The organism is Agarivorans sp. OAG1 (assembly GCF_037076485.1).
Classification (GTDB): Bacteria; Pseudomonadota; Gammaproteobacteria; order Enterobacterales; family Celerinatantimonadaceae; genus Agarivorans; species Agarivorans albus.
The window spans coordinates 3,595,346-3,710,688 of sequence record NZ_AP028990.1 but is presented as its reverse complement, the minus strand read 5'-3'; the positions used below and the strand labels follow the sequence as shown (position 1 = coordinate 3,710,688).

At 44.5% G+C, this 115,343-nt stretch carries 103 protein-coding genes and 1 riboswitch (2 of these 104 running past the window's edge); of the genes, 65 read left to right on the top strand and 38 right to left on the bottom strand.

Annotated elements, in window-relative coordinates:
- The 3 genes from OAG1_RS16890 to OAG1_RS16880 form a co-directional block, all read right to left on the bottom strand.
- Positions 1-1,535, bottom strand: the 5' portion of a protein-coding gene (locus tag OAG1_RS16890; RefSeq protein ID WP_338622105.1) for a M12 family metallo-peptidase. It extends 1,213 nt beyond the left edge of the window; only the first 1,535 of its 2,748 coding nucleotides appear in the window; the start codon lies at positions 1,533-1,535; its stop codon lies off the left edge, out of view.
- Between the two features lie 33 nt (positions 1,536-1,568).
- Entirely contained in the window at positions 1,569-2,315 is a 747-nt protein-coding gene (locus OAG1_RS16885) for a hypothetical protein (protein WP_338622104.1), read from the bottom strand.
- An 80-nt stretch (positions 2,316-2,395) separates the two neighbouring features.
- Positions 2,396-4,834: a carbohydrate binding domain-containing protein gene (locus OAG1_RS16880; protein WP_338622103.1), complete on the bottom strand. Its 2,439-nt coding sequence runs from the start codon at positions 4,832-4,834 to the stop codon at positions 2,396-2,398.
- 661 nt (positions 4,835-5,495) lie between these two features.
- Between OAG1_RS16880 and OAG1_RS16875 the strand changes: the two genes are divergently transcribed.
- The gene (locus tag OAG1_RS16875) at positions 5,496-6,005 is read left to right on the top strand and encodes an adenylate kinase (protein ID WP_338622102.1); all 510 of its coding nucleotides are present in this window, start codon (positions 5,496-5,498) and stop codon (positions 6,003-6,005) included.
- 10 nt (positions 6,006-6,015) lie between these two features.
- Here the strand turns inward: OAG1_RS16875 and icd are convergent, their stop codons facing one another.
- Together icd and OAG1_RS16865 are read right to left on the bottom strand one after the other, a co-directional pair.
- Positions 6,016-7,275: an NADP-dependent isocitrate dehydrogenase gene (gene icd, locus OAG1_RS16870; protein ID WP_338622101.1), complete on the bottom strand. Its 1,260-nt coding sequence runs from the start codon at positions 7,273-7,275 to the stop codon at positions 6,016-6,018.
- Between the two features lie 145 nt (positions 7,276-7,420).
- On the bottom strand, positions 7,421-8,545 hold the full coding sequence (locus tag OAG1_RS16865) for an endo-1,4-beta-xylanase (RefSeq protein WP_338622100.1): 1,125 nt from the start codon (positions 8,543-8,545) through the stop codon (positions 7,421-7,423).
- 554 nt (positions 8,546-9,099) lie between these two features.
- Here OAG1_RS16865 and OAG1_RS16860 point away from each other — a divergent pair.
- Together OAG1_RS16860 and OAG1_RS16855 are read left to right on the top strand one after the other, a co-directional pair.
- Complete coding sequence (locus tag OAG1_RS16860; RefSeq protein ID WP_338622099.1) at positions 9,100-10,389, top strand: carbohydrate porin; 1,290 nt, start codon at positions 9,100-9,102, stop codon at positions 10,387-10,389.
- A gap of 495 nt (positions 10,390-10,884) precedes the next feature.
- Positions 10,885-12,090, top strand: a complete 1,206-nt coding sequence (locus OAG1_RS16855) for a carbohydrate porin (RefSeq protein WP_338622098.1) — start codon at positions 10,885-10,887, stop codon at positions 12,088-12,090.
- Positions 12,091-12,167: 77 nt separating this feature from the next.
- Here OAG1_RS16855 and OAG1_RS16850 read toward each other — a convergent pair whose 3' ends face one another.
- A complete protein-coding gene (locus OAG1_RS16850) occupies positions 12,168-13,829 on the bottom strand; it encodes a long-chain-fatty-acid--CoA ligase (protein ID WP_016400406.1) in 1,662 nt (553 codons plus the stop codon).
- A 376-nt stretch (positions 13,830-14,205) separates the two neighbouring features.
- Between OAG1_RS16850 and OAG1_RS16845 the strand changes: the two genes are divergently transcribed.
- Positions 14,206-14,919 carry a transporter substrate-binding domain-containing protein gene (locus OAG1_RS16845; RefSeq protein WP_338622097.1) on the top strand — a complete coding sequence of 238 codons (714 nt, stop codon included), beginning with the start codon at positions 14,206-14,208 and terminating at the stop codon, positions 14,917-14,919.
- A 66-nt stretch (positions 14,920-14,985) separates the two neighbouring features.
- On the opposite strand, the gene OAG1_RS16840 is transcribed toward OAG1_RS16845, so the two are convergent.
- Positions 14,986-18,138 carry a multidrug efflux RND transporter permease subunit gene (locus tag OAG1_RS16840; protein ID WP_338622096.1) on the bottom strand — a complete coding sequence of 1,051 codons (3,153 nt, stop codon included), beginning with the start codon at positions 18,136-18,138 and terminating at the stop codon, positions 14,986-14,988.
- Positions 18,139-18,152: 14 nt separating this feature from the next.
- Complete coding sequence (locus OAG1_RS16835) at positions 18,153-19,280, bottom strand: efflux RND transporter periplasmic adaptor subunit (protein ID WP_338622095.1); 1,128 nt, start codon at positions 19,278-19,280, stop codon at positions 18,153-18,155.
- Positions 19,281-19,672: 392 nt separating this feature from the next.
- Here OAG1_RS16835 and OAG1_RS16830 point away from each other — a divergent pair, with 392 nt between their 5' ends.
- The 4 genes from OAG1_RS16830 (at position 19,673) to OAG1_RS16815 (ending at position 22,394) form a co-directional block, all read left to right on the top strand.
- Positions 19,673-19,930, top strand: coding sequence for a DUF2960 domain-containing protein (locus tag OAG1_RS16830; protein WP_338626435.1), 258 nt, complete (start codon positions 19,673-19,675; stop codon positions 19,928-19,930).
- Positions 19,931-20,026: 96 nt separating this feature from the next.
- On the top strand, positions 20,027-20,851 hold the full coding sequence (locus tag OAG1_RS16825) for a DUF4037 domain-containing protein (protein ID WP_338622094.1): 825 nt from the start codon (positions 20,027-20,029) through the stop codon (positions 20,849-20,851).
- A 99-nt stretch (positions 20,852-20,950) separates the two neighbouring features.
- Positions 20,951-21,916 carry a serine protease gene (locus OAG1_RS16820; protein WP_338622093.1) on the top strand — a complete coding sequence of 322 codons (966 nt, stop codon included), beginning with the start codon at positions 20,951-20,953 and terminating at the stop codon, positions 21,914-21,916.
- 214 nt (positions 21,917-22,130) lie between these two features.
- Positions 22,131-22,394: a hypothetical protein gene (locus OAG1_RS16815; protein WP_016400397.1), complete on the top strand. Its 264-nt coding sequence runs from the start codon at positions 22,131-22,133 to the stop codon at positions 22,392-22,394.
- A gap of 129 nt (positions 22,395-22,523) precedes the next feature.
- Here OAG1_RS16815 and OAG1_RS16810 read toward each other — a convergent pair whose 3' ends face one another.
- Positions 22,524-23,339 carry a class I SAM-dependent methyltransferase gene (locus OAG1_RS16810; protein WP_338622092.1) on the bottom strand — a complete coding sequence of 272 codons (816 nt, stop codon included), beginning with the start codon at positions 23,337-23,339 and terminating at the stop codon, positions 22,524-22,526.
- Positions 23,340-23,615: 276 nt separating this feature from the next.
- Between OAG1_RS16810 and OAG1_RS16805 the strand changes: the two genes are divergently transcribed.
- From OAG1_RS16805 to OAG1_RS16780, 6 genes are all read left to right on the top strand, one after another.
- The gene (locus OAG1_RS16805; RefSeq protein ID WP_016400395.1) at positions 23,616-24,527 is read left to right on the top strand and encodes a MoxR family ATPase; all 912 of its coding nucleotides are present in this window, start codon (positions 23,616-23,618) and stop codon (positions 24,525-24,527) included.
- A gap of 2 nt (positions 24,528-24,529) precedes the next feature.
- Positions 24,530-25,507, top strand: coding sequence for a DUF58 domain-containing protein (locus OAG1_RS16800; protein WP_338622091.1), 978 nt, complete (start codon positions 24,530-24,532; stop codon positions 25,505-25,507).
- Positions 25,500-27,389: a DUF3488 and transglutaminase-like domain-containing protein gene (locus OAG1_RS16795; protein WP_338626434.1), complete on the top strand. Its 1,890-nt coding sequence runs from the start codon at positions 25,500-25,502 to the stop codon at positions 27,387-27,389. Before OAG1_RS16800 ends, OAG1_RS16795 begins: the two co-directional genes overlap by 8 nt.
- A gap of 225 nt (positions 27,390-27,614) precedes the next feature.
- Positions 27,615-28,232 (top strand): hypothetical protein, encoded by a 618-nt coding sequence (locus OAG1_RS16790; RefSeq protein ID WP_338622090.1) that lies wholly within the window; start codon positions 27,615-27,617, stop codon positions 28,230-28,232.
- A gap of 347 nt (positions 28,233-28,579) precedes the next feature.
- Positions 28,580-29,143 carry a DUF4136 domain-containing protein gene (locus OAG1_RS16785; RefSeq protein WP_338622089.1) on the top strand — a complete coding sequence of 188 codons (564 nt, stop codon included), beginning with the start codon at positions 28,580-28,582 and terminating at the stop codon, positions 29,141-29,143.
- Between the two features lie 49 nt (positions 29,144-29,192).
- The gene (locus tag OAG1_RS16780; RefSeq protein ID WP_221076216.1) at positions 29,193-29,594 is read left to right on the top strand and encodes a MerR family transcriptional regulator; all 402 of its coding nucleotides are present in this window, start codon (positions 29,193-29,195) and stop codon (positions 29,592-29,594) included.
- On the opposite strand, the gene OAG1_RS16775 is transcribed toward OAG1_RS16780, so the two are convergent.
- Positions 29,591-30,529, bottom strand: a complete 939-nt coding sequence (locus tag OAG1_RS16775; protein WP_338622088.1) for an aldo/keto reductase — start codon at positions 30,527-30,529, stop codon at positions 29,591-29,593. The two genes, OAG1_RS16780 and OAG1_RS16775, sit on opposite strands and share 4 nt — an antisense overlap.
- Before the next feature lie 273 nt (positions 30,530-30,802).
- Here OAG1_RS16775 and add point away from each other — a divergent pair, with 273 nt between their 5' ends.
- Complete coding sequence (gene add / locus OAG1_RS16770) at positions 30,803-31,801, top strand: adenosine deaminase (RefSeq protein ID WP_338622087.1); 999 nt, start codon at positions 30,803-30,805, stop codon at positions 31,799-31,801.
- 39 nt (positions 31,802-31,840) lie between these two features.
- Here the strand turns inward: add and OAG1_RS16765 are convergent, their stop codons facing one another.
- Entirely contained in the window at positions 31,841-33,808 is a 1,968-nt protein-coding gene (locus tag OAG1_RS16765) for a M48 family metallopeptidase (RefSeq protein ID WP_338622086.1), read from the bottom strand.
- A 15-nt stretch (positions 33,809-33,823) separates the two neighbouring features.
- Positions 33,824-34,417: a LemA family protein gene (locus tag OAG1_RS16760; RefSeq protein WP_152780112.1), complete on the bottom strand. Its 594-nt coding sequence runs from the start codon at positions 34,415-34,417 to the stop codon at positions 33,824-33,826.
- Positions 34,418-34,749: 332 nt separating this feature from the next.
- Between OAG1_RS16760 and OAG1_RS16755 the strand changes: the two genes are divergently transcribed.
- The gene (locus tag OAG1_RS16755; protein ID WP_338622085.1) at positions 34,750-35,385 is read left to right on the top strand and encodes a MarC family protein; all 636 of its coding nucleotides are present in this window, start codon (positions 34,750-34,752) and stop codon (positions 35,383-35,385) included.
- 60 nt (positions 35,386-35,445) lie between these two features.
- On the opposite strand, the gene OAG1_RS16750 is transcribed toward OAG1_RS16755, so the two are convergent.
- Complete coding sequence (locus OAG1_RS16750; RefSeq protein ID WP_016400383.1) at positions 35,446-35,700, bottom strand: TIGR02647 family protein; 255 nt, start codon at positions 35,698-35,700, stop codon at positions 35,446-35,448.
- A 209-nt stretch (positions 35,701-35,909) separates the two neighbouring features.
- Between OAG1_RS16750 and OAG1_RS16745 the strand changes: the two genes are divergently transcribed.
- Together OAG1_RS16745 and OAG1_RS16740 are read left to right on the top strand one after the other, a co-directional pair.
- Positions 35,910-36,503, top strand: coding sequence for a LysE family translocator (locus OAG1_RS16745; RefSeq protein ID WP_338622084.1), 594 nt, complete (start codon positions 35,910-35,912; stop codon positions 36,501-36,503).
- A gap of 18 nt (positions 36,504-36,521) precedes the next feature.
- On the top strand, positions 36,522-37,340 hold the full coding sequence (locus tag OAG1_RS16740) for an AraC family transcriptional regulator (protein ID WP_338622083.1): 819 nt from the start codon (positions 36,522-36,524) through the stop codon (positions 37,338-37,340).
- A gap of 31 nt (positions 37,341-37,371) precedes the next feature.
- On the opposite strand, the gene OAG1_RS16735 is transcribed toward OAG1_RS16740, so the two are convergent.
- Positions 37,372-38,022: a peroxiredoxin-like family protein gene (locus tag OAG1_RS16735; protein ID WP_221076226.1), complete on the bottom strand. Its 651-nt coding sequence runs from the start codon at positions 38,020-38,022 to the stop codon at positions 37,372-37,374.
- Positions 38,023-38,180: 158 nt separating this feature from the next.
- Between OAG1_RS16735 and OAG1_RS16730 the strand changes: the two genes are divergently transcribed.
- On the top strand, positions 38,181-38,753 hold the full coding sequence (locus OAG1_RS16730; protein WP_338622082.1) for a TetR/AcrR family transcriptional regulator: 573 nt from the start codon (positions 38,181-38,183) through the stop codon (positions 38,751-38,753).
- A 24-nt stretch (positions 38,754-38,777) separates the two neighbouring features.
- Here OAG1_RS16730 and OAG1_RS16725 read toward each other — a convergent pair whose 3' ends face one another.
- Complete coding sequence (locus OAG1_RS16725) at positions 38,778-39,485, bottom strand: SDR family NAD(P)-dependent oxidoreductase (RefSeq protein WP_338622081.1); 708 nt, start codon at positions 39,483-39,485, stop codon at positions 38,778-38,780.
- A 143-nt stretch (positions 39,486-39,628) separates the two neighbouring features.
- A complete protein-coding gene (locus tag OAG1_RS16720; protein ID WP_338622080.1) occupies positions 39,629-40,879 on the bottom strand; it encodes a porin in 1,251 nt (416 codons plus the stop codon).
- Positions 40,880-41,182: 303 nt separating this feature from the next.
- Between OAG1_RS16720 and OAG1_RS16715 the strand changes: the two genes are divergently transcribed.
- The 5 genes from OAG1_RS16715 to OAG1_RS16695 all read left to right on the top strand — a co-directional run bounded on the left by OAG1_RS16715 (position 41,183) and on the right by OAG1_RS16695 (position 43,146).
- On the top strand, positions 41,183-41,479 hold the full coding sequence (locus OAG1_RS16715) for a Dabb family protein (RefSeq protein ID WP_338622079.1): 297 nt from the start codon (positions 41,183-41,185) through the stop codon (positions 41,477-41,479).
- 195 nt (positions 41,480-41,674) lie between these two features.
- Positions 41,675-41,902: a DUF333 domain-containing protein gene (locus OAG1_RS16710; protein WP_338622078.1), complete on the top strand. Its 228-nt coding sequence runs from the start codon at positions 41,675-41,677 to the stop codon at positions 41,900-41,902.
- A gap of 132 nt (positions 41,903-42,034) precedes the next feature.
- A complete protein-coding gene (locus OAG1_RS16705; protein WP_338622077.1) occupies positions 42,035-42,397 on the top strand; it encodes a hypothetical protein in 363 nt (120 codons plus the stop codon).
- Between the two features lie 15 nt (positions 42,398-42,412).
- The gene (locus OAG1_RS16700) at positions 42,413-42,760 is read left to right on the top strand and encodes a hypothetical protein (protein ID WP_338622076.1); all 348 of its coding nucleotides are present in this window, start codon (positions 42,413-42,415) and stop codon (positions 42,758-42,760) included.
- A gap of 2 nt (positions 42,761-42,762) precedes the next feature.
- Positions 42,763-43,146: a VOC family protein gene (locus tag OAG1_RS16695; RefSeq protein ID WP_338622075.1), complete on the top strand. Its 384-nt coding sequence runs from the start codon at positions 42,763-42,765 to the stop codon at positions 43,144-43,146.
- An 85-nt stretch (positions 43,147-43,231) separates the two neighbouring features.
- On the opposite strand, the gene OAG1_RS16690 is transcribed toward OAG1_RS16695, so the two are convergent.
- Positions 43,232-43,996: an SDR family oxidoreductase gene (locus OAG1_RS16690; protein WP_338622074.1), complete on the bottom strand. Its 765-nt coding sequence runs from the start codon at positions 43,994-43,996 to the stop codon at positions 43,232-43,234.
- A 107-nt stretch (positions 43,997-44,103) separates the two neighbouring features.
- On the opposite strand from OAG1_RS16690, the gene OAG1_RS16685 reads away from it, so the two are divergent.
- The 4 genes from OAG1_RS16685 (at position 44,104) to OAG1_RS16670 (ending at position 48,795) form a co-directional block, all read left to right on the top strand.
- Positions 44,104-44,439, top strand: coding sequence for a winged helix-turn-helix transcriptional regulator (locus OAG1_RS16685; protein ID WP_040306824.1), 336 nt, complete (start codon positions 44,104-44,106; stop codon positions 44,437-44,439).
- Between the two features lie 70 nt (positions 44,440-44,509).
- A complete protein-coding gene (gene phrB, locus OAG1_RS16680) occupies positions 44,510-45,955 on the top strand; it encodes a deoxyribodipyrimidine photo-lyase (RefSeq protein WP_338622073.1) in 1,446 nt (481 codons plus the stop codon).
- A 60-nt stretch (positions 45,956-46,015) separates the two neighbouring features.
- Positions 46,016-48,406 carry a heavy metal translocating P-type ATPase gene (locus tag OAG1_RS16675; protein ID WP_338622072.1) on the top strand — a complete coding sequence of 797 codons (2,391 nt, stop codon included), beginning with the start codon at positions 46,016-46,018 and terminating at the stop codon, positions 48,404-48,406.
- Positions 48,406-48,795, top strand: coding sequence for a MerR family transcriptional regulator (locus OAG1_RS16670; RefSeq protein ID WP_016400367.1), 390 nt, complete (start codon positions 48,406-48,408; stop codon positions 48,793-48,795). Before OAG1_RS16675 ends, OAG1_RS16670 begins: the two co-directional genes overlap by 1 nt.
- Before the next feature lie 92 nt (positions 48,796-48,887).
- Here OAG1_RS16670 and OAG1_RS16665 read toward each other — a convergent pair whose 3' ends face one another.
- The gene (locus tag OAG1_RS16665) at positions 48,888-49,778 is read right to left on the bottom strand and encodes a LysR family transcriptional regulator (protein ID WP_338622071.1); all 891 of its coding nucleotides are present in this window, start codon (positions 49,776-49,778) and stop codon (positions 48,888-48,890) included.
- 118 nt (positions 49,779-49,896) lie between these two features.
- Here OAG1_RS16665 and OAG1_RS16660 point away from each other — a divergent pair, with 118 nt between their 5' ends.
- Positions 49,897-50,958 (top strand): linear amide C-N hydrolase, encoded by a 1,062-nt coding sequence (locus tag OAG1_RS16660; protein WP_338622070.1) that lies wholly within the window; start codon positions 49,897-49,899, stop codon positions 50,956-50,958.
- Positions 50,959-51,089: 131 nt separating this feature from the next.
- Entirely contained in the window at positions 51,090-51,866 is a 777-nt protein-coding gene (locus OAG1_RS16655; RefSeq protein ID WP_338622069.1) for a hypothetical protein, read from the top strand.
- A gap of 27 nt (positions 51,867-51,893) precedes the next feature.
- On the opposite strand, the gene OAG1_RS16650 is transcribed toward OAG1_RS16655, so the two are convergent.
- Positions 51,894-52,172, bottom strand: a complete 279-nt coding sequence (locus tag OAG1_RS16650) for a hypothetical protein (protein ID WP_016400363.1) — start codon at positions 52,170-52,172, stop codon at positions 51,894-51,896.
- 6 nt (positions 52,173-52,178) lie between these two features.
- Positions 52,179-52,460 (bottom strand): pyrimidine/purine nucleoside phosphorylase, encoded by a 282-nt coding sequence (locus OAG1_RS16645; RefSeq protein WP_016400362.1) that lies wholly within the window; start codon positions 52,458-52,460, stop codon positions 52,179-52,181.
- 87 nt (positions 52,461-52,547) lie between these two features.
- Between OAG1_RS16645 and OAG1_RS16640 the strand changes: the two genes are divergently transcribed.
- From OAG1_RS16640 to OAG1_RS16630, 3 genes are all read left to right on the top strand, one after another.
- A complete protein-coding gene (locus OAG1_RS16640) occupies positions 52,548-52,805 on the top strand; it encodes a DUF3820 family protein (protein WP_016400361.1) in 258 nt (85 codons plus the stop codon).
- Positions 52,806-53,080: 275 nt separating this feature from the next.
- On the top strand, positions 53,081-53,293 hold the full coding sequence (locus tag OAG1_RS16635) for a cold shock domain-containing protein (protein WP_016400359.1): 213 nt from the start codon (positions 53,081-53,083) through the stop codon (positions 53,291-53,293).
- 268 nt (positions 53,294-53,561) lie between these two features.
- A complete protein-coding gene (locus OAG1_RS16630) occupies positions 53,562-54,044 on the top strand; it encodes a TIGR02444 family protein (protein ID WP_338622068.1) in 483 nt (160 codons plus the stop codon).
- Positions 54,045-54,390: 346 nt separating this feature from the next.
- Here OAG1_RS16630 and OAG1_RS16625 read toward each other — a convergent pair whose 3' ends face one another.
- A complete protein-coding gene (locus OAG1_RS16625; protein WP_338622067.1) occupies positions 54,391-56,184 on the bottom strand; it encodes an ABC transporter ATP-binding protein in 1,794 nt (597 codons plus the stop codon).
- Between the two features lie 125 nt (positions 56,185-56,309).
- Positions 56,310-57,653, bottom strand: a complete 1,344-nt coding sequence (locus OAG1_RS16620) for a DEAD/DEAH box helicase (protein WP_338622066.1) — start codon at positions 57,651-57,653, stop codon at positions 56,310-56,312.
- Positions 57,654-57,932: 279 nt separating this feature from the next.
- Between OAG1_RS16620 and OAG1_RS16615 the strand changes: the two genes are divergently transcribed.
- Positions 57,933-60,854, top strand: a complete 2,922-nt coding sequence (locus tag OAG1_RS16615; RefSeq protein ID WP_338622065.1) for an HD domain-containing phosphohydrolase — start codon at positions 57,933-57,935, stop codon at positions 60,852-60,854.
- Between the two features lie 119 nt (positions 60,855-60,973).
- On the opposite strand, the gene OAG1_RS16610 is transcribed toward OAG1_RS16615, so the two are convergent.
- Positions 60,974-62,218, bottom strand: coding sequence for a diguanylate cyclase (locus OAG1_RS16610; RefSeq protein WP_338622064.1), 1,245 nt, complete (start codon positions 62,216-62,218; stop codon positions 60,974-60,976).
- Between the two features lie 248 nt (positions 62,219-62,466).
- On the opposite strand from OAG1_RS16610, the gene OAG1_RS16605 reads away from it, so the two are divergent.
- The 3 genes from OAG1_RS16605 (at position 62,467) to OAG1_RS16595 (ending at position 67,722) form a co-directional block, all read left to right on the top strand.
- On the top strand, positions 62,467-63,093 hold the full coding sequence (locus OAG1_RS16605) for a LysE family transporter (RefSeq protein WP_016400353.1): 627 nt from the start codon (positions 62,467-62,469) through the stop codon (positions 63,091-63,093).
- A gap of 28 nt (positions 63,094-63,121) precedes the next feature.
- Entirely contained in the window at positions 63,122-66,970 is a 3,849-nt protein-coding gene (locus OAG1_RS16600) for a DUF748 domain-containing protein (protein ID WP_338622063.1), read from the top strand.
- A gap of 65 nt (positions 66,971-67,035) precedes the next feature.
- Positions 67,036-67,722, top strand: coding sequence for a TIGR01621 family pseudouridine synthase (locus OAG1_RS16595; RefSeq protein WP_338622062.1), 687 nt, complete (start codon positions 67,036-67,038; stop codon positions 67,720-67,722).
- Positions 67,723-68,056: 334 nt separating this feature from the next.
- On the opposite strand, the gene OAG1_RS16590 is transcribed toward OAG1_RS16595, so the two are convergent.
- The 3 genes from OAG1_RS16590 to OAG1_RS16580 all read right to left on the bottom strand — a co-directional run bounded on the left by OAG1_RS16590 (position 68,057) and on the right by OAG1_RS16580 (position 72,278).
- Positions 68,057-69,550: a carbon starvation protein A gene (locus OAG1_RS16590; protein ID WP_338622061.1), complete on the bottom strand. Its 1,494-nt coding sequence runs from the start codon at positions 69,548-69,550 to the stop codon at positions 68,057-68,059.
- A 287-nt stretch (positions 69,551-69,837) separates the two neighbouring features.
- Positions 69,838-70,581: a two-component system response regulator BtsR gene (gene btsR, locus OAG1_RS16585; RefSeq protein WP_338622060.1), complete on the bottom strand. Its 744-nt coding sequence runs from the start codon at positions 70,579-70,581 to the stop codon at positions 69,838-69,840.
- Positions 70,578-72,278 (bottom strand): sensor histidine kinase, encoded by a 1,701-nt coding sequence (locus OAG1_RS16580; protein ID WP_338622059.1) that lies wholly within the window; start codon positions 72,276-72,278, stop codon positions 70,578-70,580. Before OAG1_RS16580 ends, btsR begins: the two co-directional genes overlap by 4 nt.
- Positions 72,279-72,528: 250 nt before the next feature.
- Here OAG1_RS16580 and OAG1_RS16575 point away from each other — a divergent pair, with 250 nt between their 5' ends.
- Positions 72,529-73,602 carry a 3-deoxy-7-phosphoheptulonate synthase gene (locus tag OAG1_RS16575; RefSeq protein ID WP_040306856.1) on the top strand — a complete coding sequence of 358 codons (1,074 nt, stop codon included), beginning with the start codon at positions 72,529-72,531 and terminating at the stop codon, positions 73,600-73,602.
- Positions 73,603-73,615: 13 nt separating this feature from the next.
- Entirely contained in the window at positions 73,616-74,740 is a 1,125-nt protein-coding gene (gene tyrA, locus OAG1_RS16570) for a bifunctional chorismate mutase/prephenate dehydrogenase (RefSeq protein ID WP_221076250.1), read from the top strand.
- A gap of 66 nt (positions 74,741-74,806) precedes the next feature.
- Here tyrA and OAG1_RS16565 read toward each other — a convergent pair whose 3' ends face one another.
- Positions 74,807-75,235: a hypothetical protein gene (locus tag OAG1_RS16565; RefSeq protein ID WP_215426336.1), complete on the bottom strand. Its 429-nt coding sequence runs from the start codon at positions 75,233-75,235 to the stop codon at positions 74,807-74,809.
- Between the two features lie 349 nt (positions 75,236-75,584).
- Here OAG1_RS16565 and prfB point away from each other — a divergent pair.
- The 8 genes from prfB to OAG1_RS16525 all read left to right on the top strand — a co-directional run bounded on the left by prfB (position 75,585) and on the right by OAG1_RS16525 (position 86,966).
- Positions 75,585-76,683 (top strand): peptide chain release factor 2 gene (prfB, locus tag OAG1_RS16560; protein ID WP_215426335.1). Its coding sequence is split into 2 segments (ribosomal slippage): positions 75,585-75,659 and positions 75,661-76,683, totalling 1,098 coding nucleotides; the frame shifts between segments, so codons are not numbered across the junction.
- 16 nt (positions 76,684-76,699) lie between these two features.
- Positions 76,700-78,223, top strand: a complete 1,524-nt coding sequence (lysS, locus tag OAG1_RS16555; RefSeq protein WP_338622058.1) for a lysine--tRNA ligase — start codon at positions 76,700-76,702, stop codon at positions 78,221-78,223.
- A 160-nt stretch (positions 78,224-78,383) separates the two neighbouring features.
- A complete protein-coding gene (locus tag OAG1_RS16550; RefSeq protein ID WP_051147561.1) occupies positions 78,384-78,830 on the top strand; it encodes a DUF1499 domain-containing protein in 447 nt (148 codons plus the stop codon).
- Positions 78,831-78,935: 105 nt separating this feature from the next.
- Entirely contained in the window at positions 78,936-79,925 is a 990-nt protein-coding gene (locus OAG1_RS16545; RefSeq protein WP_338622057.1) for a substrate-binding domain-containing protein, read from the top strand.
- A gap of 78 nt (positions 79,926-80,003) precedes the next feature.
- The gene (locus OAG1_RS16540) at positions 80,004-81,428 is read left to right on the top strand and encodes a helix-turn-helix domain-containing protein (RefSeq protein WP_338622056.1); all 1,425 of its coding nucleotides are present in this window, start codon (positions 80,004-80,006) and stop codon (positions 81,426-81,428) included.
- A 150-nt stretch (positions 81,429-81,578) separates the two neighbouring features.
- The gene (locus OAG1_RS16535; protein WP_338622055.1) at positions 81,579-84,233 is read left to right on the top strand and encodes an alpha-amylase family glycosyl hydrolase; all 2,655 of its coding nucleotides are present in this window, start codon (positions 81,579-81,581) and stop codon (positions 84,231-84,233) included.
- Positions 84,234-84,407: 174 nt separating this feature from the next.
- A complete protein-coding gene (locus tag OAG1_RS16530; RefSeq protein ID WP_338622054.1) occupies positions 84,408-85,154 on the top strand; it encodes a carbonic anhydrase in 747 nt (248 codons plus the stop codon).
- A 252-nt stretch (positions 85,155-85,406) separates the two neighbouring features.
- Entirely contained in the window at positions 85,407-86,966 is a 1,560-nt protein-coding gene (locus tag OAG1_RS16525) for a cellulase family glycosylhydrolase (RefSeq protein ID WP_338622053.1), read from the top strand.
- A gap of 59 nt (positions 86,967-87,025) precedes the next feature.
- Here OAG1_RS16525 and OAG1_RS16520 read toward each other — a convergent pair whose 3' ends face one another.
- Positions 87,026-87,586 carry a DJ-1 family glyoxalase III gene (locus OAG1_RS16520; protein ID WP_338622052.1) on the bottom strand — a complete coding sequence of 187 codons (561 nt, stop codon included), beginning with the start codon at positions 87,584-87,586 and terminating at the stop codon, positions 87,026-87,028.
- Positions 87,579-88,502, bottom strand: coding sequence for a 2-dehydropantoate 2-reductase (locus tag OAG1_RS16515; protein ID WP_338622051.1), 924 nt, complete (start codon positions 88,500-88,502; stop codon positions 87,579-87,581). Before OAG1_RS16515 ends, OAG1_RS16520 begins: the two co-directional genes overlap by 8 nt.
- A 121-nt stretch (positions 88,503-88,623) precedes the next feature.
- Here OAG1_RS16515 and OAG1_RS16510 point away from each other — a divergent pair, with 121 nt between their 5' ends.
- The 3 genes from OAG1_RS16510 to OAG1_RS16500 all read left to right on the top strand — a co-directional run bounded on the left by OAG1_RS16510 (position 88,624) and on the right by OAG1_RS16500 (position 90,886).
- On the top strand, positions 88,624-89,106 hold the full coding sequence (locus OAG1_RS16510) for a YajQ family cyclic di-GMP-binding protein (protein ID WP_338622050.1): 483 nt from the start codon (positions 88,624-88,626) through the stop codon (positions 89,104-89,106).
- Positions 89,107-89,297: 191 nt separating this feature from the next.
- Positions 89,298-89,639, top strand: a complete 342-nt coding sequence (locus tag OAG1_RS16505) for a YciI family protein (RefSeq protein WP_338622049.1) — start codon at positions 89,298-89,300, stop codon at positions 89,637-89,639.
- Positions 89,636-90,886, top strand: a complete 1,251-nt coding sequence (locus OAG1_RS16500; protein WP_338622048.1) for a sigma-70 family RNA polymerase sigma factor — start codon at positions 89,636-89,638, stop codon at positions 90,884-90,886. The genes OAG1_RS16505 and OAG1_RS16500 overlap by 4 nt, the downstream gene beginning before the upstream one ends.
- On the opposite strand, the gene OAG1_RS16495 is transcribed toward OAG1_RS16500, so the two are convergent.
- From OAG1_RS16495 to OAG1_RS16480, 4 genes are read right to left on the bottom strand one after another with little or no spacing between them, the layout of a single operon-like run.
- Positions 90,883-92,241: an MFS transporter gene (locus OAG1_RS16495; protein WP_016400325.1), complete on the bottom strand. Its 1,359-nt coding sequence runs from the start codon at positions 92,239-92,241 to the stop codon at positions 90,883-90,885. The genes OAG1_RS16500 and OAG1_RS16495 overlap by 4 nt on opposite strands.
- 27 nt (positions 92,242-92,268) lie before the next feature.
- Positions 92,269-92,847: a peptidylprolyl isomerase gene (locus tag OAG1_RS16490; RefSeq protein WP_016400324.1), complete on the bottom strand. Its 579-nt coding sequence runs from the start codon at positions 92,845-92,847 to the stop codon at positions 92,269-92,271.
- Positions 92,844-93,425 (bottom strand): YajG family lipoprotein, encoded by a 582-nt coding sequence (locus tag OAG1_RS16485; protein WP_338622047.1) that lies wholly within the window; start codon positions 93,423-93,425, stop codon positions 92,844-92,846. The genes OAG1_RS16490 and OAG1_RS16485 overlap by 4 nt, the downstream gene beginning before the upstream one ends.
- Positions 93,426-93,447: 22 nt before the next feature.
- Entirely contained in the window at positions 93,448-94,590 is a 1,143-nt protein-coding gene (locus OAG1_RS16480; RefSeq protein WP_338622046.1) for a methyltransferase, read from the bottom strand.
- A gap of 11 nt (positions 94,591-94,601) precedes the next feature.
- On the opposite strand from OAG1_RS16480, the gene OAG1_RS16475 reads away from it, so the two are divergent.
- The 11 genes from OAG1_RS16475 (at position 94,602) to nqrM (ending at position 104,110) form a co-directional block, all read left to right on the top strand.
- Positions 94,602-95,276, top strand: a complete 675-nt coding sequence (locus OAG1_RS16475; RefSeq protein WP_338622045.1) for an alpha-ketoglutarate-dependent dioxygenase AlkB — start codon at positions 94,602-94,604, stop codon at positions 95,274-95,276.
- 18 nt (positions 95,277-95,294) lie between these two features.
- Entirely contained in the window at positions 95,295-95,600 is a 306-nt protein-coding gene (locus OAG1_RS16470) for a BolA/IbaG family iron-sulfur metabolism protein (RefSeq protein ID WP_016400320.1), read from the top strand.
- A 31-nt stretch (positions 95,601-95,631) separates the two neighbouring features.
- Positions 95,632-96,702 carry a TRAP transporter substrate-binding protein gene (locus OAG1_RS16465; protein ID WP_338622044.1) on the top strand — a complete coding sequence of 357 codons (1,071 nt, stop codon included), beginning with the start codon at positions 95,632-95,634 and terminating at the stop codon, positions 96,700-96,702.
- Positions 96,703-96,998: 296 nt separating this feature from the next.
- Complete coding sequence (locus OAG1_RS16460) at positions 96,999-98,339, top strand: Na(+)-translocating NADH-quinone reductase subunit A (RefSeq protein WP_338622043.1); 1,341 nt, start codon at positions 96,999-97,001, stop codon at positions 98,337-98,339.
- 2 nt (positions 98,340-98,341) lie between these two features.
- Entirely contained in the window at positions 98,342-99,559 is a 1,218-nt protein-coding gene (locus tag OAG1_RS16455) for an NADH:ubiquinone reductase (Na(+)-transporting) subunit B (RefSeq protein WP_338622042.1), read from the top strand.
- Positions 99,549-100,334 carry a Na(+)-translocating NADH-quinone reductase subunit C gene (locus tag OAG1_RS16450; RefSeq protein WP_016400316.1) on the top strand — a complete coding sequence of 262 codons (786 nt, stop codon included), beginning with the start codon at positions 99,549-99,551 and terminating at the stop codon, positions 100,332-100,334. Before OAG1_RS16455 ends, OAG1_RS16450 begins: the two co-directional genes overlap by 11 nt.
- Positions 100,327-100,959 (top strand): NADH:ubiquinone reductase (Na(+)-transporting) subunit D, encoded by a 633-nt coding sequence (locus tag OAG1_RS16445; protein ID WP_016400315.1) that lies wholly within the window; start codon positions 100,327-100,329, stop codon positions 100,957-100,959. The genes OAG1_RS16450 and OAG1_RS16445 overlap by 8 nt, the downstream gene beginning before the upstream one ends.
- Before the next feature lie 4 nt (positions 100,960-100,963).
- Positions 100,964-101,572, top strand: coding sequence for an NADH:ubiquinone reductase (Na(+)-transporting) subunit E (nqrE, locus tag OAG1_RS16440; protein WP_016400314.1), 609 nt, complete (start codon positions 100,964-100,966; stop codon positions 101,570-101,572).
- 31 nt (positions 101,573-101,603) lie between these two features.
- The gene (gene nqrF, locus OAG1_RS16435) at positions 101,604-102,827 is read left to right on the top strand and encodes an NADH:ubiquinone reductase (Na(+)-transporting) subunit F (RefSeq protein ID WP_016400313.1); all 1,224 of its coding nucleotides are present in this window, start codon (positions 101,604-101,606) and stop codon (positions 102,825-102,827) included.
- Positions 102,828-102,830: 3 nt separating this feature from the next.
- Positions 102,831-103,856 (top strand): FAD:protein FMN transferase, encoded by a 1,026-nt coding sequence (locus OAG1_RS16430; RefSeq protein WP_338622041.1) that lies wholly within the window; start codon positions 102,831-102,833, stop codon positions 103,854-103,856.
- Positions 103,857-103,873: 17 nt separating this feature from the next.
- Positions 103,874-104,110, top strand: coding sequence for a (Na+)-NQR maturation NqrM (gene nqrM, locus OAG1_RS16425; RefSeq protein ID WP_016400311.1), 237 nt, complete (start codon positions 103,874-103,876; stop codon positions 104,108-104,110).
- 222 nt (positions 104,111-104,332) lie between these two features.
- Here nqrM and ggt read toward each other — a convergent pair whose 3' ends face one another.
- Complete coding sequence (gene ggt, locus OAG1_RS16420; protein WP_338622040.1) at positions 104,333-106,072, bottom strand: gamma-glutamyltransferase; 1,740 nt, start codon at positions 106,070-106,072, stop codon at positions 104,333-104,335.
- A 359-nt stretch (positions 106,073-106,431) separates the two neighbouring features.
- On the opposite strand from ggt, the gene OAG1_RS16415 reads away from it, so the two are divergent.
- Complete coding sequence (locus tag OAG1_RS16415; RefSeq protein WP_016400309.1) at positions 106,432-106,692, top strand: hypothetical protein; 261 nt, start codon at positions 106,432-106,434, stop codon at positions 106,690-106,692.
- Positions 106,693-106,841: 149 nt separating this feature from the next.
- Here OAG1_RS16415 and OAG1_RS16410 read toward each other — a convergent pair whose 3' ends face one another.
- On the bottom strand, positions 106,842-108,119 hold the full coding sequence (locus tag OAG1_RS16410; protein ID WP_338622039.1) for a threonine/serine exporter family protein: 1,278 nt from the start codon (positions 108,117-108,119) through the stop codon (positions 106,842-106,844).
- Positions 108,120-108,270: 151 nt separating this feature from the next.
- Here OAG1_RS16410 and OAG1_RS16405 point away from each other — a divergent pair, with 151 nt between their 5' ends.
- Positions 108,271-109,986, top strand: a complete 1,716-nt coding sequence (locus OAG1_RS16405; RefSeq protein ID WP_338622038.1) for an NAD-dependent malic enzyme — start codon at positions 108,271-108,273, stop codon at positions 109,984-109,986.
- A 350-nt stretch (positions 109,987-110,336) separates the two neighbouring features.
- On the opposite strand, the gene OAG1_RS16400 is transcribed toward OAG1_RS16405, so the two are convergent.
- Positions 110,337-112,079: a choice-of-anchor I family protein gene (locus OAG1_RS16400; protein ID WP_338622037.1), complete on the bottom strand. Its 1,743-nt coding sequence runs from the start codon at positions 112,077-112,079 to the stop codon at positions 110,337-110,339.
- A 302-nt stretch (positions 112,080-112,381) separates the two neighbouring features.
- Between OAG1_RS16400 and OAG1_RS16395 the strand changes: the two genes are divergently transcribed.
- Positions 112,382-112,879, top strand: coding sequence for a fasciclin domain-containing protein (locus tag OAG1_RS16395; RefSeq protein WP_338622036.1), 498 nt, complete (start codon positions 112,382-112,384; stop codon positions 112,877-112,879).
- Between the two features lie 65 nt (positions 112,880-112,944).
- Here OAG1_RS16395 and OAG1_RS16390 read toward each other — a convergent pair whose 3' ends face one another.
- Positions 112,945-113,781, bottom strand: coding sequence for a hypothetical protein (locus OAG1_RS16390; RefSeq protein WP_338622035.1), 837 nt, complete (start codon positions 113,779-113,781; stop codon positions 112,945-112,947).
- Between the two features lie 183 nt (positions 113,782-113,964).
- Positions 113,965-114,162: riboswitch (FMN riboswitch) on the top strand.
- 154 nt (positions 114,163-114,316) lie between these two features.
- Here OAG1_RS16390 and ribB point away from each other — a divergent pair.
- A complete protein-coding gene (gene ribB / locus OAG1_RS16385; protein ID WP_338622034.1) occupies positions 114,317-114,970 on the top strand; it encodes a 3,4-dihydroxy-2-butanone-4-phosphate synthase in 654 nt (217 codons plus the stop codon).
- Between the two features lie 246 nt (positions 114,971-115,216).
- Here the strand turns inward: ribB and OAG1_RS16380 are convergent, their stop codons facing one another.
- Positions 115,217-115,343 carry the 3' portion of an aldo/keto reductase gene (locus tag OAG1_RS16380; RefSeq protein WP_338622033.1) on the bottom strand. 857 nt of this gene lie beyond the right edge of the window, so the window shows 127 of its 984 coding nt (coding positions 858-984); its start codon lies off the right edge, out of view; the stop codon is at positions 115,217-115,219.

Sequence of the window (115,343 nt, the reverse complement as noted above, 5' to 3'; positions counted from 1 at the left end):
GTAGCTTTCACGCTGTAGAGCCCAGCTCCGGTAGCGTAAAAGCTTAACTCTGCGCGATTTGCTATTGCAGCGCTGCCTTCGTAGTAGCTGCCGTTGTGGGCCGAATCTATGTAGCTGCCTGCGCTAGCTGCACTGTCATTACCTCGGCGGAAGATGCCATAGAGCTGGGCTTCTTCTGCTTCAATCACAATGGTGCTTGGTTCGCCGCCGGTTTCGCCACCGCCGTTATCTCCGCCACCATTGTCACCACCGCCGTTATCGCCATTATTGCTATCGCCGGTGCGAACTAAGCGGATTTGATCCAAGCGAGTGCCATCTTCACGTGCGTAAACCGTGATGTAGTGCTCGCCGCGGCTCAGGTCAACTTCAATGGTGTCACTAAGGTTACGCGAGTTTATGTCCATCTCGTCGTAACTTGGGGTGCTTAAGGTATCCCACAGGTGGCGAGTACCATTATCAACTTGCAGCCAAAACGAGTCGCTTTGGTTGCTAGAAGAATAAGCAGTGCCTTTTAGGCGATAGATTCCCGATCTTTCGAGGGTAAACTTCAGCTCGGCGCGATGTGTGCTAACGGTATCGTCGTAGTAATTGCCTTGAAAAGCGGTATCGATGTAACCACCTGCACTTGCTGCGGTATCTGAGCCGGTTCTAAACAAACCAAACAAGCTAGCGCTTTCGCCTTCTAAAATGACGTCCTCACTGTTGCCGCCATTATCACCACCGCCGCTGTTGTCGCCACCATTATCACCACCATTATTGGCGGTTGGATACCATGCCGCTAGCTGGGGAGCGACAGCATTAATCGCGTCCACAGCTTCAGCGCCGTTAGCGGTGTTCTTGTCTACACCGCAAGGGTAACCGCGGCAGGTCGATACAGAAGCATCAGAAAACTGACGAACGCGAGTATAGGTGCTAAAGGCTTGAGGGTAGCCCATAATGGTACTAAATGAGCGGTCAACCCCGTAGCCTGTGCCGTAGTCATATACACCTCCTAAGCTGTTTTGCTTACGCGAATGACCAAGTCCCATGTTGTGGCCAAGCTCATGAGCAAAGGTAAGTGAGTCACAACCTGAGCTGCCACCAACAAAGTTATAGGCCCAATCTTTGAAATAGCCATCAAAGCGCCCATTGGAACCAGTGCCTACATAGCCTAAGCCGCAAGTACTGTTGCTGGGCATAGTGAGTAGGGTAACGATGTCGGCACCATGCTCAGAGCGTAAGTTTTTTACATTTTGGTCTTGGCGAAATTGATTTAGCGCGTCGCCACTCATCGCAGTAGCGCCCGCTTTGTTGTACTCGCTGCTATGCACCAAGCGCACTTCAATGTCCATGCCGCTAGTTTGATAGGCAGTGTTTGTGGTGCTGATTAAGTGGCTAATATAAGTGTCGATAGCACCATTTTGTTCGGCCTTTACCCCAGGGGTATAAAGCACCATCACATCAACAGTATGCGTAGCTTGTGCAACGGCAGAGCCGAGCAAGCCAGCGAGGCAAATTCCTAGCTTTGCTTTAGTTTTGTTCGTTCCTTGAAACATGTTGTGGTTTTCTCTTATTTGGTTTGTAGTGAATTAATTAACGGGTGGTTTGGGTGCTTTCACTGGTTCTGGCAGTAACTCATCGGAGTGATCCCAGCTACGCAGTGAGCTCATTTCCCGGCTAGATATGACCCAAGCTTCACCGCCGTGCCCTTGGACAAAGTAGGTCTCATAGGGGGTGTCAATGGTGGCGTATAGCGCGCCTTGGCCCGAGGTAAGCGTGACCCGATAGTTCTCGCCGTTTCCGGTATCAAAATGAGAGGTAATGTCCTTTCCGCCGTGCTCTAGGGGAACCACACTGACGACTTCGGTGACGAAGTTTTGGTCCAGTTGTGGGACTGGGATGTCAAGTTGATCGCCAACCCGCAAATCTTGCACCTTGAAATTTGAATACTCTACAAAATGGCGCTCGGCGCCGTCTTTGAGCAGCTCTTCAAACTGGGCTGGCACTTCTGGCAATTCGTTCCAAGCGCGAGCATGTGTTGCGCGCGGTAAGTCACCGGCTACGTTTTCCTCATCGCTTGCTGCTTGAAGTGCAGTCTGCTGTTTTTCTGCGTTGGCCGGCTGAGGCGTAATAGTCTTGCTCTGTTGAGCAAGTAGAGTGCTGCCTTCGCTTGGCTTTGTTTGCTCAGTTTTAGGGCTGGCTGATTTTTGCTGAGGCGTCGGTGGAGCTAAGGCTTGCTCTAAGTCTTGTTGTGGGTCATCACTATTTAGGCCGTATATGGCAGCTAGGCTCGCGGTTAGCAAAGCAAGTGCGCCTAAGGGGGCTGTCTTTTTCATGTCATTCTCTTGTATTAAATACAAATAAAGCAGTGAGGGGATTGGGCTTGGCCAGCACTAGGCTGGCCAGCCTCAAAGGTTTATTGCTCGGTCAGCGAGACTTCATCAATGATGAAGTTGTTACCTGCATCCGGGCCGAAGAAGTACAGCTCGGCATTGATCAGGCTGCCACTCGCTTGAACGGTGAATTCGGCGCTTAGCTCTTGCCAGGCGGTAGTGCCTGATACCTGGCCGAGTTTGTGCCATACATGGCCGGTGTTATCTCGAGTCAGTAAGCGAGACTCAATCTTGGTGCTGCTACCAGAAACCATGCGTACCATGGCGCTGAGTTTATAGCTGCTGCCCACATTGAGCTTGCTGATGACGTCTTGCTTAGGACCGTGATACCAAGCGCTACGGTCTTTACTCAACAGCGCATAATTGCCGCTGTAAGCACTGGTGGTGGTAGTGGTGGTAGCGGAGTAGCCAGAAACCCAGCCGGTGCTGTTGCCACTTTCAAAGTCACCATTTACTAGCAGGTTTACTTCTGGCTCAGGAATTGGCGGTTCTTCACCACCGCCGTTGCCATCAATGGGTAGCAGGCGCAGTTGGTCTAGGCGAGTACCATCTTCACGCACGTATACGGTGATGGTGTTTTCACCTTCGTTTAGCTGGACTTCAAGGGTATCGGAAACACCACGAGAATTTACGTCCATCTCGTCATACGCTGCTGTAGCCAAAGTATCCCAGAGGTGGATCGTCCCGCCATTTACTTGCACCCAGAACGAGTCTGCACTTTGTGTTGGCGAGTAAGCCGTACCTTTTAGCTGGTAGCGACCTGCGCCAGTCGCAATAAAGGACATCTGAGCACGATTAGGGTTGCTAGCATTGCCCTCAAAATATTGGCCGTTGAGAACCGAATCAATATAACCACCGGCATTTGCCGCTGCGTCACTACCTTTGCGGAATAATCCCGATAGGGTAGCGCTTTCTGCCTCAATGGTGATGGGGCGGGGAATGCCGTCGTAACCACCGTTTTCACCGTCATCCTGACCACCATTACCTTCACCAATACGCACCAGGCGTAAACGGTCTAAACGGGTGCCATCTTCACGTACATAGACCACAATTTTGTGTTGGCCCGCTGAGATATCTATCTCAACTTGGTTAGCTTCGTTGCGGTAGTTAACGTCCATCTCTTCGTAGACTGAGCTGTTGGTGGTATCCCAAATCTGACGTGGGTTGTCGTTAACTTTGATGTAAAACGAATCGGCTTGATTGTTTGGCGCATAGGTGGTGCCTTTTAGCGCATACAGACCCGCTTTAAGTGCGGTAAAGCTAAGCTCGGCACGGTTGGCTTCAACGTTTTCGCCGTAGTAATTTCCTTGGTACTCGGAGTGAATATACTGACCAGCTGAAGCGGCGCTGTCGTTGCCTACCTTGAACAGACCGTAGAGTTGGGCATCTTCTGCTTCTATAATGATGTCGCTGTCATTGCCGCCACCGCCATTGTCGCCACCGAGCTCATTTTGTATTTGCGCTTTGGCCGAGCTAGAGATACTCCAACGCAGGGTATTCTCGAAGTATTGAGCTTGGTCGCTGCGGCTAGCACGGCTAACCATGCGATACCAGTTATCTCTAGCGCCTTGATGGTCGAAGCGATCGCGCAGTTTGGGGTTGTTTTCTATTTGTTGATATAAGCGCTGAACAAAAGCTTTGCCACCGAGATCGTCGTACCACTCAAGCAATACCGCTGACATTAGCGTATTAATGGTGCCATTGCGCCAAGGCAGTTTGCTGGTTGCCCAAACATTGTCAAAGTTATAGGCATTGTTGTTTAGGTACTTGTCTAGCTCGTCTTTGTGATCTTGGCGAAAGCGTGCATAGTCTTTACCGAAGTAGTGCAGCTCTACACCTAAGTCATCCACAATCCAAAACGCAGCGGCATTGTTGAAGCCGACTGTCCAATAACCGTAGTTAGAGTTATTGCCATCGCAGGCCCAGTCTATCCAAGCGTTCCAACCGTTGCTGCCACTCTTGTAGAAGTTACGGTTCATCTCATAGAGCCACACTTGGTCGATGCTGATATCACCCTGTTTGACTCGCTCATAAAAAGGGTTAAACAGGCCGCTACCAACAGAAAGGCCAAATACACCATGTGCTGCTAGGCCGCCGGCGCCATTGTTGTCTCTAGGAACTTGAATGGTGGGTAGACCTCTATAAGAGCCATTTAGAGGCAGATTACGTAGGCCGGTGAACTCTTCAAATGAGGCCTTAGACGCTGCCATCAACGCAACAATCTTCTCCATGGTTGCACGTTCATAAGTGCTTGCTGTTGCGCCCTCGATGGCGATAGCCATGTTATTGCTATACCAAACGGTAGCGGTACGGTTGCCTTGATTGGCAATGCCAAAATTGAAAGTGACGTTTTGATCTATGTTAATCGCCACACCGCCAGTGTAGCGAGCAGCTTGTAAGTAGCTAGAAAAGGAGAGGAGTAGGCAGCAGAAAATGATGCTGCGACACACTATATTGTTCATGTATTTCCCTATTGATTGTTAACACTTAACACCTTTTAGTTAGTCCATTAATTAGGTGTTTATTTACCAAACGGTCAAAAAGCTTGGCTTATTTGAATTAATATAATATTTATAAAATAACTAACAAATATCATTATAACTGATAAAAATTCATAATAATTATATAGATAGTTTAGTTTCATGGATTATGAAAACGATACCTAGCCAGTAGTTTTGTGGGTTCTTGTGTGATTATTTAGCGCTTAAGCTTTAAGTATATTTTTACGATTTTTCTGCGCTAGATCTCATATTTAAGCTTTTACTGATTATTTGGGGGAGAAATATTGAGTGATACGCAAGGCAAAAGAAGGATATTTGTTAACAGGGTTCTAAGAAGCTTTGGTTAAGCGATGACTAGTTTGTACCAAAGTGGGTTAGCTTAAGATAAGTGGTGTATGCATTTACTTGTTTCTAAAAAGGTAGCTAGTAAAGCCCTTGGTTGACATTAATCTAGATATCGATAAATATTAGTTTATGAGTATATTATTTAGCCAACTTTCAGCACGAATTATCATCATTCCATAGGAATGGTGGGTTTGCTGATATGCTTAAAATGTAGAAACCCGCCCTTGAGGCGGGTTTTCTATTTCTGCCTCTGGGGTATTTACTGTTAGGAGGTCATATGAAAAAAGTAGCGATATTTGGAAAACCAGGCAGCGGTAAGTCAACCTTAAGCAAGGGCTTGACCCAAGCAACTCATTTAGAGTTACACGCGTTAGACTCCATCTTATTCAAGCCTGATGGCAGCCAAATAGAGCGCGAAGTTTATGATCAAAAGCATCGCGCGATATTACATTCAGATAGCTGGATAATAGATGGCTTTGGGCCAATTTCTTCTTTTTATGAGCGCCTTGAGGCAGCTGATACACTTATTTATATCGATTTGCCTTATGCAGTGAGTTACTGGTTGGTGACTAAACGGCTACTAAAAGGCTTATTTGTTAAACCAGCTGGTTGGCCTAGTGGTAGCTCGGTGATTAAAGGATCGCTGCAAAGCTATAAAACCTTGAAGCTCTGCCCTAGGTTTTGGAATGATGATTTTATGCAGAAGCTGCAAACTATAGCTAAGGGCAAAAAGCTTTATGTGATTCGTTCAATAAAAGAGTTAAACCGCTTTGTTGAAGAAGTCTAAAAGTACCCTTTTAGCTGCTCATGTGTTTGATCACTTCATCGCCAAAGGCAGAGCAGCTTACTTCGGTTGCGTTGTCTATCATTCGGGCAAAGTCGTAAGTGACGGTTCGTGCGCCAATGGCACCGTCTACGCCTTGGCTAATCAGGTCGGCAGCTTCTATCCAACCGATGTGTTTTAGCATCATTTGCGCGCATAAAATAATAGAGCAGGGGTTTACTTTATCTTGGCCAGCTAAGCGTGGAACGGTGCCATGTGTGGGTTCAAAAAAGGCTACTTCGCTACTCATATTAGCGCCTGGGGCAATGCCAATTCCTCCCACATGGGCAGCTAATGCGTCGGCCAGTAAATCTCCATTTTGGTTCATGGTAGCTATTACATCGTAAAGCTCTGGGTGCAAGGTTACCTGCTGGAACATACTATCGGCAATAATGTCTTTGATCACTAGCGGGGCTTGGCCGTCTTGTCGCGGGATCTCTAACCAATAGCCGTTGCTGTGGGTTTGAGCGCCAAATTCTTCTTGGGCTAGTTGGTAGCCCCAATTCTTAAAGGCGCCTTCGGTAAATTTCATGATGTTACCCTTGTGCACTAGAGTAACGGAGTCGCGTTGGTGATCTATTGCGTATTGAATCGCATGGCGGATCAGCCGTTTTGAGCCTTGCTCGGAGATATGTTTTATCCCTATGCCACACTCTTCACTAAAGCGCATTTTGGTTACGCCCATTTCTTGTTGAAGGAAGTCGATTACTCGCTCTGCTCCTGGGCTACCAGCTTTCCATTCGATGCCGCTATATATGTCTTCAGAGTTTTCTCTAAACACTACCATGTCGGTTAGCTCGGGATTTTTAAGTGGTGAGGGCACCCCTTGAAACCAGCGGATCGGACGAATATTTACAAACAGATCCATCTCTTGACGCAGGGATATATTGAGCGAACGAAAGCCTCCGCCAATCGGTGTAGTAAGTGGCCCTTTAATGGCTACTTTATGTTCACGTATTGCACCCAATGTTTCTTGTGGAAACCAGTCGCCATCGTACATGTTGGCGGCCTTTTCTCCATTAAAGACTTCCATCCACATAATTTTTCGTTGTTGGCCATAGGCTTTGGCCACGGCGGCATCAACCACTTTTAACATCACTGGGGTGATGTCTACACCTACGCCATCACCTTCTATGTAGGTGATAATGGGTTTGTCGGGAACCTGTAATTCTTGCTGCTGGTTAAGGCTTATTTTCTCTCCGCCAGCGGGTACACGAATATGTTGATACGGCATGCATAGCCTAAAAGTAACGAGTGCTTAGTTTTACTTTACTTGGCTAGTTAAAGAGGGGCAACGCTATGTGTAGTAAGAAGTGACCTAGTGTGGATTTAAGCGAAAAGAAACGGCTAACTGCTGGTTTGGCAGCTAGCCTTACTCTCTATTTTAGTTCGTTTGCTACACCTTCAATGGCAGGTTTCTGGTCAAGGCTGCTGTTAAATAACAGTGGCCAATCATTGTGGCCGGTAAAGTGAGGGATCCAGCTATCAGCGTCACTTACACCCCAAACAGTAATGCCGCCGCGTAAATTAGCAGGTACGTTGTCGTAATAGGCTTTGATGATTTCTTGGTAACGTAATTTTTGCTCTTCGGCCATAGCGGCAGTAAAAGTATTTCGGTCACCGTTTGGATTCATTTTTATATCAAGCTCGGTTACTTTCACTTTCAGTCCTTTTGCCACAACTTTGGCAAAGGAAGTACCAATCACTTGAGCACTTGGCCAATCGTAGCTAACGTGCATTTGGAAGCCAATTCCATCAATGGGGATATCATCGGCAAGTAACTCATCGGCCATTCTTAGTACCGAGGCTAGCTTGGCTCCGTCGTCTTCGATGTTGTAATCGTTATAATAAAGCTCAGCACCAGAATCTGCAGCATGGGCCATTTTAAAGGCTTCAGGTATGTAGTCTTTCCCTAAGTTTTGGTACCAAGGGCTGCCATGGCCGCCGCTATTTGCATCGGTATCACGGTAGGTGGCATAACCGTTATCGTTATTGTCGTTAAACGCTTCGTTTACCACGTCCCAACTTACTACTCGGCCTTTAAAGTGATCGGCCACGGTGCTTACGTGGGTATCCATCATAGTGAGCCAGTCACCTTGATAGTTCTCCATCCAGCTAGGCATTTGTGAGTGCCACACTAAAGCATGAGCATGCACGGTAATATTGTTGTCGAGGGCCCAATCAACTAGGTTATCGGCATCCTGAAAGGTGAAATCGCCTTGGCGAGGCTGTATGTATGCCGATTTCATAATGTTTTCAGCGGTGATCTGATCAAAATGTTGAATAACAACATCCTGCAACTCTGGGCGTGTTTCAATACCGTTACTAAACTGGTCCTCGTATCCCGCTGGCACGGCCGCACCCATGTAGGTAGTGCTTAGTGCTTTTAGACTTTCTACTTGAGGTACTTCGATGGGTTCTCCTGAATCAGAACTTGAGCCTCCACAAGCGCTTAGGCCAATGCTTATAGCTGTAGAAAGTAGTGCTAATGGTAGTACACGCATAAATAATCCTTGATGTCTGTTAGCGCTAACAACGCAGGGGAGCAAGCAGTCATTTGCTTTAAGTCTGTGTTATTAAATCAGATTAAAGCGCTTTCATATGATTACCAAAAACACTAATCGTCTTATAGTAAATAGTTTTTGTGATCTAGGTTCTAACAGGGTGTGTTGATATTTATTGCTAATAAAATCAGTAGTGTAGAGTGGCGGGCTTAAGTTTATCTACTTGCACTGATTGAGCTTTACAACAAGCGAATATTGTTCAAATTAATTTTTCGTTGATTTTTCTTTATGCTGTTTATTGTGCGATTTTTGAAACTAATTTCTTAAAATTAACTTTATTTGTGATTTTTATCTTCAATATTACCATTTTTACTTGATTATATTTTTTACAGTTATTGCTGCTATTTTTGTGATCTGAATCTTTGGTAAGGTTTTCATGCGTGATATTGCTCTCAATAATTCGGTTTATTTGGAGTTATATTCTTTTCGCCTAGAGATAAATCCATTCGGGCAGAATAAAAATATAAAATAATTACTATTCCAGGAGTTTTTTAATGAATGTGAAAGCGCTTACATCAGCTGTGGCAATCGCACTTACTTGTTCCCCCCTCGTTAGCGCTGCAGGAGACGAGGTTAATTCTGAACAATTTCAACAGATTAAAGATTCTCAGCCAGTGGTTTTAGACCCTGAATTTGTTGTTGAAGAAGGCATTATCTTTTCAGGATATGCCCGATACGGCTTACATTATTCAGATGACTTTCAAAAGTATGTTCAAGCTGAAGGTGAGCTTGCTGGCCGTGCTGTTGGTCGTTTAGGTAACGAAACCAATGGTGGTGAATTCCAATTCGCTAAAGCATTTCAAAGTGAAAGTGGTGCTATTTGGGATGTAGTGCTGATGCTAGAAAACTGGTGGAAGTATGAATCTGAGCTCGAAAGTGGCGAAGAAATTAGTGAGTATGGCGATATTGCTCTTAAAAAATTCTACGCCGGCGCCACCAATATTTTTGCATCCCAGCCTAATGCGTATATTTGGGCGGGTCGAGATTTCCACCAACGTCCACAACAGGGTTTAAATGATTACTTTTGGATGAGCCACGATGGTCAAGGTGGTGGTATTTATAACCTTGAACTAGGTGATATGGCCAAGTTGGATTTCTCGGTAGTTGGCCAGGTTGATGGGCCGGGAGACAATGGTAACTATGCCTTAACATCTAAGCTGCATGCCCTGCAACTCGCCGACTCTGTTGCCTTGAGCTTTCTGTTTAACTATGGCTTTGAAAGCGACCAATATGATGACAATGGCGTAATTGAAAACAAAGACAAGATTAATGCCTACCACCTAGCTGCGGTGATTGACCAAAATTGGTCTAAAGGTCGTAATCAGTTTATTGCACGCTATGCAGATAATGCAGACACCAGCGTATTTAATAAAACTGAAGATTTAACCACATTGTATTTAAGCTTAGAAGGCGCGGTTAATTTTAGTGAGCAAGTAGCCCTAGAGTATTTAGGTGCCTACCACAACTACGATGCGAACTCGTCGGAAGATGACCGCACCAACTACAGTGCTATTGTTCGACCTATGTATAACTGGAACGATACACACTCTACGTGGTTAGAGGCTGGTTACTCGGTAGTGGATTACGATCAAGGCGGTAAAAACACGGCTTGGAAAGTGACTCTATCGCAAAACGTAACCATTAATGCCTTTGGTAACGCTCGTCCAATGTTACGTTTCTATGCCACTACTGGCCAAGCAGACAATCAAGTTCGCAGCAACGAAGCTATCGAAGCCAAGCAAGATACTTTGGCTTTAGGTGCTATGTTTGAGTCTTGGTGGTAAGGCGTTTTACTCATGCGTTATAGCTTCACTGGTTGAGGCTGTTGCATAATCAAAGGGCGTTGTTTACGCCCTTTATTTTGTTTGTAAGCCTTTAATAAATTCCCACCTAGTAATACTAATTTCTTCTTTAGCTAACGCCTCTATATCTAAATCACAACATTTCTGTTTAGAGTTTTATGCTGATTGGATTAAACGCCGTCTTTGCTTTTATGTTTTTTTGCATTAAACTTTTATCTCTATATTTTGCTGTTTATGTGTATTTTGATCTAATTTGAAGTCATTTAATGATATTTTACCCTCAATTATCTTAATTTATCGCTAACATTTAAATCGCAGTAAAAGCTTTTGTTTTTGTGATCTGTAGTTATTTTATTCTGCTTGTGCGTGATATTTGTCTCAATTTAATTTGACTCTCAAAATTATACTCAGGCTCGAAGGTGAGGTTCACTCGCCGGATAAACTAATAAAAAAAATTTATTCCATGGAGTTGTAAACATGAATATGAAAGCGCTTACAGTTGCGATGATGAGTGCCGGTATGGCATTTAGTGGTTCTGCTTTTGCGAAGGAAGAAGGCCTAAGTTACAACGGCTACGCCCGCATGGTTGCGGGTTTTAATACAGAAAAAAATAATAGTGAACATGAAGCTCAAGCTTATAACGCGGTACGAAATGGTATTGCAATTATTAAAGCTCCAAGCAGCCCGCAACAACCTGGTCGTATTGGTAACGAAGGTACCGGTATGGAGTTAGGTATTAATTATCACCAAAAGAGTGAAAATGCGGGTGATTGGGATATCTACTTTATGGCGGACGACGGCTATGGCTGGCAGCGTGATCACAATGATAGTACAACGTACAATTTAAGAATGGCTCAGGCGTTTGCCGGTGGTTCAAACTTGTTTGAAAGCCAGAAAGATATGTATGTGTGGGCAGGTAAACGCTTTAATGGCCGAGCTCAGTTTGGCTTAAATGATTACTTCTATTTCATGAATGACGGTGCCGGTGGTGGTTTCGACAACATGGATTTTGGTATGGCTAAATTTGATTTGGCAGTGGTATCTGGCGACAACGGTAATAACGGCCGTTACGCGGTAACCTCAAAGCTACACAGCATTGAAGTAGGCTCAGGTAGCATAGGCTTTAACTTTAACTATGGTTTTGGTGACCAATCTGATGAGCATGATCCAAAACACGTAACCTCTCTTCAAGCAGCGGCTTTTTACAAAGTGGGCTGGAGCATGGGTACTAACGAATTTGCTATTCGTTACAACGACAATGTGAGCGATAACAACTTGTTGGACGCCGGCCAAATTAAAGGTGACATTAATTCAACAGCATTTTACTGGTTTGGTAATTTAGGTCTAAGTGACTCGTTTGCTATTGATTATGGTTACAGCTTTGAACAATCTGATTTAGAAAACAACGATGAAAGCACCTGGAATCAGTTTGTTATTAAACCTCATTACCGTTGGTCTAATATCCACTCTACGTCGTTTGAGTTTGGTTACGACAGTGTAGATTTCAACGATAACCAAGACGAGAGTGCTTGGAAAGTCAGTATTCAGCAAAACATGTCGATGGGAAGCTTCTTATGGTCGCGCCCAGAGATTCGATTCTTTGTAACTCATGGTGAAGTGAAAGTGGGTGACAAAACAACACCGGCTACTAACGTAGGCATGATGTTCGACGCGTGGTGGTAATTATTACCACTTTTAATGGGCGATAGGGACAGAGCCTAATCTTGGAATTTTGGCGCAGCTTAGCTGCGCCCTTTTTGTTAGCGTAACTCGCGACGCAGAATCTTACCTACATTGGTTTTAGGTAGCTCTTCACGGTAAACAATGTCTTTTGGCATTTTGTAACCGGTAAGGTGTTTGCGGCAGTGCTTTTTAATTTCCTCTCGGCCAACCCGCGCATTACATACCACAAACAAGCGAATGCGTTCGCCACTCACATCGTCTGGAACGCCAACTGCTGCAGCCTCAACAATGGATGGGTGTAGCGTTGCAACTTCTTCAATCTCGCTAGGAAAGACGTTAAAGCCAGACACCAAAATCATGTCTTTTTTACGGTCTTCAATAAAGAAGTAGCCTTGTTCGTCCATGCGACCAATATCACCAGATTTAATCCACCCGTCTTTGGTGATAACGTTGGCGGTTTCTTCAGGTTGTTTCCAGTATCCCTGCATAACTTGCGGGCCTTTTATTTGTAGCTCACCTACGCCGCCCACATCTAGCTCGTTACCTTCTTCATCTACCACTCGAATTTGGGTGCTAGGCATCGGAACCCCAATAGAGGGGATAAAGGCTTGTTGTTGGTGGGTTCCTGCAGCCACAACTGGCGAACATTCGGTAAGCCCATAACCCTCAATAATTGGCATTTGGGTAAGCTCTTGCCATTGCTCGGCAATGTGCTTTTGGGTAGCCATGCCACCGGCAATGGTGAAACGTGCTTTCGAAAAATCTAGCTGCCTAAACCCGGCATGATTAAGCAAACCATTAAACAGCGTGTTTAAACCAAAAATCATGGTGAACGGGTACTTACGAAGATCGTTTACAAAGCTATTAAGATCACGTGGATTAGTAATTAATAAGTTTTTGCCACCAATATACAAGATGAACATCATGCTCACGGTGTTGGCGAAGATGTGGTAAAGCGGTAGCGGCGTTACCGCATGTTCTTGGTCTAATAAGGTGCGTGGGGCAAAGTGATAATAAACCTGAATCACGTTAGCCAGCACATTGCGGTGAGTTAACATCGCCCCTTTCGCCACACCAGTCGTGCCGCCGGTATATTGCAAATAAGCAATATCATCACCGCTAAGCTGCGGCTTTTGATAAGCCATGGTTTTGCCCTGAGTTAAGGCGCGACGCATTGATATGGCGCCAGGCAAGTTGTACTTAGGCACCATTTTTTTAACGTACTTAACCACAAAGTTAACTAGGGTGCGTTTGTGCACGGCTAGTTGGTCGCCAATACTGGTAAGAATTACATGTTTAACTTGGGTATCTTTTATCACTTGCTGCAGGCTGTTACCAAAGTTGGTTACGGCCACTATTGCGCTAGCTTCTGAGTCGCAAAGCTGGTGCTTTAATTCACGTGGCGTATACAGCGGATTCACATTGACTACCACTAAGCCTGCTCGCAAGGCGCCATAAAGTGCAATGGGGTATTGCAATACATTGGGCATCATTAAGGCGATACGCTCGCCAGCTTGCATGCCTAGTTCTTGTTGTAAATAAGCGGCAAAGGCCAGCGACTTTTGGTCTAGCTCTTGATAGGTGAGGCTTTTACCCATGTTGATAAAGGCGGTTTGTTTGGGAAATTGTTTGCAGCTGTGCTCAAACAATTCCAGCAAATTCTCAAATTGCTCTGTGCTTATTTCTGCGGGCACATCGTCTGGGTAGCTTTTTAACCAAGGTTGGTCTGATGAATTCATATTCTATCCTCACCCATTAGTTAGCACGAAAAGTCCTGTTTGGCGAACCAAGCGGTTTTACCAAGCAGATAATATGCTGTTTGGGGCTTATCTATTTTTGCCCGCAAGATTAGCTGATTGCGATAATAAACCCTAGCGTATTTTTGTGAATCGTTGAGCTAAATCATTAGCCAATTTCGCCAAGTAACCAGTTTTGTGGATAAAATGCAGATAAATGTCAGAATTGTTTGAAGGGAAAGAGGTTTAAGATTGGCGTGTATAGGTTTAAGCAACCTTATTATCGCTAATTAAATTTGATGTTTTTATCATTTAAATGCTCTTGAATGTAGCCTTGTTTTTACTAATGTTATACAAGGAACGGCAAAAGGAACCGCCAGTGTTACGACTACTCACATTGTTTTTTAGCAGCTTATTGTGCGCAACTGTTCAAGCCACCTGCGAACAGATTCGCGTGAACGGTGAGCATAATTGGTTTGACGTGTCATACAGAGTTAATGCTCAAGCTCCCTTGCAAGGCTTAGCGGTCGACTTGGCAAATCGCGTTTTTGCCGAAGTAGGCATTGATGTTGAGTATCAAACAATGGTGCCTTGGAAGCGGCAGTTTTTGCAGTTGGAAACGGGTGATTTAGATGTGGTTATTGCTGCTTTTTATAATCAACAACGTGGTAGTAAGTTTGTATTTAGCGAAGCGGTAGGCGTGGAGTACAGCACTGCTTTTATTCATAAAGAGCAAAGTGCTGCTTTTAGTGGCTTAGAAAGCTTAGAGGGCAAGCGTGGTATACAAATGCTGGGCAGTAGCTTTGGTGACCAGTTTGATAGCTATGCCAAGCAAAATCTTACTATTTCTACAATGGATGACCTAGATAGAGCGATTAAGCTGATTGCCTTAAAAAGAGCTGACTATTTGCTATATGCCACCCATGGGGGCAGGCTAAAAATTGCTGATACAGAATATGCCGATGTATTGGTGGATATGCAGCCTAGTATTAGTGAGCAGAACATCTATATGGTGATGTCTAAATCTTCTCCCTGCTTAGAGCATTTAGATGAAATTAATCGGGCTATTAGGCGCAACCGAGACGACTTTTAGCGGTTACCTTGCCAATAAAAAAGCAAGCCCTAAGGCTTGCTTTTTAGTGAGGTAAATAGCGAAGGCTTAAACCTCTTCTATTTCTTCTAATTTTGTAGAGCCACCATGGTGTGTTTCGCGGCGACGCTGAATCATCGCGTAAAAACCAGGAATTAAGAAGGTGCCTACTAGTAATACACACAGCAATCCACCTACCAGCGATATTCCCAAAGAGTTTTGGCTAATATGGCCTGCGCCATTCGCTAACACCAGTGGGATCATGCCAAAGATAAACGACCAAGAGGTCATGTTTACCGCTCTAAAGCGCAAGGTGCCGCCGGTTACTGCCGCTTGATTGATGGGCATGTCCTTGTCTTCACGTTGCATTCGAGCAAACTCAACAATCAAAATGGCATTTTTGGCGGCCAGGGCAATCAGCAGTACTAAGCCTATTTGCGCATATAAGTTCATTGGCAAACCAGCAATGGCTAAGGCAACAAAAGAACCTAAAGTGGCTACCGGCACTACCAAGATAATGGCAAGCGGAATCGTCCAGCTTTCGTATTGTGCCACCATAAACAGGTAGATGAATAGCAGTGCTAAGGCAAAGGCGTATATGGCCATATTACCCGCTTGGATCTCTTGGTAAGCCATGCCTGTCCATTCATATTGGTAACCATTTGGCAGCTCTTCAGCAGCTATTCGTTCCATTGCTGCAATGGCGTCACCAGATGAGTAACCCGGCGCTGGTTGGCCTTGCAGTACTGCGCTGCGGTACAGGTTGTAACGCCAGGCAACGTCGGGTGCAAACTGCTGTTCAATAGTAACCAAGGTGCTCAGTGGCACCATATCACCGCTCATGCTTCGAACATGAAACTGACCAAGGTTATCTAGGCGGCTACGGTATTCATCCTCTGCCTGCATGGTAACTCGGAAGTTTTTACCATAGAGGGTAAAATCGTTCACATATAACGAGCCAAGGTTAGCTTGTAAAGTTGTAAACAAATCTCCAAGTGGCACGCCTAGTTGTTTGGCTTTGCTGCGGTCGATGTCTACATAAAAGTGCGGTACGTCGGCTCGGAAAGTACTAAAAGCACTGCCAATTTCTGGTGCTGCATTGGCCTTAATAGTGATGTCTTGCATCACCTGGGCCAGGTCGCTGCGCGAGCGGCCTAAGCCATCTTGCAGCACAAACTCAAAGCCTGAAGCGGTGCCCATGCCAGGAACAGCAGGTGGGCCAAAGGCGAAGATCATTGCATCTTGAATTCGCCCATAGGCTTGTTCATTAATACGCTGGCTAATCGCAAAAGAGCTGTGATCGCCCGCTAGATCGTTGCGCTCGTCCCAGTGTTTTAGTTTTACAAACATGGTGGCAGCATTTGACTGAATAGCCCCAGCCAACAAGCCGTAGCCGTTAGCTAAACTCACTGCTTCTACGCCAGGTTCTTCAAGGATAATGTCATTGAGACGCTGAGAGACCTCCGCTGTGCGGCTAAGTGAAGCTGAGTCGGGCAACTGCACGTTAACCAGCAATACGCCTTTATCTTCTTGCGGAACAAACGCTTTAGACGTGTTGTGGTTCATCCACGCTACAGCAGCAATGGCCAAGCAGAAGAATACCACTAATGCTGCACTGCGCCTTACCAACATGCCGGCAGCTTGTCCGTAACGGGTGGTGATTGCCACTAAACCGCGGTTAAACAGTGCAAACCAACGCGCTTGCTTTTGTTTACCGCGCTTTAATACCAAGGAACAAATCGCCGGTGAAAGGGTTAAGGCGTTGATTGAGGAAATAACCACCGAGATACAAATGGTAATGGCAAATTGACGATACATTACCCCGGTAATTCCTGGCAGCATAGCAACCGGTAAGAACACCGCTAGCAATACCAAGGTGGAGGAAATAATCGGCCCAGTTACTTCGCGCATGGCTTTTAAGGTGGCTTGGCGTGGTGTGAGTTCTGGGTGGGCCGACAGTTTACTGTCGACGTTTTCAATTACCAGAATCGCGTCATCCACTACAATACCAATAGCTAAAATTAAGCCAAATAAGGTAATGGTGTTAATGGTAAAGCCGGTTGCCAACATAATGGCAAAGGTGCCGATCAACGATACCGGAATAGCCACTACCGGTATTAGCGTTGAACGCCAACTTCCTAAGAATAGGTAGGTAACTAAAATTACCAGCAAAATAGCTTCAATTAGGGTTTTAATTACACCTTTGACCGACTCTTCCACAAATAAGGTGGTGTCGTAGGCAATTTCGTAATCCATTTTCTCTGGCATATTGGCTTTAAGTTGGCCCATTAAAGCCATTACTGCTTCGCCACTTTCTAAAGCGTTAGCGCCAGTTTGCAAGGATAAAATCACTGATACCGAAGGTTGGTCCCTAAACTCGCCAAAAGCGGCATAACCACGTTTACCTAACTCTACCCGGGCTACGTCTTTCAAATATATTTTTGAGCCATCGGCATTGGCGACTAATAGAATGTTTTCAAAATCTTCTACGGTATCTAAGCGGCCTTTGGTGAGCAGGCTAAATTGCACGTCGTTGTTAGCTTGGTAGGGCGGCGCACCAATAGAACCCACAGCCACTTGCACGTTTTGCTCGGCTAAACTGGCGCGAATATCACTGGTAGTTAAGTTAAGGTTGGCAAGCTTTAAAGGATCTAACCAAACTCGCATCGAGTATTCAGCTGAGCTGATTACTCGCACATCACTAATGCCTTTTACGCGAGCGAGTTGGTCTTCAATGTTTAGCGTGACGTAGTTATTTAAGAAGGTATCGTCGTAGTGGCCGTCTGGAGAATAAAAGTTAAGCACCATTAATAGGTCTGGTGAACGTTTACGTACGGTTACACCCACTTGGCGCACTTCTGGTGGCAACTTAGATTCAATTTGAGTAACCCGGTTTTGCACATTAATTTGTGCCATGTCGGGGTCGGTACCAATATCAAAGGTTACCGTTAGTGAATAAGAGCCGTCGTTAGCGCTTTTGGAGTTCATGTATAACATGTCTTCCACGCCATTCACCGAGCTCTCAATCACTTCGGCGACGGCTTCTTCTACGGTTTCGGCGCTGGCACCAGTGTAGTAAGCGGAAACACTTACCGAAGGCGGGCTAATTTGAGGATATTCGGCCACTGGCAAAACCATTAGGGCAATAGCCCCTGCCAACGACAATAAGATAGAAATTACCAAAGCAAACTTTGGCCTTTGAATAAAAAAGCGACTAAGCATAGTGACTAATTACCTTATCCTTGCTGCTTTTCAACAACTTGTACTGGGTGACCATGGCGTACACGTTGTAAGCCAGCAGTGATGATCTGCTCGTTACCTTGCAAACCTTTATGTATCACAACGCCTTGCTCTAGCACTGGGCCTATGGTGACATTACGACGCTCTGCTTTGTTGTCTTCGCCCACTAACATGACAAATTCGCCCTCTAAATCACTTTGTACTGCGCGACGAGGAATCACTGTTGCTTCAACTAATGCGGTGCTGGTAAGGCCTATTTCTACATACTGACCGGGCAAAAGCTGCTGTTGCGGGTTGTCGAACTGAGCACTGATATTAATAGTACCGGTTTGTAAATCAATTCGGTTGTCGATGAAATCTAAACGGCCTTTATTGGGGTAACTACGGTTATCGCTAATTACCAAATCAACGATGGTATCGTCGGTTTGTGCGCTTGAGTGTGCGTCTACATGATCAAGCCCCATTGCTAGGCGCTCGCGCTCCGATACACGAAAACTGGCACGAATTGGATTTAAGCTCACAAGGTTAGTTAACGCGCCGCTAGTCATAGTGATTAAGTCACCTTTACTTACTTCACTTTGGCCAATTCGCCCATCAAAAGGGGCAACAATGCTGGTGTGTTTTAAATCGACTAAGCTGGCGTTAAGTTCTGCTTCTGCGGCTTCTAACTGAGCTTCGGCAGAGAGCTTTTCTGCGGTTAAGCGGTCAAACTCTGAGCGGCTAATATTATTCTTTGGCAATAAACGTTCGCCACGTTGCCAGTTTATCTCGGCATTGGTTAGTGCTGCCTTAGCTTTTGCGAGTGAGGCTTTGGCTTGAGCAACTGCAGCTTGGTAGCGGGTAGGGTCAATTTCATAAAGCAGTTGTCCGCGTTTTACCATCTGGCCATCTTCAAAGTGACGTTTTACCAAGTAGCCACTTACTTGTGCGCGAATATCTACATCTTGATAAGCCTCAATGCGACCAACAAATTGCTGGGAAGGCGCGTATTGAAGATTTTGTGCCAATTCAGTGTTAACTAAGCTGGCGGGTATCTGGGCGGCAGACTCGGTAGAAGAGTTGCACGCACTGAGCAAAACTAATGCTGCGGCAGTCACAAGCATACGAAGACGGGTGGAAAACATGAAACTATCCTCAAACTATACAATGGTGCGGAACAAGTTGCCGAAAGAGCCGAGAGCTCCCTGCATTGGTATAGTTGGCGGATGCTAACTAGAACGCGATCCTTGCGAAACGCCTTTCTGACGCCTTTATTTTTAGTAATTACTAAAAATAAGTAGGGGCTAAATATACACCCATATTTACTAAAGGTAGCCTCAGTAATACCGAGTTTAAGCTTCGGGATTTGTCCGCAAGTTTGATGTTTGCTTGATGCTTTATCTGGTGAGTGAAGAATAAAGCAGCTTATTAGTGTTTGATTTCTCTATAAAAGCTATTTATGAAATGGATAAAGCACAGCATTGGGCTTGGCTTTACGCTATTATCTAGCCAAATTTTAGAGCGCGTAGAGGGCATGATGGCACGCCAAGTGACATACAAATATAAACGTCAAACCAAGGTCATAAATTTTTCTTTTGATAAATATCATGACGTACATGAAGCAGTAGCGGCAGCTGAAGGTGTTGATATTTCTTCATTTTTAACTATGGAGAAACAGTTAGCTATGTCTACTAGAGACAAGGCTACCTTGAAAGAATACCGAGCAAAAGAGTTCCAGCGTTTGGGCTTTAGCGATATTCGCTTCTTAAAAGACGAAGAGAAAGAAGCCAAATAGTGATTTAGTGCTTGAAAGCGCTTTTCTATAAAGTGCCCCTATATTTAACAGGGTTTTTTATTAAGCTAGCTTGATAAACAACAGGGAATGTTAAATATGTCTGAATCTATCCACTTCTTAGCGCTAGTTGATGAGCTTTCGGCGCTTGCACAAGTTGATGCCATTTTACTCGCGGGCTCAAGAGCTAGCGGCCTTTCTGATAGCTATTCTGACTACGATGTATATGTTTATTTAAATGCCCCCTTGGCGGCTGAAACACGTCAAAAGCTAGTGGCAAAACATTGTCAGTATCTTGAGTTGAATAATCAGTTTTGGGAAACCGAAGACGACGGTGTATTGCTCGACGGAATAGAGATTGAACTCATCTATCGAGACTTTTCCTTCTTGGAAAATGAGCTGCATTACTTAGTGGAACGCCATCAAGCCAAGGTGGGTTATAGTTCCTGCTTTTGGGCAAACTTGCTGGATTCAAAAATCCTTTACGATGCTAACGGTCAAGCCAAGCGTTTACAGCAACGTTTTGATGTGGCTTATCCCAGCGCACTGCAACAAGCAATCGTAAATAAAAATGCGCCTTTACTTATGCAGCAAATGCCCGCTTACTACTTTCAATTAGCCAAGGCCTTAAAGCGCCAAGACCGAGTTAGCTTAAATCACCGTTGTGCAGAGTTTTTAGCCAGCTATTTCGACATTCTGTTTGCTATTAATGAGCTGCCGCATCCTGGAGAGAAGCGCATGCTTGAGTACGCTGAGCTGCACTGCAATATTTGCCCAGACCAGCTAGCTGAAAATGTCGAACGTTTGCTGGCTGAGGTGGGGCAAGCAGCAGACAGTTTATTAGATACAGTGAGTTTGCTGACCGAAACCTTGCAGCAGGTGGTAACTACTCGAACATCCTTAAGCTGGCCTGCTAAGGATTAGCAGATAAAAGCTAAGCTACATTGGTCTACCTCTATTGATTAAAATAATATTTAATGTGAAGGTAGCGCAACTCATAATAGTAAAAACAAGGATGTATTGATGCTAACAAGCCGTAAAGCCGCAGGTGGTTTACTCGCGCTAACTCTATTCTCAGGCGCTTCTTTTGCAAGCTCCGATCTAGCCGTTCCCTATGTTGTAGGGGGGGAAGATGCCCCTAAAGGTGCTTATCCGTGGATGGCTCAACTTAAAGCGGGTAGCAGCCACTGTGGTGCTGTGTTAATTGATGAGCAATGGCTGTTAAGTGCCGCGCATTGTACTTTCGATCAATATGAAGAAGGGCAGCATACTCAAGCTGAAGATATCATCGCTTTTATTGGCGAAGATGAATTCAATTATTCTTATGATGACGGTTTGCCGATGGCAGAGGTATGCCAACATCCAGATTACGTTGATTTTGATAACACTGAGGAAGGCAAGATTATTGGAGACTATGATCTAGTGTTGATACGTTTAGCTGACGCTACTTCAATTACGCCAATAACGATTAATCAAAGTGCCATTTTTGACCAATACTCTCCTGGTTTTGGCCTTCGAGTAATTGGTTACGGCCGAGTAAACAATGATGCTGATAACCCCGAATATCTTGATGAGCTTCAACAAGCCGATCTCTCTTTAACATCGGCCTCAGAATGTAGCCAGTTTTATGGCGCGGAGTGGTTAAGCGACCAAATGTTTTGTGCGGATAGTGATATCGCCGATTCATGTTCTGGCGACAGTGGTGGTCCACTGTTTATTGACGAAGGGACCCAATACAAGCTGGCAGGCATTGTTAGCTGGGGAACACGCAGTTGTGCTAATGCGCCTGGGGTTTACGCAGATGTTGGCAAATTGTCAGGCTGGATTAACCAAGTAATCCAAGCCAGCGAAGCAGAGCGAGCAGACCCAAGTTTGTGCTCTCAATTAGCTGCTGTTCCTCGGCCTAGCTCTGGTGGTGGAGGGGCTGCTGGCGGTCTAGGTTTAATTGCTTTGCTGGTGTTACGCCGCTTTAGAAAAGCTAAAAATTAGATTTTTCAATTAGTTAATTAACGGAATAATTCTTCCGTTAAATTGTTTAAAAAATCCTCATGCATCGGCGGGCGTTTTCTGGTAGATTACGCCCGCATTTTTATATGCCACTAACAAGCTGTCTCATGGAGTGCTGTTAAACAGTTGAGAACGTCCACCCCAAGGATTGGGCCAGCAATTTGGACGAACATTTTTGCTTGTTAATGAGAATTTTATGCAAAGTATTTTTGCCGATATCGTTGGACTACTTGGTACTGCCTTAGTGGTAGGTTCGTTTTTTCTATTACAGTTAGAGCGTTTAAACCCCAAGCAACTTGCCTACAACCTAATGAACTTAAGCGGTGCTATTTTACTGCTAATTAGTTTGTGCATTAATTTTAACCTAGCTAGCTTTGTTATTGAGCTATTCTGGATTGGCGCATCAGTGGTAGGTATAGTTAAGTACTTCAAACGAGAGCCTGCTGTCGCTCAAGCATAGTTTAAAATGACTTCGCGATAATTTAAGAGCTATCGCCTTTATTCGATGGTGATAGTTCTTAATAAACGATTGAAACTTTGTTTTTCCCTCCTGTAACTTACTCTGATACTTCCCGTTCAATTTGGTTAACTAAGCGCTGGCATATAAGCAACGAAAAGTGGCCTCTATGTGATAGCTGCCATCGAGGTTCTCAAATGGCGACAAGGCCTTACGATGCGCTTTGTCTAACGCATGATGACTAGTATTTTCAATGGCTTTTGCTGCAACTCCAGATGAGGCTAAGCCGCGCAAGGCTGTTTCTAAATCAGCGTATTGCCAGGGGGACTCAACGTCGAAGATGTCGATAGGTTTTAGTCCAGACTTAAGGGCGAATTCACGCAATAAGGTTTTGTTGGATAGGGCAAAAGGCCCCGGAGCGCCTTTGGGAGGTGCTGGTAACAACGGCTTTAAGGCTGCCACTAAGGAGGCCGCTTGCATTCCTTCTGGTTCACCCCAAGTCATAATTATTACCTTGGCGCCAGGCTTGGCAACGCGTTTGGCTTCGCTCAAGGCTGCAACAGGATCCCCCGCATATTGAAATGAGTTAAAGCCGGTAATACAAGAAAAACTGTCATCTTTAAATGGCAGCGTTTCTATATCAGACACATGAAACGATCCGTTTGGAGAGCGCTTCTCGGCGATTTCTATTAAGGCTTGTGAAGCATCAACCCCATGCACTGTTGCGCCTTGTTCGCTGGCCAAAGCGGCGGCCATGCCAGAGCCACATCCAACGTCTAAATAGTAGCTGGTCTCGTTGATGGCCAGTTTATCAAATGCTGCTAGATATACCGGGCGACAGGTTTGCTCTTGAATATTGGCCCAGTCTTGAGATGACAATCCCCATAAGCGGCCATTAGCCTTACCAGTTGTTGCGTGTTGGTGAGTATTCATCTCAAACTCCGTCATTTAACCTGCTTAGACTTTAGTCTAGTGCGCTAGTCTTACAGTTAAACAAAGCGATAACGACAGAGGCTTGTGCAGCATTATCTTTACAGGTATGGCTTTAGGTGGTTTGGCTGATTATGCCATAGAGGGCAGTGGATACTGGGTTTTCGGGCATCAATGTTAGGCGAACCTCTCGCAACAAATTTTCGACTAGAGCGATAAGTTTGACGACTTTGGCTGCACAAATGAGCAAAAGCTTTGTATGCTAGAGCGACTAAAAATAGGGCCTTTACTTATATGAATCAAATACATCCTCAATTAGCGCCAATTTGTGATTACCTTGAGCAACAATTGCTTGGCAAACCCAAAGCAGTGCGTTTGGCTTTGAGTTGTTTATTGGCCTCTGGCCATTTGCTGATTGAAGATCTGCCGGGTGCTGGGAAAACCAGTTTAGCTAAATGGCTTGCTGCTGGTTTTGGTTTGAGTTTTCAGCGAATTCAATTTACTAGCGATTTATTGCCTGCTGATATTATCGGTGTGTCGGTATTTGAACCGCCTACTCAGCAGTTTAAGTTTCATCCTGGGCCTATTTTTCACCATCTAGTTTTGGCTGATGAGCTTAATCGCGCCAGCCCTCGCACCCAAAGTGCTTTGCTCGAAGCCATGGAAGAGCAGCAAGTGAGTACCGATGGCGAGAGTTACCCTTTAAAAGCGCCGTTCTTTGTTATTGCCACGCAAAACCCACGTGAGCAACTTGGAACCTTCGACTTACCCGAGTCTCAGTTAGATCGCTTTGCCATGCGTTTAAGCATTGGCTTTCCGGATTTAGATTCAGAAATGGCAATGCTTAAGCGAGGCAATCAGACCAGCCAATCTTTAGCGGCACTTTCTGTAGAGCAACTGTTGGAGTTGCAACAGCAAGTGAACGCACTGCATTGCAGCGATGCTTTGTTAGATTATTTATTGCGTTTGGTGCACTGCAGCCGAGTGCTGGAAGGGGCTAGTCCTTTGTCGCCGCGTTGCAGCTTAACCTTACTTGCTTGCGCCAAGGCGTGGGCATTTGTTCATCATAAGCAGCACGTTTCTCCAGAGGATGTGCAAGCGGTGTTTAGTGCGGTGAGTGCTCACCGTTTAGGGCGAGGAGATAGCGGTGAAGCCTATGCCAAGCAAATATTGGCCGAAGTAGACCCCTATAGTGATTTAACTTAGGCATGAGACTCAAATTGTTAAAAGCGTTTAAACAATGGAAGGGCGTGCGCAGCGAGGCCTGGTTAGCTAAACGCGTGCCTAGCAGTAGTAGTTTACGTTTAACTCGAAAAAATCTGTTTATTCTGCCCACTAGCTTTGGCTGGGGATTTTTAATCGCCTTAGTGGTGATGTTGATGATGGGCAGCAATTATCAAAATAACTTAATTATTGCCTTGGGCCTATGGTTGTTGGCGCTTTGGTTAGTGTGCTTGGTGTTATGCCATCAAAACATGTCGGGAAATACCGTGAGTTTATTGCAGCGACCTGAAGGGCAATGCGACAAGCCGCTGCGTTTATTACTTAACATAGTTAATAACAAGCAGCCTCATGCTTTAGCCGCAGAAATAAAGAACTGGCCCTGTAAGCAAGCCTATCAACAACTAGACGGTCAGTTGGCGTTAGATTTGGAAGTACAGCAGCGTGGGCGTCAACTACTGCCTCGGATAAGTCTCTCAAGTATCTTTCCTCTGGGTTTATTTAGATGTTGGACGGTGGCTGATTTTAATTGTGAGCTGCTGGCTTATCCTGCACCGCTGGCCGGTTTTGCTTGCCCTTCTCAAGAATGGGTAGAAGCCCATGATGTTGAGCGTGCGGCTAGTGATAGCCAGTTGCAAAGTGAGTTTTCGGGCCTTAAGGCTTATCGTAGCGGCGAGCGAAAAAGCTTATTGGCTTGGAAGCAGTTTGCTGCGGGGCGAGGCTTACAGACTAAGGCATTTACTGGCAACCCTAGTATTGATTTACACCTTAGTGATCGCAGGCACAGCGGTTTGAATTATGAACAAACTCTTTCGGTATTGGCTTTTTGGTTGCGCCAGTTGGCGCAGCAACAACAGAGTTTTAGCTTACAAGTTGGTGCAAAGCAACTGGCCAGCGGGAGCGGTCAACAGCAACTAAAAGCGGGTTTAAGATTACTTGCAGAGGCGCCGAGCAGTGATGAATAGTCTCAATAGTTCGCATATTCGCATGTCGTTGTTGTGTTATTCAGCAACAGCCTTGTTATTGCTACAACAAGTGCCATGGCTGCTAGTGCTTGTAGGCTTGACTGCGGGGTGGTGGCGCTTGCGGGTGATGCAAGGCTTAGCCACTTTACCGAAACCGCGCTGGGTAAAGCTAAGCTTAGTGCTACTTATTGCAATGGTGCTGTGGTTAGCGCGCTCCTTTGAGCTGTTTGATAAGCTAGTGAGCCTGGTAATGCTTGGCTACAGCTTAAAGTATATTGAGCTGCATAAGCGGCGTGATGTGGAAATGTTTAGCCTTACTGGCTTGTTTTTGGTGGCATTTTCACTGGTTTTTTCTAGCCAACCTTTAGCTGCTTTATTGGCAGCGCTAGTGGCATTTTTACACTTGCTACTGTTGCTTAGCTTAGATGTGAAAATAAGCTTTAACTGGGCTAAGCGATTAGGCTTATGGTTATTGGCTATTGCTCCCCTAGCTATCGCACTATTTATTGTTGCGCCACGCTTAGCACCTTTGTGGAAAATGCCTACCCCGAGCAGCGCGCAAACTGGCTTGTCTGATGTGGTTCGCCCTGGTGATATCAGCCAATTGATTCGCTCAGATAAGTTAGTATTTCGGGCGGAGTTTAGTCGCGCGCCAGAACCCGATGAGCTGTATTGGCGAGCCATGGTTTTAGACGAATTTGATGGTGAGCAATGGACCCGCAGCCAGATAGCTCAACAGAAACAAGCTCCCGATAGCTCAAGTGCTATTAACCAGTATCAACTCTTGTTAGAACCCGCCAGCCAAGCGTGGTTAGCCACCTTAAACCCTAGCCAAGTTCGTGGTGGTGGCGCTAACTACGTAGCCGATGGTAGCTGGCAACGTGAAGGCGAGAGCTTTCCACGACAAATTCTAAATTTTAGTCAATTAGAGCCGCCTACCAGCAGCGCAGTTCCACCTGCTTATTTGCACTTTCTTACCCGTTTACCGCAAAACATTACACCCAAAGTTAGCGAGCTTAGTGAGCACTTGGGGTCCGGGTTAAGCCCTCGATCACCCGATTACCCAAAGCAAGTGATGACACGCGTACAGCAGTGGTTCTTAAGTCAGCAGTTTAGTTATACCCTCAGTCCGCCGGCTTACCCAGGGCTGTTAGGCGTCGAGCGTTTTTTATTAGATCAGCAGAGCGGCTTTTGTGTTCATTATGCGCAAAGTGTGGTGATACTGGCGCGTTTGCAGGGGATCCCAGCTCGCATGGTTACCGGCTTTTTAGGTGGAGAATGGGAGCAACAAGACAGCTTACTAGCAGTGCGTAACTACGATGCACATGCTTGGATGGAGTATTGGGATGGTGAGCGTTGGGTACGGCTTGACCCCACCGCTTGGATCGCCCCTGACCGGGTGGAAAACAATCTACAGCAAAGCCAAGCTACCGCTCAGCAGTGGCAAAGCATTAGCGGTTGGGGCCAAAAGATTTGGTACACCCAAGGCTTTAACCAACTGCGCTTATGGCTTGCCCAAGCCGATTATTGGTGGGCTAAATGGGTACTTAACTTTGACCACAAACGTCAGTTAAGTCTGTTTTCTCAATTACTGGCTTGGCTGCCGGGCAGCTCCTTATTAATGTTAACCGCCGCGATGATTTTGCTGGGTTTACTTACCACTGTTTTACTTATGGCTAAACCTTGGCAATGGCGTCTGCCCAATAAACAAGTTGTCTCGCTTAAATGGCAGTGTTGGCTATTGGCAAGGCGGGGAGTTGTTCGGGCCAAAGGGGAAAGCTTTAGTCATTTCTTAAAGCGTGTAGAGCAGCAAGCGCCGCAGCGAGCATTCGCCTTAGAACACGCTATTAATAACTATAACCAAAAGCGCTATCAGCCTTAGGTTTCAATTCAACTATAAACGAGCTGCTCGCCGCGTTTAAAGCCCGCTTATCTCGAACAAAATTTCAACACCAAAGGTCAACAGACCCTAGTTCTTTTCAACAAATACAGTGAGTTTCCTTAATTAAGGCTAATTTATTTGTCAATTTGTGTGAGCTAACCAGATTATTAGCATCGCTGCTCGTAAAGTGAGCGACACTAAAAGCTCAGGCAAAAGGAGATGATAATGGATTGGATTGAGTGGTTTGGTTACTTGGCGTCGGTGGTGGTGGCCATTTCGTTAACCATGAGTTCGATTGTAAAGCTGCGCTGGTTAAACATGGTGGGGGCAGCGCTGTTTTCTACTTATGGGTTTATTATTGGTGCTATGCCGGTGGCTTTGTTAAACCTTTTTATTGTATTTGCTAACGTTTATTACTTGCAGGGTATTTACCGCAGCAAGGACCAATTTAAACTAGTGGCAGTGGAAGCTAGCAGCCCATTGCTTGGTTTTTGGATTGAGCATTATCAATCTGATATCGAGAAGTATTTTCCGCAATTTTCGACAGATAGTTTGCTTGGGCAAGGTTGTTACATACTAATGCGCAATAGTGAACCTGCAGGCATATTGGTGGGCAAACAGCAATTGCATGAGTTTGAAATAAAGCTCGACTACGTTTTCCCCGCTTATCGAGACTTTAAAACCGGCGATTATCTTTACCATAGCTCTGGGTTTTTTGAGGCCTTAGGTGTTAAGCAGCTAGTTAGCTATACGGCGGTAGCGAGTCATCAGCAGTATTTAGTTAAAATGGGCTTCAAAGTTTCGGCGGATAACGCTGCTCTATATCAATATAAACTTAGTTAGAGCTTGTTTGTCTTTCGAGCTGATTTTTGCAGCTCTTTGTGGCTTATTTATAAAAGGTAGAAGCTTTAATGTGTAGTTAGCCTACATGAGAAGCTGTTAACGCTGTAGAAATAAGCCACAAAGGCTGCCCGAAGAGTTCGGCTAACATCGTTTTATGCTTTGTTAAGGCGTATCTACCTAGATTGCTAGGCTACACAAGCCTTGCCGCGCCTAAAGCTATTTTATCGCGAACAAAATTTAACCGCGAAAGATAAACCGCCTCTAGCATTACGGCAGCAGAACAGCGCAACATGCTGTTAATTTTATGCTAGGGTGAGTTTTTTGATTTGCCTTTAGGTAACTGTAATATGCGTTTGAAATTGCTGCCATTTTTATTTCTGCCTTTGTTGTTTGCTTGCGTATCTGCTGAGCAAACTCGCGCTCCTGAAACGCGTTCAACCACGGTGGTAACTGGGGACACTGAGTATTTGGAAAGCTCGAGTGGCCGATATGCTTGGCACCCGAGTTTAGGCCAAGCCCATCTCAATAAAGCTGAAAACGAAGACTTACTAATATCTGAGCTACGTAAAAGCATTACTAAAGCGATGGCTAAGAAAGGCTACACGCAAGTCTCTTTGCAGCAGCAACCCGACTTTTTAGTTGGCGTGGGCGCAGCGCTTGAATCTCAAATGAGTGACCAGCAAATATTAGAACGCGCTGGTATGATGGCGGGGATGTCTAGTGATTCACTAGATCCTGAGCTCTACCAAAAAGGCTCAATTATGGTGGCGCTATTTCAAGCAGAAGATACTGGCCCATTTTGGCGGGTATTAGGCCAAGGTATGGCACCTACCGATATTCCCCTTAGCGAACGAAAGCTGCGTATCGAATCAGCCATTGAGCGTTTGCTGCAATATCTACCTCAGCGATGAGTCGCTTTGGCAGTTAGTTGACTAAGTTAGTGACTTAAGGACAAAAGCGATGGCCGAGAATACACCAAGTAGCTTTAGCGTAAAGCAAGCAGCAGAGTTAGCAGGCATAAGTAGCGACACTTTGCGGTTTTACGAGAAAAAGGGGCTGCTGTTTACGGTTAATCGCTCACCTAGCGGCCATCGCCGTTTTAGTTCGCAAAACATAGAATGGCTGCGTTTTATTGTTTGTTTGAAGTCTACCGGCATGTCGCTTGATGCGATTAAGCAATATCGCGATATGCTGGACGAAGGCCCTAGTACCGAGCAACAGCGTTTGCAGCTGTTGCTCGATCATAAACAGCAAACCGAGCAACAAATAGCCTGCCTAAATCGAAATTTAGAACACGTACAGCGGAAAATAGAGCACTACCAAACCGGTAGCGAATTAAGCATTAAACTTAAGTCGCTTTAAACCGATTCAATCAAGGCGATATCTTGTTTATTGAGGTTAAGGCTAGCGCCTTTTATTACCCCATCAGCTTGCTCAGGGCTACGCATTCCCACAATGGCGCCGGTAATTACCGGGTGCTTTAAGGTCCATGCAATTGCAACTTCTGCTGCCGATACTTGATGTTTTTCTGCAACTTGCTGCAGGGCAGCAACTATTTTTAAGTTATGACTTAGCTTTGGTTCGTTGAAGTCATCGGCTTTTTTACGCCAATCATCATCACCCATTGCAGCGATCCGTTCGGCGCTCATTTTCCCAGTAAGTAAGCCAGATCCCATTGGTGAGTAACAAATCACCCCGGCATTGTGTTGCTGGCAGTAGGGCAGTAGCTCAGTTTCACATTCTCGGTTTATTAGGCTATATGGTGGCTGCATACTGTTAATAGGGGCTAATTTTTGTAGGCTTTGCATCTGTTCGATGGAGTGATTAGAAACGCCTAAATAACGAATTTTCCCCTGCCGTTTTAACTCAAGCATGGCTTGCCAAGCTTCTTCAATGTCCTCGGCGGGGTTAGGCCAGTGAATTTGGTATAAATCGATGGTTTCTACTTGCAGACGTTTTAGGCTGTTTTCTACTTCCTGTTTAACGCTGGCTGCTTTAAGACACGGCTCAATATTATTTTGTGCATCCCAGTTAAAACCACATTTGCTAAAGATAAGTGGTTTTTCACTCAAGCTTTTAATGGCTTTACCTACTACTTCTTCGCTGTGTCCAAGCCCATAAACGGGCGCTGTATCTATCCAATTAATGCCTAATGACAAGGCGTGTTGAATAGTGGCAATGGAGTCTTCATCTTGCTGAGCTCCCCAGCCCCACTCCCACTTTCCACCCATTGCCCAAGCGCCTAAACCAATACGAGAGATATCTAAATCGCTGTTGCCCAAACGTGCCAATTCCATGTTGACTCCTCAAAAGCCTTGTTGATTACTATGTAAACAAATAACTTAGACGTGAGTGTAAATCTTGGAGTTAACTCCAAGTCAAGTGCTAATACTGAGTCGGTGAAATATCGCTTTGACTAGTGATATTTCAACACATTCGGCTAGGATTAAATTAAGCCCTAAACTTATTGAAAAAGAAGGCCTTATTTCGGTTAATCTAATTTGGCTTGCGACCTTGTGCTGACTACACTGAGGCGATAAATAAGTTATAAAAACGATGCAGGAATCTTCATGTTAAAACAATACCCAGTTACCGATTTACACCGCCACTTAGATGGCACCATTCGCGCAGAAACCATTTTGGAATTGGGTCGAAAGTTTAACGTAAGTTTGCCTGCTAACTCGCTACAAGAATTAATCCCCCATGTGCAAATTACCAAGCAAGAGCCTAACTTGGTGGCCTTCCTTTCTAAGTTAGATTGGGGGGTAAATGTATTAGGTGATTACGATGCTTGTGCGCGGGTGGCTGAAGAGAACGTTGAAGATTTAGTAAAAGCGCAGATCGATTATGCCGAATTACGTTTTAGCCCAGGCTATATGGCAATGAGCCATAAACTGAACCCAGAAGGGGTGGTTGAAGCGGTTATCGAAGGTGTGCGCCGTGGCATGCAAAAGCATGATGTGCAAGTAAACTTAATTGGCATTATGAGCCGCACTTTTGGTCAGCAAAGTTGTAGCGATGAATTAGCCGCTTGTATGGCGTTTCGCGATCAAATTGTGGCGGTAGATTTGGCGGGTGACGAGTTAGGTCATCCGGGTAATTTATTTGTGGAGCAGTTTTCACGAGCTAGAGATGCAGGTTTTGCTATTACGGTGCACGCTGGCGAGGCTGCGGGTTCAGAGAGTGTGTGGCAAGCGATTCGCGAACTAGGTGCAACCCGTATTGGCCATGGCGTTAAGATTGCCGACGATCCAGAATTAATGGACTATGTAGCAAAACATAAGATTGGTGTAGAGTCTTGTTTATCATCTAATTTCCAAACCAATACCACGCCAGACTTAAGCCAGCATCCACTCAAACGCTTTTTAGAACATGGTATTCGAGCTAGCTTAAATACCGATGATCCTGGCGTATCGGCGATTGATTTACCCGACGAATACCGCATTGCACGTGAGCAGTTGGGTTTTGGAGATGAACAGATCGCCAAACTGCAAAGCAACGGTTTGAAAATGGCCTTTATTAGTGAAAGTGCGCGTCAGGCCTTGCGGGAAAAAGCCTCAAAACGCTAAAGGAGCTAAGCAAAAGCCCGTGCATTAGCACGGGCTTTTTTATGGGCGCCGTACACCCAAGCTTATCTGTGGGCCTGGGCAATCCATTACTGCTGCAATGCAGCGGATCATTTCGTTTTCTAACACAGTAAGTTGTTTATCTAAACAAATACAGGCTACCAAGGCGCGCAAAATACGCTGCTTAATTTGCGGGTAGGCGTTGGCGAGCTTTTTCACTGCAGGGCCAAAATGCTCAACCTGGCATTGCTCCAGAGGCAACAAGGTAATGGTATATAAACCAATGCTGTTGGCGCCAATCCCAAAGGCGCGCTGAGTCTCGGTATCATTATCATGGCCAAAGTAAGCGAGGCTCGATAATACGACTGAAAATGGCTCAGATAACGCTGGAATACTGCTATAGACCGGTTTGCTGTGCGTAACTTTTTCAAATTGATGAGATAAGTAGTGTTTTACTAAGTGGTACAAACACCATTCATACATATCAACTTGTTGGTCTGCCTTAATTAGGCTGCGTAGGTTGTCCATAAAACGCTGATATTGCTTAGCCGACATACACTTAAGCGCAGGAAAAGATAGCTCGAGCAAGGGTAAGCGGTAGCTTTTGTCCACCGAGTTTATCCAACTCCAAGCTTGAAGGGTTTCTTCAATTCTTGAAGATTTACTCAGGTTGTCTTTAATATCGTCTAGCTGTTTAGCGCGTTGTGCTTCGTCGTTGCTAAGCAGCAAGGCATAAACCACGCTGATAACGCCACAAGGATCATGAGCCAAACTCAGCAATCCATCGGGTAAGTGGGCTAATTCGCCACTTACCGTTACAGTATTCTCTGACAGGGTAAACTCAGCTTTTTCAGATTTGTTATCTAGAGCGTCTATGGCCGCTTCTGCTGCCGCTGCTACAAACACGGTTTTTTTGAGTTGCTCTTGACGTTGTTGTTTGGCTTGTTGTTGGCTGGTTTTACTGTAAATAGGTTTGGCTACTTTTTTAATATCGCGCTTGATCAGTGCGCCATCCCAGCGAGGAAGAATCCGTTTTATCCGTGATTTAATGGCTGGATGAGTGGCAAAAAAGCTGCCTAAACGGCGAGCATCACCTATAAACATATGGCTGGTTTCTTGGCTAAGTGGGGTACGTAAACCCGAACCAGCATCATAACCGCCGATAATTTTTAGCGCATCAGCGATGCCATTGGGGTTACGAGTAAACTGAACAGCCGATGCGTCCGCCAAATACTCGCGCTGGCGACTGATGGCTGCTTTGATCATATTTGCAAAGAATAAACCTATCCAGCCTAGAGCCAGTAAGCCAAATCCTGCAGCCGCCACCCGAGCGTCATTATTGTTAGAACGGCTCGATGAACGGTGGCTATAACGCTGAGTATGCAGAATAAATTCACCAAGATTAGCGATAAAAACTATCCCGCTAAGCAAGGCAATTAAGCGCACGTTTAGGCGCATATCACCATTTAGAATATGACTAAACTCGTGGGCGACTACACCTTGCAACTGCTCTCTATTAAGCTGTTCAAGTGCGCCTTGAGTAATGCCAATCACTGCGTCGGCAGGGGTGTGCCCTGCTGCAAAAGCATTAATACCAATTTCATCTTTGAGCAAATATACCGAAGGCACCGGCATGCCAGAAGCTAGTGCCATTTCTTCAACAACATTGAGTATTTGTTGCTGCTCTGGGTGTTGGCTATTTGGAGGAATACGCTGACCACCTAAAGATTCAGCTATTCTTCTGCCGCCATCTTTTAACTGAAACCACTTAAAAGCAATCGCGCAGATAATGACACTAGTCATTACCAAGCTAACAAATACCAGAATATCAGCAGAGAAGAAGCTGCGATTGTCTGGCAAGTTTAACTCACTGGTAGAGTCAAACATCCACAAACACGCGGCGATCAAAATATTACTTAGGCCAATTAAAATGATTACAGCGATAACAAATAATAAGATCAACCACTTGCTGTTACGACGAGCATGATCTTGTTCGGCAAAAAAGTTCATGGTGCTCCCCGGTGCTTAAAAAGACACTTTAGGGGCGTTTTGTATCTCAGCACTGTCGGCAAACTCGAGTAAGCTTGCATCTTTTTTATGGCCAAATTGGGCAGCAAAAAATACCGGTGGGAAAGATTGACGGTATTCGTTGTATTCGGTTACCGAGTCATTAAAGGCTTGGCGTGAAAAAGCGACACGGTTTTCTGTAGTAGTAAGCTCTTCACTCACTTGCATCATGTTATCGCTGGCTTTTAGGTCAGGGTAGTTCTCCATCACAATGTTCATTTTGCTCATGGCACCTTGCAACGCCCCTTCGGCGCTGGCTAATTTGCTAAGCGTTGCACCAGTGGGATCACTTGCTGCAGCACGCAATAATGCCGAAGCATCGTTACGGGCACTGATCACGGCTTCTAAGGTGTCTTTCTCATGTGCCATATAGGCTTTGGCTGTTTCAACTAAATTAGGGATAAGGTCGTAACGACGTTTAAGTTGAACTTCTATTTGAGCAAAGGCGTTTTGGTAGCGATTGCGCAAGCTAACTAAACGGTTGTAGATACCAACAACATAAAAAATTAGTGCCGCAATAATTACCAAGATTACAATTAGTGATACATCCATTTGCCTAAGTTCCTTTATTTATTAAACACTTAATATCTGCATGATACGGATTTAGCCTAACAATGCTATGGCTTAACTAGCAGTTTACGCTTAAATGATTAAGTTAATTTTTGCCAAGGTGTAAGTAAATGCTGCCAATACTGATTTGGTGAAAGCTTTGGAGCTGGGCTTGTTGTTTATGTGTTCGCTAGCCTGGTGAAACTGGCCACGTAAATGGAGCCGTTAAAGCTAGCTACAAACCCACAGCATTGGCAAAAAAGCATTTTAGTTTAGCTACTAAAGCTGCGATGCTAGGTGAACACAAGGATGAAAATAATAGGGTAGATATCACCATGCATGAATTGGCGACACTCGCGATAACCGTATTTATGGGCTTTTTTGCGATGATGAACCCTATCGCAAATACTGCTGTGTTTGTTGGCTTAACTGGCGGCCAAGGTACTGCTGAGCGCAAGCGAACTGCGTTTCGCTCACTTGCAACGGCTTTTTGTATCGTAGCAGCCTTTTGTTTACTGGGAAAAGGCATATTTGAGTTATTTGGTATTACTTTGCCTGCGCTGCGTTTAGCCGGCGGTATATTGGTTTTTCTGGTGGGCTACCATATGTTGCAAGGTGCGAGCTCTAAACTGCATTCTCATACTCCCAGCAATGATAGTGACGATGAGGAAAAAGACATTGCTGTATCTCCATTAGCGTTGCCTATCCTAGCCGGGCCAGGAACCATCGCTACAGCGATGAATTACTCAGCTTCTGGAGGGATTATAAACATCATCGTTACTGTTATCGCATTTGCCTTACTGTGTTTAATTACTTTTATCTGCTTTTTATATGGCCCAAAATTGGTAGATAAAGTGGGCAAGGATGGGATAAATATTACCACCCGATTGATGGGGCTAATTCTTACCGTTATTGGCATGCAAATGCTAATTCAAGGCGTGCACGATGCCTATATGTTGTTCTCTAAATGATTTGCATAGAGTAAAAGCAAAAAACCAAGGCCTTGCCTTGGTTTTTCTCATTAGATGTTTTTAAGCGGGAATGTGTTCTGGTTTGGTAGAAAGTACAGCTAATAAACGTTGTGCGTGCTCGGCCACTTCAATGCCTAAGTCGGTGAGGTAACCGCCGTCGGGTAGGGTGCTTAAACCTTTATCAAACAGGCTTTGTGCTGCAGCAATTACTTCGGGAGCTGCATCATGGTGAACCTTAATCCCGGTTTGCAAACTGCTCATATCAAATTGCAGCAGTAAGTTGAGTTCGGCGATAGTATTGGGAGTAAATTTCATCGTGCCATCCTTTATGTTTTTGTTATCTCCACATTAGAAAGCCCACTCTTATTGCGCAAGCGGTCAGGATAAGAACTGATACCTTACGCACTGTTTTGTTTGCTTACGTGATGCCGCAAAAATCTCTCAATGACCTAGCGCAATTTTGTTCAATAAAGTTTATCGGTGAATGCATATAGTTTGGTTTTGTTAGAAATACGGAGATCATAGTGAGTATATTTTTATCGATGTTGGTGTTTGCATTTATTGGTGCTGTATCTCCGGGACCAGTTAATATTATTGCTACAGGTGCTGGCGCTAATTTTGGTTTTCGGCAAGCCTTGCCACATGTAGTTGGGGCAAGTGTTAGTTATAGTTTAGTGGTGCTTACAACGGGTTTAGCGCTAAATGCACTGTTGTATTGGCTTCCCAGTTTAACGGAAACTTTAAAATACTTAGGGGGCGCATTTTTATTGTATATCGCGGTGAAAATTGCTTATTCACCAGTGGCTACTCAGGCGGAGCGGGCTTTGGCTAAGCCCCCTAGTTTATTACAAGGAGCGCTGGCACAAGGTTTAAATCCTAAGGCTTGGTTGGTTGCAATGTCGGGAGTAAGTTTATTTGTATCGGCACAGCAGCCAGCATGGTTATATTTGTTGGTTTTTTGCAGCATCTCTCTTATTGTTTGTTTGGTGGGAGTGGGAACATGGGCCGCGATAGGTTCGCTTATTGCCCGTTATTTGCAATCTCCAATGCGAATGCGAGTATTTAATGTGCTAATGGCGCTGCTATTGGCTGTTTCGGTATTGTCGCTTTTTGTGTAGCTCTATGAGTGAGGCTTTATGACAACTATTGCAAAGCATTTATTAAAGCGAAGTGCCCAGCTGCCGTTTGTTGAGCTGCGCCAAGCTGAGCATTCTGAGGCTTGTTACCATACCCATTCTCACGATGAGTTTTCCTTTGGCATTATTGATACTGGCGAAGCCATTTATAAAAACATGCAACGCCAGCATCATATTAGCCAAGGACATAGCGTAACCATTAACCCCGGAGATGTGCATTCTTGTAATCCAAAACAAGGTGCTTGGTCATATAGAATGCTGTTTGTGGAAACGGCTTGGGTAGCGCAACTGCAACAAGAGATGTTTGCGCGCTCTGCCAGTGACTATTTTGCATTCGAGAAGCATTGCTTAAGTCATAAACAAGATTACCGCTTATTAGAAAACTTATTTAATAGCATTAAATTAGAGCGAAATTCACTAGAGCAAGAAAGCTTGTTGATTGCTTTTTTTGAGCAACAGTTTGCGGCAAAACACCCATTGCGAGCAGACTTACGTTGTTTAGCTAAACCGCAATTGAAAAGGGTGAAAGAGTGTATTTCTGACCAGCTAGATAGTCAGTTAAGCTTGGGTGAACTTGCGGAAGTGGCCGAGCTTAGTCGTTTTCATTTAGTGCGCAGTTTCAAGCAGGTTTACGGATTGTCTCCGCATGCCTTTCAACTTAATCAGCGAATTAATCGCGCCAAAGCGTTGTTGCGCGAAGGAAGCAGTATTGCCGACACTGCCTTAGATTTAGGCTTTGCTGATCAAAGTCACTTTCAACGAAATTTTAAAAAGCGCTTGGCACTTACACCTAAGCAGTACCAAGGCTTTTTTGTGTAGCATGCTACACCCTTGTAGGAGCACTGCAGAGTTAGTTCTTTAACGATTCCAACACTGGTAATAAATCACTCGGCTCTTGGCGCTTGGTGTAGTCTGGGTCGACAAAGGCACTCGCGATAGAACCATCTTGGGCAATGACATAGGTTACCGCTAGCGGTAAGTTAAATTGTCCTGCGCCGTTATGTTGTTCTACTTCAATACCAAATGATGAGTAAATAGGGCGTAGCTCTTCGGGTAGGGCAAAAACGATACCTAAGCTTTTGGCGTATTCTGCATTTTCATCACTTAACACCTGAAACTCCAACTCATTTTTCTCGGCGGTGCTTAACGATGCATCTGGTAGCTCAGGGGTGATCGCCACTAGGTTTGCTCCTAAGGCTTTAATTTGCGGCAAAATTTGCTGGTAGGCGCGTAGCTCTAAGTTGCAGTAGGGACACCAGCCACCACGGTAAAAAGTCACAATGGCCGGCCCTTGCTTGAGTAATTCAGCCAAACTAACCGAGTCACCATTTTGATTCGGTAAGGTAAACGCTGGTAGTTGTTGCCCTTGTTGAGGTGCCTTGGCTGCAATGCCACTCTCGGCTAAGTTTTTGGTGGCTTGTTTCATTAGTTGCTGCACCTCTAGTGGTGCTTTCGCTACAAAAGAAGCAATGTAATCGGCGATCTCTGTTTGTAAACTCATGGTCAATCCTTAGAAGTGTTAGCTTATTTTTGAATGTTCATTCAAGCAGTGTTTGAATGAACATTCAAGTTAATTTTGAATAAACGTTCAAAAAGATGTTTAATTGTTTACCTAAAGGTATACTTACACCGAGTTACCTAAGTAGAGTGGATAGATAAATGGCTAAGATGCAGTTTCAGCGTGACCAGGTATTGGAGCAGTCGGCTAACTTGTTTTGGCGAGTGGGTTATAACGCCACTTCTATGCAACAGGTGTTCAAACATACTGGTTTAAAACCGGGTAGTATTTACTTAGCCTTTGGTAACAAAGAGGCACTATTTAAAGAGTCTTTAAGCCATTATGCAGAAGTCTCTAAAGCGGGAATTACCAAAAGTTTAGACGCAGCAGAGTCGGTTGAATTGGGCATCTGCGAAATACTTGATGGTATGGTGTCCCAATCTGCTGCATCGGACTATTGCAGCTGCTTTTTAGTGAAAAGTCAGCTTGAGCTTAGTGATGAGCCAAACTTACAAAGCTTTGTGAGTGAGCAGCTACAGCAAATAGAGCAGCTTTATGCTGGCTATTTACAAGCAAAGTATGGTGAGCAAGACGCTAAAGCCAAAGCGTGTTGTATCATGCTTCACATCTTTGGTATTCGGGTTTATAGCTACCACCAAGGTAGTGAGTTAGCCATGCGCCAAGCCTTGCGAACTGGGCTTGCTTGGTTGCCGTGGCATGGCTTGAGCCACTAAACTTAACGGCTAGCCAGTTAGTTATTACCAACTTAGCTCTTGGTCATCCCAAGACCAAAACTTGCCGCTTTGCTCTGGACTTAGTTGATATATTCTCTTCAGCAGCAATGTTGCACTGCGTTCGCTGGTTAACAGCTTGTGTTTGGCAACATTGGCTTGAAATGGCTTCGATAAGGCTGTGTCGGTAGTACCGGGGTGCCAGGCCGCGACACATACTTTAGGGTGGGTGCGTTGCCATTCTATAGCGATGTTTTTTAAGGCCATATTGAGTGCGGCTTTAGCACAGCGATAACTGTGCCAACCACCAATGCGATTGTCGCTAATTGATGCCAGCTTGGCCGAGATACTTAAAAATACACCAGATTGGCTATGTTTTAGCGCGTTAGCAGCATGTTTTGCCAGTAACAAACTGGGCAAGGCATTTAGCTGCATGCTCAGCATAAAGCTAGCCGCTTGGCATTGGCTTAAGCTTTTTTCAGGCTTTAACTGAGGCGAGTGTAATACTCCGGCGCAATTTATTAGCCAATCCAGTTGGTGAATATTGGCCATTAGCACTGCTATCTCTGTTTCATCACTAAGGTCTAGCTGCTGCCAATAAAGCTTAGGATGCTGCAAGGTAGGCATGTTTGAATGCCAAGTGGCTGTGATACTTGTAATCGTTGCTTGTTCGAGCAGTTGTTTAACTAAAGCGAGGCCTATGCCACCGCTGCCGCCAGTTACCAATACTTTCATGGGTAGAATCTTGTGGTTGGTTTTAAATAGTTACGTGGCGAAGTGTTAACTAGTTTAATAATGCAGGAATTAACAGAGGGCTAGCGGAGCAAAAACGGTGAGAAATCCAGTGGCAAGCAGGCGCTTGCCACTGTTAGCCATGTTTAGAATAAGTGGCTGTATTGCATAGAGTAGTAAACAGCATCTGAGCGAGTATGGCCAATTACTTCACCTACAATCGCGCTAGTTTCTCGAACTTCAACATCTTCTCCTCGAACAAAAGCTAAGCCAAAGTCGATGCTTGAGTTTTTGTTTAAGTGGTAACTCGCACCAGCGGTGTACCAGTTACGATCTGAGTCTGGGATAGACAGTGAGCTAATTTCATCCACTACACCTTTGTCATGCATATAACCGGCTCGAGCTGTCCAGTTCTGGTTGATAGTGTAAGTACCACCTACACTAAATAACCAAGAGTTTTTCCATTGGTAACTTTTTACCGTGGCGTCTGGGTTTGAACCGGTAACCGTAATATGTTCAAAATCACCCCAACTGGTATGTTGCGCCGTGTAGTGCACTGCCCAACTAGGGCTTAACTCGTGGTAACCAGCGATTTGGAAAATATTGGGCAGAGGAATATGAATTTCATCGTATGTATTTAGGCTTGGGAAACCGAACTTTACATTCCCATCAGCTTTGAAGGTTGGGCTAATTCGGTAGCTCATACCCAATCGGTTTTTATCGTTGATCTCGTAGGTAGCTCCTAGAATACCACCCACGGCCCAGCCATCAGCTTCAACATCAACCATCGTACTTTGTACATCTGAACCACCAAATATTTCGCCTTGGCGTTTTAACTTACCCTCACCATAAATAAGATCTAATCCAGCACCAATGCTAAATTGTTGATTAATCCGGTAAGACACGCTGGCATTAAAGTTAGAAGTAATAATTTCGGTTTCGCCAAGTAAATCAACAGGTGTAACCGATGCACCGCTGTTATTTAAGGAGCTAATATCGGTGCCTGTACCAAAGTTAGAAAATGCACCTACGCCAACGGCAAAGGAATCGTTAATTGGGTGGATGTAGTAGATATTAGGTATAACTTTATTATCTGCAGCATCATTTTCACTTCCCAGGTTAAGAGGGCCACCTAGAGTGTTGTAATTTACATCCTTAATGGTTACATCAACGTCTGCGTAGGTTAAACCTAATGACAAGGCTTTGCGGTCGAACATCGCCATGGCTGCAGGGTTACGTGATAATACCGATGCATTATCAGCAATAACTGCGTCACCAGAAAACGCACGACCAATACCGGTGGCCGATTGGCTATTTAATTGAAAACCTGCCGCTAAACTTTGGCCAGTAAGTAATGAGGCGCTAATTGCAACTAGACTTAATTTACGTTTATCCATAACTTCTAATCTCTCGAATAAGTGTCTCAGTTCGCATGGCGTAACTGAATTGTTTTATTTTTGTAATATTTTCCGCATCTTAGGCAAGTGATCGGTCCTCTACAACTCCGACCAGAGCGAATATTCTAATGTTGAAATTGTTAAAAGCGGTGGTCTGACCTGAATGTTGCAAGCTAAGCGTCTGGTTTATAGTGCATAATTTTGTTAATTGATGGTGAGACTTAAATTACTGTTAGATTATTTGAGGTGGGAAGGAGTAAAACTAATGTTTAAAAATGAGAGCTTTATTCGCGGGAGCAAGCCATGATAAGACATATTCTTTTGATTAAGTTTAAGGCTGAAGTGAGTGACGCAAACATTCAGCAAGCTCGGCAAAATTTTTTAGATATTCCAAATAAAATTGAGGGAGTACTAGAGGTTGAATGGGGGCGAAACGATAGCCCTGAAGCCTTAAACAAAAACTATCAATACAGTGTAATAATGACCTTTGCTGATGAAGCAGCGCGGCAACACTATTTACCTCACCCAGAACATGAGCGTCTAAAACACCATTTTGTTCCTTTGCTCGAAGACATCATTGTTTTTGATTTCACTCTATAAAGCATTTTAAGGGCTGTAGTTATTTGTGAGTAAACCTTGGCGACTAATGTGTAATAACCATTGTTTTAGGTCAAACCAGCTTAGATTAACTTGTTGCTGTGTTTTTAATCAATTATGCTTGGTTTATTAATCAACACCTTTGGTGTTGCTAATTTATGCGAGTAAATGCGTTGTTGTATGAGGCTTAGTTTGCAAATGAAAGTTGTAGTTGTTGGTCTGCTAGTCACTGGGTTAGTAGCCTGCGGTTCAGAGCAGGAAGACTCTGCCTCTGTAAGTATGGCTAATCCCGCATCAGTATATTGTGTAGAACAAGGTGGAGACCCACAGATTAAGAAAACCGCTGAAGGGGAGGTGGGCTATTGCCACTTTACCGACGGGCGGGTTGTTGAGCAATGGGACTTTTATCGCGCCAGCTTGGAATGACAATAGCTTGGTCTAGTGCTTTAGATGTTTAACCAGTTAATTTAGGTTTTTTACTTCGATTTTTTCTCAGTTACCAGATACCTTATAACAATCGATGCGTGGCTGAACAAGCCTGTTTTATGTAGGTTGGAAATGATAAAGCTAAGTGCAACGGCAATGCTTATTGGCAGTGTGTTAAGCCTTACTGCTTGTGGAGAAAAGCCCAAGGTATATAGCGGGCGTTTTATTTTTGGTCATGAGGTGAGGGAGTTTATACCTTGCGGTCGCTCGGCATTATGGTGGCAAGCCGATCAAGACCTAGTAGCCGATCTCATCGAATTCTACCAACTCAATACCACTGAACCTTACCAAGCCATTTACGTTCAAGCGGAAGCTAAGCTGCTTCCAGCCGCGACCGATGGATATGCTCAAGAGTACCCCGCAGTGTTACGTTTGGATAAGATACTTGATTGGCAACAGGCTGTGCCCGACAGTTGTAATGCTCCCTCTTCGTAATAAAGGATCGTCGTTTTGTTTGCGCGTTTTATTTTTTCTATTTGTACTGCGGTAACCAGTTTAAGCAGTTTGGTTATTTTTGGTTTGAGCTGGTGGCCATTGCTGTTTTTGGCGCTTGCTTCTTTTGTCATCTTATCTTTGTACTTTAAAGGCTTAGATTACATAGCGATATTATTAGCGAGAATTTGCGGCGCACTAGCGCTGTTAGGTTTAGCCTTGTTAATGCTAGCGGCTACCGTAGGCGGCAGTTTTCATTTATCGCCTAGTAATTGGTTAATGGCGGGCTTAATGCTTACGATGAGTCTTTCGGGCCTTAGCGCTTTTTTTTGGCGACAGTCTGAGCCACCTATTACCGAGGAATAATCATGTTTAAGGCTTTTCATCATGTGGCGATAATCTGCTCCAACTATACCCGTTCAAAACACTTTTATTGTGAGTTATTGGGCCTTGAAGTAGTTGCTGAGCACTACCGAGAACAGCGAGATTCATATAAATTGGATTTAGCCTTGCCCAGCGGCGAGCAAATAGAGTTGTTTTCTTTTGCTAATGCACCTGCAAGGCCAAGTTACCCAGAGGCGCAAGGTTTGCGCCACTTAGCGTTTGTTGTGGAAGATGTAGAGAAAACGGCTGCTTTGTTAATAGCAAAAGGGATAGAGGTGGAGCCGGTAAGAATTGACCCTTATACCGGCAAAAAATTCACCTTCTTTAGTGACCCCGACGGCCTGCCTTTAGAGCTGTATCAGCAATAGCTGTACCCTTAGCCACAGCCACAGCCACAGCCACAGCCACAGCCACAGCCACAGCCACAGCTATTGTTGAATGCTCAGCAGCAGTTTAGTTTCTGCCGGCCATTACTCCGCCGTCTACATCCCAAATTGCTCCGGTTACCCAATCTGCTTTATCACTGAGTAAAAAGCTTACGGTGTTAGCTACATCCTCTACTTGGCCAATCCGACCAATTGGATGAAAACCATCAAAAGACGCTAGGCTCTCATCTAAGGCTTCCGGCTCAATAAAAGCGTGGTAAATGGGGGTTTTAACTACCGCTGGCGCAACAGCGTTAACTCGAATCTTGTGGTCGGCTAATTCCATAGCTAGGTGTTGAGTAAGTGCATGCAATCCTGCTTTGGCCATTGAATAAGCCGAAGATGGGGTCGCTTTAATCGCTTGCTGAGCCCACATAGAGCCGATGTTTACAATACTACCGCCTCGATGTTTTATCATGTTTTTCGCTACTGCTTGGGTAATGAAAAACAAGGCTTGGTTAAGCTGCATGTATTGTTGGTAGTCGCTTTCGCTGTGTTGCAAAAAGGCAGTGGGCTTAAAGTAGCCGGCAGCATTCACTAGTTGCTTGATGGCACCAAAATTACTGATTTTTTGTTGTAACTCGGCGACCTGTTCTGGCTGGTATAAATCAAACTTCCAAGTGATAACCTCACCTAGTGATGATAGCTCTTGCTTTGCTTTAGCCAGCTTTTGTAGCGAACGCCCAACAAGAATAACTGCTTTATCTTGTGCTAAAAGCTGCTTGGCTGTGGCGTACCCAATTCCACTAGAACCACCGATGATTAAGCTATAAGACTGAGTAGGTTGTGTCATGATAAATCCTTTACAAGTGTTTGAGTTCAGGCTCATCTTATGGAACATTGAGTTATCAAGAAAAGTAGGCACAAACCAGTACCCTAGGTACTTTTGAGTACATCTTAATGAAAAATAAAGAATTATTATTTTCCCGAAAATCGGCACCTGAACGCAGTGCACGTATGGTTGAAACTATTTATGGCTGTAAATGGTCGTTAACGGTGTATCAATTATTGGCAAACGGAATTAATCGACCCGGAGAAATGGTGCGCAATGTGGAGGGTTTATCAACAAAAGTACTTAATGAATGCCTGCGAAAGAATCTCGAGTTTGGCATCTTACAGCGAATTGAATATGCAGAAGTGCCACCGCGAGTAGAGTATCAAGTGACGGCATTTGGCGATAAGTTCTTACGCATACTAGAGCAACTTGAAGAGCTGCAGCAAGAGTTAGCTAAGTAGTTTAATTAATTGATCCCTTTAGCTTTTAGCTACGTTATAAGCAAGTTGACGAGATTACAATAGGTAGCCAATGAGCACGCAATTACTGTGGTTTAGAAACGATTTACGCAGCAAAGATAACCAAGCACTAAGCGCTGCTGTGGCTAGTGGAAAAGCAGTGTTAGCGGTGTATACGTTATGCAGTAAACAATGGCAGCAGCATGATTTAGCACCGATTCAAGCCGACCTTATTCTGCGGCGTTTAACTCAATTACGCGAAGACTTAGCCGCGCTTAATATCCCTTTGTTGGTGCTTGAGCTAGAGGGTTACCAGCAGGTGCCAGAATGTTTGTTATCGCTATGTCAGCAATACCAAATCTCAGAGGTTTATTGCCACTCTCAATACGAGCTAAACGAACAGCGTCGTGATCAAGCTGTTGAACAGGCCTTAAGCCAGCAAGCTATTGGCTTTCATCGTTACCACGGAGAATGCATAGTTCGGCCTGGGCAGGTGCTTACAAAAAGTGGCGAGAACTTTAAAGTATTTACTCCCTTTCGTAAGGCCTGGTTAGCAAGTTTAAGTGAGCAATCTTATAGCCCCTTAGGCAGCCCTAAAGCGATAGACAAATCCTTACTTAATGAACAGTTGCTGAGTTTACTTAATCACCCGAAAGCGATTAACTGTAATTACCCTCGGGCAGATAGCAGTGCTTGGAGTTGCCAAGACCAACAAATCATTCAGCAGCTGCGTGATTTTAGCGCCAGCAAGGCCATTGATTATCACGATTTGCGTGACATGCCAGCGCTAAATGCAACCAGTAAACTATCGGCCTATTTAGCCTTGGGCATGCTGTCTGCACGGCAATGTTTAGCCAGAATCTATCTCGACCATGCCGAGGCAATTGCCAGCCAGCAGGGCGGGGCGTTTACTTGGTTAAGTGAGATTATTTGGCGGGAGTTTTATCGCCATTTAATGGCGGTTAATCCTCAGTTGTGCAAAGGCAGCGCTTACTTAACATGGACCGAATCGGTGGCATGGCAAGATGATGAGCACTTACTTAAGGCTTGGCAGCAAGGTAAAACCGGTTACCCAATTGTTGATGCCGCCATGTTGCAACTTAAACAAACTGGCTGGATGCACAATCGCCTGCGCATGGTGGTTGCCAGCTTTTTAACTAAAGATTTATTACTTAGCTGGCGTGACGGTGAGCGTTGGTTTATGCAGCATTTAATCGATGGTGATTTTGCTTCTAACAATGGTGGCTGGCAATGGGCAGCGTCTACCGGCACTGATGCTCAGCCTTATTTCCGTATTTTTAATCCGACAACCCAGGCTCAGCGATTTGACCCGGATGGAGAGTTTGTTCGCGCTTGGCTGCCAGAACTGGCTAACATTCCGGGCAAACATGTGCATACACCGCATACTTGGGCCAATAAACATGGGGTGCCTTTAAACTATCCTTTACCAGTGGTAGATCATGCAGTGCAGCGCAAGCAAGCTTTGCATTTATTCGAACAAGCAAAAAACAAGGCTTGACCTTCCTCTTACGGGAGGGTTGACACTATACTCCAAGTGCTAATGCTGTTGGAGTAGAAAATGACTGACTCGCTAGTCTTCCCCTTACAAGGTTTACGTTGTGCTGGCTGTGTTCGAAAGGTTGAAAAAATCATTTCGGAACATCCCGATGTAAGCGATGCATCGGTTAATTTGGCCTTAAATCAAGTTAGGCTTGATACCTCCAGCCCTGATGCATTGCCGCAACTTCGTAAACGGCTAAGTGAGCAAGGTTTTGATATTCCCTTTGTTCGTCACTGTTGGCAAATTGAAGGGTTAAACTGCGCAAGCTGTGTGAGTAAGTTAGAATCCGCTTTAGCCAAGCAACAAGGCATCGATAAAGTAAGTGTTAACTTAGCTTTAAATCAGCTTAGCTTTGAGCTTCTGCCAGATACACAAACTCTAGCTCAAGTTAAAAAAACGCTGGCTAGCAATGGCTTTAGCATTAAACAAAGCACCGCAAGCTCTCAGCCTAGTGCCAAACAAGTCATACCTTGGCGTTTTTTATTCAGCATAGCCTTGTCTATTCCATTGGTAATGCCAATGATATTTAGCAGTTTATCGCTTCCCGCATTGTGGCAGTTTCTGCTGGCCACGCCAGTGCAATTTTATGCAGGTTTGGCCTTTTATAAAGGCGCTTGGCAGGCCTTAAAGCAAGGCTCTAGCACTATGGATACCTTGGTGGTTATGGGCACCAGTACCGCGTACTTCTACAGTATTTACCTGTGGGTGAATGGCCAAACCGGGCATTTATATTTTGAGGCCGCTGCGGTCATTATCAGCTTAATTTTGCTGGGAAAATATTTAGAAACACGCGCCAAACAACAAGCGGCTAAAAGCATTGCCGATTTAGTGAAACTAAGCCCGCAACGTGCTTTAAAGCTGGATGCTAAAGGCATTGGTGAAGAAGTTGATGTAAGCGAGCTGTTGGTGGGCGATGTTATTTTGGTTAAACCAGGCGAGCAATTAGCAGCCGACGGCAAAGTAAGCTGGGGTAGCAGTGAGGTATCGGAAGCGGTGATTACCGGAGAAAGCCTGCCTTTACAAAAGGAAGTAGGGGACTCGGTGCTTGCGGGCAGCTTAAACGGTTCGGGTTTGCTGCAAGTTACTGTAAGCGCCGAGAATCGAAACAGCACACTAAGTAAAATCATTCAGCTGGTAAGCGAAGCCCAATCGGGTAAAGCGCCAATTCAAGGTTTAGTCGACAAAATTAGCCACTATTTTGTGCCAGTGGTGTTGATAATTGCCTTGGCGAGTCTGCTAGTTTGGACAATCTATGGCGATGTCAATCAGGGTCTTATTGCTGCTGTGTCGGTGTTGGTAATTGCCTGCCCTTGTGCCTTAGGTTTGGCTACGCCAACGGCTTTGGTGGCTGGCACCGGCAGAGGCGCAAAGCTTGGGATTTTGTATCGTAATATTCAAGCCTTAGAACTTAGTCATAAAGTAAGCGATGTAGTATTTGATAAAACAGGTACCTTAACTCAAGGTAAACCGAGCTTGGTAAAAAGCTTTAGCAGCAAACTAAACCAGCAAGAGCTGGTAACCCTAGCCGCGAGCGCTCAGCAAGGCAGCCAACACCCGTTAGCGAGTGCCTTGCTTAAAGCAGCCGAAGGCACGCCTTTACAGCTTTTACACTACTTTAATAGTTACCCAGGATTAGGCATAGAAGCTCAGTTAAGCAACGATAGCGGCTCTGAGCAGCGAGTATTTTTAGGAAATCAGCGCTTTGTGGCTCAGCAGCTAGCCGACAAGCTTATTGAACCTTTCTCTGCAGAACTACAAACGCAAGCTGAACAATGGCTGCAACAGGGGTTTACCGTTGTATATGTCGCAACAACCAACGAGTTACTTGGTCTATTGGCGTTTAAAGACGTAATTCGCCCTAACGCAAAACAAGCGGTGAGTTCGCTGCAAAAACTAAATCTAAGGATTCATTTATTAAGTGGTGACGCTAAGCCGGTTACTAAAGCCTTTGCTAAACAAGTCAACATTAAACACTGGCAAGCTGAGTTACTGCCAGCGCAGAAACTAGAACAGATAGGCAAACTGCAAGCGCAACATTCCACCGTTATGATGGTGGGGGATGGGGTTAACGACGCGCCAGCCTTAGCGCAAGCTGAGATAGGCATTGCCATGGGCGGAGGCAGTGATATTGCCCTTAATAGCGCCGATGTTGTGTTGATGCGAGATGATCCTTTATTGATTGCACAAGCCGTTGCGCTCGCCAAGCAAACTTGGCGAACCCTTCAGCAAAATTTATTTTGGGCTTTTATATACAACGTAATTGGTATTCCTATCGCAGCGATGGGCTTGCTTAACCCCGCTTTTGCTGGGGCGGCCATGGCCTTAAGTTCGGTGTGTGTGGTAAGTAATGCAGTGCGACTTAATTATTGGCAAAGCCCAATTAAAGCACTAAAGCAGGAGCAGCAGTAATGTTTAAAATTGGAGAAGTGGCCAAGCTAAGCGGTCTGTCGGTAAAAACGGTTCGCTACTACCACGATGTTGGTTTGGTTAAAGCCATAAAAGCCGACAATGGTTACCGGTATTATCGCCAAGAGCAAGTCACTCATTTACGCTTTTTAGGCAATTGCCGAGAGCTCGGTTTTAGCTTATTACAAAGCCAGCAGCTGTTGTCGTTGTATGTAGATAAGCAGCGCTGCGCCAGCGAAGTAAAGGCCATAGCCACTGAACACCTCTCCGAGATTGAGCAACGCATCGAGCAGCTGCAGCAACTACAGCAAAGCTTAACCAGCATGGTGAATTGCTGTCGCGGTGATGCTCGTCCGGATTGTCCGATAATCGATGGCTTAGCGGCTAGTTAAGCAATTAGCACCAATAGCGCTGTTTAATCTACTCGCTGAGGCTAAGTGGGAGGAATGCAAGGGCTTTATAGAGCCCGCTGTTAGCGTTTAATCTAACAAGTGACTTTAAACCAATTGCCAACCACGTCGATAATGTCTTGTTGCCACGGTTTTTTGAGGGCACTTGAGGGGTAGAGTAAAACGTAGCCAAGCCTTCCCGATTGCAATGCAAAATCAAGATCTAACGGAACTAGTTCGCTGTGATGTTTTTCAACCATGTTGGTAGGGAGTAGGGCAAATCCCTCTAACTCAAGAAGCTTAACTAGGGTCATTGCTTCACTCACCGAACTTGTTTGTGATGAAATAAGGGTTTGTTGGCCAAACATGCTTTGTTCAAGATCTTCCAACACAAATTGTCGATGAAGCTGTAGCTCTGGTAACGATACCTGCTGCTTGTTAGCAAGCGGAGAGCGTTTATGGGCGTAATAGTTAAACTCTGGATAACCCAGGTTGATGAAGCTTACTCCTGTATCTGGATGCAGAGCCCCTTGGTTTAGCGTGATGCAAAAATCAGCTTGTCCTTCTACCAATAGCGCTAATGCCATTTTTCGGGATCGTGACAGCCAATTGATTACCGTCATCGGGTGTTGAGAGCGAATTGCATGGTCCATTTGCTGTATTGCCGTGCTCGAAATGGAGGAGTCATGACAAATGGATATTTGTGTTTTATCGCCTAAATGTAGGCTATCGGTGGCAGATTCGAGGGCATTCATTTGATAAATGATCAGCCTAGAGGCGCGCACTAAGCTTTCCCCTTGTTCTGTCAACTTGGGGGCTTTTCCTTCTCTCTCAAAGAGAGCTATTCCCCAATCTATTTCAAGATCTGCTACTTGTCGATGAAGGGTAGAGCGGTCCTTATTTAGTTTTCTTGCTGCTTTACTAAATGACCCTTCTTCAGCAACCGCAACAAATGCACTTAGTTGATCAAATGATGCTCTCGGCACACTTAGCTCCTCATCGATATTTTACTTATGTTGCATATTATACAACGTAGGTGATTTTATTTGTTGTGAGTGAGTGGTTAAAGTCTTTTCAATATCGGAATGATTAAAAGGCGACAAAATGATAAGTAGCAAAAGCAAATTAATGGTAGCCCTGTTGGCGGCGTCGGCAGTTACTGCAATAGCAACTACCGCTGAGGCTTGTTCTCGAATTATTTGGGAGACCGAAAACCACGGGGTATTTGTGAGCCGTACGATGGATTGGATGGAAGAGAATCAACCGACCATAGAAGTTCGTCATTCAGGGCAGACTTACAAGGGGCATAGCAGTGAGCTAGGTAAAACTTGGACGTCTAAGTACGCTTCAATTGGCATGACACTATATGGTATCGGAATTGTTGATGGGTTTAATGAAGTAGGCTTCTCTGCAAATGGCTTGTTCTTAGACGAAGAATCGGCAGGTGATTTAGAGGGCGAATTAGCGCAGGTTTCAAATGCGGTGTTTGTGGCTTATTTACTGGATAACTTTGCGACTGTTGAAGAAGCTTTAGAAAATATCAATGAGATTGAGATTCAACAGTTTTCGCACAATGGTCATTCGATGCGTGGTCATTATTCTATTCAGGACAAAAATGGCGATTCTGCAATTCTTGAATTTGTTGATGAGGGCTGGAAAATTTATCACGGCAAGCAGTATGACGTAATGACTAATAGCCCTACATTCCAGCAGCATCTTACCAACTGGAGTGAAGCTCAACCAGCCTCTGAAGATGTGATAGATGGCGAATACCCAATACCAGGCAATATTAACTCTGCGCAGCGCTTTGTTTGGAACAAGTATATGAAATCGCAGCTAAAAGAGCCTACGAGTTACACAAACGGCTTGGCCAAGCTAGATAGCGTTACTTATAAAATTCCATTAGATGCTGCTAATCGCCCAGACGCTGCAGGTGTAATGCGTGGGTATGCAACTATTTACTCTGTGGGCTACAACCTTGATCAAAAAGTGATGCAAATTCGCTATCAATTTGGTGACGCTTACACCCATTTCTTTGTTGATTTTGAAAAACTGAATGACGGTAAAAATTACCACCTTGCCGCAGATAGCCCAGATTTATTTGGCGATGTGACGGGACAGTTTACCCAAAATAACGGTGTTATGGCGCACTACGCTACTCATTAATCCAGTCCCCTATTTGATTAGATACTGCGAAAAAGTTTAACGACTTGTTTCGGGGTTTCTATGACAGCAATTCTCTAGAAGTTCGCAAACCTATACAGGAGGCGTTTTCGCCTCCTTTCTTGGATAGTAAAATGACGTCAAAATACTTGGTACTGTTTGTATCACTCTCACTTTTTTCTTTAAATTCTTTCTCTGAAACCAGCGATAAAGAGATTGATCCTTCAGACCTCACAAGGGTTTACACTCAAGCCGCACTCATGGTGAGTGGTAATAGTAATGTTATGCCTGTCGGCATGATTTCCGGTGGATACAATAATGGTCATCAATTCGCCCTGCTTGCCGAAGCAAAATTTGGCAAGAGTGGAGAGAATGCTGACAATGAGTTTGGCTTAGAGTATGGCTCTTCTCGTTTTCAGTATTTTCAGGTTGCTGATACTGGCTCAAGCTTTATGCCAAGAGCAGGTCTCTCTGCTGACTATATCAATGTGTGCTCTTCCAGTATTAAGTCTGATTTACTCGCGTTGGGTGGGGTTGCAGCAATAAATCAGCAGTTCACACCTGGGTTTATGTTATTCCCGATGGCAGGTTATGTGTTTGGGAACATGGATATTAACGGCATTAAAGAAGATGTGGATGGCGTTAACCTATCTATTGCGGCATCTATACCAATTGGTGGCAATGGTGCATTTATGATGATTTGGCCTGAATACAGAAAGATGAGCGGGAACAGTATTAAAACTGAGAATGTATCAACAAAACTGATCCTTAACTCACCTCTAACCGATGACCGAAAATGGTGGATAAATACCCGTATTGAATTAGACAATTCACAGTTGAAGCTTGGCGAAGATAGCTTAGTAAAGCAGCGAAATTCTGATGTATATATGGGGATTAGATATTTTTTCTAGTTTAGCCAATTGATACAGGCTAAAGGTTTAACTGCGTCGCAGTCTAACCACCTTCATTATCTCAAACTCAAAGCCGGCGCGTAGTTGGTGGCTGGGGTAGTAGCTAAGATTAACCCGTGCACCTTTTAAGTCTTGGTAGCGTTGCTTGCGTTTGTAAACAAAGGGGACGTCGTAGCCCGCTATCATTAGGGTGTGTAAGATCCAGTCGCCTTCTTCGCGTTGCACGTGGGAGGCAACTTTCACATCTTCAGAATGGATTAGCGCTGGGCGCTTTTTGAGTAAGGTTTCTGGATCTTTTTTAAGCATTGTTAACTAGCCGTAAACACAAAGGTAAGCTGTTTCGGTTGGTACTTTTAGCTGAAACTTAGCATTGCCTGGTACGTTGAATTGTTGGCCGTCTTTAAAGCTTACCCATTCAGTTTCACCAGGAAGTTTAACAATCAATTCGCCAGCAACAACAACCATTAACTCAGGCTCAGCTGTACCAAATTCGTATTCACCTACAGCCATAACACCTACCGATGATGGCTTATCCTTGCCTGAAAACCCGATTGATTTTACTTGGCCGTCAAAGTACTCGTTGCTCTTTAACATCACATTTCCTTGTTTGAATCGATTGTGCAAAAACGCAGGCTAGCATAATGTTAGGCTATTTGGATCGACTAATGAGTTATTTGCATAATGAATGAACAGTTTCTATCGGCAAATGAGCCGTTTGATAAAACCTTATTGCTGAAGGTTGCCCGCCACAAAATGCCCTTTGGAAAATACGCTGGTCGAGAAATTATTCGCCTTCCCGAAGAGTACCTACTTTGGTTTGCCAACAACGATGGTTTTCCTAATGGAGAATTAGGTCAATTAATGGCATTAGCCCTTGAAATTCAAATAGCTGGCTTAGAAAAGATCATCTGGCCACTTATCGATACAAAACATCAATAACTTTCCTTGTTAACTGGTTGTTTTTCGTTCATCTCTTTGCTAGCGTGTTATTTCTAAATGCTTTTGTTCAGAACTTTAATCAAAATTTAACAGTTTATTGACGGTTTAGGGCTGATCTTATTGAGTATTTAGTAGAGAATGTAAAACGCTTTAGCAATGCTTGTTGATAGTCCAAAGTTTTTCCTGGTTCTAAATTTTTTAGGTGTGGTTAAATTTTTGTCGCTGGCTTGCCTAGCAAATACGTTAAATTGCACTTGGAATATGAGAGGACGATAATGTCAGGTCAGGGATTATCAGGAACCGTTAAATGGTTCAACGATGAAAAAGGTTTTGGTTTTATTGCACAAGAGAAAGGTCCGGACGTTTTTGTTCACTTTCGCGCTATCAACGGTAACGGTCGCCGTACCTTAACTGAAGGTCAAGCGGTAACGTTTGATGTTGTTCAAGGCCAAAAAGGCCCGCAAGCTGAAAACGTAACTGCCCTATAAACAACGCAGTTGTCTGTTTCAGTTAAAACGCTATCACTTAGATAGCGTTTTTTTTTGTTTACAGATACGACTAAGGTTGAATACTTATTGTATTGTCAGCTAGTTAGCTGCTTTGTTAATCTGATCCAGGGTCTGTTGGCCTTTCAAACAAAGTTAATCGCGAAAGATCAACAGACCCTCATAACAAATTGAAAGATTTTATAGCTGTTCAGGTCTGTGTAGGGCGATCAATTTCGACCTTATTCATTTTAAAAGGATAGGTTAGACCGTGATTTCAAAATCTTGTTTGGTGCCAGAGATGCAAACTATTGCCGATAGTTTTTGGCATTATTCGGAGCAGGTTTATTCAAGACCTGAAGTGAAGAAACTGTGTTTATGGTTACAAGAGCAACACACCCGTAATGTAAACCTACTGCTTTGGTTGAGCTTTTGCCAACAGCAACGCTGGACAGTTAATTTAGAGCTATTGCTCAGCCAAATTAATAATAGCGAACAGAAAATTACTGAGTTCCGCCGTTACCGGAAAAAAATGAAGCCCTACCTGAGTGAAACTCAATACCATTTATTACTAAAACATGAACTAAAGCTTGAACGTCGCCAGCAACAATTATTAGTACTCAGCCAGCAGCGCCACCCTGGGCGACAAACTGCTGACGTAGCCCTGACTAACTATCTTAATCAGGCTGAGGCTTCCGCCCAGTACTTAGCAACGATGAATTTAGCTATTCTGGACGGCAAGCTGCATAGCTAATATTCACTAGTGGACTTAGATTTAGGCTTCGGCCCAGTACTTAGCTGCTATACATTTAGTCGCAATGAACTTAGCCATTTTGGACGGCAAGCTGCATAGTTAAGACTAATTAGCGTAACTAGATTGAAGCTTCCGCCCAGTACTTAGCTGCCATATATTTAGTCGCAATGAACTTAGCCATTCTGGACGGAAAACTGCATAGCTAATATTCACTGGTGGACATAGATTTAGGCTTCAACCCAGCACTTAGCTGCTATATATTTAGTCGCAATGAACTTAGCCATTCTGGATGGCAAGCTGCATAGTTAAGACTAATTGGCGTAACTATGCAGCTGCAGCCCAGTACTTAGCTCTGATGTTGGTACAAGGTTTTGTATAAGCCAGTTTGTTCAATCAGCTGCTGATGTTCACCTACTTGGCTAATGGCGCCATCATCTAATACATAAATCAGATCGGCTTGTTTAATTGCACTTAAACGATGAGCAATTATTAGGGTGGTTCGCTGGTCTAAAAAGCCTTGCAGATTACGATGCAGTTTGGCTTCGGTATCGGTATCTAAGGCCGAGGTGGCTTCATCTAATACCACTACTTGCGGTTTAGCCAAGATCATTCGGGCTATCGCTAGACGCTGTTTTTGCCCTCCCGAAAGTCTTACGCCACTTCTGCCCACTATTGTGTCCAGGGTGTCGGGTAGCTTTTCAACAGTTGTTTGTAGCTCGGCAATAGCCAAGGCTTGCCACAGCTCATCATCACTGTGTTGGCGACCCATGTTGAGGTTTTCTCTAACCGTAGTATTAAACAGTATTGGCTGTTGTAATACTGTGGAGATATTACTGCGGATGGTGGAATAACCGATTTTTTCAATCGGGGCTTTATCTAACAAGATTTGGCCACTGTCTTTTTGGTATAGCCCCAGCAGCAGGTTCACCAAGGTAGATTTACCGCCGCCACTTACCGACACTACAGCGACTTTTTTACCTGCTGGCAGCGTTAGGCTAATGTCTTTTAGTACTGGGGATTCTACTGAGTAACTAAAGTTGACGTTCTTGAATTCAATGTCAAAGTTCTGTTGTTTAGCAAAGGGGTCTACTTCGCAAGGGTAGTGAGGTTCTTGTTTTAGCTCAAATAGTTGATTCAAGCGCGCTAATGCTGCGTTAGCACTAAAGTAGCTGTATTGAATGCTCAATATTTCTTGCACTGGTCCCATCATAAACCACAAGTAGCCAAATACTGCGAAGATTTGCCCTACGGTTAAATCAGAAAAGACCACCATTAACATGGCTATTGCGCGAAACACCTCAAAGCCAACAAGGAAGATAGTGAAGCTAAGGCGGTTTACTGCATCGGTCTTCCAATGCGAGGCAATGGCGTGGTCTTTTAGCTCGCCAGCGGCGCTAATTACTCGCGAAAAGTAATGGCCTTCTCGTTGTGTTGCGCGTAGTTGCTGAATGCTGTCTAAGGTTTCAATTAAGGCAAGCTGAAAGGCTTCAAAGGCGGCATTCTCTTTTTTCTTTAGTTCTTTTACATGGCTGCCAAAAGAGCGCGAGAAATAGATAACAGCTGGGTTGAGCAGCAAAATAATTAAGCCTAGCTGCCAGTCAATCCACAGCAAAATAACTGCCGTACCAACAATGGTGAGCAAGGCTACTAGAAACTTGGATAGGCTTTCGCTAATAAATTTATCTAGGGTTTCTACATCGGTAATACAACGGGCGCTTATGCCACCAGAGCCCTGAGTTTCATATTCGCGTAGTTCAACCTTGGGCAAGTGTTCGACCAAGCGCTGGCGGATCAAAAAACTAATCTGCTTACCAATAAAGGTGAATTGCCTAGCCTGCAATACACCAATCACTAGTGATGATAAACGTAAACAAACCACCACCAATAAAATAGTAAGAATATAACCAGTGGCGGTATGCCAGCCTTCGGGAAGTACTTGTTGAAGTACAGATATGGCTTTGCCTGGTTTTTCTAACAATACCTCGTCAACCAACAAAGGCATCATAAGTGGGATGGGTACACTCACTAAGGTAGCCAAAATGGCAATAAGGTGAGCGTAAACCAAGGGCTTTTTATAGTGGAAAATTTGTTGGCGAATGGTTGCCCAAGTAAAAGTAGCCGAGGAGACGTTTGAATGCATAATCTAAATAAGAATCTTTTTCATCTGTAATTTGGCAAGTCTACGGAGACTGAGATAAAAAAGCTAGAGGCTGCAAGCATTCTGGCTTGCAGCTAATTTGGCGAGTTGCAGTAAGACGCTAAGCCTTATTCTTCGCTAGTATCAATATCGCTGGCTTTTTGCGCCTTTTTCTGGCGAATAATAGGTGCATCGCCCATTTCGGTGCCGGCAGCAAAAGTTTTGTTGGTTTTCACCTTAGGTTTGCTGGTCTTCGCTTTTTTCTGGGTCTTCGCTTTTTGGGTATTTTTACTAAAGCTAGGCTTGGCATATTTAGGGCGTAAACCTTTAAATTTAGCGGCTAGACCCTCTAGGCTAATAAACTCTACTTTTTGCTCCAATAGTGCTTCTAGGGTTTTGAAGCTATACCAGTCTTTTGGTCCAACTAATGAGTAGGCTTGTCCAAGATTGCCTGCTCGGCCTGTTCGGCCAATGCGGTGCACATATTCTTCTACATGTTTAGGCATATCAAAGTTGATCACGTGAGAGACTTGCACAATATCCAGGCCGCGTGAGGCAAGGTCGGTCGTAAATAAAACCTTTTGGTGACCACGGCTAAATTCATCCATGATCTTGTTGCGTGCGCCTTGGCTTAAATCGGCATTTAAGGCCGAACAGCTGATACCTTGTTCGGTGAAAGCGTCGGCGAGGCGCTGAGTGTCGGCTCGTGTCGCAGTAAACACAATGGCTTGATTTACAGTGTCTTGTTTGAGTATCTCGGCAAGTTGCGCTTGTTTATGGTCGAGGTGATCACTTAACAAAAACTGCTGTTTAATGTCTTGATGCTGGGTAAAGCTAAAGCCCACCGCTATGCGCTCTGGTTCATTGAGCAACTCAAGGGCGAACGAGTTAATGGCTGCATCATCTAAGGTGGCCGAAAACATTAAGGTTTGACGCTTACGGTGGTTCGCTGCTTTGTTCACATAGTTAAGTTGCTCGGCAAAACCTAAATCTAACATTCGGTCGGCTTCGTCGAGGATTAGTAACTCAAGCCCGTCTAAAAACAAATGGCGCTTACTAAGGTGATCGGCTAAGCGACCTGGCGTTGCTACTACAACCTGTGGATCTTTACGTAGCAACTTACTTTGATCGTTAAAGTTTTCTCCGCCGGTGATAAGGCAGGCACGTGTTTGTGTATTGGCAATAAGCAACCGCAGCTGCGCAAATACTTGCTTAGCCAGCTCACGTGTGGGGGTTAAAATTAGCGTGCGTGCATCGCGCTTAGAGAGAGCTCGCGTTTTTAGCATACGCTGCATGGCTGGCAGCAAGTACGCTAGGGTTTTACCTGAACCTGTCTTAGATGATGCCAGTAGATCTTTGCCTACCATTGCCGCGGGAATTGCTCGAGCTTGGATCTCGGTGGTTTCACTAAAGCCAAGGTGCTCAATGGTTTTATTTAGGCGGGGATCTAAGCCCAGTTCAGTAAACTGCAAGTTGTAACTCTCTTCAAATGTATGTGATTGAGATTATAACCGTAAATGCTCTGGCTCACATTAAGGATTCGAGCTTTATTGAATTACTTAACCAACAATTCAGGTTTTTTGCGAAAAAAATGTAAGCAGTGATGAAAATGTTTACTTCATTAGCTAATTTATCCTTAGTTATTGATTTGTAGCATAACAGTTTAAAAAACAGGCACTTTTACTTGCTTAAGCGGGGTTGCCTTGCCATAGTTGAAAGCTGCAAGGATTAGCTTTAGCAAAGGATTGATAATGGCTGGTATTTCCGAAAAAGCGGCAAGTACGAAGCGGCGATTTTCGTTTCATATTCATCTCGTCAGTGTGATGATTTTAATGCTGATTACCAGTGGTTTGGTGATTGGCACTCTTAACTATTTTCATACCAGTGATATTGTTGCCGAGAATCAGGCTAGGGCCCTAGAGCAAGTAGGTCGCGCCACGGTCTCTGAGCTGGAAGGCGTAATGTTTCCAGCACAAAATTTTGTACATAGCTTGGCCGCGATGAACCTTACAATGGCTCAGCTTAACAACAGCCAACGTAGCTGGTTGCCAATGCTGTATTCAAGCTTAAGCCAACAGCGCGGATTATCAGCTGTTTATATGGGCTATGCCAACGGCGATTTCTACCTAGTTCGCCCCTTAGATACCTTAGAAAAACGTCAGCAAGTTAGTGCCCCAATCGGCTCAGTCGTGTTAGTTACAAAAATCGTTAATGGATATTCTAGTAACGTATTTTACGATAATGAATTGAGACCGCTTCGTGACCAAATAGACCGAAATTATCAGTTAGATCCACGTGAGCGCCCTTGGTATAAATTGGCCATTAATAGCCCCTCAATTGTTGCCACCGATCCCTATGTTTTTTACACCACCAAAGAAGTGGGGGTGACCTTTGCTCATGCCAATAAGCAACGCAACATGGTAGTGGGTGCAGATCTTACCTTAGCCAGTGTTTCTAAAAGCTTAGGTAAAAATAAGCTTAGCGAATCCTCGTTACTGGTGATGTTTAACAGTGACTATTCGGTACTGGCACACCAGCAGGCCTCGTGGATAGCAGATAACCTACAAGTCACCGAAGAAGAAGTTATTTTACCGCGTTTAGATAAACAAAATTTAGGGGTTCTTTCTCAGTTCTCTGATCATTCTGGTGCTGTTGATGGCGGCAGCTTTATTATTAACGGTGAGCATGAAGATTGGATTGGTCAAATTATTGAGCTTACCTTAGAGATCAATGCAGACCGTGAAAACGTAAAAATAGATAAGTTGTTTTTAGGGCTGGCTTCACCTGAAGACGAAATATTGATGGATGCTCGAGCGGCCCGCGATCAATCGGTTGTTTTTAGTATTTTCATTGTGCTGGTTTCAATACCTATTGCTTGGTATGTGTCGCGCTTGGTGGCTAAACCTTTACGTGAGTTAATGAATCAGAATGAAGCCATTATGGCCTTTGATTTTGATGCCACTAAGCAAGTTAACTCGGTGGTTTTAGAGGTTCATCAACTAAGCCGAATTACTGAACAGCTGAAGAAAACCATTAAACAGTTTTCTGATGTCTCTACCATGCTCGGTGAAGAAGATAACTTTGGTCGCTTGCTCGATAAAAGTGTGCAAGAAATGCAAACCATATTAGATATGGAGCAAGGCGCTATTTGGCTGAAGAACGATCAATTGTTCGAGCTGCAAACCAAAGCTCTTGAGGGCATGCAGCTGCCAAAAACCTTTACTTATGCCGATACTTTAACTCAGCCTTTGGTTAAGTATCTGCTCGACACCACCACCAGTTCAACCACCAAGTTTACCAGCCTAGATTACCAAGGTAAGCCGCTCAATTTAGTCGTATCTCCGTTGATCAATCGAGAAAACAAACTAGTGGGCATGATTGCAACATTTAGCCATCATCAGGCTAATGTCTCGCCACGTGTGCTGTCGTTTATTGATGCCTTAAGTAGTGTGGTAACAATCGCCATTGAAAATCGTCACTTAATTGAATCACAAAAGAACTTATTGGAATCTTTCATCAAACTTACCGCAGGAGCGATTGATGCTAAATCGCCCTATACCGGTGGCCATTGTCAACGCGTTCCAGAGCTTACCAAAATGTTAGCCAATGCAGCGGTAGAGCAGCAGCACGGTGTATTTGCCGACTTCTCGATGAATGAAGCACAATGGGAAGAGTTGTACATCGCCAGTTGGTTACATGACTGCGGTAAAGTTACCACCCCCGAATACGTAGTGGATAAAGCCACCAAGTTAGAAACCATTTACGATCGAATACATGAAGTTCGTATGCGCTTCGAAGTGCTTAAACGAGATGCTCAGTTGAGCTACTGGCAGCAGGTAGCGGGTGGGCTGCCGGAGCAAGAGCAAGAATCTTTGCAAGCCCAATTAGAACAGCAGTTAGCCACCTTAGATGAAGAGTTTGCCTTTGTGGCAAAATCTAATATTGGTGGTGAGTTTATGGGCGCTGAAGATATTGAGCGTTTGCATCAAATTGGCCTACGAACTTGGCAACGCACCATTGATGATAGCCTTGGTTTATCCCATATGGAGCTCGATCGTCGCGCTTCGCAAAGTACTCATTTACCGGCTACCGAAAAACTATTGGATGATAAACCAGAGCATATTATTTATCGTCGCGAAGATGAGAAGATTGATGCCGACAACCCTTGGGGCTTCAAACTTAAGGTACCCGAGTATAAATACAATCGTGGTGAACTTTATAACTTAAGCATTGCGCGTGGCACGCTTAGCGAAGAAGAACGCTACAAAATTAACGACCATATTGTGCAAACCATTATTATGTTGGAGAAACTGCCGTTCCCTCATCACTTGAGAAGAGTGCCAGAAATTGCCGGAGGACATCATGAGAAAATGGATGGTACTGGCTACCCGAAACAGCTTACCAAAGAGCAAATGCCTACCACTGCTCGAATGATGGCGGTGGCAGATATTTTTGAAGCCTTAACGGCAGTGGATAGGCCTTACAAAAAAGGTAAGAGCTTGAGTCAGTCACTGAAAATTATGCGCTTTATGTGTGATGACAAACATATTGATGCCGACATATTCAGGCTATTTTTGCACTCAGGAATTTACCTAGAGTACGCTAAAGCGTTCTTAAAACCAGAACAGATAGACGAGATAGACATAAACGACTACTTGCCCGATCAAGCTTAGGTTTACTCACCATTTATAATGAGTTAGTAAAAAGGGTGCTTAGCATTTTAGCCTGCACCCTTTTTTGTTCTTCATATGCACTAACAGCGACAACATTCAGCAGCTAGCTAATATTGGTACTAATCTCCAACGACAATATTGCGCCCGGCATCTTTGGCGTTATAAAGCAGCTCATCTGCTCGGTTGAGCTGCGCATCTAAATGTTCTTCAAGGTTATTGGTCACACCGATGCTAACGCTTATCGACAGTGGCGTATCGTTGTAAATAAACTCTGTGGTTGCCACTTGCTCACGAAATGCATCTAACAGTTGGTAGGCTTGTTCATTGTTTAGTCCCGCCATCGCCACACTAAATTCTTCGCCACCGGTACGGGCAAATAAGAAGTTAGACAGGCCTGATTTCATTAAGCTAGAGAAATGAATGAGTACTGCGTCACCTGCTTCATGGCCGTATTGGTCGTTAAACTTTTTGAAGTGGTCAATATCGAGTACTGCTACCGCAAGTTGAGAGTTTTTGTCCTCGGCTTTTTGGTGTAGTTTACGGCCGTGTTTAATAAAGAAACGGCGATTAGGAATCGCGGTTAAATAGTCTTGGTAAGCGGCTTTTTCCAGCTTTTCGACTAGTGCTAAAGTATGCAGGCTATGATTGACTCGACATTGAAACTCCTCAATAGAGAAGGGTTTGTGTAAGTAGTCGTTAGCCCCATTTTTAATGAATTTACTCGATACAGTTGCATTATCGGCAGAGGATAAACCTAGAATGCTGATCCGTCGTTGCCCCATTTCGTGGCGTACTTTTTGAACCAGTTGGAAACCATCCATATTTGGCATTTGATAGTCACTAATTAGCAACTTAATATCCGGATCATCTTGTAAATGCTTAAAGGCTTCCTGTCCGTCGTTCGCTTCAATTACTTGAAATAGATGGCGTTTTAGTAAACCACAGATATGTTTTCTTGCTAGTTCCGAGTCTTCGGCAACCAACACTTTGGTATTTTGGTTTAGGTAGAGTTGATTTAAGGTATCGAAGGCCAGCTCGTAGGAGTAACGTCCTTCTTTTAGCACATAGTCAACCACACCTTTTATAATTAGTAGGGATTGGGTTTGTTCATCAAAGGAGCCTGAAAGCACCACTGTTGGAATTTTGTTTTCCAATAGATAATCAACCAGTTCACCGTTTGGCGCATCGGGTAAGTTAAAATCCGCCAACGCAGCAAAAAAGCTACTTGGGTCGGCGCTGTAACTCTGCTTCGCTTGTTCTAAGCTAGAAGCAAAAATTGGCTCAAGATGGTTTAAACGTGAAGACAAATGGCGGAGAATTTTTAGTACTGTTGGGCTGTCTTCTACTATAAGAATTTTCTGCATAGCTTGCTTTCCTAAAAACTCACTTGATTATTGTGCTTTGGGTCAAATAAAACTGAATTTTGAAAAACTAATATAACAAAATAACTGTTTGATGCAGCGCAGTTTTTTTAATAAGTAATAACAAAAACTTACTAAGCTATATTGTTTTATACCTACTAAATACAATTGTAGATGGATTTATGGCTGCTGGTTTTGTTTAATCAATCAGACGTGAATATTGTCACTGATCGTTTCTTTAAGGAGATAGCGTGTACTGGGCTGAATTTTTAACCGTGGTTGTGGTGCATTTGTTAGCCGTGGCTTCGCCAGGGCCAGATCTAGCAGTAGTGCTAAAAAATAGTATTTCCCTTGGTCGTAGAGCCGCTATCTTTACCTCCCTTGGCGTAGGCTGTGGGATTATGGTTCATGTGATTTATTCGGTGCTGGGAATCGGCTTAATCATCTCTCAGTCGATTTGGTTGTTTAACGTGATTAAATGGTTAGGCGCTGCTTATTTGATTTGGATAGGTATTCAAGGCTTGCGAGCAAAGCGTCGTGATGCCGCAGATATTGAAGCGGATACGGGCCTTAGGCTTAGCGATAAAAGTGCCTTTTTAAGTGGTTTTATGACTAATGGCTTAAATCCTAAAGCGACCTTGTTTTTCTTGTCTTTATTTACTGTAGTTATTAGCCCAACCACGCCAATGCTGGTGCAGTTAGGCTATGGTTTATATATGGTTTTTGCTACAGCCTTATGGTTTGCCATGATCTCCTGGTTGTTTAGTACTGCCCGAGTTCGCCGTAAGTTTTTGCAGGTAGGACACTGGTTTGATCGCAGTATGGGTTTTGTTTTAGTGAGTTTGGGAATTCGTTTGCTTTTTAGTAGTCGAAACTAATAAGCATCATCAAAGACGCGGGAGATTTATGAAGGCAGCCACAAGGATAGGGCAATTAAAAATGCGCTGGCAGCAGGCCTCTGCTTGGCAAAAAGCTGGGGTGTATTTTGTAATAGTCTTTATGCTTTATGTTGTGCTGTCACTAAGCTTGTTACCTTGGGTGATCAAGCAGCAAGTAGAAAAGCAATTAACCGTTCTCACCGGTCACACAGTGACTCTGCAACAAGCAGATTTTCATCCGCTTAAGCTTTCCTTAACGCTGCGCCACTTTGCCATTAAAGAGCTTGATGAGCAGCAAGCTCAACCTTTGGCGAGCTTCGAGCGCCTCTATGTAGATTTCACCTTAAGCTCTTTGTTCTACTGGAGTTGGAACTTTGAAGCTTTAGAGTTAGACGGTTTGTTTTTCCACCTTAGCCGACTAAAAAATGGTGCACTAAATGTAGACAGTTTGTTTCCTAATACTGGCGAACCACAAGAGGCTGAACCTGAAAACAGCGAACAAGCTAGCGTTCCCCGTTTGCGGGTTAAACAATTTATGTTGCGCAACGCTCAATTAAAGTTAAGTGACTACCTGCCAGAGCAAGCTGTAGATTTCTCCATCTCTGATTTTGATTTATTGCTTAACGACTTTTATACCCAAAGAACCGGTGATGCAGCTAATGCCTATCGTATTGAAGCGCAAGTAGGCGAGCAGGGCCGTTTGGCCTGGAGTGGTGAAGTGGATTTGCCAGCTTCGCAGGTATCGGGTCAATTTTCTTTAGAAGAGTTTCAGCTGCCGCGGGTTTTTGCTTTTTTACGCCCTTATACCGATTTGCGAATCAACCAAGGCGCGGTAACGCTTAGCACTGATTATTTAATTGATTACCAACAACAGTTTCAGTTTACTACCAAACAAGGCCAGCTGAGCATTGAACAATTTGAGCTGAGTGCTTTTGAGGAAACTCGCGCTAAGTTCGAACAGCTCTTGCTCACTAATATTACTTTTGATTTGAACCAGCAACACCTGAGCTTAGGGGATATAGGCCTCAATCAAGGTTTACTCACTGCCAACTTTGACCAGCACTCTGAGCTAGATTGGCTCTCGTGGTTTCATTTTGAAAAGCTGGTGGCTGAAACTCAAACTCCTGAAGCTGGCGAGAAAAGTGATTCTGCTCCGGCGGTTGAGCAGGAAGAACCCGCTACTAGTGAGTCTTCTTGGGTGCTAAGCAACAACAGCATTAAGGTGAGTGACTTTGAACTAAGGCTAGGTGAAGCTTGGTTAGGTAGCACTAAACAGCATCAATTATTGTTACAAGCGCTTAGCCTTAGCGGGTTCTCTAGTGATATGCAGCAAACCACGGAATTAACGCTTGATGCTAGTTTGTACCAGCAGAGTCCACTCAATGCAAAGTTAGCCTTTAGTGGCCCAGAGCAGCGTTTAACTGGTCAAGTAAGCCTTAGCCAATTGGCGCTAACGCAACTTGAAAAATGGTATTCCCCCTTTGTTCGCTTAGATATAGACAGTGGCCAACTGGCCTTAAGTAGCGAGTTAGATATGCAGCTGGCAGACAGCTTTGCTCTTACTAGCTCTAACGGGCGTTTGGCCTTATCGCAAGTGAATCTGGCGGTGCCACAACATCCAGAAAACTTGCATTGGCTGGCGGCCAATGACGTTGTTGCCGACGGTATAGGTGTCAATCTAACTAAGCAAACCGTTGATATTGCGAGTCTTAGCAGTGAAGCCTTAGAGTTTATTGCCAGCCTCGATGAGCAAGGCAACTTGGACATTATTGAATACCTAGGTTTTGCAGCAAGTAAAAACAGCGAAAACAGCCCAACCGAATTCGAACCTGAGCCGCAAAGCGATCAAATCTCAGGGTCTGAGTTAACGAGTCTCGATGAAGCCAGTGACGTTTCTTTAGATGCGCAAACTAAGCCAGAACTTGCACAAAATGCAGTGGCAGCAGAAGAAACTGACGCTACTGCACGTGAAGAGCAAGCAGGGTGGTTGGTTAGCATTGCCCAGTTAAGCGCGGCTGATTCACGTTTTAGTTTGAGTGAGATGTATTCAGGGCAAGAGCTTAAGCACCAACTAAACGCCCCTTTAATTGAGCTTTCAAATATAAGCTCCGATATGAGTTCTTCGATGACGATAGCCGCCAAACTACAAGCCGAGCAGGGAGGGGAGCTCGCTATTGATGGGGAAATTGCACTTGCCAATAAACAAGCAGATTTAACGCTTAAAGCTACGCAGTTTGGTTTGGCTTTTTATCAAGCCTACTTAGCGCAATACACTGAGTTAAAACTAGAGTCGGCCAAGTTTAATACCGACATGCAAGTGCAATTAGATTGGCAAGAGCAATTTGGATTGGCTTTAAAAGGCCCGCTCAGCATTGATGAACTGCATTTAAAAGACGCAAGGGAGCAGTCGGATTTACTCAAATGGTCTGAGTTAAATCTTAGCAAATTGGACCTAGATACTCGCCAACGCCGCCTTGCTTTGGGTGAGCTTAACTTTATTCAACCCTACTTCTTAATTGAGGTATCAGAAGACTTTTCCACTAATTTGGCGGGGATTGTAAAGTCACCCGAAGAGGGTGAAAGCTCGGTTGAGCAGCGAAGCGAAGAGCTCGAGGAACAAGCCAGTGAGCCAGTAGCTGCAAATGATTCAGCAAGCTGGCAAATTAGCATTGCGCAAACGCAGTTTAGCCAAGGCTTGGTCGACTTTGCTGATTACTCATTAGACCCAAACTTTGCCGCCAAGATTGAAAAGGTAGAGGGTAAAATTGGCAGCTTAAATCAAGACGCTAGCCAGCCTGCCGAAGTGAGCCTAAGCGGTGAAGTGGACGGTTATGCTCCGGTAAGTTTTGCAGGTGAAATTGCCCCTCTTGCTGCAGACCCTGCTTTTGATGCCGCACTAGATTTTAAACATTTAGAACTTACTCGCTTAAACGCCTATTCGGGCACCTATGCCGGCTACGTGATTGAGCGTGGACAAATGTCTTTAGCCCTGGCTTATAAACTTAAGCAAAGCCAGCTACAGGGCAGCAATCAAGTTTACATAGAGCAACTGCAATTGGGGAAACGCACCAATAGCGAAAAGGCTACTTCGCTACCGGTGGAGCTTGCGATTGCGCTACTAGAAGATGACCAAGGTGTGATAGACCTAGGTTTAGAAGTTAGCGGCGATGTTAATGATCCAGACTTTAATGTTGGTGGATTGGTGTTCAAGGCCTTAGGTGGCGCGCTGAAAAAAATCGTTACCTCACCCTTTGCTTTAATTGGTTCGCTAATTGGTAGTGACGAAACCTTAAATGAAGTGAGTTTTGTTGCTGGCAGTAGCGAGATTGAGCAGCAACAGCTTACTCAACTTGGCCAATTGGCCGAAGGCTTAAAAAAACGTCCGCAGCTAAAAATTGCTTTAGTTGGCTCCATCGATCCAGCTCAAGATATTCCAGCTCTCAAAAGACAAGCGCTCGCTGTACAGCTTAATCAACAGGCTAATTTGGATATAGCGCCGCAAGATATCAGTTTAAGTGCAGTACTCGAGAATCGCAGTTTACGAACTGCTCTTGTTAACTTGGCACAAGTCAACATAGAAGAAGCAAGCCGTAATGAAGATCGCCAGCAGCTAACCCAAAGCTTACAAGAGCAAGAGCAGCTTAGTCCCGAGCGTTTAAATCAAGAGTTACACAGCTTGTGGTATCAACGATTAGTTGACCAACAAACCCTTAATGATGGCGATTTAGAAAGCTTCGCGGAGCAACGAGCGATTGCGGTGAAAGATGTTCTCACCGAACAAAACGAATTAGCCATTGATCGCGCTTTTGTACAGCGCCAAGCGCTCGACAAGCAAAGCGGCAAGATGTTGGTAACCTTAAGTATTATTGCTGATTAATCGCGAAAGCTTGTTTTAAACCTTGTTCGGGCGATAATGTCACTGATTTTGTAAGGAAAAGCAGTATGCAAAAGCTCCTACTCGTGGCCGAACACAGCGATTTTATAGTAGTTAATAAACCCAGTGGTATTAACTTTCATACCGAGTCTGGCGAGTTGGGGCTGGTTGAGTTGGCGCGCCAACAATTTGCCTTAGAGTTATGGCCAGTACATCGTTTAGATAAGCTAACCTCTGGCTTGTTACTGTTAGCCAAAAATAAATCGGCAGCTGCGCGTTTTCAAGAGCTGTTTAGCCAAGGCTTAGTCAATAAATTCTACTTAGCTTTAGCCTCTAACAAACCTAAAAAGAAACAGGGCTTGATTAAAGGCGATATGCTGAAAGCGCGCAACGGAAGTTGGAAGCTCGGGCATACTAACGATAACCCAGCGATTACCCAGTTTTTTAGCTTTGCGCTGTTACCCAAACGTCGTTTGTTTTTATTAAAACCTCATACTGGGCGTACCCATCAATTGCGGGTTGCCCTTAAAAGTTTAGGCGCGCCAATACTGGGTGATACGCGTTATGGTGGCGAAGTGGCAGAGCGAGGTTATTTGCATGCTTTTGGCCTGCAGTTTAATTGGGGTGAACAATCTCTTCATTATGCAGCTTTAGATAATCTTGATGGGGATTTTGAGCGGTTTGAAATCGCTGAAAAAATTGCCAGTTTAGCTAAGCCTTGGGAAGTGGCCTTCCCGCAACTTAAGCGTAGTTAAGCTAACAACTCCGTCGTTTCTTAAGCCTAAAAAAGAGCCGCATAAAGCGGCTCAAAAGTTAGGGGCTGTTGATCTTTGCGGATGGTTTTTGCAGCAATTAATTAGCCATTTAGGCAAGGTAGTGAGTGTGCAGTTAAGTGGGCTTAATAATCACTCGCTAACGCTGAATAAATGGCTAAGAAATGCTGCCCGAAGGGTTCGGATAAGCGAACTTTACTCTTTGTTAAGCACTTCTTGCTTAGCCCACTAGGCTTTTAAGTGCTCGCCGCGATTAAAGCCCGCTTATCTCGAACAAAATTTCAACACCAAAGATCAACAGACCCTAAGGATGATATTAAGCCTCTTTGGCCGAATTTAGTTTAGTTATTTCGTCTAACTCTTCATCCAAATCGTCTTCACCAATGCCTTTTAGTTTGGCTATTAGCAAACCGGTAATCACTAAGGTAGTCACTACCCCTGCCACCGTCGAAATAGTCATTGGTAGCCCAAAGCCCAAAGTGCTTGAGTTTAGGATGAAGGTCACCACTACTGTTGTCATAAACATTGCGGGAACAGTGGTTATCCAGTGGAATTTGTCATTACGCAATAAGTAAGCGGTTGCCGTCCATAACATCATTACAGCGGTTGTTTGGTTAGCAAAGCCGAAGTAGCGCCAAATTACTCCAAAATCTACTTGAGTAAGAATGCCACCAATAATGAAAATTGGCAGGGCAATCATTAAGCGGTTTTTAACCGGTTTTTGAGAAAGATTAAAGTACTCTGCCAAAATTAAGCGGCTTGAACGAAACGCCGTATCGCCAGAAGTAATAGGTAAAATCACCACACCTAAGAAGGCTAAGATACCGCCAAATACACCCAGTAAACCAAATGATGCGTCGTAAACAACTTTACCTGGCCCACCGCTGGCAACTGCTGCTTGTAAACCTTCCATTGAGTTGAAGAAAGACAGCGCAATAGCACACCAAATCAAGGCAATGACACCTTCGCCAATCATTGCACCGTAAAATACAAAACGGCCACTTTTTTCATTCTCTACACAACGAGCCATTAACGGTGACTGCGTGGCATGAAAGCCTGAAATTGCGCCACAAGCAATGGTAATGAATAAGGCCGGCCATAACGGTAAGTCATTTGGATTCATGTTGGTGAACATTTGGCTTACTTCAAAGCTGCCCATTACTTGGTGCTCACTCGAGAAAGCCACTGCGGTAATTAGGCCTACCGACATAAAGATAAGTAATGCACCAAACAGTGGGTAGAAGCGGCCAATAATTTTGTCGATGGGAACGATGGTGGCAATGATGTAGTAAACAAAAATGATACTAACCATAGTGCCTAAACCAAGGCTTATACCAGCTTGGTCGTTAATAAGGTTAGTTAACATGCCTGCTGGAGCGGATACAAATACTACGCCTACCAGTAGCAACAGCACAATGGCAAAAATATTCATGAAGTGGCGAGCACTTTTACCTAGGTATCGCCCAGATAATGCCGGTACCGATGCACCGCCATTGCGAACCGACAACATGCCTGAGAAGTAGTCGTGAGTTGCGCCAGCAAAAATACAGCCTACCACAATCCATAACATCGCCGCTGGGCCGTATAAGGCACCCATTATAGGACCAAAAATAGGGCCCACACCCGCAATGTTAAGCAGCTGGATTAAATAAACTTTTTTCTTCGACATTGGCACAAAGTCCACACCATCTTGCTTCGCGTAAGCGGGTGTTTGTCGTTGTTCTTTAATGCCAAAAACCTTCTCTACAAAGGCGCCGTAAATGAAGTAGCCGCCGAGCAACGCTGCGACGCAAAATAGAAACCAAAGCATGTCATCCTCTCAGTACTTAGTTGTAATCAAGGCCAGTGTATTTATTCGCAAGTCGCTATTCAGTAGTCGCTTTGGTGAGTGGTGCTATTTCTTGGTAAGTGGTCGAAATAGCACTTAAGTGGTGTTGATTAATTTAACAATGTTATAAGCCAAAATACTCTTTAATTGCTTTGAAGTAGCGACGGCTAACGACTAACTGTTAACTGTGCGCCACTATTAGTAAACAGCACCGTTTCTTGGCTAGTCGTTGAGATAGCACCTAAGTGGTGTTGGCTAATTGAACAATGTTATAAGCCAAAATGCTCTTTAATTGCTTTGAAGTAGCGACGACTTACCGGTAACTGTGCGCCACTTTTAGTGAACAGCACCGCACCGCCATTATCTTCTAAAGAGATTTCGGAAATGGCTTCCACGTTAACCAAGTGTTGGCGATGGCAACGTAACAAAGGGGATTTGTCTTCAAGTACTTTTAGCGTTAGCTGGGTATGGTAGGTGCCATTTTCGGTGGCAACATGCACACCGCTTATATCGCTTGAAGCATGCTCGATATCTTCTAAGCGGATCAGTTTTACTCGTTGTTGGTAATAACAGGGTATTAATCTAAGTTGTTGCTCTTTGAGCATGGTTTGGTAGGAGTGATTAACTGCTGAATCAGCTTCGGTTTGCTTGATGGAAGGCAGGCGCTCTTTTAAGCGTTTAATCGACTTACACAAACGTTCCGAGTCAATCGGCTTGAGTAAGTAATCCACGGCATTTTGTTCGAAGGCATCCAGAGCAAATTGATCGTAAGCGGTCACAAATACAATCGCTGGCGCATTGTCGCTGTCAATCATATTCGCCAGTTCTAAACCGCTAATTTGTGGCATTTCTATATCTAAAAACAATACCTCGGCTTGCAGTTGCTTAAGGTGCTTTAAACACTCTATGGCGTTGCCAAATTGCGCGACGACTTCAATTTCAGGGTAGCTTTGTAGCATCTCCTGGAGTTCTTCTCTGGCTAAGGGTTCATCGTCGACAATGATCGCTCTCATTGGTTAGGCTCCTTGGGCAGTGAAATAATCACCCGAGTATATTGGTTTAGCTGACATTCAACTTGTAACGCGAATGATGCACCAAAGGCATTACGTAAGCGAGTATCCACAATATGCATGCCTAATCCTTCGCTGGTGGCTTGCTCTGGTTTTTGATAGAGACCGGCGTTATCTTCAACTACCAATTGTTTAACTCCATTGTTTAGCCGGCTATAAATGGTGATTTTGCCGGTTTCAAGTAAATGAGCTGTGCCGTGTTTAATGGCGTTTTCCACTAAAGGTTGCAGGGTAAAAGTGGGTAGTTCAAGTTGCATAAATGCTTCGTCGATGTCTTGTTTTATCACCAATCGGTCGGCAAAGCGCACTTGCTCAATATGCAGATAAGCATTTACATGTTCTAGCTCGGCACTCACCAAACTGGTTTGCTGATTGCGTTTTAAATTAATCCGCAAGAACAAGGCTAAATCAGCAATAAGCTGACGGGCAGAGCTGGCGTCGCGTTTTACCACTGCGCTGATTGTATTTAAGGCGTTAAACAAAAAGTGTGGGTTAATTTGGGCGCGCGCCAGTTTTAGCTCAGCTTCGGTGAGTAGTTGTTGCTGTTGCTGAACATGGCTATCACGTAATTGTTCGGCAATCACCTTGGCAATACCTTCTCCTAAGGCGCGGTTAATGTGTAAAAACAAGCGGCGTTTCGACTCATAGAGTTTCACTGTGCCAATCACATCGTTCTCGCTGCCGCGAATCGGCACCACTAATGATGAGCCTAGTGGGCACTTATCGCTGGAGCTGCATTGATAAGGCTCTTCAACACCGTCGGCAAATACTACTCGGTTTTCGTTAATTGCTTGGTGAGTTTGTTTGGATGCAATAGGGCGACCCGCGTGGTGGTGATCACTTCCTAAGCCTTTAAAAGCTAAAACCTGTTGGGTATCGGTAATAGCGACCGCAGAAACCCCGGTTTCTTCATGAATGATATTGGCGATACGCACCGCATCTTGTTGTTTGAAACCTTGATGAAAGACACCTACCATGCGTTGCGCAAGGTTAAGCGCTTTAGCTGAAGAATGACTACTAAATTTGTCATAAAGACGGCGGCGGTCGCGAATCATCATCATGAATAAAGCGGCGCCAACAGAATTGGCTAAAACCATAGGAAGGGCGATAACTTCTACTAAGGCTAGTGCCTGCTCAAAGGGTTTAGCAATCAGCAAAATTAGTAACATTTGCAGGGTTTCGGCGATTAAGGTTGCAACAAAGGCAATAGTGGGCGAAAACAAATGTTCGTTGTGCAAGCTGCGCCTGCGGATCCATAAATGAAATAAGCCGCCAACTAAACCTTCAAGCGTGGTTGAAACTGCGCAGGCTACGTCGGTAAATCCGCCCATAAAGTAGCGATGCATGCCTCCGGTAAAACCTACCAGCAAACCCAGTACTGGGCCGCCAAATAAACCACCAAGCACGGCGCCAACTGCACGAGTATTAGCAATGGCGTCGTCAATCGCCAAACCAAAATAGGAGCCTAGAATACAGAAGCCCGAAAACAAGCAATAAATGGTGAGCGTATTCGGTAAGCGTGGCGACAGATTAGTAAGCGGAAGGAAGGCCGGCGTTTTACTCAGCAGGTAGGCAATGACCAGAAAAACGCTCATTTGTTGGGCTAAAGACAATAGCAGGGAAAAATCACTCAATATCATCAGCTATTAAAGCCTCGCTAGTTGGCGAAAGGATATCTGGCATTCACAGTAGATAGCAGCATATTAGCATACTGTTTACAGCAACTAATAGGACTTACCAAAATCGCTGGTAAAGCTCTTAACAAGCTGGTAACGCTTGACCGCTTGCAAATGGTGCAAGCACTGGTATTGTGATGGGTTTCTATAATAATTAATCCCAAAATGGGAAAGGAAATGTGTGGCTAAATCCGCCACCGGAGTAAAAGAGCAAATGCAAAAAGATCCAATTAACGATATTCATATCTCGTCAGAACAAGTCCTTATCACACCAGAACAGTTACGCGAGAAGCTTCCTGCTTCTGATGAAGCATTACAATTTGTACTGCAGTCACGCAAAACTATCGCCGATATTTGCCACAAACGTGATTCACGTTTATTGGTTATTACTGGCCCTTGTTCTATTCACGATTTAGAACAGGCGAAGGAATATGCTTCACGCCTGAAGAAACTTCATGATCAATATAGCGATCGCCTATTTATCGTTATGCGGGTGTATTTTGAAAAACCTCGTACTACCGTAGGTTGGAAAGGTTTCATCAACGATCCTCACATGGATAACTCTTTTGATGTGGAAACTGGTCTTCACAACGCCCGTGAACTGCTAACTTGGACCGCCGAGTTAGGTTTACCTGTGGCCACCGAAGCCCTAGACCCAATTAGCCCGCAGTACCTATCAGAATTGTTCTCTTGGGCTGCTATTGGTGCACGAACTACTGAGTCACAAACTCACCGTGAAATGGCCAGTGGTTTGTCTATGCCTGTTGGCTTTAAAAATGGTACTGACGGCAACTTAGGTACAGCAATCAATGCAATGCAATCGGCTGCTCACTCACACCGTTTCATGGGTATTAACCAACAAGGTCAAGTGTCTTTGTTGCAAACTCAAGGTAACCCAGATGGTCACGTTATTTTACGTGGTGGTAAACAGCCTAACTATGATTCAGTAAACGTGGCACTGGCTGAGCAAGCAATGGAAAAAGCCGGTTTAGCACCTACCCTAGTAGTGGACTGCAGCCACGCTAACTCTAGTAAGAACCACGAACTTCAGCCTTTGGTTGCGGCTAACGTGATTAATCAAATTGAAGAAGGCAATAAATCAATTATTGGCTTAATGTTAGAAAGTAACTTGGAAGCGGGTAACCAGCCAAGTGAAGCTCCTAAGTCAGCACTTAAATACGGTGTATCGGTAACCGATGCGTGTATTGATTGGGATGCAACTGCAACGTTGATCGACAAAATGTTCAACGAACTTGGCGACAGCCTAGCTAAACGCCTAGAAAAATAATAACGGAAACAACATGGTTCAAGCTCTAAATCTTTTACGTGACCAAATCGATGAAGTGGATCAACAGCTTCTAGATTTGCTACAGCAACGTATTCAGCTGGTTCATAAAGTAGGTGAAGTTAAAACCCAGCACGGTTTACCTATTTATGCACCGGATCGCGAAGCAGCCATGTTGGCTAAGCGTCGCGCCGAGGCTGAAAACAAAGGTGTACCGCCAGCGTTAATCGAAGACGTATTGCGTCGAGTGATGCGTGAGTCGTATACCAGTGAAAAAGACAGTGGTTTTAAAACGATAAATCCTGAGCTTGGCAATATTGTTGTAATTGGTGGTCGTGGGCAACTAGGCCGTTTGTTTGTACAAATGTTTACTTTGTCTGGCTACCAAGTTGATGTCATTGGTAAAGAAGATTGGGATAAAGCCCCCGAACTATTTGCTACCGCCGGTTTAGTGTTGGTTTCTGTGCCAATCAACCTTACAGAGACGGTGATTGCCCAGTTAGGTAATCTGCCTGAAAACTGTATCTTGGCCGACATCACTAGTATTAAGTCTGCGCCGCTAAACAAAATGTTGGCTGTGCACAAAGGTCCAGTAGTGGGCTTGCATCCAATGTTTGGCCCAGATGTGCCTAGTCTTGCTAAGCAGGTTATTGTTTACGCCGATGGTCGTGGCGGTGAGCAGTACCAGTGGCTATTGCAGCAAATGGGCATTTGGGGTGCGCGTTTACATGCTGTAGAAGCAGAAAGCCATGATAAAGCGATGACTTTGATTCAGTCTTTGCGTCACTTTACGTCTTTTGCTTATGGCATGCATTTAGCGCAGGAAGATGCAGACTTAAAACTGTTACTAGACTTAAGCTCTCCGATTTATCGCTTAGAGCTGGCCATGGTTGGACGTTTATTTGCCCAGTCTCCTGATTTGTACGCCGATATTATTATGGCATCAGAGCAGAGTGCTGCGATGATTAAGCGTTACCACCAACACTTTGGTGAATTGGTTGAGTTGGTAGAGAATAAAGATCGCGAAGGTTTTATTGCGTCTTTTGAGCGGGTGAGTGACTGGTTTGGTGATTACTCGCAAGAGTTCTTAAAAGAAAGCCGCAGCTTATTACAGCAAGCTAACGACAGCCGACGCTCTTAGGTTTTGTAGTTAGTGATTAGCCAGCCCTTAGGGCTGGCTTTTTTATGCGCTTAATTAGCTTGTTTTTTATAGGTGGTCTTCGAAAGCCGCTTGCTGTTCATATTCAGCAATTTTTTGTTTTAACCAGCTCAGCGCCTCACCCTTATCAGTAAATATTTGTACCGTTTCCCCTGCCTGAATATATATTTGGCTTAAATGCCATTTAGCGAGCTCTGGTACGCTGGCGTGGGTAAGGATTAAGGCGGTGGCAACTCGACCACGCTGTTTTTCAACTTTTAACCACTCAATTAATTGGTTTGCTGCATCTTCGGTATAAAAGGTTTCTCCATGAAATGTGGCTAAAACTCCCCATGGCGAATCTAATAACTGGTCTAATATAGGAGCTGCAGCACCGCCGCTTTCTTCCATTTGTTCAAGATTCCAAGGACCTGTGCCCTCAATCTCCATTATTTGTCCATTAAGTGAAAACTCAATAGAACCATGTGCTTCTCGCAATGCCGTCTCCCACAAACACTAAACCGACGAAATTGTATTGGCTTGTTAGTTTAAGTTAATGCTAGATCTCAAGTTCAGCAAGTTTCAGTTAACGAATTCGACTAATTTGTAATCCCAACAAAATTGAGAAAAAGCTGAAGCGGGTAACGAAAAGCCGCTTGGGCATTAGCTATAAAGCTCCTTAGTTTATGGAAATACTGGCAAATTGTGGGTTAGCTAAAGCTGCGATTCACCGAGATAACAAAAAAACTGGTTTATTTAGCCTATTCATTGCGCCTAACTATGTTTATTCCCCGCTATATTGGTTAAAATTGCGCGTTTTTGGTACTTCGACGTAGGTCATTGCAGGATGTTTGAAATTAATTCGGTGAACAACTCACTAGCAGATATTAAAGAGCGCACAGAAGTGCTCCGGGGGTATCTTTGACTACGATGCAAAAGCAGAGCAGTTAGAAGAAGTCAGTCGCGAATTAGAACAACCAGAAATTTGGAATGACCCGGCGCGCGCGCAAGCCTTAGGCAAAGAACGCTCAGCGCTAGAGTTGGTGGTAAAAACCATCGACAACCTTACTCAAGGCATCGAAGATGTTGCTGGTTTGGTTGAGCTGGCGGTAGAAGCAGAAGATGAAGAAACCTTCGAAGAAGCTCAAGCCGAAGCCGAAGACTTAGTTAAACAATTAGAGAAGCTTGAATTTCGCCGGATGTTTGCCGGCGAGATGGATGAGAGCGATTGCTACATCGATATTCAATCTGGCTCTGGTGGCACCGAGGCTCAAGATTGGGCCAATATGATGCTACGTATGTATTTGCGTTGGTGTGAAGCTCACCAGTTTAAAGCTGAGTTAGTTGAAGTCTCTGATGGTGATGTAGCAGGCATTAAAGGCGCAACGATTAAAGTAAGTGGCGAATATGCTTACGGCTGGTTAAGAACAGAAACCGGCGTGCACCGTTTGGTACGTAAGTCTCCCTTTGATTCTAGTGGACGTCGTCATACCTCGTTTGCATCGGCGTTTATCTACCCAGAAATTGATGACAGCATTGAAGTAGACATTGACCCAGGTGATTTGCGCATTGACGTATACCGAGCCTCAGGCGCCGGTGGTCAGCACGTAAACAAAACCGAATCGGCGGTGCGAATTACCCACTTGCCTACCAATACCGTGGTGCAGTGCCAAAGCGGGCGTTCGCAGCACAAGAACAAAGACGAAGCAATGAAGCAGCTTAAAGCTAAGTTGTTTGAGCTAGAGTTGCAAAAACAGAATGCCGAGAAAAAAGCGGCGGAAGACAATAAATCGGATATTGGCTGGGGCAGTCAAATTCGATCTTATGTATTAGATGATTCAAGAATTAAAGATCTTCGAACCGGTATTGAGAACCGTAATACTCAAGCCGTGTTAGATGGTGATTTAGATAAATTTATAGAAGCTAGCCTTAAGTCAGGGCTGTAACGAGCAAGGTTTTCACATGTCGGAACAAACAGAACAAAGTCTGGAACAAGCAGCACAAGAAGAAAATAAACTGATCGCAGAGCGTCGCGCTAAGTTAGACAAAATTCGCGAAACTTGCTCGGCTAACGGCCACCCAAATGACTTTAAACGTGAGCACTTAGCTGACGATTTACAGCAGCAGTTTGGCGAACAATCTAAAGAAGATTTAGAAGCAGCCGGTAACGTAGCCGCTATTGCTGGTCGTATTATGGCTAAGCGTGGGCCATTTTTGGTGATTCAAGATGTATCGGGTCGCATTCAAGCTTACGCGCCTAAGCCGGTGCAAAAAGAGCTTAAAGAAATTGGTGGCTTAGACATTGGCGACATCATTGGTGTTAAAGGTGCGCTGCACAAATCAGGTAAAGGTGACCTTTACGTGAACATGGACGAGTATGCTTTGCTAACTAAAGCCTTGCGTCCATTGCCAGAGAAATTCCACGGTTTAACCGACCAAGAACAGCGTTACCGTCAGCGTTATGTTGATTTGATCGTGAACGACGATTCACGCCAAGCCTTTATGGTGCGCTCCAAGTTGGTAGCCGGCATTCGCCGCTTTATGGAGTCTAAGAACTTCATGGAAGTGGAAACGCCAATGATGCAAGTGATCCCAGGCGGCGCAACTGCCCGTCCATTTATCACTCATCACAACGCGCTAGATCAACAGATGTTCCTGCGTATTGCACCAGAGCTTTACTTGAAGCGTTTAGTGGTAGGTGGCTTTGAGCGCGTATTCGAAATTAACCGTAACTTCCGTAATGAAGGTCTGTCGCCGCGCCATAACCCAGAATTCACCATGATGGAATTCTACATGGCCTACGCCGACTACAACGATCTAATGGATCTAACCGAAGAAATGCTACGCACTGTAGCGGTTGAGGTTCTGGGCTCTTCTTCTATGCCTTACGGCGACGAGACGGTGGAGTTTGCTGGTAGCTACCCACGCTTGAGCATGTTGCAAGCGATTAAGCAATACAACCCAGAGCATGGTGATATTCAAGCTTTAGATTACGACAAAGTGCAAGACCGCGAGCACATGGTGAGCATTGCTAAATCAGTTGGCGTTGAAGTAGAGAAGTTCTGGACGTGTGGCCAGCTACTTGAAGAAATCTTCGGTGAGACTGCTGAGCCTAAGCTAATTCAGCCAACCTTTATTACCGAATACCCAGCAGAAATTAGCCCGCTAGCGCGTCGTAACGACGACAACGCCTTCATCACTGACCGTTTTGAGTTCTTCATCGGTGGTCGTGAAGTTGCTAATGGCTTCTCTGAGCTTAATGATGCAGAAGACCAAGATGCGCGCTTTAAGGCGCAGGTTGAGGCTAAAGATGCTGGCGATGATGAAGCTATGTTCTACGACGCCGATTACATCACCGCCCTAGAGCACGGCCTACCACCAACGGCTGGTCAAGGTATTGGTATTGACCGTCTAGCGATGCTCTTCACCAACACTCATACCATTCGAGACGTGATCTTGTTCCCAGCGATGCGCCCTCAAGCTTAAGTTCACAAATAAGCTATTAAAGGCCATACACTTTTTACAGTGTGTGGCTTTTTTTTTGTGCTTTTTCGTTATAGTAGCGATAACGAAGACTAAGCTCATTGAGAGTAAGCTTGGTTTAGTTAAAAGCAATTAGCGTAATTAAGGGAGAAAGGTAGTGAAAATGCTGTTGTCAGGAATAGTAGTGATTGTGCTGGTTATAGTTGGGTTTATGGTTTACAAAAACCTTAGCACTCCAAGTGACCTAGGTTTGCAATCGGGTCGGTTGGCGCCATTAGCCAGTTCTCCAAATGGGGTGTCTAGTTATGCCGAAGGCGATAAAAAAGTCGCTGCCTTGCCATTTAAAGCCGATTTGAAAAGCACCCAACTAGCCGCCTTACGCGCTTTTGCTCATATGCCCAATAATCAAGTCATTAGCCGAGACGAGCAATATGTACACGCGGTTTTTTATAGTCCAACGGTAGGTTATCGCGATGATGTAGAGTTACACTTCGACCAAGCCGAGCAGTTAGTCCATTTTCGTTCTCAATCGCGGGTTGGCTACTCCGATATGGGTATAAATAATCAGCGATATCAAGAGTTTGCTAAGTTATACCTAGAAGCTGAATAATTACCATAAAAGCGTGAGCCAAGTTGCAGTTAGCGCAGCTTGGCTTTACCTAATGGACTTTATTGGCTTAGCTTAAGGGTATTCTCATTGGTAGTTGGTGATGCCGTGAAAGCATGTCTGTTTAGTCTGTTGATTCTTGTAAGTTGTCAATCTCTTGCAAACGAGATTTCCTCAAAACCCCGTTTTTTGGTGGTTCCCAAAACCGTTACTAACCCCTTTTTTGATGATGTTGAGAAAGGGTGTTTGCAAGCAGCAGCAGAGCTAGATGTCGAATGTGTGTATATTGGCCCTGAAGAGGCCGATGCACGTTACCAAGACCAAATTATTTCTCAGCAAATTGAGCAAGGGCTCGACGGTATTTCGGTATCGGTCATTAATTCTCGGGTGCTTACTCACCGCAGTATGCAATTGGCCAAGGAAAACCAAATCCCCGTGGTTACATTTGATTCTGATTTCTCTGAAAAAGCCTTGGCTGCGGATCCCAAATTACGACATAGCTACATTGGAACCGATAACTTTCAGTTTGGTTTTCAGCTGGGGCGTTTAACCCAAGCTTCAAAGCCGCAAGGAGGCTCGTTCTGCATTATTACCGGACACAAGGGCGCAGCCAATTTAGTAGAGCGCATTAGCGGGGTGTATGCTGGCTTGGGTTTTAACAATAACAGCGGTAAAAGTGATTTATGGGAAGAGCTTAGTCGCTGCCCAATCTATTCCGATGACGAGGCTCAGCGCTCATTAAATAACCTTGATAGAATGCTACGTTTGCATCAATACGAGCCGAAGTTGCTTGATGTAATTATTACTGTTGGTGCGTGGCCGCAAACCCTGGAGTTTAAATACTCAGATGTTGTCTCGCCGCATAGTGATAGCTTAGCCTCAAAGCGTTTATTGCTTATTTTTGGCGACACCCTAGAAGTACAAAAGCGCTTATTAGCCCAAGGCTTAGCACATGGCAATGTTGGTCAGTCGCCTTACGATATGGGCTACCAATCAATTTATACGCTGTATAGCATTCACCAAGGTAAGACCGTAGAACCATTAATACACACCAAGCTGGAACGTTGTGTATTTGGTCAAATACCTATGTGCCAGTAAACATGCTTACAATCTTTATATTGATAAGCTAACCAGCTTGTTAGACACTGGCGAAAATTTCTACATTAGATCAATTACTTGAATCAAGCTCCAGTCATTTCGGCCTTAGCCAAAAAACTTGGTCACTCCCACTTGCAAGTAGCGGGCGAATACTGGCACTTGGCCGATGTATTGTGTTTGCAATCGATGTTGTTGCTGCATGCTCCTTCACTAAAAGAGGGCTTGGTGTGGTGGAGTAAAAGCCTCTCTCTGTTTGATAGAAGTGTTTATGTTGAGGTGAGCGACGATAAGCAAGATTTAACCCTAAGCTTACAAACCCGCGATTCACAAGTGTTACCTGCTTGGAGTGAACTACTGCTAGATAATCTGTATCAACAGCTGCAGCAATTCAACAACCCACTGATTACCTGCCATTTTAGTGGTGCAAGTTTGCAGGTGGCTGCCAAAGGGCTTCCGCTTAGCTTACAGGCTAAGTCGGCGAGCCACAGTTTTGCTAAAAAAGTATATTCACTACTATTACATCAATCGATTGAATCGCCAGACTTACAGCTACAACTAAAACGCTCTATTCAACGTTCACTTGATAAGCCACTAAACCTAGAGCTTGTGGCTAAAAAAATTGGTTTGTCGACGCGTACTTTGCAGCGGCGTTTAGCCGAGAAACAGCTTCATTTCTCTCAGCTAGTTGAAGATGAGAAGAAAACCTTGGCGCTAAATTTGTTAGCCGATACCCAGTTGCCTATTTCTAGTATTGGTTTGCGTTTAGGTTATGACGATCCCTCTAACTTTCATCGTTCGTTTCGTCGCTGGTTTAAGTTTACCCCTAGTTTTTATCGCCAGCGTTGTGTGCAAAATCGCAGTCAATTAAGAGCGCAGCCAGTGCGTTTACATTATGCGCGTGGACCCATAGGCGAGGCCGAGGAGTTACATACTCAAGAAGGTCAAGTTTGGTTAGAAGTGGATAACATTGCCTTCGAAAAGGTAGTAACCGTTGAGTGTAAAGACAGGGATGGCATATGGCGCCATTACCCGGCATTTTTTGCCGATTTTTTAAGTGATGGCACCGAGCTTTGGTCTACCGCCAACCTACCGGTTGCTCACCCCTTATGTTTTCGTCTGCGTTATGAAGTAGATGGAGAAAGCTATGTGGATGATAACCAACAGCGAGATTACTTAGTCAGTGAGCGTTTGCTACTAGGGACACCGGCCTATATCGTGCCCACTCTTAGCATTATTAAAACCGGTTTTGCTTACCAGTTGTTTGTTGAGCTTGCTTGCCAGTTAGAGCAGGCCAGTAAAATACTTTGTTATCTGGGAGAGCATTCTCAGCCGCTGGCGCTGCAGCAAGTGAGCAGTAATAAACAATACAGTATTTGGACCTTATCCAGCCCTTTTCCGGCGCTCGCCGAGCATTGCCGTTTTAGAGTATTTGACCAACACGATAACGAATTAGCTGAGCAGCACTACCCGCAGCGCTATCAATTTGTTCCTCCATTGTTATAAGCCATAAGCTTACTCTCCAGAAATAGCTACTAAGTTCACAGAATGCTTTAGCTGGCATGCTGCTGCATATTATTTGGCGCCAAGTGACACTACGCGCCATGAGTGTCTGGCTTATTGTTCTCCGCAAGATAACTCATAAAGGAATGAAATATGTTGCGGGGAAGAAATAACATACTAAAACCATTGAATATAGTGGCATTATCAGTTGCGGTGGCGCTAAGTGGCTGTAATTCCGATGAACAGCAGAGTGAAACAACCGGAAGTCATGTGGCATCACCGGAATGGCAAGATCAAATTATCTACTTTTTAATGATTGATCGCTTTAACAATGGCGATCCTAGTTTGAGCGATCAAGGGCAGGGGGAGTTTGACCCAAGTTCAGACAAAAAATTTAGTGGTGGTGACTTAGTGGGCATAGCCGACAAGCTAGATTACATTCAACAGCTTGGTGCCACATCGGTTTGGCTAACGCCACCAGTTGCTAACCAGTGGTGGGACAATGAGCAAAACTATGGTGGTTACCATGGCTACTGGGCGAGAGATTTTCAAAAAGTTGATGAGCACTTTGGTGATTTGACCAGCTACCAAGATTTAGCCCGAGAAATCCACGGCCGCAATATGTACCTCATTCAAGATATTGTGACTAACCATGTAGGAAACTATTTCACTTATGATCAACCTTGGGAATACGACTCAAGCTTGCCATGCCAAGGGTTTCGCTTAATAGATAGCCCATTAGTTGAAGGGCAAGAATTACCTTACCCCTTAAACCAAAACAACTGTAATGAAGATGGTTCTGGGATCTACCACTGGACGCCAAGCATTAGCGACCATAACGATCCTATTCAGGAGAAAAACTGGCAGCTGTCTGATTTAGATGATTTAAATACCGCTCACCCGGAAGTGCGTGCCTATTTGAAAGAAAGTTATAGAAAATGGATACGTGAGGTGGGGGTGGATGCTTTTCGTATCGATACCGTCAAGTTTGTAGAACACGAGTTTTGGACCGACTTTTTACATGCCAACGATGGAGTAATGGCACAAGCAGAACAAACAGGGCGGAGCAATTTTCTTACCTTTGGTGAAGTATTCGAGAGCTCAAGTGCTTATAACACCGAAGGCGAGCAAAAAATGCTGAGTTACCTAGGGGATGCAGATAACAAACAACTGGCATCCTTACTTAACTTCCCTTTGCAAACCACCATGACGCGAGTATTTGCTGCCGGGCAACCTACCGATTATCTACGGTTTCGTATAGAAAAAATGATGGAGCTGTTTCCTAACCCATACATTTTGCCCAACTTTATCGACAACCACGATATGCCGCGCTTTTTGTCACAAGCTAGCCAAGCAGATTTAAAACAAGCGCTAATGACCATTTTAAGCATTCCGGGCATTCCGGTGATTTATCAAGGCACAGAGCAAGCAATGAGTGCGAGTCGAGACGCGATGTTTGAGGGAGGCTATCGCGAAGATGGTGAGTCGCTCGACTCCTTCGACAGCGGCAGCGAGATGTATTTGTTTATACAACAATTAGCGACGCTACGTAGTAATAATCCTGTGATGACGCGTGGAGATATTGAGGTGTTGGCTAGCGACAAGTCGGGTGCCGGTGTATTTGCATTTACGCGTCAGTTAGCGGATCAAGAAGTGCTGGTAATAATGAATACCGCTAATCAACCCATGCTGTTAAACAGGTTAGGTCTAGACCAAGCAGAAGGCACGGTATTTGAACAGAAAATTCAAGCTAATTGGATACAAGCACCAGCGGGCTTGGTGGCAGATGCAAACGGTGAAGTAAGTGTTGAACTGCCAGCAAAAGCCGCGGTGTTGTATTTTAAAACGAATACTATTGCGGAGGTAGATACCGCTAATTTGGGCATCAGCCTAGATGAAGATTGGACAAACCGAGTGATTAGCGCAGATACCCAGATAACTGGCCGCGCTCAAGCAAATACTCAATTGCAATTGGTGGTGAATGGAAACTTAGCCACAGCAACAGACATACAAGTTGATTCGCAAGGGCAATGGTCGGCCATGTTATCAACTCGACATTTCGCGATCGGTGAGCAGCAGCATCGTTTTGCTATTTATTCAGCCGAAGAAAAAGCCGGTTTAGCCGACGTGCATTTCACTTCAGATTTAGCTTGGTCTGATACACCTGATTTAAGCATTGATGATAGCAACGATGTGCAAGAAGGAACGGGTGGTCCTAATGGTAGTTACTCGTTGCCAGGTGACCCTAGCTTTGACAAGGTAAACAGCCAGTTAGCAATTAACCAAGCTGAAGTGTACTCCGTAGGAAGCAATATTCGACTTAAACTAACCATGGATAAACTCACCGATACTTGGTTGCCACCAAATGGCTTCGACCACGTAGGTTTTACCGTGTTTATTGATTTACCCGAAGACCAAGGGCCTAGTGCAACCGTTCTACCAAAAATTAATGCCAACATGCCTAGTGGTACTTGGAGCCGAAATGCGGTGATATTTGGCTGGCAAAGTTCTATTTATAACGCTCAAGGTGCCGATGCGGATAATTGGGGGGAAGCAGTAACACCTGCACCAAAAGTGACTGTAGATAAGGCTCAGCAAGTCATCTATCTTGATTTTGCAAGTGATTCTCTTGGTAGGCCAAATAGTTTAGATGGTATCCGTTTTTACCTTTCTACCTGGGACTTAGATGGTTTGTCTGCTGTTTATAGACCACTTGCTGAAGATGCTGGCCCGTGGAATTTTTCTGGTGGCGAGGCTAACCAAGAAAAGATTTGGGATGAGTTGCCTATTATCACTCTTAGTGAATAAGCAGCATTGATGATAAAGCCTTCAATGAGTAAGGCTTTATTTACAGCTAAATTGTAATAAATTCAGTGTGTTTCTTATTTTTATTGATCTCGTTATCAATAAATTGATAAAACCTTTTTTCCGTTTATGCTCATCGGTTTTTGCGATGGGCTTTTTACATTCAAGGATCTAAGGATGAATAAGCAACAACTGAAAAGTGTAATGATTAGTGCTGTATTAGGTTTTTCGGGCAGTGTATTGGCAGAAGGCAATGGGCACTGGGGCTATTCTGGTCATCAAGGGCCTGAGCATTGGGGTGAGTTAGCCCCCGAGTTTAGCCTTTGCGCAAGCGGCAAAAATCAATCACCTATTAATATTGATGGCACAACCAAAGGTGAGCTGCCAACTTTGGCGCTTAGTTATAAAGCCGCAGGCAGTGAAGTCATCAACAATGGGCATACTATTCAAGTGAACTACCAGCCTGGCAGCAGTATTAGCCTTGCTGGGCATAGCTTTGAGTTAAAACAGTTTCATTTCCATTCACCCAGTGAAAACACCTTAAAAGGAAAGTCATTCCCGCTGGAAGCGCACTTTGTACATGCCGATGAAGATGGTCACTTGGCGGTGGTGGCAGTAATGTTCGAGCAAGGAGATGAGAACCAAGAATTGGCAAAAGCATGGGCGCAAATGCCCAAACATGCTGGCGAGCAAGCAGCCTTGCTTGATCCGGTAGATGGATTGGCGCTGTGGCCAAAGAGTCACGAGTACTACCGCTTTAATGGCTCATTAACAACACCGCCGTGTAGCGAAGGAGTCACTTGGTTGGTGCTAAAAAAACCAGTTAGTGCTTCCGAGCAGCAAATTCGTGACTTTACTGCAGTAATGAAACACCCCAACAATCGCCCTGTTCAAGCAGTTAATGCGCGGGTCATTGTTGAATAAATCCGCTAATAGCAATATGCCGGGGCTTTAGTTCCGTCAGTCTCACTGAACGCCAAAATATTCTTTAGATTTAAAATAATACAATTAGTCAATGGCTGGTTTTAAATTTTGCCTAAAACTAGATCTGTATTGATGTATTTCGTGAAATCACTATGAAACCACTATTCGTTGAGTTATTTCTCTGACTATTTATCTATTGTTTGTTTTGTTAATAGTTTTATTTGTCATTAATTGAAAAGGAGCGTCACCGATATGAACATCAGTACTTTAGAAAAACTCAACAATAGTAAGCGTGTTAACCCTATTTCTCGATTAAGTCTTAGTGTAGCGGCGGGCTTGTTGGCCTTGTCTAGTTTGCCTGCAGTGGCAGGTTTTAGTACCTCAGGTACTCAACTGCTAGACGCTAACGGGCATGAGGTAATTATGCGCGGGGTAAACCATGCTCACGCTTGGTATAACTACCGCCAAGGTGCATTTAGAGACATTGCTGAAGCTGGCGCAAATACCGTGAGGGTGGTGCTAAGTGATGGTCAGCAGTTTGCTAAAAACGATGCAGAAGACGTGGCCAAAGTGGTTAAGATGTGTAAGTTAAATCGTTTAGTCTGTGTGCTTGAAGTGCATGATGTAACAGGATCGGGTGAAAAAGCTGAGGCCGGCGATTTACAAACCACAGCCGCTTATTGGGTGGAACTTGCAGATGTGCTTAAGGGTGAAGAAGACTATGTGATCATCAACATTGCTAACGAACCCTTTGGTAACAATGTACCTGCAGAAACCTATGTAAATGAACATAAAAAAGCGATAACAACGCTACGAGATGCTGGCTTTACCCACACCATAATGATTGATGCAGCAAACTGGGGGCAAGATTGGCAGGAGATTATGTTAGACAATGCCACAGAGGTCGCTTCTGCAGATTCGTTAAACAACATTATGTTTAGTGTGCATATGTACCAGGTTTACCAAAACCGCGAGAAGATCGAGTCCTACGTATCTACCTTTTTGAGCCGCCACAACATGCCACTAATCGTGGGTGAGTTTGGCATGGATCATCAAGGACAAGATGTGGATGAAGATGCTATTTTGGCGGTGGCCGAAGAATATAAAATTGGCTACTTAGGTTGGTCTTGGTCGGGCAATACAGCGCCGGGTACATTTGAACTGGATATGACGGTTAACTTCGATGCCAGCAAACTCACTACTTGGGGCAAACGCCTAATCAATGGCGAAAATGGTATTAAACAAACCTCGGTTCTTGCTTCTGTGTTTGATGGCCAAGAACTACCGGTTGTTCAACAGTGTGATTTTTACGGCACCATTGTGCCTATTTGTTTATACGAAGATGCCGGACACTCTCAAGAAAATGGCGGCAACTGTGTGGGTTACACGATGTGTAGCGAAATTCCTGCAGGCTCGGGCGGCATAGTGGATGGTCCTGTAGACCCAACAGACCCAACAGACCCAACAGACCCAACAGACCCAACAGACCCAACAGACCCAACGGACCCTGTTGATCCAAATGCTGCGTGTAAACATGTAGTGGTTAACTCGTGGGAAGGTGGTTTCCAAGGTGCGGTGGTTATCACTAATACTGGCAGCGAACCCATCAATACTTGGCAAGTTAGCTGGGCGTATAGTGATGGTTCAAGCATTAGTAGCTCTTGGAATGCCGAGCTAAATTCTGCCGAGGGATACACCGCTTCTAACCTTGCTTGGAATAGCACTATTGCTGCTGGGCAGTCAGTTGAATTTGGCTTTACCGGAACCGGCGCGGGCGTGGCTACCGCGGTAACCGGTGGCGTTTGCCAATAGTTGCCGTTGTTTAAGTAATAAAGCCATGTTATGCATGGCTTTTATCCTTAAGTTTGGATTTAGGCAAGCACCATAGGAGCAGCAACTTGGTCGGCGCTATCTTGATCTTTTAGTTGAGCAATTAAGGCTAGGCTGAATTCAATGGCTGTGCCGGGGCCTTGGCTAGTGATGAGCTTATGGGGTTGATCAACCACGACTCTATCTAGACTTAATTGATTTTGCGGTAGCTGCTGTTGAAAGCCAGGGTGGCAAGTTACTGCGGCATCACCCAGTAAATTATGCTCTGCTAGTACTACTGCAGGAGCTGCGCAAATTGCGGCTAACCATTGCTTCGCGTTACGTTGCTTAAGCATGGCAATGAGTGATTCACAGTCTCGGAAAGCCTCACTACCGGGAACACCACCGGGTAATACCAACATGTCGTAGTTTGTAGCGTCTATTTCACTAATGTGTATATCGGCCATCAGCTTAACGCCGCGAGAGGCAACAATATCTAAGCGTTTGTTGGCTTCTATACTCACTACGTCTACGATAATCTCGGCTCGGCGTAATACATCGATGATGCTTACGGCTTCAATCTCTTCACTGCCAGAGGCTATAGCTACCATCACTTTAGTCATTGTGTTTCTCCAATCGCTGGATCTGTTGCAGCATGTATTGATTATGTGGGCAAGCCAATTGATGTTTCGCAGCTTGCTTAACTATATAACCATTAATGTAGCCTATTTCACTAAGGCGTTTGTGGTGTATGTCTTGCTGCATAGAGGAAAAGTTATTGGCAGTTGCTTTCGCTACCTGCAACACCGTTTTGTGTAGGTCTTCGGCACTTAAATCAAGCTGTTCGGCAGCGGCTACTTGGCTAACTTCGTCGCAAAGCGCGGCAATGTCTTTGGCAAAACGTGTATCTAGCAACTCGCCGTTTCGGCATTGGTGCAAGGCAGTGAGAGGGTTAATGCAGCAATTGATTGCCAGTTTTCGCCACAGAGCGGGGTAAATATTGTCTTGCCAACTTGCGCTGGGCAATGCTTGCTCAAGTGCCATCAAATCTTGCGGCTTTGTGGCGTTTTTTAGGTAAGGCCCAACAACCAGCTGACCCAAGCCTGTGTGTTTTAGCTGTAGTTGGGTATTCGTCTTTTCTTGAATAAGCGCGCCATGAGTATTACTGGCTAAATATAATTGCTGGGGGGCTAGTTTATCTACGATCTCATGGTCTGCGCCCATCCCGTTCACCACTAGCATTAGTTTGCAATTGTCGGCTAGCTTAAACGCAGACAAGGCTTGTTTTACTTGATGGGCTTTTACACATAGCAGCAACCATCGGCAACTAGGTAAGCTGGGAAATACCTTTAAGTTGTTTGTAATTAAGCCATATTCAAGGCTATCGAGTTGTAGTGTTAGGTCTTGATTATGCTTTAAGCGTGAGTCAACAAAACACACTTTTTGTTGTTGATGGCTCAACAAGCTGGACAGTAAGCCACCTACGGCGCCCGCGCCAATAATGGCAAAGTCGTAATAGGGTTCTGCAGAAACAGTCATAAATAGACTCACAAATCTAACAAAATTGGCGCTAGCGTTACCGCAAGCGATACTCTTTTAGTGGTAACGGGATATAATGCAGCAATTTTCGCATAAGGCCAGATTTTAGGGGAGAGAAAACATGCCTTCATTTGACATTGTTTCTGAGATAGATGCTAACGAAGTTCGCCATGCTTGTGATAATGCAATACGTGAACTGGAAACGCGTTTTGATTTTCGTGGTGTAGAAGCCAGCTTCGAATACAAAGATGAGTCAATTAAGATGACTGCCGAGGCTGAGTTTCAGTTACAGCAAATGCTGCATATTTTGCGTGGCACTTTAGTAAAGCGTTCGGTTGATGCTAAGTCGATTGATTTAGCCTCGGTAACCCGTAGCGGCAAATCACACTCTCAAGTGGTTAACTTTAAAAACGGGATTGATCAAGCCACCGCTAAAAAAGTGGTTAAGCAAATCAAAGATGCCAAGCTAAAAGTTCAGGCCTCTATTCAAGGTGAACAAGTGCGTGTTACTGGCAAGAAGCGTGATGACCTGCAAGCTGCGATGGCATTGGTACGCAGTGGTGAATACGACCAACCGTTTCAGTTTAATAACTTTCGCGACTAAGGCTGTATAGCCAAGGTTTGTTGAACTGCATAAACCGCCATCTGGCGGTTTTTTTGTATCTGGAGCTTATCTCAAAAACTTTTTAATAAAAAACTCCTACCAAGTGTCCAAGTTTATATTTGTTAAACGTCATTACTATGTCGGTGAAATATGCTTCACTGATTAGATAGCAATTTTAATGGAGTGAAATAATGAGCAATAAACAATATATGTGTTTACTTCGTAGTAACTCGGGCGGCTGCGAACAATTATCTGCCAGTGACATGGAAGTGATGTATGCCAAATTTAATGCTTGGCAAACTAAATTTGCTGACAACATTGTGGATATGGGCGGTAAGTTGGGCAGTGAAGGGGCGGTGGTTAATCGTGATGAAGTAAAAGATGGCCCCTTCATCGAAGTTAAAGAAATTGTTGGTGGTTATATGTTGCTTACTGCCAGTGATTTGTCAGAAGCTATTGAGGTGATTAAAGCGAGCCCTATGGTCGAAAACATGGGAACCAATATTGAGCTTCGAGAAATAAGCAAACCTTGAGCTCCCACGGACAAATAGAGCATCTATTTCGCCACGAGTATGGCCAACTCGTGGCCTTATTGGTTCGCCGTTTTGGCTTTGAACATTTTGAGCAAGTAGAAGATGCAGTGCAGTGGGCGATGGCCCAAGCGCTTGATATTTGGTTGAAACAAGCCGTGCCAGACAAACCCTCTGCTTGGCTCTATCAAGTGGCACTGCGTTACCTTTTGTCGCAGTTTCGCCAACAGCAAAGCCATTCTAATTTGCTAGCCCAAACTGAAGAGCCACAAACTGAGGTACTGGTAGAGCCGCCACTTAGTGGAGAATTAAGTGACGCATTATTGCGAATGTTGTTTGTTGCTAGCGATGAGGCTTTAGCGGTGGAGTCGCAACTAGTTTTCACTCTAAAAAGCTTGGTGGGGTTTAGCATTAAAGAAACCGCATTGCGGCTATTTATTAGTGAAGCCAATGTTTATAAGCGCTTTAGTCGTGCTAGAAAACACCTACAACAGCAGCCCTTGCAACTAGACAGTTTAAACGAGCAAGACATGCAGCGGCGTTTGCCCACAGTGTACCGGGTATTGTATTTGCTTTTTACCGAAGGCTATTTGTCTTCTCATGAAGACTTATCTATTCGCCAAGATTTATGTGAAGAGGCAATTCGTTTAACAGGGTTGTTAAGCCAACATGCCTTGGGCAATCGGCCTGAAAGTCATGCTTTGTTAGCGCTTATGTATCTAAATACAGCTAGGCTGCCCGCGCGACAACAAGCGGGTGAGCTACTGCTGTTGCAAGAACAAGATCGTAGTAGCTGGAATCAGGCGCAAATTGCTATGGGCTTACGTTGTTTGCAGCGTTCGGCACAAGGTGATCAATTGTCTCGCTACCATATAGAAGCTGGCATTGCGGCAGAACACTGCTTGGCTTCTTCTTTTGAGCAGACTCGTTGGCATAAAATAGTGGAGGCTTATCAGTTGCTCGAAAAGCTGGCGCCTTCACCCTTTCATATTCTCAATCGAGCAGTAGCGCTAGCGCAATGGCAAGGGGCAAAGGTTGGCTTGGCAGAGCTTGAAAACTCTCAAGTTCCTAGTTGGCTGAGTCGCTCCTATCATTGGTATGCGGTATTGGCAGACTTACAATTTCGCAGTGGAGAACAGAAACTGGCAGAGCAAAATGCCCAGCTAGCACTAGAACAGGCCCCTAGCGCTACGATTAGGCGTTTATTAAGTAAGCGCTGGCGCTTAGTTGCGCCTGAAGATAGCGCTTAAGTTTGTTTGCTGGATTCGTTATGCGCCAATATCTTGGTAAAGTAGCCTTTCAAGCTGAGTAACATGATTAAACTTGGCACAACCATCACCGCGGTTAAGATGAAGAACAGCGGCCAAGATTCTAAATAATCTGCCAAGCTGCCGCTGAAAGAGGCGAGAGTGGTTCGGCCTAAGTTGCCCAAACTGGCAAGCAAGGCGTATTGAGTTGCCGAGAACGCTTGGCCAGTAAGCACCGTTAAAAACGAAACAAAGGCTACTGTGGCAAAGGCACTGGTAAAGTTATCGACAATAATGGTAGCTAAAAATAGTTGCTCATCTGGGCCGGTCGCGGCAATCCAAGCAAACATTAAGTTACTGCTAGCCATAGCAATACCGCCTAATATAAGCCCTTTAATAATGCCAAAACGTACATTAAAGGCACTGCCAACAATGGTGAATAAAACCGTTGCACCCCAACCAATAAGTTTAGAGTAATGGCCAATTTGCTCATTACTAAAGCCTACCTCGCGGTAGAAGGTAATTGACATGCGGCCTAAGAAGGCTTCGCCAATTTTGAATAGAAACACAAACAGCAACAAGGTTATGGCTACGCGCACCCCGTTGCGGCGGAAAAAATCTAAAAACGGCTCGGCAACCGTTACCGTTAACCAAGCCACCAAAGGTGATTTAGTGCCAAGGTATTGAGCATGGCGCGCTTCGGCTTGTTGTTGCAATGCTTCACGGTTGCTAATAGGTTCTTTCACTAACACGGTAAAGAGCATCAATAGCGCAACAATGAAACACATGCCTAAATAGACACCATTCCAACCAATGCTGTCGGCGTTAATAAATGCCAAATACCCCGGCAGAGAATAGCCCGTCCACCAACCGATTACGGCCATGGCCGAGGCTTGCGGTAAGCGATGTGAATCGCTATTTGCAAAGGTATCGATACGGTAAGCATCAATGGCAATATCTTGGGTGGAAGAGGCAGTGGCGATGCACAAGGCCAGCAGCGAGGTAAAGACCAAGCTGTTGGCGGGGTCAAACTGGGCAATGCCAAAGGTACACAGCAACACGATACTTTGGCACAAAAATATCCAACTTCGACGTTGGCCGAGCCAAGCATGTAAAACGGGAAGCTTTACCCTATCAACTAAAGGGGCCCATAAAAAGTTGATGGCATACACGGTAAATACCGAGCCAAAAAAACCAATGGCTGAGCGTGACAAACCGGCGTCGGTAAGCCAGCCCGACATATTTGAGCCAATTAGTACCCACGGAAAACCGCTGGCACAACCGAGCATAAATACCCAAAGCAATCGTTTATCTAAATAAGAACGTAGGGTCTGAGACCAATTTAGCGATGAGTTCATTTATAGCTCGGTTAAGTTGTGGCGAGTTTACGGTTGGCTTTCGTCAACAATGACTACATCTTCAATAATCACTTTTTCCATAGGAACATTGCGCATGCCAGGGATAGGACCTGTTTTAGTTGGCTTGCTTACAATTCTATCCACTACGTCCATGCCTGAAGTGATCTCAGCAAATACCGTGTAGCCGTATTTATTTGCGCTGCCGTCTAAATAAGCGTTGTCGATAACGTTGATGAAAAACTGACGAGTAGCACTGTGTGGGTCGTTAGTGCGCGCCATAGCAACGGTGCCACGCTTGTTGCTCAAGCCATTTTTCGACTCGTTTTCAACTGGGCGATAGGTATCTACTTTTTCGTAGTTAATTGAGTAGCCGCCACCTTGCACCATAAAGTTAGAAATGGTGCGGTGAAATAACGTACCTTTAAAGCTGCCGTCTTCTACATAGCGAAGGAAGTTAGCGACAGTTTTTGGCGCAGCTTCGGCATTCAGTTCCATTTCAAATTCACCTTGGTTAGTGATGAATTTTAAGGTTTGTGCACTAGCGCCAAGACTTAATGTAGCGAAAACACAAGCCACCAAGGTGTTACGGAAAATGCCCAAGTTCATAATTGATACTCCAATACTTCAATAAGTTGCGGGTCGTTAGCGATTTGTGTCAGTAGTTCAGAAAGCTGTTGGCTCATGGCTTCGCTTTGCTTGCTTACGTTGACAGAAAACGCACCTTCATTAGTGTGGGTGGAACGAAATTGTTTGCTTAAGGTTTTGTGAGGGGTGTCGATAGTCACCTTTAAACGCATAACAGAACTGGCGGCATGTTTAACGCTGCTTTCTTCTACTTTGTTGGCCAATTCTAGAATATCGATGGTAATTAGGTTTGGTGAGTCTGGCACAAAACCAATGCCTTGTTGTTGCCAAGCGCTCGAGAGCTGTTGCTCAATGTATTGACGTAGGTTGTTGCCGCTTGAAATCAGCTGGGCTTGTTCTTCACCTTCTTGGTGAATGCTAATTAAAAACCGGTTACTGCGTAAATCTTGAGATTTTATTGCAGCAATGATTGAGTGTTGAGCCGAATCATTAACCTCAATGCTTGGGTTTAATGCGACTTGCTGCGGTTGGCTGCTGCAGGCGCTAAGCCCTAATACGCCGCTAATTAGCAAAGCGGGCAATAAAAACTGAGTTTTCAAGTTGTTCACCTTAATGAGTGGATTAACGCTTAGTGCTGCTCAGAATAACAAATTTGTTATTGCTCGCCAGTAACTTATAACCGCCAAAGTAAGATTTTAATAGTGGGTGATAACCCAAGTGTCGGTTAGCTACCACTATCAGTTGGCCGCCACTGCGTAAGCAGCGTTTAGCGTCACGAAACATTTGTTGGGCAATATGCGTAGAAATGGTGTTTTGTTGATGAAAAGGCGGATTACATAACACGAGATCGGCACTGTTGTCGGCTTGATGCTGCAAAGCGTTGTCGTGGTTAAACTCACAATCGGCTAATCGCTCTAGAAAGTTTAAGCTTACATTATTTTTTGCCGAGGCTAAGGCCATAGCCGATTCGTCACAAAAAGAGACTTTAGCTTTGGGATAATGTTTGAGAGCTTGCAAACCCAGTAGGCCATTGCCACAACCTAAATCAACCACCGCTTCAAAATCGCCCTGCGGAAAATGTTCTAACATAAAGCGGCTGCCAATATCTAACTTGCCGAAGCAAAATACATTGGCATGGTCGTTTAGCTTGAATTGGTGCTCTGCAACTTTCCATTGTTTGGGATAAGGGCTAGTAGAGCTAATACCTTGATAGTGGCCAAACAATAGGCGGGCTTTTTTCTTCGCCAGCGAAGTACTTACCTCGCCAAGGTGTTTTTCAAATAAAGAGAAAACTGACTTAGGTAAGTTCTTTAGCATTACGCCGCAGGCAAAAAGGCTATCAGCCGTCAATATCGCTTGCAGTGCAATTAGTTGGTATTCCAAATAATTTAAGCTTTTGGGCTGACGCATCAACACCATGTCACTGGCTGGAAGGTTATCGGTGCTGCTAAGCAGAGTGAGCCGTCCATCCATAGTTAAGTTATTTGCTTCTAGGTTCTCAGCTAAGGCTTGCTGTGCAATAAAAGAGTCGCTTAACCAATGTATTTGGCTATCGGCAAACTCAGGGGCGGCCAACAGAGCACAGGCTAGCGCGCCAAACTCATCGTTCATAATGAGTATGCGTTTGGCTGCAATGGTATGCTCAAAGGCAAAGTTGAGCATTAGTTCATCAGCAGCATTCCATGCTTGTAAATCGTTTGTCGCCTGTTTTGGGTAGCGCGATAAGCTCAAATGGAGCGAGTTAATTTGCAATTCATGACTCATAGTGGATTTGTATGCTGCAGGCCTTGATTAGTGGCAGCAGTGTATCTAAGTTGAGGGCTAAACTAAAGCAACACCCATATGGAAATAGGCTGTCGTACGTGGTGCTAGCAGAAGATACTCAAGTAGAAAACATTGTTCATCATCAGCAGTGGCTAAAAGCCGAGTCTGCTGAGGCATTTTATCGTCAATCGCTTACCAAGCTGCCTTGGCAGCAACATACCATCAAAATATTTGGTAAAACTTGCTTGGAGCCACGCCTTTCCTTATGGATAGGTGATGCGAATACCGCTTATCGTTATTCGGGCGAGTGGCGTAGGCCTTTGTCTTGGCCTAGCTTTTTACTACCACTAAAGTTTGCCGTGCAGCAAAAGTGCGGGCAGCAGTTTAACAGCGTATTACTTAACTATTATCGAGATGGTCATGATTACATGGGCTGGCATAGCGACAACGAAAAGCAATTGGGTAAGCAACCGGCGATTGCTTCTTTGAGTTTAGGGCAAGCGCGCCGTTTTTTATTTCGTAATAAATCCAAAGATCAAAAACACGAGTATTTATTGGAACATGGCGATTTATTGGTAATGAATAAATTATGCCAAGACCAATGGCAACACAGCTTGCCTAAGGCTTTGCGGATAAAACAGCCGAGGATCAATTTTACTTTTCGTTATACAATGCCAGATGAATAATCAATACAGGGAACAGTTATGCGGGTTGAAACACTAATCACCAATAAATTGCAGCAACATTTTGCTCCAACGCATTTAGAAGTGGTGAATGAAAGTAATATGCATAATGTGCCTGCCGGCTCAGAGAGCCATTTTAAAGTGACAATTGTGAGTGAGGCCTTTGAAGGTAAACGTTTATTGCAACGCCATCGAGCGGTAAATCAGTTGCTTGCCGAAGAGCTGAAAAATGAAATTCACGCTTTAGCGATGCATACTTTTACGCCTGCGCAATGGGCTGAGCAACAACAAGTACCTAGTTCACCTCAGTGTCGTGGTGGACAATAGCTAACACACTGCATCAAATAAGGATTGTTTAATGCGGGTATATATAAAGGTGGCGTTATTAACGTTGCTATTGAGTGCTTGTTTTGATCGCTCGGCGAATCAAGGCGAATCTCAGCCAGTTGAGTACACATGGACCTTAGTGACCTCTTGGCCAAAACACCTACCTGGTTTAGGGTCAACGCCGGACCGCTTTGCTGAAGAAGTGGCCGCGATGAGCAATGGCCGTATGCAAATAAATGTATATGGTGCTGGTGAGCTTTATCCCGCCTTAGAGGTATTTAGCGTAGTGTCGGAAGGAAAAGCTGAAATGGGCCATAGTGCAGCGTACTATTGGCAAGAGCAACTTCCTGCAGCGGCATTTTTTAGTTCGGTGCCTTTTGGCATGCAAGCAAAAGAGCTGAATGCCTGGTTATACCTTGGAGGAGGCTTAGAGCTATGGCGTGAGTTATATGCGCCTCATAACTTAATTCCGTTTCCTGGTGGCAATACCGACGCGCAAATGGGTGGCTGGTATAACAAAAAAATATCCACAATTGCAGACTTTAAAGATCTAAAAATGCGTTTGCCCGGCCTAGGTGGGCGAGTACTTGAATTAGCAGGCGGACAACCAACAAATTTACCCGCAGGGCAGCTTTACACTGCTTTGCAATCTGGTGAGCTAGACGCTGTTGAGTGGGTGGGACCATACAACGACCTTGCGTTTGGTTTTCATAAAGTAGCACCTTACTACTATTACCCAGGCTGGCATGAGCCGAGTACCACCTTAGAATTTGTGATAAACCAAGATGCTTTTGCCGCCTTGCCTGCTGATTTACAACGAATTGTTGAAAATGCCACCAAAGTCGTTAATCAAGAAACCCTTAACGAATATGTGGTCTACAATATAGAAGCGCTCAATGTGCTGGCCAACGAGCATGGTGTAGAGGTTTTGGCATACCCCGATGACGTGCTTGCTTCGCTTAAAAGTTTCAGTGTTGAAGTGATCCAAGAGTTAGCCCAGCAGGATCGGTTCTTTGAAAAGGTTCTCAGTAGTTATCAGCGGTTTCAATTTGGCGTACTTAAGTACAATCAGGTGAAGCTGGATCCAACAACCTTAGAATAAGCTAAAAATCACCACAAAATAATTAGGGTGATATGTCAGCAATTTGAGCTTTGTTTGGTGGAAGCATGACTTGTTTTACAAGTCTGTTAACAATCCGCTAACACTTAAGTCGAATAGGTTAGGTTTTTGGCCTTTTTCTTTGGAGAAATAGGATTAATTGGTGCTAGAATACACGCGATTTCTGTGTCTTGTTAGTTAATTGTCTAAGACTTGTTAGCTGAACTACCCAATTTTGAGTACAAAAGTTACACAGAAATCATCGCTCGTCTTCCGACCCAACACATGTGTAAGAGAGTATGATTACAATAAATAAAGGACTGGATCTGCCTATAAAAGGCGGTCCCAAACAGCAAATAGTAGACGCGTCTATTGTTACCAAAGTTGCTGTACTCGGAGAAGATTATGTAGGCATGCGACCTACAATGAAGGTTCGAGTGGGTGACGTGGTAAGCCAAGGTCAGACGCTGTTCGAAGATAAGAAGAACCCCGGCGTTGTATTTACTGCACCTTGTGCTGGCGTTGTTCAAGAAATTAACCGTGGTGCCCAACGTGTATTGCAGTCTGTTGTTATTGAAAAACAAGACGGCGATAGCATCGACTTTGGTGCCCTAAGCGATGCAGAAATCGACAGCGCAGATCGCGCTACGATTGTAGACAAGTTAGTTAAGTCAGGCCAATGGGTTGGCTTAAGAACTCGTCCTTATAGCAAAGTGCCAGCAGTAGACTCAGAACCTTCTGCCATATTTGTTACTGCCATCGACACTAACCCTCTCGCTGCCGATCCCAAAGTAGTAATAGACCAAAACGAAAGTGCTTATTTAACAGGCTTACGTGTTTTGTCTCGTTTAACTGCTGGGGAAGTTTTTGTTTGTAAAGCAAATGATAGCTTACCTAAATCGGATGCAGCCCGTGTTGAAGAGCACGTATTTGCTGGCCCGCATCCAGCAGGTTTAGCTGGAACGCATATTCATACCTTAAAGCCTGCTAGTGCTCAGCGCACAGTTTGGACGCTTTCTTACCAAGAGGTAATTGCATTTGGTCACCTATTTGCTAGCGGTAAAGTTTACAACCAACGGGTTGTGTCTTTGGCTGGTCCAGTGGTTAAAGAACCTCGTTTAGTGCGTACTGAGTTAGGTGCTAATGTTGTTGAGTTGACCGATGGAGAGTTGGTTGACGGCGAGCACCGCGTTATCTCTGGTTCAGTGCTTATGGGTAATCATGCTACTGGTCCTCACGCTTATATTGGTCGTTATCACCAGCAGGTTGTTGCGTTGGAAGAAGGTTACGAGAAAGAGTTTATGGGCTGGGCAGTACCTGGTACCAGTAAGTTCTCTTTAGCGCGAATATTTATTTCTGGCCTTAATAAGAGCAAATTGTTCCCATTCACCACAACTACCGGTGGTAGTGCGCGTGCAATGGTGCCAATTGGTCAGTACGAGCGCATTATGCCGCTAGATATTTTACCTACGTTATTGCTTCGAGATTTGTTGGCGAATGATACCGACAGTGCTCAACAATTAGGTTGTTTAGAGCTAGATGAAGAAGATTTGGCACTGTGTACCTTTGTGTGTCCTGGCAAATACGAGTACGGTAGCGTGCTACGTGATTGTTTGACCAAGATTGAGAAGGAAGGTTAAGCATGAGCAGTATTAAAGATTATATTGAAAAGATTGAACCGCAATTCTTACCTGGCGGTAAGCATGAAAAGTGGTTCGCTTTATACGAAGCTATCGCGACGTTTTTATACTCGCCAGGCTTAGTAACCAAGAAGAACACTCACGTACGTGATGCGATTGACTTAAAACGTATCATGATTTTTGTTTGGGTTGCCTTAATGCCGGCTATGTTCTTTGGCATGTACAACGCAGGTATCCAAGCTAACGAAGCAATTATTGCTAGCGCAGGTACTGTACCAGACGACTGGCATGGCGCATTAATTAGCATGCTAGGGGTTCCAACGGGCGCCGAAGCTGGCTGGATTGCGTCGATGATATATGGGGCAATTTTCTTTTTGCCTATCTATCTAACCGCTTTTGTTGTTGGTGGCTTCTGGGAAGTATTGTTTGCTTCTGTGCGTGGCCATGAAGTTAACGAAGGTTTCTTTGTTACCTCTATCTTGTTTGCACTTACGTTGCCTGCAACCATGCCGTTATGGCAAGTTGCCTTAGGTATCACCTTTGGTGTTGTAGTGGCCAAAGAAGTATTTGGTGGCACCGGCAAAAACTTCCTAAACCCTGCTTTAGCTGGCCGTGCTTTCTTATTCTTTGCTTACCCAACAGCCATTTCTGGCGATGCGGTATGGACTGCGGTAGATGGTTACTCAGGCGCAACTGCATTAAGCGTTGTTGCTGCAGAGGGTATGCAAGGTTTAGTTGACCAAGGCATTTCTTGGAGCGACGCATTCTTTGGCTTTATTCAAGGTTCAAGTGGTGAAACCTCTACGTTCTTACTAGCTCTTGGTGGTCTATTCCTAATCTTTACTCGCATTGCATCATGGCGCATTGTTGCAGGTGTATTAGTAGGTATGGTGATTAGCAGCTTGCTATTGAACATGATTGGCTCTGACAGCAACATGATGTTCCAGCTACCTCCACATTGGCATTTAGTATTGGGTGGTTTTGCTCTTGGTATGTTCTTTATGGCAACCGACCCAGTGTCAGCTTCATTTACTAACAAAGGTAAATGGTGGTACGGCGGTTTAATTGGTGTGATGGTGGTGTTGATTCGCGTAGTTAACCCGGCATTCCCAGAAGGCATGATGTTGGCAATTTTATTCGCTAATTTGTTTGCTCCAATTTTTGACTACTTTGTAGTTCAAGCCAATATCAAACGGAGGCTTGCTCGCGATGGCCAGTAATGATTCCTTAGCCAAAACCATTAAGGTTGTTGTTGGCGTAAGTTTAGTGTGTTCAATTGTTGTATCTCTTGCAGCAGTTGGTCTACGAGGGATGCAGCAGCAGAATGCGGTTGAAGATAAGCAGAAGAATATCTTGGCAGTATCTGGTGTAGCCCTAGATGGTCGTAAGGTAGCTGATGTTTACTCGCAGGTGATTGAGCCGCGCGTGATTGATATCGAAACCGGTGAGTTTGTTTCTCAAGATCAAATTGACCCTGCTACCTTTGAACAGCGCAAATCAGCTAAAGATCCAGCAACCAGTATTCGTTTATCTAGCGAAGAAGATATTGCCGGTATCGTACGTCGTTCTAACCTTGCTAGCGTGTATCTTGTTAAAGACGAGCAAGGCGAAATTGAACGGGTTATTTTGCCAGTACATGGTCGTGGTCTTTGGTCAACTATGTACGCGTTCTTGGCTATTCAGCCAGACGGCAATACCGTTGATGCGATTGTTTACTATGACCAAGGGGAAACTCCTGGTTTAGGTGGTGAAGTAGCTAATCCATTGTGGCAAGACAAGTTCATCGGCAAAAAACTGTTTGATGAAAACGGTGATACTGCGATCTCTGTGATTAAAGGTAGTGCTCCAGCCGACTCACTTTACGAAGTGGACGGATTATCTGGTGCAACGCTAACCAGTAACGGTGTCGATGCCACCTTCAAATTTTGGTTAAGTGATAAAGGCTTTGGTAAGTTCCTTGCCAAGTTGCAACAGGGAGGCCTAAACAATGGCTGATGCTAAGGAAACCAAAAAGGTTCTATTTGGGCCTGTTTTTGCAAATAACCCTATCGCACTACAGGTGCTTGGTGTTTGTTCTGCATTAGCGGTAACCAGTAAGTTAGAAACTGCGTTTGTAATGACCCTAGCCGTAATTGTTGTTACTGCATTCTCTAACTTGTTCATCTCTATGATTCGTAATCACATTCCTAGCAGTGTGCGAATCATTGTTCAAATGGCGATTATTGCTTCATTAGTAATTGTGGTAGACCAAGTGCTTAAGGCGGTGGTGTATGACATTTCTAAACAGCTCTCGGTATTTGTTGGTTTGATTATTACCAACTGTATCGTAATGGGCCGTGCAGAAGCCTTCGCAATGAAGGAGCCACCGTTTAAATCATTCCTTGATGGTATCGGTAATGGCTTAGGCTATGGTGCTATTTTGATGTCGGTAGGCGCTGTTCGTGAACTATTTGGTTCGGGCTCGCTATTTGGTATCGAAATTATGCCTTTGATTAACAATGGCGGTTGGTACCAACCAAACGGCCTATTGTTATTGCCTGCTTCGGCATTCTTTATTATTGGTTTGTTGATTTGGGCCTTGCGCACTGCATACCCAGAGCAAGTAGAGCCGAAGGAGTAATCGAGTGGAACATTATATTAGTTTGTTAGTTCGCTCTATTTTCATTGAAAATATGGCTTTAGCTTTCTTGCTAGGTATGTGTACCTTCCTAGCGGTTTCCAAGAAAGTTAAAACTGCATTTGGCTTGGGTGTAGCGGTTATTGTGGTATTGGGTATCTCAGTACCAGTAAACCAGCTTATCTACTTCAACTTATTGGCTCCTGGCGCGCTAAGCTGGGCTGGCTTGCCAAATGCCGATTTAAGCTTTTTGGGCTTCATTACCTTTATTGGTGTTATTGCCGCCTTAGTACAAATACTAGAAATGGTATTAGATAAGTACTTCCCGGCCTTGTACCAAGCTCTAGGTATCTTCTTACCGTTGATTACCGTTAACTGTGCCATCTTCGGTGGTGTATCGTTCATGGTGCAACGTGAGTACAACCTAGGCGAATCTTTGGTATACGGAATAGGTAGTGGTATCGGTTGGATGTTAGCCATTGTGGCGCTAGCCGGTATTCGTGAAAAAATGAAGTATTCAGACGTGCCAGATGGTTTACGTGGTTTAGGTATTACCTTTATCACCGTAGGTTTAATGGCAATGGCGTTTATGTCGTTCTCAGGCGTTCAGCTTTAAGACGGCCAATAACTACAAGGAAAATTAGTCGATGGAAATTATTCTCGGCGTAACCATGTTTACCTTGCTCGTCTTGGCTTTAGTAACAATCATTTTGTTTGCTAAGTCTAAGCTGGTAAGTTCTGGTGACATTCAAATTTTAATTAATGATGATCCTGCTAAGGCGATTACTACTCAAGCGGGTAGTAAGTTGCTGGGTGTATTAGGTAATTCAGGTATCTTTGTATCTTCTGCCTGTGGTGGCGGTGGCTCTTGTGGTCAATGTCATGTTCACATTCATGAAGGTGGCGGTGATATTCTTCCTACTGAATTAGATCATATCAGCAAGCGTGATGCTGCTACCGGTTTGCGTTTAGCCTGTCAGGTTAATGTTAAGCAAGACATGAAAATTTCGTTACCAGAAGAAATTTTTGGTGTGAAAAAATGGGATTGTGAAGTTATCTCTAACGATAACAAAGCAACCTTCATTAAAGAGCTTAAACTGCAAATTCCTGATGGTGAATCAGTGCCATTCCGCGCGGGTGGTTACATTCAAATTGAAGCGCCAGCCCACCACGTTAAGTACTCTGACTTTGATGTAGAAGAGCAATACCGTGGCGACTGGGAGCACTTTGGTTTCTTCAACTTAGAGTCAAAAGTTGATGAAGAAACCATTCGTGCATACTCAATGGCGAACTACCCTGAAGAAGAAGGCATCATCATGTTGAACGTGCGTATTGCTACGCCACCGCCAAACAACATGAGCCTACCTTGCGGTAAGATGTCTTCATACATCTTTAACCTAAAAGCAGGTGATAAAGTTACTATCTCTGGTCCATTTGGTGAGTTCTTCGCGAAAGAAACCGATGCTGAAATGGTATTTATTGGTGGTGGTGCAGGTATGGCACCAATGCGTTCGCACATTTTCGACCAGCTTAAGCGATTGAGCTCGAAGCGTAAAATTAGCTTCTGGTATGGTGCACGTTCACGTCGTGAGATCTTCTATGAAGAAGACTTCGATATGTTGGCCCGTGAAAACGAAAACTTTGAATGGCATGTTGCCCTATCTGATCCGCAACCTGGAGACGACTGGGAAGGTAAAACAGGCTTCATTCACAACGTATTGTTTGAAAACTACTTACGTGACCACGATGCCCCAGAAGATTGTGAGTACTACATGTGTGGTCCACCGGTAATGAATGCTGCTGTTATTAACATGCTTAAAGATTTAGGCGTGGAAGACGAAAACATTCTACTTGATGACTTTGGTGGCTAAACCGTGAGTTTAGTGAAGCATTATTGGCTAGCCCTGCTTGGGCTAGCCTTTTTTATTAGTGGCTGTAGTGAGCAGAACAATTTGTATACCTTACAAATTGAAGGGCGCACTATGGGAACCTATTACCAAATAAAATTAGTTGAGCCTAAGGCCAAACTGCCAGAAGGTGACAAGCTGCAAGCTAAAATTGACCAAGTGTTACAACAAGTCAATCAAGAAATGTCTACCTACATAGCCGATTCGGAATTGTCACGTTTCAACCAGCATTCTAGTAATCAGGCGATTAGCATTTCAGATAATCTAGCTTTGGTGATTGAAGCCTCTTTACAGCTCTCAGAAGACTCTAATGGCGCCTTTGACGTAACCGTAGGTCCATTGGTTAACTTGTGGGGGTTTGGCCCAGAGGGGCGTCCTGAGAAGCGACCTAATGACCAGCTACTTGACGAGACTCGTGCTAAAATTGGCTACCATCACTTGAGTTTGAATGCTGGTAAGTTGTCAAAGGATCTACCTGAGCTTTATGTGGATTTATCAGCAATTGCAAAAGGCCACGGAGTAGACCGTGTTGCCGATTTGCTGGAAGCTGAAGGTTACCTGAACTACATGGTCGATATTGGTGGTGAGTTACGCCTAAAAGGTCACAATGACAAAGCCCTTGGTTGGCGCATTGCTGTAGAGAAACCCTTGGCTGAACAGCGGGCGGTTCAAAAAGTGATTGCACCGGGTGATAATGGTTTAGCAACATCGGGTGATTATCGAAATTATTTTGAGCAAGATGGGGTCAGGTATTCACACACCATCAACCCAAATACCGGTAAACCGATTGCCAACCATATTGTGTCGGTAACCGTTATCGATGAAACCAGCATGATGGCCGACGCTTACGCCACCGCATTTACGGTAATGGGCGTGGAGCAAACGATGGAATTTGCTGAAGCTAAGCAGCTAGCGGTGTATATTATCGAGAAGCAAGAGAACGAATTTGTTGAGCATATCAGCGCCAAATTTGTGCCTTTTGTAGTCCAATAACAGAATAAGGAGTCGTAATGGCTTATTTTTTGGTGACATTCATTTTCTTCATGGTGGTTATTGCCGCTATGGCTGTGGGCTACATTTTCCAAAAGAAAACCATTAGCGGAAGCTGTGGCGGAATTGCTTCTTTAGGCATCGAAAAAGTGTGTGACTGCCCCGAGCCTTGCGATAAGCGCAAAGCCAAAATGGCCTTGGTTGAGCAGAAGAAAAAGGCTCGCCAAGCCATGTTAGATGAGCATCGCATTATCTAAGGCTAACGGCTTTATCATTTAAAAAAACAGCGCCTTCGCGCTGTTTTTTTGTTTTATACCAATCACACTAAGTAAGTGATCAGAAATAACGCAGGAAAAATACTCGAGAATAAGACAGGATTTTGCGATAAGTAGTTATTCTACAATCAAAAATCCTTACGCAGTTATCGAGCATTTTAACCAGATAGAATGAACAGTTACTTAGTACGATTGGTATTAGCGCTAGTCTCCTTTGGCTATTCCTTCACGCCTAGGATCGGCCGCACCTTCTAACCTATCGGGGTAGATCCTTATGCCTTGTAAACCCGAAGTCATATCTTTGATTTTGGTTTTGTAGCCTAAGGCTTCTAAAGCCGATTGCTGATCTGCAGCGGCTGTATTGGCTTCCAACTCAAAGGTGCCAAAGCGATTGTTTAAGTGAGGCTGTTCAACCGCTTGTTGTAGGCTCATTCCCCAGCTCAAGTGGTTAACTAAACTCTGTGCTACATAGCCGATAATGCTACTGCCACCCGGTGAGCCAATGGCAATAATTGGCTGTTTGTTTTCCATAACAATAGTTGGCGCCATAGAAGAGCGAGGGCGTTTATTGGTTGCGACTCTGTTCGCCACTTTCTTACCGTTTTTCTCAGCGACAAATGAGAAGTCAGTCAGCTGATTGTTTAGTAAGAATCCTTTTACAAATACCCTCGAACCAAAGGCATTCTCAATGCTACTGGTCATCGACAATACGTTGCCTTGGGCATCCACAATACTGATGTGAGTGGTAGAAGGAAGTTCTAGGCTTTGGTCCTTGCTGCGATAGGCGTTTAAAGGCAACTCGCCAGGGCTAACCGAGGTTAAGGCTTTATCACCACTTAACAGCTTAGCGCGCTTGGCAAGGTACTCGGGGCTTAGTAAGTTGCTAAGTGGCACGTCGACAAAATCACTGTCGGCAAGGTAGGCGCCTCGGTCTGCAAAGGCTAGGCGAGAAGCATCGCCCAGAATACGCCAGCTTTGTGGATTATTAGGTCCCCAATCTGCCAAGGGGTAATGTGCAGCAATACCGAGGATCTGTCCAACGGTGCTAGCGCCTGAACTCGGTGGCCCCATGCCACATATTGAGTATTGAAAGTAAGCAGAGCAAAGGGCAGGGCGCTGTTTTACTTGGTAATTGGCTAGATCTTTTTCACTAAGCAAACCCGGGTTGTCATTGAATTGACCAACAGCCGTAACAATTGCTTTGGCGGTATCACCTTGATAAAAACCTGAAGCGCCTTGCTCTGCGACCAACTGTAAGGTGTTAGCGTAATCAGGGTTTTGTAGTAAGTGCCCTTCGCGTAAAGGCTCGGTTGAGTCATCAAAGAAGTAGTCGCGGCTAGTTGGGTAGCGACCGAGGCGTTCAGCGTCGCCAGCAATTAACTTAGCCAATCGCGGGCTCACTCTAAAACCTTCTTTAGCTAAGCCAATTGCCGGTTTAAACAAATCTTGCCAATTGGCGCTACCGTAGCGCTGATGCATTTCTTCAAACAGCGCGATAACTCCAGGTGTGCCTACTGAACGCCCACCCACCACCGCATCATAAAACTTTAGTGGTTTACCTTGTTGGTCCAAAAACAAGCCAGCATCAACTTGTGAAGGGGCGGTTTCTCGGGCGTCAAAGGTGGTGAGTTGTTGCTTGGCTGCATCGTAATACACTACAAAAGCGCCGCCACCAATACCTGAGGATTGCGGCTCAACCAAACCTAGTACGCTTTGCACGGCAATCATTGCATCTACGGCGTTGCCACCAGCTTTTAGCACCTCATAACCGGCTTCAACCGCTAAGGGGTTAGCAGCCGACACCATGAATTTTTTGGCAGTGACCTCGGTCTTAGCCTGCACTCCGCTGGATAACTCTGGGGCATAAGCATCGGCGCTTTGGCTATTTGAATAGCAAAAGCCGCTAATTATTAGGGTTGATGCAATGAGGCTGCGAGTAAACATGCTAAATCCTTTTTTAATGCGTATTTAGCCAGTGTAGCAGTCCATATATTAATCGCCATCGCTTGTTTATATGACTGAATTTATGCAGGTTTTTCTATTTGTATGAGAATTGAGCACAGCGGTGACGTAGATAAGAGACAGCTTGAAGCCGCATAACTCGTCGGTTTTGGCTTATATCACTATTTAGGTGTCGCTTGTAGGCGACGCTGGCATTTAAATTGCGCCCCTGGTTTTGTCTTAAGGTTTTGATTTTAAAGGTTTTTTAAAAGTTGGTTCGACCTTTGCTATATGTAGTTTGTCAACCGCTAAACCTAGTTAGCGGCCATTTAGTGAAGTAGATGTTAAACAAGGAGTTTCTTATGAACTTGAAGTATAGCTTTCCAGTGTTAGCGCTATTTGTAGCCAGCCTAGCCTCGGCAAATAGTGAAGTGTTCAAAGACCTAGATACCAACCAAGATTTGGTGGTAAGCATGGAAGAAGCTGCCGAACTACCGATCCTTACTGAAGTATGGAGTGAGCTTGATACAGACCAGGATGGTGTATTGAGCCAAGCAGAATTCATAAACCTTGAAATTTCCGTTCAACCTGAAGACCCTGAAAACAGCGAAGTAGCTGAATAGTTAGTTCCTTTATGTTTTCGTGAACCGATCCAATTTTAGGACGCTGTCGGGGGCCAATTTTTCTGCGATTTGGTCTAGTTTGTAGCAGTTTTAATCCTCGATAATTTTCCAGCGCTTAAGTCTGTGCTAGCTTAAGCGCCTTTTTTTCTTTATAGCGAGCTACGTTGCGGTACCGCTACGTTAGCAAATAAAATCCCCGCCACAATCGACATGAATATCAAAAATGTTTGCGAACCAATATTGGGGATGCTCACCATTGACTCACCTAGTACCAATGAATTTAAGCTGATATAAGCCTTACTACCCGGTACCAATAATACTATGCCTTGCAGCAATACCACCGATGCAGGAGACTTGGTTAACTTGGCAAATAGGTTTGCATAAACACCCACAATAAATGCCCCTACAAAAGGACCTAATGCTTCGCCTAGGTAGGCGCTGCCAGCAAAGGCAGCAGCATAGGCAATCACTCCCGAAAGAATGCCCCAAGGTAAATCTTTAGCGCGTACTTTAAATACCACGCTAAGGCCTAAGGATAACAACACCACACCTAGCCACTTAATCCACCAGGTGCTAACAAAGCTAGATTGAAGATCAACCTGCCCCCAAATTAGAGCACCGAAGGCCATGCCTAACACCGCGCCAAAATAGAGTTTAAACAACACCATAATGCCGTCCATTACCCTTGCCGTGCCCGATATAAGCTCGCGTGCTGCTAACTCACTTAAACCAAGGGTGAGCGATAAACCTGGAATGAAAATAATGATCGCCGAAAGCACCACAATGGGAATGTTTACATCAGGCACAAACTGAGAAATAGCCACGGCCACGAATGAGCAGAGTAGCGCAGCTACCGGCTCTAAGGCTTCATGTACCCCTTTAGAGTGCTCGGCGCGATAAGCCAAATAAAATGAAATACAACTAAGCAAGCTCGACCAAATAATGGTGCTCCAATTAGCCGACATTAGCATGGCAAATGCGCCGCCAGTAATGGCAAAGGCCAAGCAAATTACCCAAGGAGAATGTAAAGCTGGCTGATTGGCCATTTGGTTTAGCCGCTCTATGGCCTCGGCCAAACTGATTTCTTCTTCTGTTACTTTCTTAACTAGCTGATTGGTACGGGCCAATAAACCTAAATCGATTTCACCGGGCTTTACTCGCATCACATAGTTATATTCTTGAGTATCGTCTGGTGCCCAAAGTACAAAAGTGAGTGAGGTAGGAGTAACTAAAAAATAGCCATTTAGGCCTAAGGTCTCAGCGACATTACTTAGGTGTGACTCTAAGCGAAACGCCGGCGTACCATATTTATGTAAGGCTTTGCCTAGTCTGATAATGAAATTACGTTTTACTTCAAAGCTTGATTGTTTCAATGCGGGGGCTAATTCTAAAAAGCAGATGCTTAATTGTATCTCACAGATTGGCATTTGGTGTAGTTGTCTTAAGATAAAAAACTCCTGCCGGCGTTTTAAACAGAGAAATTTTCCTATTTTTTAATGAAATAGCGTACAGAATCGGCCTGATCATTTATCATTTACAGTTAGCTAATTATTCTCACGTGCTGTCTCGGAGGACACCATGGCCGCTGGTAAATATTTACGTTGGAAAGACGAAAACGGTAACGAGTTTCGCCCTGTTTCAATATCTGGTAACGCATTACTTAACGATCGTACTTTAAATAAAAGCTCAGCTTTTAGTTTTGAAGAGCGCGAAGCCTTTAATTTGGCGGGCTTGTTGCCTCCCAAGCCGCAAACCTTTGAAGATCAATTAAAGCGTGTTTACCAAGGCTTTTTAAGTGCTTGTAGCGACATTGAGCAATACCAATACCTACGCGCACTGCAAGACAGAAACGAAACCTTGTTTTATGCATTGGTATCTCGCCATATTGAAGAAATGGCGCCGATTATTTATACCCCAACAGTGGGTAAGGCCTGTCAGGAATTTAGCCATCGCTACCAAAAAGACCGCGGGTTATACATTACCGCAGAGAATGTCGATCAAATGGGTGAGATGGCGCGCCACTTCGCCGGTAAAGATATTAAGATTATTGTGGTTACCGACAGCCAAGGTATTCTCGGCCTAGGCGATTTAGGCATTGGTGGCATGGGCATTCCTATTGGTAAATTGTCTCTGTATACCTTAGGTGCGGGTATTCACCCAGCACGTTGTTTGCCGATTGCGCTTGATGTAGGTACCGATAATCAAGACTTACTCAACGATCCTATGTATTTAGGCCTTCCGCAAAAACGGATGCGTGGTCAAGAGTATCAAGACTTCATCGAGAAGTTTGTGGCGCAAACTAAGCTGCACTTCCCTGAAGCCGTGTTGCAATGGGAAGACTTTAGTAAGTCTAACGCCTTCGATAACCTATCTAAGTATGAAGACGAATTGCCATCATTTAACGATGATATTCAAGGCACCGGTTCTGTGGTTTTGGCTGGCGTGATTGGCGCTACTAAAATTAAAAACGAAACCCTTGGTGAGCAAGTTTACGCGGTGTACGGTGCTGGCGCTGGCGGAGTAGGTGTTGCCGACCAAATATTTGCTGGCTTGCTTAAAGAGGGCATTAGCCACCAAGAAGCACGTGATCGTATTTTCATTCTAGACTCACGCGGAGTGGTTTTTGATAACCGTGAAGATCTCGATGAATACAAAAAACGTTACGCCAAGCCATTTGAACTAGCCCAAAACTGGACGCTAGCCGAAGAAGGCAAGGCGAGTTTGGGCGAGCTTATCGATAATACGCCGGTTACCGTATTATTAGGTTGTAGTGGTGTAGGCGGTGCATTTAAAGAAAGCCATGTGAAAAAGATGCTGGAATACACCGAACGCCCGATGGTATTCCCGCTATCTAACCCAACAGATAACTGTGAAGCCCTACCAGAAGATGTATACAAGTGGACTAATGGCCAAGCTATTGTGGCCACTGGCAGCCCCTTTGACGACGTAGATTACAACGGCAAAAACTACCGTATTGGTCAGGGTAACAATGTGTTTATCTTCCCAGCAGTTGGCCTTGCAACCATTGTTTCTGGCGTGAGCAAAATCACCATGGAAATGTTTACCACAGCGTCATTTGCTTTGGCTGAGTATGTATCTCAAGAAGACTTAGACAGCGGCTGTGTATTCCCAAGAATGCGTGAGCTAAAAGAAGTTTCTGGCTTTGTAGCTAAAGCGATTTTGAAGCAAATTCAAGAAACTGATCCGCAAGGCTGCTTGAGCGGTAAAGACATCGACCAAGAAATTGCCGAACATATGTGGGAGCCTATTTACCTGCCATATCGCAGAGTGTAAGGCCTTAACAATTGATTAGGGTCTGTTGATCTTTGCTGATGGCTTTTGCAGTAATTTATTAGCCATTTAGGCAAGGCAGTGAGTGTGCAGTTAAGTGGGCTTAATAATCACTCGCTAACGCTGAATAAATGGGCTAATAAATGCTGCCCGAAGGGTTCGGATAAGCGAACTTTACTCTTTGTTAAGCACTTCTTGCTTAGCCCACTAAGCTTCTAAGTGCTCGCCGCGATTAAAGCCCGCTTATCTCGAACAAAATTTCAACACCAAAGATCAACAGACCCTAGCCGTTAAGCATAAAAAGGAGCCAATGGGCTCCTTTTTTGTATGAAGAGTGGATGTAGGGTTTAGCCTTAGTTAGCAGTAATTTCCCATACTGTTAATGACCCACTTACTTCGTTACCTACCAACAATAATGGTTGGCTGGTTGGGCTGTTATCGGCGGTAACAAATACCAAGCTTTCTGGAGCTAAGTCACCAATACCGTCATCAACGCTTAAACCTTCTGTTAGGTCACGGTTAATTATGTAGGTTTCGAACTTGCTGTTGTAAGGGTTAGTTACATCGTAAACCATAATGCCGCCCATGCGCTCTAAACCAATAAAGGCGTAGGTTTTGTCGCCAACAGTGCCAACAGTTAACGCTTCAGGTTCAGCGCCTTTGTTTTCTGAGCGAGAGTCGCCTTCGTTCTCATCATCACCGTTGTTAAAGGCATTGCCGTGAAGTGCTGCGGTGATGCGACCAATTTCATCACCAGAATCAAACACTACTAAACCATTTTGATCCCATACGGTGAATGAGCGAGCGCCGTAGGCTACGGCAGTTTCATACTCGCCATTGCCGTCGGCATCGCCTAGTACATTTGTTACGCGTAGGTCATCAATCTCGCCGCCGGCTTGCAGTGCTTCTAGCTTAGAGCCTGCTTGGGCGGTAAGGTTTTTAAGTTTTACTTCTTCAGTAAAGGCTAAGCAACCATCGTCTTCATCGTAGTCTTGACCACCCGCAGCAATACAGGCAGCTTCGTCGGCTACATCAAAGAAATACTCACGTGCATCACCTTCGTTGGCAGTAATGAGGAACGGCGCCCCATTCCACGAGAAAGAAGCAATAGTGTCTGGCATGTAAGCGCCGTATAAGCCGTCGTATTGGCCAAAGCTCACTGTGCCATCCTCGTTCCCGTCAAAGTTTAACCCTGACCAGTCTTTATATCCCAAGCCGATAATTTGCACGCTGTTATCGCTTAAATCTACAAGTGCTAAGCCGTTGTTTTCTTGAAGCGTTACATAGGCCATGTCGTTGCTGGCGGTAATGTATTCAGGCTCTAAATCTTGTGCAACAGTGGTGGCAATTACTTGGCCGTTTAAAGTACGACCACTTGGGTTAGGGAAATGTAGCCCTTTAGCTTCAAGCTCATTTTGCATGCCGTTAAAGCTAGTAAAGTCGATGATAGTGGCGCTAGTTGCTGGTGTTCCATCAGTTACGCTAATGACTGCAATTGAGCCTTCAGGATCGTTGTTGTAATCGCCGCTTGGCTCACCTTCGTTAGCCACAATCACTTTGCTGCCATCAGGCGTGAAAGTAACCATATCTGGCAAGTTTCCTACTTCAACGGCACTTAGGAATACTGGAGTGCCAGCGTTTAATCCATTGTAGAAAACAATGAAACCATTGCTGGCTTGGGCGTCGGCTTCAATGGCTACTGCCATTAAATCATTATGCACGGCAATGCTGTTGGCTCCGCCCAGTGCAACGCCATTGGCTTCGGTTGGCAAAGTAAGTGGGGTTGCGCTTAGGTTAGTATCGCTAGTTGGGGCGCTTAGTTGCTCAGAGCTAAGGCCAGAGGCATCAATCATCTCAACCGTTGCGTCAGAGCTATTAATGGCATAAATAGCTTGAGTAGCAGCGTGGTACTGCAGGATCTCAGCTGCACCGTCTGGGTTTAATACTGCACGACCAACCGGATTAAGCATGATGCTGCTAACAGCATCTGCACCAGGCTCACCGTTTAAACCATTTTGACCATCGTCACTACTACACGCTGTTAATGTTAGGCTAGAAATTACTGCCAATGAAACCAAGCTCTTCTTGAGCATCATGTTATATCCCTATAAGTAGTTACAATTCGAAGGGCATTTTGTGTACTCAATGTGACTTTACGATGACGAAAATATGACAATCAATGAAATGTTTCAATAAGGTAACTCGTGAACTTAAGCCTGAAAAATGTAGCGATTTCCACCTATATAAGTAATTGAATTTAGTAACTATTAAACCCTTTCAATTTAACACTTTAGTTTGATAAAAGTGGCACGATTGTGCTTTTCGTTTGATCTAAGCAAATTTGCCAGCCGTAACCATTCTCGAAACCTACGCAACTTAAGCTTGAAGGAAAGAGACAATGATTAAACGAATTGCAAGTGTATTTACTTTGATTATCACAACAATGACATTCTCGATGTTGGCTCACGCTGACCATCACGGCATGAAAAAGGATGTTGTTGATGTAGCCGTCGAGAATGGCTCTTTTACTACTTTAGTTACCGCTGTGAAAGCCGCTGGGTTGGTTGATACCTTAAAGGGAGATGGGCCTTTTACCGTGTTTGCTCCTACCGATGAAGCCTTCGCAAAACTGCCTGAAGGAACCGTGGAAATGTTACTCATGCCTGAGAACAAAGATAAGCTAATCGCCGTGCTTACTTACCATGTTGTAGCCGGAAAAGTCATGGCAGCCGATGTCGTTAACATTGATAGCGCTACAACCGTTCAAGGAGGCATGTTAGCCGTTAGTACTAGCGGTGAAACGGTAATGATCAATAACGCAAAGGTAGTGGCTGCAGACGTAAAAGCTAGCAACGGTGTGATTCATGTTGTCGACACCGTATTGCTACCAAAATAGGCGTATCGGCAGGGCTAAATTAAACCCTGCCTAGTTTGTGAAATTAAGCCGCTCTTAAAGGTTTGCTAAACGCTGCTTAGCTTTTTGACCACCTGATTCATGGTGTAGTGAACAAACTGAGCACCTAATTCGGTGAGTTGATAGGGTTTGGTTTCTTCAAAAGCAGATTCTAAGAGCGGGCTTGCAGGTTTTCTAACTTTACCCTTGCTTGACTGTTTTACAAAGTCGCCCTCATAGGTGGTTTCTCTAGTTTGTCTAATCACTCCACCTGCACTTAAATCTCTAATAAGCAACTTAAACAGATCGGCTTCAGCACTATCTTCACGGGGCATTTCTTCACTTACCGACTGCCAAATGGCTAATCGAGTTATTCCCTTACTTTGGTAAATAGCGCGGATCACTTTAAAGTGGATTTCATGGTATTTATCGAGCCAGTCATTAAACAAGCGAATTTGGTCATCTGGGCAAAGAGGAGAAGCCGCAGCGTTAGATATTAGGTTCACCACGTAATCACGTTTTTCTTGTGTTTCTGCAGCATCCCAAGACTTAAACGCTCTGCGTATTAACGCTAAATAGGCGTCTGATTGTATTCGAGATTTATGGTTGGCGTGCACCGACTCTAATCGATATGCCATTTCATCTAGAGTTAACATCAGTTGGTTAACTTTTTGCTGGTGGATTTTGAGCCACTCTTCATGCAGTTCGTTAACTCTACCTTGCTCGCTTTCTCCATGAATGGAGGCGCTGCTTGCCAGTACTTGGCCAACCCAAGGTATCGCCGACATGGCATTAGCAACAATGCGACAATACTTAGTCCATTGTCCTCGGTCTTTTAAAATGGCCAATTCGTAAGCAATAAACTCTTCGTTTCTTTCTTCTAGAGGCTTGTTTGTGTCTTCCATGACGAAACCTTGTAAGCGCTAAGTATTAATGTGGAATAACAATGGCTTGCTAAACCAAGTGCTACTTTGATTTCTTCTTTGTGTTTTATCAATAGCTAAACGTGATTTTGTTAACTCAGTTCAAGATTGAGTTTCTAGCAGAAGCAGGGCAACATAAGCGGGTTGTTTCGTAATCGGAGCAACAGTAATTCTCAGGGCGGGGTGCAATTCCCCACCGGCGGTAGTTACTGTGTCGTTAGCAAACGAGACAGTAAAAGCCCGCGAGCGCCCAACAGTGGTTGGGGTCAGCAGATCTGGTGACTTAACTTAATGAGTTAATAGTCCAGAGCCGACGGTAATTTGCAGCGTAGCTGTAATAAGTCCGGATGGAAGAGAATCAAGTATCACTAACTGGTGTTCTGCCAGTTAGATATAAGTGCTTGGCCAATGGCTAAGTGTTTGTTGATGCCGATCTAAAACCTCTGCTAGCTAGAGGTGCTATTCCTGCGCGCCCTGATTCTGGAAAACTTAATGTTGTACCTTAAGGAATTAAACCATGAATCAGTCTCTACTTGCCGAATATGGCAATCCTATTGAACGTGTTAACGCCGCACTTAACGCTTTGCGTGATGGCAAAGGTGTGTTGGTGGTTGACGATGAAGACCGTGAAAACGAAGGCGATTTAATCTTTGCCGCCGAAACCCTTACTAATGCTCAAATGGCCATGTTGATCCGTGAATGTAGCGGCATTGTTTGTTTGTGTTTAACTGACGATAAAGTTAAACAGCTAGATTTACCCCCTATGGTTAGTGATAACTCTAGCCAATTTGGTACGGCCTTTACGGTAAGCATTGAAGCCAAGCAAGGGGTCACCACCGGTGTATCTGCAGCAGATCGCGTTACTACCATTAAAACAGCTATTGCCAACAATGCTAAACCCAGTGATTTAGCCCGGCCTGGCCATGTTTACCCCTTGCGTGCCCAACCGGGTGGAGTATTAACCAGGCGAGGACATACCGAAGGTACGGTAGATTTAATGAGCTTGGCGGGCTTAAAACCTGCCGGAGTATTGTGTGAAGTGACTATGCCAGATGGCACTATGGCACGCCTACCTGAGATAGTTAGTTTTGCCAGGCATCATGCCATGCCAGTGTGCAGTATTGAAGATATTGTGGGGTATCGCAAAGCGCTAATGGCTGAGGCAAGCTAATAAAGCTTTGTTTTAACAAAATAAAAGGGGCCCTAAGGCCCCTAATCGATTTATGCGTTTAGTACTATTGTTGTTTTGTAGGTGTAAACACCTTTTTGTCAGTATAGACAAGTTGTGACAAAAGTAACTCGCAATATGCTTATTTCAGGTGGTTTTTCCAAATACTGTGATCAACATACTACCCAAGGGGTAGTATGCCGTGATAGAGCTTTTGCTCTATTGTTGTAAGTGCTTATTTTAAAAACACTAGAAGCGCTCTGGCCCTGCTGGTTTATTGCCCAGTATGTCATCCACTTGCTGCCAAACTTGCTGATTTAAGCTGCTGCTGTTGGTTAGTGCTTGCAAGTTATCTTCAAGCTGTTCCAGTTTAGAT

What these genes read in the sequence shown, in the direction of transcription:
- OAG1_RS16660 (WP_338622070.1), top strand. Translation starts at nt 49,897, where the DNA reads ATGATAAGTAGCAAAAGCAAATTAATGGTAGCCCTGTTGGCGGCGTCG.
- OAG1_RS16515 (WP_338622051.1), bottom strand. Translation starts at nt 88,502, where the DNA reads ATGACTGTTTCTGCAGAACCCTATTACGACTTTGCCATTATTGGCGCG.
- OAG1_RS16730 (WP_338622082.1), top strand. Translation starts at nt 38,181, where the DNA reads ATGGCTAAGATGCAGTTTCAGCGTGACCAGGTATTGGAGCAGTCGGCT.
- btsR (WP_338622060.1), bottom strand. Translation starts at nt 70,581, where the DNA reads ATGAGAGCGATCATTGTCGACGATGAACCCTTAGCCAGAGAAGAACTC.
- OAG1_RS16575 (WP_040306856.1), top strand. Translation starts at nt 72,529, where the DNA reads ATGCAAAAAGATCCAATTAACGATATTCATATCTCGTCAGAACAAGTC.
- ribB (WP_338622034.1), top strand. Translation starts at nt 114,317, where the DNA reads ATGAATCAGTCTCTACTTGCCGAATATGGCAATCCTATTGAACGTGTT.
- OAG1_RS16525 (WP_338622053.1), top strand. Translation starts at nt 85,407, where the DNA reads ATGAACATCAGTACTTTAGAAAAACTCAACAATAGTAAGCGTGTTAAC.
- OAG1_RS16785 (WP_338622089.1), top strand. Translation starts at nt 28,580, where the DNA reads ATGCGTTTGAAATTGCTGCCATTTTTATTTCTGCCTTTGTTGTTTGCT.
- OAG1_RS16550 (WP_051147561.1), top strand. Translation starts at nt 78,384, where the DNA reads ATGCTGTTGTCAGGAATAGTAGTGATTGTGCTGGTTATAGTTGGGTTT.
- OAG1_RS16610 (WP_338622064.1), bottom strand. Translation starts at nt 62,218, where the DNA reads ATGCAGAAAATTCTTATAGTAGAAGACAGCCCAACAGTACTAAAAATT.
- OAG1_RS16595 (WP_338622062.1), top strand. Translation starts at nt 67,036, where the DNA reads ATGCAAAAGCTCCTACTCGTGGCCGAACACAGCGATTTTATAGTAGTT.
- OAG1_RS16885 (WP_338622104.1), bottom strand. Translation starts at nt 2,315, where the DNA reads ATGAAAAAGACAGCCCCCTTAGGCGCACTTGCTTTGCTAACCGCGAGC.
- OAG1_RS16455 (WP_338622042.1), top strand. Translation starts at nt 98,342, where the DNA reads ATGAGCAGTATTAAAGATTATATTGAAAAGATTGAACCGCAATTCTTA.
- OAG1_RS16465 (WP_338622044.1), top strand. Translation starts at nt 95,632, where the DNA reads ATGCGGGTATATATAAAGGTGGCGTTATTAACGTTGCTATTGAGTGCT.
- OAG1_RS16860 (WP_338622099.1), top strand. Translation starts at nt 9,100, where the DNA reads ATGAATGTGAAAGCGCTTACATCAGCTGTGGCAATCGCACTTACTTGT.
- OAG1_RS16795 (WP_338626434.1), top strand. Translation starts at nt 25,500, where the DNA reads ATGAATAGTCTCAATAGTTCGCATATTCGCATGTCGTTGTTGTGTTAT.
- OAG1_RS16395 (WP_338622036.1), top strand. Translation starts at nt 112,382, where the DNA reads ATGATTAAACGAATTGCAAGTGTATTTACTTTGATTATCACAACAATG.
- OAG1_RS16840 (WP_338622096.1), bottom strand. Translation starts at nt 18,138, where the DNA reads ATGCTTAGTCGCTTTTTTATTCAAAGGCCAAAGTTTGCTTTGGTAATT.
- OAG1_RS16580 (WP_338622059.1), bottom strand. Translation starts at nt 72,278, where the DNA reads ATGATATTGAGTGATTTTTCCCTGCTATTGTCTTTAGCCCAACAAATG.
- OAG1_RS16780 (WP_221076216.1), top strand. Translation starts at nt 29,193, where the DNA reads ATGGCCGAGAATACACCAAGTAGCTTTAGCGTAAAGCAAGCAGCAGAG.
- OAG1_RS16410 (WP_338622039.1), bottom strand. Translation starts at nt 108,119, where the DNA reads ATGCCAATCTGTGAGATACAATTAAGCATCTGCTTTTTAGAATTAGCC.
- OAG1_RS16760 (WP_152780112.1), bottom strand. Translation starts at nt 34,417, where the DNA reads ATGGATGTATCACTAATTGTAATCTTGGTAATTATTGCGGCACTAATT.
- OAG1_RS16685 (WP_040306824.1), top strand. Translation starts at nt 44,104, where the DNA reads ATGAAAAATAAAGAATTATTATTTTCCCGAAAATCGGCACCTGAACGC.
- tyrA (WP_221076250.1), top strand. Translation starts at nt 73,616, where the DNA reads ATGGTTCAAGCTCTAAATCTTTTACGTGACCAAATCGATGAAGTGGAT.
- OAG1_RS16400 (WP_338622037.1), bottom strand. Translation starts at nt 112,079, where the DNA reads ATGATGCTCAAGAAGAGCTTGGTTTCATTGGCAGTAATTTCTAGCCTA.
- OAG1_RS16765 (WP_338622086.1), bottom strand. Translation starts at nt 33,808, where the DNA reads ATGAACTTTTTTGCCGAACAAGATCATGCTCGTCGTAACAGCAAGTGG.
- OAG1_RS16710 (WP_338622078.1), top strand. Translation starts at nt 41,675, where the DNA reads ATGAAAGTTGTAGTTGTTGGTCTGCTAGTCACTGGGTTAGTAGCCTGC.
- OAG1_RS16510 (WP_338622050.1), top strand. Translation starts at nt 88,624, where the DNA reads ATGCCTTCATTTGACATTGTTTCTGAGATAGATGCTAACGAAGTTCGC.
- OAG1_RS16445 (WP_016400315.1), top strand. Translation starts at nt 100,327, where the DNA reads ATGGCTGATGCTAAGGAAACCAAAAAGGTTCTATTTGGGCCTGTTTTT.
- OAG1_RS16530 (WP_338622054.1), top strand. Translation starts at nt 84,408, where the DNA reads ATGAATAAGCAACAACTGAAAAGTGTAATGATTAGTGCTGTATTAGGT.
- OAG1_RS16880 (WP_338622103.1), bottom strand. Translation starts at nt 4,834, where the DNA reads ATGAACAATATAGTGTGTCGCAGCATCATTTTCTGCTGCCTACTCCTC.
- OAG1_RS16415 (WP_016400309.1), top strand. Translation starts at nt 106,432, where the DNA reads ATGAACTTGAAGTATAGCTTTCCAGTGTTAGCGCTATTTGTAGCCAGC.
- OAG1_RS16520 (WP_338622052.1), bottom strand. Translation starts at nt 87,586, where the DNA reads ATGACTAAAGTGATGGTAGCTATAGCCTCTGGCAGTGAAGAGATTGAA.
- OAG1_RS16625 (WP_338622067.1), bottom strand. Translation starts at nt 56,184, where the DNA reads ATGCATTCAAACGTCTCCTCGGCTACTTTTACTTGGGCAACCATTCGC.
- OAG1_RS16635 (WP_016400359.1), top strand. Translation starts at nt 53,081, where the DNA reads ATGTCAGGTCAGGGATTATCAGGAACCGTTAAATGGTTCAACGATGAA.
- icd (WP_338622101.1), bottom strand. Translation starts at nt 7,275, where the DNA reads ATGCCGTATCAACATATTCGTGTACCCGCTGGCGGAGAGAAAATAAGC.
- OAG1_RS16720 (WP_338622080.1), bottom strand. Translation starts at nt 40,879, where the DNA reads ATGGATAAACGTAAATTAAGTCTAGTTGCAATTAGCGCCTCATTACTT.
- OAG1_RS16480 (WP_338622046.1), bottom strand. Translation starts at nt 94,590, where the DNA reads ATGAGTCATGAATTGCAAATTAACTCGCTCCATTTGAGCTTATCGCGC.
- OAG1_RS16495 (WP_016400325.1), bottom strand. Translation starts at nt 92,241, where the DNA reads ATGAACTCATCGCTAAATTGGTCTCAGACCCTACGTTCTTATTTAGAT.
- OAG1_RS16600 (WP_338622063.1), top strand. Translation starts at nt 63,122, where the DNA reads ATGAAGGCAGCCACAAGGATAGGGCAATTAAAAATGCGCTGGCAGCAG.
- OAG1_RS16805 (WP_016400395.1), top strand. Translation starts at nt 23,616, where the DNA reads ATGAATCAAATACATCCTCAATTAGCGCCAATTTGTGATTACCTTGAG.
- OAG1_RS16535 (WP_338622055.1), top strand. Translation starts at nt 81,579, where the DNA reads ATGTTGCGGGGAAGAAATAACATACTAAAACCATTGAATATAGTGGCA.
- OAG1_RS16850 (WP_016400406.1), bottom strand. Translation starts at nt 13,829, where the DNA reads ATGAATTCATCAGACCAACCTTGGTTAAAAAGCTACCCAGACGATGTG.
- OAG1_RS16735 (WP_221076226.1), bottom strand. Translation starts at nt 38,022, where the DNA reads ATGAGTTTACAAACAGAGATCGCCGATTACATTGCTTCTTTTGTAGCG.
- OAG1_RS16755 (WP_338622085.1), top strand. Translation starts at nt 34,750, where the DNA reads ATGCATGAATTGGCGACACTCGCGATAACCGTATTTATGGGCTTTTTT.
- nqrM (WP_016400311.1), top strand. Translation starts at nt 103,874, where the DNA reads ATGGCTTATTTTTTGGTGACATTCATTTTCTTCATGGTGGTTATTGCC.
- OAG1_RS16475 (WP_338622045.1), top strand. Translation starts at nt 94,602, where the DNA reads ATGCTGCAGGCCTTGATTAGTGGCAGCAGTGTATCTAAGTTGAGGGCT.
- OAG1_RS16835 (WP_338622095.1), bottom strand. Translation starts at nt 19,280, where the DNA reads ATGTTTTCCACCCGTCTTCGTATGCTTGTGACTGCCGCAGCATTAGTT.
- OAG1_RS16505 (WP_338622049.1), top strand. Translation starts at nt 89,298, where the DNA reads ATGAGCAATAAACAATATATGTGTTTACTTCGTAGTAACTCGGGCGGC.
- OAG1_RS16590 (WP_338622061.1), bottom strand. Translation starts at nt 69,550, where the DNA reads ATGCTTTGGTTTCTATTTTGCGTCGCAGCGTTGCTCGGCGGCTACTTC.
- lysS (WP_338622058.1), top strand. Translation starts at nt 76,700, where the DNA reads ATGTCGGAACAAACAGAACAAAGTCTGGAACAAGCAGCACAAGAAGAA.
- OAG1_RS16645 (WP_016400362.1), bottom strand. Translation starts at nt 52,460, where the DNA reads ATGTTAAAGAGCAACGAGTACTTTGACGGCCAAGTAAAATCAATCGGG.
- OAG1_RS16855 (WP_338622098.1), top strand. Translation starts at nt 10,885, where the DNA reads ATGAATATGAAAGCGCTTACAGTTGCGATGATGAGTGCCGGTATGGCA.
- OAG1_RS16715 (WP_338622079.1), top strand. Translation starts at nt 41,183, where the DNA reads ATGATAAGACATATTCTTTTGATTAAGTTTAAGGCTGAAGTGAGTGAC.
- OAG1_RS16825 (WP_338622094.1), top strand. Translation starts at nt 20,027, where the DNA reads ATGTCTGAATCTATCCACTTCTTAGCGCTAGTTGATGAGCTTTCGGCG.
- OAG1_RS16790 (WP_338622090.1), top strand. Translation starts at nt 27,615, where the DNA reads ATGGATTGGATTGAGTGGTTTGGTTACTTGGCGTCGGTGGTGGTGGCC.
- OAG1_RS16490 (WP_016400324.1), bottom strand. Translation starts at nt 92,847, where the DNA reads ATGAACTTGGGCATTTTCCGTAACACCTTGGTGGCTTGTGTTTTCGCT.
- phrB (WP_338622073.1), top strand. Translation starts at nt 44,510, where the DNA reads ATGAGCACGCAATTACTGTGGTTTAGAAACGATTTACGCAGCAAAGAT.
- OAG1_RS16810 (WP_338622092.1), bottom strand. Translation starts at nt 23,339, where the DNA reads ATGACGGAGTTTGAGATGAATACTCACCAACACGCAACAACTGGTAAG.
- OAG1_RS16800 (WP_338622091.1), top strand. Translation starts at nt 24,530, where the DNA reads ATGAGACTCAAATTGTTAAAAGCGTTTAAACAATGGAAGGGCGTGCGC.
- OAG1_RS16865 (WP_338622100.1), bottom strand. Translation starts at nt 8,545, where the DNA reads ATGCGTGTACTACCATTAGCACTACTTTCTACAGCTATAAGCATTGGC.
- OAG1_RS16615 (WP_338622065.1), top strand. Translation starts at nt 57,933, where the DNA reads ATGGCTGGTATTTCCGAAAAAGCGGCAAGTACGAAGCGGCGATTTTCG.
- OAG1_RS16675 (WP_338622072.1), top strand. Translation starts at nt 46,016, where the DNA reads ATGACTGACTCGCTAGTCTTCCCCTTACAAGGTTTACGTTGTGCTGGC.
- OAG1_RS16390 (WP_338622035.1), bottom strand. Translation starts at nt 113,781, where the DNA reads ATGGAAGACACAAACAAGCCTCTAGAAGAAAGAAACGAAGAGTTTATT.
- OAG1_RS16470 (WP_016400320.1), top strand. Translation starts at nt 95,295, where the DNA reads ATGCGGGTTGAAACACTAATCACCAATAAATTGCAGCAACATTTTGCT.
- OAG1_RS16670 (WP_016400367.1), top strand. Translation starts at nt 48,406, where the DNA reads ATGTTTAAAATTGGAGAAGTGGCCAAGCTAAGCGGTCTGTCGGTAAAA.
- OAG1_RS16875 (WP_338622102.1), top strand. Translation starts at nt 5,496, where the DNA reads ATGAAAAAAGTAGCGATATTTGGAAAACCAGGCAGCGGTAAGTCAACC.
- OAG1_RS16815 (WP_016400397.1), top strand. Translation starts at nt 22,131, where the DNA reads ATGCAAAGTATTTTTGCCGATATCGTTGGACTACTTGGTACTGCCTTA.
- OAG1_RS16830 (WP_338626435.1), top strand. Translation starts at nt 19,673, where the DNA reads ATGGCACGCCAAGTGACATACAAATATAAACGTCAAACCAAGGTCATA.
- OAG1_RS16750 (WP_016400383.1), bottom strand. Translation starts at nt 35,700, where the DNA reads ATGAAATTTACTCCCAATACTATCGCCGAACTCAACTTACTGCTGCAA.
- OAG1_RS16820 (WP_338622093.1), top strand. Translation starts at nt 20,951, where the DNA reads ATGCTAACAAGCCGTAAAGCCGCAGGTGGTTTACTCGCGCTAACTCTA.
- OAG1_RS16405 (WP_338622038.1), top strand. Translation starts at nt 108,271, where the DNA reads ATGGCCGCTGGTAAATATTTACGTTGGAAAGACGAAAACGGTAACGAG.
- OAG1_RS16725 (WP_338622081.1), bottom strand. Translation starts at nt 39,485, where the DNA reads ATGAAAGTATTGGTAACTGGCGGCAGCGGTGGCATAGGCCTCGCTTTA.
- OAG1_RS16740 (WP_338622083.1), top strand. Translation starts at nt 36,522, where the DNA reads ATGACAACTATTGCAAAGCATTTATTAAAGCGAAGTGCCCAGCTGCCG.
- nqrF (WP_016400313.1), top strand. Translation starts at nt 101,604, where the DNA reads ATGGAAATTATTCTCGGCGTAACCATGTTTACCTTGCTCGTCTTGGCT.
- OAG1_RS16640 (WP_016400361.1), top strand. Translation starts at nt 52,548, where the DNA reads ATGAATGAACAGTTTCTATCGGCAAATGAGCCGTTTGATAAAACCTTA.
- OAG1_RS16690 (WP_338622074.1), bottom strand. Translation starts at nt 43,996, where the DNA reads ATGACACAACCTACTCAGTCTTATAGCTTAATCATCGGTGGTTCTAGT.
- ggt (WP_338622040.1), bottom strand. Translation starts at nt 106,072, where the DNA reads ATGTTTACTCGCAGCCTCATTGCATCAACCCTAATAATTAGCGGCTTT.
- add (WP_338622087.1), top strand. Translation starts at nt 30,803, where the DNA reads ATGTTAAAACAATACCCAGTTACCGATTTACACCGCCACTTAGATGGC.
- OAG1_RS16650 (WP_016400363.1), bottom strand. Translation starts at nt 52,172, where the DNA reads ATGCTTAAAAAAGATCCAGAAACCTTACTCAAAAAGCGCCCAGCGCTA.
- OAG1_RS16695 (WP_338622075.1), top strand. Translation starts at nt 42,763, where the DNA reads ATGTTTAAGGCTTTTCATCATGTGGCGATAATCTGCTCCAACTATACC.
- OAG1_RS16705 (WP_338622077.1), top strand. Translation starts at nt 42,035, where the DNA reads ATGATAAAGCTAAGTGCAACGGCAATGCTTATTGGCAGTGTGTTAAGC.
- OAG1_RS16775 (WP_338622088.1), bottom strand. Translation starts at nt 30,529, where the DNA reads ATGGAATTGGCACGTTTGGGCAACAGCGATTTAGATATCTCTCGTATT.
- OAG1_RS16460 (WP_338622043.1), top strand. Translation starts at nt 96,999, where the DNA reads ATGATTACAATAAATAAAGGACTGGATCTGCCTATAAAAGGCGGTCCC.
- OAG1_RS16450 (WP_016400316.1), top strand. Translation starts at nt 99,549, where the DNA reads ATGGCCAGTAATGATTCCTTAGCCAAAACCATTAAGGTTGTTGTTGGC.
- OAG1_RS16655 (WP_338622069.1), top strand. Translation starts at nt 51,090, where the DNA reads ATGACGTCAAAATACTTGGTACTGTTTGTATCACTCTCACTTTTTTCT.